This is a genomic window from Halomonas sp. A11-A (assembly GCF_003182195.1).
Lineage (GTDB): Bacteria > Pseudomonadota > Gammaproteobacteria > Pseudomonadales > Halomonadaceae > Halomonas > Halomonas alkalicola.
Genome location: NZ_QGTM01000002.1, coordinates 56569 through 168807, shown reverse-complemented (window position 1 = coordinate 168807; position 112239 = coordinate 56569). Strand labels below are relative to the sequence as shown.

102 protein-coding genes and 11 tRNA genes (2 of these 113 cut by a window edge) are annotated in these 112239 nt (G+C 68.9%); 40 read left to right on the top strand and 73 right to left on the bottom strand.

The features are described from left to right. The 3 genes in view from DER72_RS02945 to DER72_RS02935 are tightly spaced (at most 10 nt apart) and all read left to right on the top strand, a layout consistent with a single transcriptional unit that may run on beyond the window. Window positions 1-291, top strand: the 3' portion of a protein-coding gene (locus tag DER72_RS02945; RefSeq protein ID WP_110068506.1) for a Na+/H+ antiporter subunit E. The gene continues 207 nt to the left of window position 1, outside the view; only the last 291 of its 498 coding nucleotides appear in the window; its start codon lies off the left edge, out of view; the stop codon is at window positions 289-291. Next, window positions 285-554 (top strand): K+/H+ antiporter subunit F, encoded by a 270-nt coding sequence (locus DER72_RS02940; RefSeq protein WP_110068505.1) that lies wholly within the window; start codon window positions 285-287, stop codon window positions 552-554. The genes DER72_RS02945 and DER72_RS02940 overlap by 7 nt, the downstream gene beginning before the upstream one ends. Before the next feature lie 10 nt (window positions 555-564). Next, complete coding sequence (locus tag DER72_RS02935) at window positions 565-1002, top strand: Na+/H+ antiporter subunit G (RefSeq protein ID WP_110068504.1); 438 nt, start codon at window positions 565-567, stop codon at window positions 1000-1002. An 18-nt stretch (window positions 1003-1020) separates the two neighbouring features. On the opposite strand, the gene hemH is transcribed toward DER72_RS02935, so the two are convergent. Then, on the bottom strand, window positions 1021-2121 hold the full coding sequence (gene hemH / locus DER72_RS02930) for a ferrochelatase (RefSeq protein WP_110068503.1): 1101 nt from the start codon (window positions 2119-2121) through the stop codon (window positions 1021-1023). A gap of 165 nt (window positions 2122-2286) precedes the next feature. Here hemH and DER72_RS02925 point away from each other — a divergent pair, with 165 nt between their 5' ends. Further along, window positions 2287-2424, top strand: coding sequence for a DCC1-like thiol-disulfide oxidoreductase family protein (locus DER72_RS02925; protein WP_309064151.1), 138 nt, complete (start codon window positions 2287-2289; stop codon window positions 2422-2424). Window positions 2425-2525: 101 nt separating this feature from the next. On the opposite strand, the gene DER72_RS02920 is transcribed toward DER72_RS02925, so the two are convergent. The 9 genes from DER72_RS02920 to rnr form a co-directional block, all read right to left on the bottom strand. Beyond that, a complete protein-coding gene (locus tag DER72_RS02920) occupies window positions 2526-2828 on the bottom strand; it encodes a DUF6482 family protein (protein WP_110068502.1) in 303 nt (100 codons plus the stop codon). 133 nt (window positions 2829-2961) lie between these two features. Beyond that, window positions 2962-3255 (bottom strand): hypothetical protein, encoded by a 294-nt coding sequence (locus tag DER72_RS02915; protein WP_110068501.1) that lies wholly within the window; start codon window positions 3253-3255, stop codon window positions 2962-2964. 100 nt (window positions 3256-3355) lie between these two features. Further along, the gene (dnaB, locus tag DER72_RS02910) at window positions 3356-6247 is read right to left on the bottom strand and encodes a replicative DNA helicase (RefSeq protein WP_110068500.1); all 2892 of its coding nucleotides are present in this window, start codon (window positions 6245-6247) and stop codon (window positions 3356-3358) included. A 143-nt stretch (window positions 6248-6390) separates the two neighbouring features. Then, window positions 6391-6837, bottom strand: coding sequence for a 50S ribosomal protein L9 (gene rplI, locus DER72_RS02905; RefSeq protein ID WP_110068499.1), 447 nt, complete (start codon window positions 6835-6837; stop codon window positions 6391-6393). Between the two features lie 15 nt (window positions 6838-6852). Next, on the bottom strand, window positions 6853-7704 hold the full coding sequence (locus tag DER72_RS02900) for a hypothetical protein (protein WP_110068498.1): 852 nt from the start codon (window positions 7702-7704) through the stop codon (window positions 6853-6855). Between the two features lie 12 nt (window positions 7705-7716). Next, window positions 7717-7944, bottom strand: a complete 228-nt coding sequence (rpsR, locus tag DER72_RS02895) for a 30S ribosomal protein S18 (protein ID WP_075878872.1) — start codon at window positions 7942-7944, stop codon at window positions 7717-7719. Window positions 7945-7977: 33 nt separating this feature from the next. Then, window positions 7978-8370 (bottom strand): 30S ribosomal protein S6, encoded by a 393-nt coding sequence (gene rpsF, locus DER72_RS02890; RefSeq protein ID WP_110068497.1) that lies wholly within the window; start codon window positions 8368-8370, stop codon window positions 7978-7980. Window positions 8371-8520: 150 nt separating this feature from the next. After that, the gene (gene rlmB / locus DER72_RS02885) at window positions 8521-9315 is read right to left on the bottom strand and encodes a 23S rRNA (guanosine(2251)-2'-O)-methyltransferase RlmB (RefSeq protein ID WP_181395591.1); all 795 of its coding nucleotides are present in this window, start codon (window positions 9313-9315) and stop codon (window positions 8521-8523) included. A gap of 65 nt (window positions 9316-9380) precedes the next feature. Beyond that, on the bottom strand, window positions 9381-11786 hold the full coding sequence (gene rnr, locus DER72_RS02880; protein WP_110068495.1) for a ribonuclease R: 2406 nt from the start codon (window positions 11784-11786) through the stop codon (window positions 9381-9383). 245 nt (window positions 11787-12031) lie between these two features. Between rnr and DER72_RS02875 the strand changes: the two genes are divergently transcribed. The 3 genes from DER72_RS02875 to DER72_RS02865 all read left to right on the top strand — a co-directional run bounded on the left by DER72_RS02875 (window position 12032) and on the right by DER72_RS02865 (window position 12401). Next, a tRNA-Leu gene (locus tag DER72_RS02875) sits at window positions 12032-12118 on the top strand. Window positions 12119-12187: 69 nt separating this feature from the next. Next, window positions 12188-12274, top strand: a tRNA-Leu gene (locus tag DER72_RS02870). Window positions 12275-12314: 40 nt separating this feature from the next. Further along, window positions 12315-12401: transfer RNA gene (locus tag DER72_RS02865), tRNA-Leu, on the top strand. Window positions 12402-12526: 125 nt separating this feature from the next. Here DER72_RS02865 and DER72_RS02860 read toward each other — a convergent pair. The 3 genes from DER72_RS02860 to DER72_RS02850 all read right to left on the bottom strand — a co-directional run bounded on the left by DER72_RS02860 (window position 12527) and on the right by DER72_RS02850 (window position 14338). Beyond that, window positions 12527-13390 carry a DNA/RNA non-specific endonuclease gene (locus DER72_RS02860; protein ID WP_110068494.1) on the bottom strand — a complete coding sequence of 288 codons (864 nt, stop codon included), beginning with the start codon at window positions 13388-13390 and terminating at the stop codon, window positions 12527-12529. Window positions 13391-13487: 97 nt separating this feature from the next. After that, on the bottom strand, window positions 13488-13763 hold the full coding sequence (locus DER72_RS02855) for an Lrp/AsnC family transcriptional regulator (RefSeq protein WP_110068493.1): 276 nt from the start codon (window positions 13761-13763) through the stop codon (window positions 13488-13490). Window positions 13764-13870: 107 nt separating this feature from the next. Beyond that, on the bottom strand, window positions 13871-14338 hold the full coding sequence (locus tag DER72_RS02850; protein ID WP_110068492.1) for a methylated-DNA--[protein]-cysteine S-methyltransferase: 468 nt from the start codon (window positions 14336-14338) through the stop codon (window positions 13871-13873). 201 nt (window positions 14339-14539) lie between these two features. Between DER72_RS02850 and DER72_RS02845 the strand changes: the two genes are divergently transcribed. Then, complete coding sequence (locus tag DER72_RS02845; RefSeq protein WP_110068491.1) at window positions 14540-14854, top strand: high-potential iron-sulfur protein; 315 nt, start codon at window positions 14540-14542, stop codon at window positions 14852-14854. Between the two features lie 102 nt (window positions 14855-14956). On the opposite strand, the gene DER72_RS02840 is transcribed toward DER72_RS02845, so the two are convergent. The 10 genes from DER72_RS02840 to DER72_RS02795 form a co-directional block, all read right to left on the bottom strand. Continuing rightward, window positions 14957-16507, bottom strand: coding sequence for a SpoVR family protein (locus DER72_RS02840; RefSeq protein ID WP_110068490.1), 1551 nt, complete (start codon window positions 16505-16507; stop codon window positions 14957-14959). 27 nt (window positions 16508-16534) lie between these two features. Continuing rightward, window positions 16535-17818, bottom strand: a complete 1284-nt coding sequence (locus tag DER72_RS02835) for a YeaH/YhbH family protein (protein ID WP_110068489.1) — start codon at window positions 17816-17818, stop codon at window positions 16535-16537. A 16-nt stretch (window positions 17819-17834) separates the two neighbouring features. Further along, window positions 17835-19757 carry a PrkA family serine protein kinase gene (locus DER72_RS02830; protein WP_110068488.1) on the bottom strand — a complete coding sequence of 641 codons (1923 nt, stop codon included), beginning with the start codon at window positions 19755-19757 and terminating at the stop codon, window positions 17835-17837. A gap of 257 nt (window positions 19758-20014) precedes the next feature. Further along, window positions 20015-22027, bottom strand: coding sequence for an NADPH-dependent 2,4-dienoyl-CoA reductase (locus DER72_RS02825; protein ID WP_181395590.1), 2013 nt, complete (start codon window positions 22025-22027; stop codon window positions 20015-20017). A gap of 223 nt (window positions 22028-22250) precedes the next feature. Beyond that, window positions 22251-22327, bottom strand: a tRNA-Asp gene (locus DER72_RS02820). A 3-nt stretch (window positions 22328-22330) separates the two neighbouring features. Continuing rightward, window positions 22331-22407, bottom strand: a tRNA-Val gene (locus tag DER72_RS02815). 52 nt (window positions 22408-22459) lie between these two features. Then, a tRNA-Asp gene (locus DER72_RS02810) sits at window positions 22460-22536 on the bottom strand. Window positions 22537-22563: 27 nt separating this feature from the next. After that, a tRNA-Asp gene (locus DER72_RS02805) sits at window positions 22564-22640 on the bottom strand. 41 nt (window positions 22641-22681) lie between these two features. Further along, a tRNA-Val gene (locus tag DER72_RS02800) sits at window positions 22682-22757 on the bottom strand. 119 nt (window positions 22758-22876) lie between these two features. After that, window positions 22877-23593: an alpha/beta family hydrolase gene (locus DER72_RS02795; protein WP_258306168.1), complete on the bottom strand. Its 717-nt coding sequence runs from the start codon at window positions 23591-23593 to the stop codon at window positions 22877-22879. Window positions 23594-23776: 183 nt separating this feature from the next. On the opposite strand from DER72_RS02795, the gene ccoN reads away from it, so the two are divergent. The 11 genes from ccoN to fnr all read left to right on the top strand — a co-directional run bounded on the left by ccoN (window position 23777) and on the right by fnr (window position 34838). Continuing rightward, a complete protein-coding gene (gene ccoN, locus DER72_RS02790) occupies window positions 23777-25201 on the top strand; it encodes a cytochrome-c oxidase, cbb3-type subunit I (protein ID WP_110068486.1) in 1425 nt (474 codons plus the stop codon). Between the two features lie 23 nt (window positions 25202-25224). Next, complete coding sequence (ccoO, locus tag DER72_RS02785; protein ID WP_110068485.1) at window positions 25225-25833, top strand: cytochrome-c oxidase, cbb3-type subunit II; 609 nt, start codon at window positions 25225-25227, stop codon at window positions 25831-25833. Between the two features lie 2 nt (window positions 25834-25835). Next, a complete protein-coding gene (locus tag DER72_RS02780) occupies window positions 25836-26051 on the top strand; it encodes a cbb3-type cytochrome c oxidase subunit 3 (RefSeq protein WP_110068484.1) in 216 nt (71 codons plus the stop codon). After that, window positions 26048-26977, top strand: a complete 930-nt coding sequence (gene ccoP, locus DER72_RS02775; protein WP_110068483.1) for a cytochrome-c oxidase, cbb3-type subunit III — start codon at window positions 26048-26050, stop codon at window positions 26975-26977. Before DER72_RS02780 ends, ccoP begins: the two co-directional genes overlap by 4 nt. A 130-nt stretch (window positions 26978-27107) precedes the next feature. After that, a complete protein-coding gene (gene ccoG, locus DER72_RS02770) occupies window positions 27108-28547 on the top strand; it encodes a cytochrome c oxidase accessory protein CcoG (protein ID WP_110068482.1) in 1440 nt (479 codons plus the stop codon). 1 nt (window position 28548) lies between these two features. Then, on the top strand, window positions 28549-29073 hold the full coding sequence (locus tag DER72_RS02765) for a FixH family protein (RefSeq protein WP_110068481.1): 525 nt from the start codon (window positions 28549-28551) through the stop codon (window positions 29071-29073). Between the two features lie 30 nt (window positions 29074-29103). Next, on the top strand, window positions 29104-31590 hold the full coding sequence (locus tag DER72_RS02760) for a heavy metal translocating P-type ATPase (protein ID WP_110068480.1): 2487 nt from the start codon (window positions 29104-29106) through the stop codon (window positions 31588-31590). After that, the gene (ccoS, locus tag DER72_RS02755; RefSeq protein WP_110068479.1) at window positions 31587-31817 is read left to right on the top strand and encodes a cbb3-type cytochrome oxidase assembly protein CcoS; all 231 of its coding nucleotides are present in this window, start codon (window positions 31587-31589) and stop codon (window positions 31815-31817) included. Before DER72_RS02760 ends, ccoS begins: the two co-directional genes overlap by 4 nt. Next, entirely contained in the window at window positions 31817-32515 is a 699-nt protein-coding gene (locus DER72_RS02750; protein ID WP_110068478.1) for a sulfite exporter TauE/SafE family protein, read from the top strand. The genes ccoS and DER72_RS02750 overlap by 1 nt, the downstream gene beginning before the upstream one ends. Before the next feature lie 95 nt (window positions 32516-32610). Then, window positions 32611-33999: an oxygen-independent coproporphyrinogen III oxidase gene (gene hemN, locus DER72_RS02745; protein WP_181395589.1), complete on the top strand. Its 1389-nt coding sequence runs from the start codon at window positions 32611-32613 to the stop codon at window positions 33997-33999. Window positions 34000-34094: 95 nt separating this feature from the next. After that, window positions 34095-34838, top strand: a complete 744-nt coding sequence (gene fnr / locus DER72_RS02740) for a fumarate/nitrate reduction transcriptional regulator Fnr (RefSeq protein WP_110068582.1) — start codon at window positions 34095-34097, stop codon at window positions 34836-34838. Between the two features lie 3 nt (window positions 34839-34841). Here fnr and ttcA read toward each other — a convergent pair whose 3' ends face one another. From ttcA to DER72_RS02725, 3 genes are all read right to left on the bottom strand, one after another. Further along, the gene (gene ttcA, locus DER72_RS02735; RefSeq protein WP_110068476.1) at window positions 34842-35774 is read right to left on the bottom strand and encodes a tRNA 2-thiocytidine(32) synthetase TtcA; all 933 of its coding nucleotides are present in this window, start codon (window positions 35772-35774) and stop codon (window positions 34842-34844) included. Between the two features lie 83 nt (window positions 35775-35857). Beyond that, on the bottom strand, window positions 35858-36484 hold the full coding sequence (locus DER72_RS02730) for a 3'-5' exonuclease (protein ID WP_110068475.1): 627 nt from the start codon (window positions 36482-36484) through the stop codon (window positions 35858-35860). A 66-nt stretch (window positions 36485-36550) separates the two neighbouring features. Next, window positions 36551-38368 carry a putative nucleotidyltransferase substrate binding domain-containing protein gene (locus tag DER72_RS02725; RefSeq protein WP_110068474.1) on the bottom strand — a complete coding sequence of 606 codons (1818 nt, stop codon included), beginning with the start codon at window positions 38366-38368 and terminating at the stop codon, window positions 36551-36553. Between the two features lie 698 nt (window positions 38369-39066). On the opposite strand from DER72_RS02725, the gene DER72_RS02720 reads away from it, so the two are divergent. From DER72_RS02720 to DER72_RS02705, 4 genes are all read left to right on the top strand, one after another. Next, entirely contained in the window at window positions 39067-39327 is a 261-nt protein-coding gene (locus DER72_RS02720) for a DUF4212 domain-containing protein (RefSeq protein WP_110068473.1), read from the top strand. Between the two features lie 6 nt (window positions 39328-39333). Continuing rightward, window positions 39334-41130, top strand: a complete 1797-nt coding sequence (locus DER72_RS02715) for a sodium:solute symporter family protein (protein WP_110068472.1) — start codon at window positions 39334-39336, stop codon at window positions 41128-41130. A 95-nt stretch (window positions 41131-41225) separates the two neighbouring features. Beyond that, on the top strand, window positions 41226-41741 hold the full coding sequence (locus DER72_RS02710) for a hypothetical protein (protein WP_110068471.1): 516 nt from the start codon (window positions 41226-41228) through the stop codon (window positions 41739-41741). Window positions 41742-41808: 67 nt separating this feature from the next. Then, window positions 41809-45753: a NahK/ErcS family hybrid sensor histidine kinase/response regulator gene (locus tag DER72_RS02705; protein WP_110068470.1), complete on the top strand. Its 3945-nt coding sequence runs from the start codon at window positions 41809-41811 to the stop codon at window positions 45751-45753. Window positions 45754-46005: 252 nt separating this feature from the next. Here the strand turns inward: DER72_RS02705 and DER72_RS02700 are convergent, their stop codons facing one another. The 3 genes from DER72_RS02700 to DER72_RS02690 form a co-directional block, all read right to left on the bottom strand. Then, the gene (locus DER72_RS02700; RefSeq protein WP_110068469.1) at window positions 46006-46668 is read right to left on the bottom strand and encodes a response regulator transcription factor; all 663 of its coding nucleotides are present in this window, start codon (window positions 46666-46668) and stop codon (window positions 46006-46008) included. A gap of 189 nt (window positions 46669-46857) precedes the next feature. Further along, complete coding sequence (acs, locus tag DER72_RS02695) at window positions 46858-48807, bottom strand: acetate--CoA ligase (protein ID WP_110068468.1); 1950 nt, start codon at window positions 48805-48807, stop codon at window positions 46858-46860. Window positions 48808-48980: 173 nt separating this feature from the next. After that, window positions 48981-49541, bottom strand: coding sequence for a SprT-like domain-containing protein (locus DER72_RS02690; RefSeq protein ID WP_110068467.1), 561 nt, complete (start codon window positions 49539-49541; stop codon window positions 48981-48983). A gap of 72 nt (window positions 49542-49613) precedes the next feature. Between DER72_RS02690 and DER72_RS02685 the strand changes: the two genes are divergently transcribed. Next, window positions 49614-50255 carry a YecA family protein gene (locus tag DER72_RS02685; RefSeq protein ID WP_110068466.1) on the top strand — a complete coding sequence of 214 codons (642 nt, stop codon included), beginning with the start codon at window positions 49614-49616 and terminating at the stop codon, window positions 50253-50255. Window positions 50256-50261: 6 nt separating this feature from the next. Here DER72_RS02685 and DER72_RS02680 read toward each other — a convergent pair whose 3' ends face one another. Beyond that, window positions 50262-51383, bottom strand: a complete 1122-nt coding sequence (locus DER72_RS02680) for a phosphatidylserine/phosphatidylglycerophosphate/cardiolipin synthase family protein (protein ID WP_110068465.1) — start codon at window positions 51381-51383, stop codon at window positions 50262-50264. 101 nt (window positions 51384-51484) lie between these two features. Here DER72_RS02680 and plsB point away from each other — a divergent pair, with 101 nt between their 5' ends. Next, window positions 51485-53938 (top strand): glycerol-3-phosphate 1-O-acyltransferase PlsB, encoded by a 2454-nt coding sequence (gene plsB, locus DER72_RS02675; RefSeq protein WP_258306166.1) that lies wholly within the window; start codon window positions 51485-51487, stop codon window positions 53936-53938. A gap of 4 nt (window positions 53939-53942) precedes the next feature. On the opposite strand, the gene DER72_RS02670 is transcribed toward plsB, so the two are convergent. The 6 genes from DER72_RS02670 to ampD form a co-directional block, all read right to left on the bottom strand. Beyond that, on the bottom strand, window positions 53943-54647 hold the full coding sequence (locus tag DER72_RS02670) for a class I SAM-dependent methyltransferase (RefSeq protein ID WP_375153255.1): 705 nt from the start codon (window positions 54645-54647) through the stop codon (window positions 53943-53945). Window positions 54648-54703: 56 nt separating this feature from the next. Next, window positions 54704-55408 carry a tRNA (adenosine(37)-N6)-threonylcarbamoyltransferase complex dimerization subunit type 1 TsaB gene (gene tsaB, locus DER72_RS02665; protein ID WP_110068464.1) on the bottom strand — a complete coding sequence of 235 codons (705 nt, stop codon included), beginning with the start codon at window positions 55406-55408 and terminating at the stop codon, window positions 54704-54706. 144 nt (window positions 55409-55552) lie between these two features. Then, complete coding sequence (adk, locus tag DER72_RS02660) at window positions 55553-56209, bottom strand: adenylate kinase (RefSeq protein ID WP_110068463.1); 657 nt, start codon at window positions 56207-56209, stop codon at window positions 55553-55555. A 274-nt stretch (window positions 56210-56483) separates the two neighbouring features. Beyond that, entirely contained in the window at window positions 56484-58472 is a 1989-nt protein-coding gene (aceF, locus tag DER72_RS02655; protein ID WP_110068462.1) for a pyruvate dehydrogenase complex dihydrolipoyllysine-residue acetyltransferase, read from the bottom strand. Between the two features lie 57 nt (window positions 58473-58529). Beyond that, window positions 58530-61202: a pyruvate dehydrogenase (acetyl-transferring), homodimeric type gene (gene aceE, locus DER72_RS02650; protein WP_110068461.1), complete on the bottom strand. Its 2673-nt coding sequence runs from the start codon at window positions 61200-61202 to the stop codon at window positions 58530-58532. A gap of 315 nt (window positions 61203-61517) precedes the next feature. Further along, window positions 61518-62129, bottom strand: a complete 612-nt coding sequence (ampD, locus tag DER72_RS02645) for a 1,6-anhydro-N-acetylmuramyl-L-alanine amidase AmpD (protein ID WP_110068460.1) — start codon at window positions 62127-62129, stop codon at window positions 61518-61520. 97 nt (window positions 62130-62226) lie between these two features. Here ampD and nadC point away from each other — a divergent pair, with 97 nt between their 5' ends. Beyond that, window positions 62227-63087 carry a carboxylating nicotinate-nucleotide diphosphorylase gene (gene nadC, locus DER72_RS02640; protein ID WP_110068459.1) on the top strand — a complete coding sequence of 287 codons (861 nt, stop codon included), beginning with the start codon at window positions 62227-62229 and terminating at the stop codon, window positions 63085-63087. Window positions 63088-63109: 22 nt separating this feature from the next. Here nadC and DER72_RS02635 read toward each other — a convergent pair whose 3' ends face one another. Then, window positions 63110-63649, bottom strand: coding sequence for a GNAT family N-acetyltransferase (locus DER72_RS02635; protein WP_110068458.1), 540 nt, complete (start codon window positions 63647-63649; stop codon window positions 63110-63112). Between the two features lie 101 nt (window positions 63650-63750). On the opposite strand from DER72_RS02635, the gene tsaA reads away from it, so the two are divergent. After that, complete coding sequence (gene tsaA, locus DER72_RS02630) at window positions 63751-64473, top strand: tRNA (N6-threonylcarbamoyladenosine(37)-N6)-methyltransferase TrmO (RefSeq protein ID WP_110068457.1); 723 nt, start codon at window positions 63751-63753, stop codon at window positions 64471-64473. Window positions 64474-64541: 68 nt separating this feature from the next. Here tsaA and purC read toward each other — a convergent pair whose 3' ends face one another. The 4 genes from purC to dapA are packed head-to-tail and all read right to left on the bottom strand — an operon-like array spanning window position 64542 to window position 67992. Further along, a complete protein-coding gene (gene purC / locus DER72_RS02625) occupies window positions 64542-65255 on the bottom strand; it encodes a phosphoribosylaminoimidazolesuccinocarboxamide synthase (protein ID WP_110068456.1) in 714 nt (237 codons plus the stop codon). Window positions 65256-65309: 54 nt separating this feature from the next. Then, window positions 65310-66098, bottom strand: coding sequence for an MBL fold metallo-hydrolase (locus tag DER72_RS02620; protein ID WP_110068455.1), 789 nt, complete (start codon window positions 66096-66098; stop codon window positions 65310-65312). After that, entirely contained in the window at window positions 66098-67063 is a 966-nt protein-coding gene (locus tag DER72_RS02615; protein ID WP_110068454.1) for a lipoprotein, NlpB, read from the bottom strand. Before DER72_RS02615 ends, DER72_RS02620 begins: the two co-directional genes overlap by 1 nt. Before the next feature lie 44 nt (window positions 67064-67107). Further along, entirely contained in the window at window positions 67108-67992 is an 885-nt protein-coding gene (dapA, locus tag DER72_RS02610) for a 4-hydroxy-tetrahydrodipicolinate synthase (protein WP_110068453.1), read from the bottom strand. 197 nt (window positions 67993-68189) lie between these two features. Between dapA and DER72_RS02605 the strand changes: the two genes are divergently transcribed. Continuing rightward, complete coding sequence (locus DER72_RS02605; RefSeq protein WP_110068452.1) at window positions 68190-68663, top strand: peroxiredoxin; 474 nt, start codon at window positions 68190-68192, stop codon at window positions 68661-68663. A 44-nt stretch (window positions 68664-68707) separates the two neighbouring features. Here DER72_RS02605 and DER72_RS02600 read toward each other — a convergent pair whose 3' ends face one another. Next, window positions 68708-69808 carry an AI-2E family transporter gene (locus tag DER72_RS02600; protein WP_110068451.1) on the bottom strand — a complete coding sequence of 367 codons (1101 nt, stop codon included), beginning with the start codon at window positions 69806-69808 and terminating at the stop codon, window positions 68708-68710. Further along, window positions 69805-70053, bottom strand: coding sequence for a sulfurtransferase TusA family protein (locus DER72_RS02595; protein ID WP_110068450.1), 249 nt, complete (start codon window positions 70051-70053; stop codon window positions 69805-69807). The genes DER72_RS02600 and DER72_RS02595 overlap by 4 nt, the downstream gene beginning before the upstream one ends. Before the next feature lie 151 nt (window positions 70054-70204). Here DER72_RS02595 and DER72_RS02590 point away from each other — a divergent pair, with 151 nt between their 5' ends. Beyond that, complete coding sequence (locus tag DER72_RS02590; RefSeq protein ID WP_110068449.1) at window positions 70205-71668, top strand: M48 family metalloprotease; 1464 nt, start codon at window positions 70205-70207, stop codon at window positions 71666-71668. A 16-nt stretch (window positions 71669-71684) separates the two neighbouring features. Here the strand turns inward: DER72_RS02590 and nadA are convergent, their stop codons facing one another. From nadA to purL, 8 genes are all read right to left on the bottom strand, one after another. Further along, on the bottom strand, window positions 71685-72713 hold the full coding sequence (gene nadA / locus DER72_RS02585; RefSeq protein ID WP_110068448.1) for a quinolinate synthase NadA: 1029 nt from the start codon (window positions 72711-72713) through the stop codon (window positions 71685-71687). A gap of 306 nt (window positions 72714-73019) precedes the next feature. Next, window positions 73020-73095 (bottom strand) — tRNA-Lys (locus DER72_RS02580). A 29-nt stretch (window positions 73096-73124) separates the two neighbouring features. Further along, a tRNA-Lys gene (locus DER72_RS02575) sits at window positions 73125-73200 on the bottom strand. Window positions 73201-73276: 76 nt separating this feature from the next. Beyond that, on the bottom strand, window positions 73277-74128 hold the full coding sequence (gene rluB, locus DER72_RS02570; protein ID WP_110068447.1) for a 23S rRNA pseudouridine(2605) synthase RluB: 852 nt from the start codon (window positions 74126-74128) through the stop codon (window positions 73277-73279). Continuing rightward, window positions 74125-74985, bottom strand: a complete 861-nt coding sequence (gene scpB / locus DER72_RS02565; protein ID WP_110068446.1) for an SMC-Scp complex subunit ScpB — start codon at window positions 74983-74985, stop codon at window positions 74125-74127. The genes rluB and scpB overlap by 4 nt, the downstream gene beginning before the upstream one ends. Continuing rightward, window positions 74982-75908, bottom strand: coding sequence for a ScpA family protein (locus DER72_RS02560; RefSeq protein ID WP_110068445.1), 927 nt, complete (start codon window positions 75906-75908; stop codon window positions 74982-74984). The genes scpB and DER72_RS02560 overlap by 4 nt, the downstream gene beginning before the upstream one ends. A gap of 236 nt (window positions 75909-76144) precedes the next feature. Continuing rightward, window positions 76145-77911: a DEAD/DEAH box helicase family protein gene (locus tag DER72_RS02555; protein WP_375153254.1), complete on the bottom strand. Its 1767-nt coding sequence runs from the start codon at window positions 77909-77911 to the stop codon at window positions 76145-76147. Between the two features lie 107 nt (window positions 77912-78018). Continuing rightward, window positions 78019-82008: a phosphoribosylformylglycinamidine synthase gene (gene purL / locus DER72_RS02550; protein WP_110068443.1), complete on the bottom strand. Its 3990-nt coding sequence runs from the start codon at window positions 82006-82008 to the stop codon at window positions 78019-78021. A 167-nt stretch (window positions 82009-82175) separates the two neighbouring features. Between purL and mltF the strand changes: the two genes are divergently transcribed. Next, complete coding sequence (gene mltF / locus DER72_RS02545; protein WP_110068442.1) at window positions 82176-83654, top strand: membrane-bound lytic murein transglycosylase MltF; 1479 nt, start codon at window positions 82176-82178, stop codon at window positions 83652-83654. Here mltF and tadA read toward each other — a convergent pair. Next, window positions 83630-84109 carry a tRNA adenosine(34) deaminase TadA gene (tadA, locus tag DER72_RS02540; protein WP_110068441.1) on the bottom strand — a complete coding sequence of 160 codons (480 nt, stop codon included), beginning with the start codon at window positions 84107-84109 and terminating at the stop codon, window positions 83630-83632. The genes mltF and tadA overlap by 25 nt on opposite strands. A gap of 82 nt (window positions 84110-84191) precedes the next feature. Between tadA and DER72_RS02535 the strand changes: the two genes are divergently transcribed. Both DER72_RS02535 and DER72_RS02530 read left to right on the top strand, forming a co-directional pair. Continuing rightward, a complete protein-coding gene (locus tag DER72_RS02535) occupies window positions 84192-85016 on the top strand; it encodes an acyl-CoA thioesterase II (protein WP_110068440.1) in 825 nt (274 codons plus the stop codon). A 37-nt stretch (window positions 85017-85053) separates the two neighbouring features. Beyond that, a tRNA-Thr gene (locus DER72_RS02530) sits at window positions 85054-85129 on the top strand. Window positions 85130-85195: 66 nt separating this feature from the next. Here the strand turns inward: DER72_RS02530 and DER72_RS02525 are convergent. From DER72_RS02525 to DER72_RS02480, 10 genes are all read right to left on the bottom strand, one after another. Beyond that, on the bottom strand, window positions 85196-85582 hold the full coding sequence (locus DER72_RS02525; RefSeq protein ID WP_146209030.1) for a hypothetical protein: 387 nt from the start codon (window positions 85580-85582) through the stop codon (window positions 85196-85198). A 56-nt stretch (window positions 85583-85638) separates the two neighbouring features. Then, window positions 85639-86511 (bottom strand): bifunctional nuclease domain-containing protein, encoded by an 873-nt coding sequence (locus DER72_RS02520; protein WP_110068438.1) that lies wholly within the window; start codon window positions 86509-86511, stop codon window positions 85639-85641. 78 nt (window positions 86512-86589) lie between these two features. Next, window positions 86590-87342, bottom strand: a complete 753-nt coding sequence (locus tag DER72_RS02515; RefSeq protein ID WP_110068437.1) for an SDR family NAD(P)-dependent oxidoreductase — start codon at window positions 87340-87342, stop codon at window positions 86590-86592. A 112-nt stretch (window positions 87343-87454) separates the two neighbouring features. Next, the gene (locus DER72_RS02510) at window positions 87455-88732 is read right to left on the bottom strand and encodes a Y-family DNA polymerase (RefSeq protein WP_110068436.1); all 1278 of its coding nucleotides are present in this window, start codon (window positions 88730-88732) and stop codon (window positions 87455-87457) included. After that, complete coding sequence (locus tag DER72_RS02505) at window positions 88729-89187, bottom strand: LexA family transcriptional regulator (protein WP_258306159.1); 459 nt, start codon at window positions 89185-89187, stop codon at window positions 88729-88731. The genes DER72_RS02510 and DER72_RS02505 overlap by 4 nt, the downstream gene beginning before the upstream one ends. A gap of 74 nt (window positions 89188-89261) precedes the next feature. Further along, window positions 89262-90989: a bifunctional diguanylate cyclase/phosphodiesterase gene (locus tag DER72_RS02500; RefSeq protein ID WP_258306158.1), complete on the bottom strand. Its 1728-nt coding sequence runs from the start codon at window positions 90987-90989 to the stop codon at window positions 89262-89264. Further along, window positions 90950-91909 (bottom strand): hypothetical protein, encoded by a 960-nt coding sequence (locus tag DER72_RS16340; RefSeq protein WP_258306157.1) that lies wholly within the window; start codon window positions 91907-91909, stop codon window positions 90950-90952. Before DER72_RS16340 ends, DER72_RS02500 begins: the two co-directional genes overlap by 40 nt. A 124-nt stretch (window positions 91910-92033) precedes the next feature. After that, window positions 92034-92849: a mechanosensitive ion channel family protein gene (locus DER72_RS02490; RefSeq protein ID WP_110068434.1), complete on the bottom strand. Its 816-nt coding sequence runs from the start codon at window positions 92847-92849 to the stop codon at window positions 92034-92036. Window positions 92850-92858: 9 nt separating this feature from the next. After that, window positions 92859-93968 (bottom strand): hypothetical protein, encoded by a 1110-nt coding sequence (locus tag DER72_RS02485; protein WP_110068433.1) that lies wholly within the window; start codon window positions 93966-93968, stop codon window positions 92859-92861. 195 nt (window positions 93969-94163) lie between these two features. Then, window positions 94164-95171 carry an NAD(P)-dependent alcohol dehydrogenase gene (locus DER72_RS02480; RefSeq protein WP_110068432.1) on the bottom strand — a complete coding sequence of 336 codons (1008 nt, stop codon included), beginning with the start codon at window positions 95169-95171 and terminating at the stop codon, window positions 94164-94166. 178 nt (window positions 95172-95349) lie between these two features. Between DER72_RS02480 and DER72_RS02475 the strand changes: the two genes are divergently transcribed. Beyond that, window positions 95350-96072 carry a YebC/PmpR family DNA-binding transcriptional regulator gene (locus tag DER72_RS02475; protein ID WP_110068431.1) on the top strand — a complete coding sequence of 241 codons (723 nt, stop codon included), beginning with the start codon at window positions 95350-95352 and terminating at the stop codon, window positions 96070-96072. Between the two features lie 155 nt (window positions 96073-96227). On the opposite strand, the gene menA is transcribed toward DER72_RS02475, so the two are convergent. Beyond that, window positions 96228-97115, bottom strand: a complete 888-nt coding sequence (gene menA / locus DER72_RS02470; protein ID WP_110068430.1) for a 1,4-dihydroxy-2-naphthoate octaprenyltransferase — start codon at window positions 97113-97115, stop codon at window positions 96228-96230. A gap of 95 nt (window positions 97116-97210) precedes the next feature. Here menA and DER72_RS02465 point away from each other — a divergent pair, with 95 nt between their 5' ends. After that, window positions 97211-98104 carry a bile acid:sodium symporter family protein gene (locus tag DER72_RS02465; protein ID WP_110068429.1) on the top strand — a complete coding sequence of 298 codons (894 nt, stop codon included), beginning with the start codon at window positions 97211-97213 and terminating at the stop codon, window positions 98102-98104. A 97-nt stretch (window positions 98105-98201) separates the two neighbouring features. Here DER72_RS02465 and DER72_RS02460 read toward each other — a convergent pair whose 3' ends face one another. The 6 genes from DER72_RS02460 to DER72_RS02435 form a co-directional block, all read right to left on the bottom strand. Further along, entirely contained in the window at window positions 98202-98648 is a 447-nt protein-coding gene (locus DER72_RS02460) for a DUF4399 domain-containing protein (RefSeq protein WP_110068428.1), read from the bottom strand. Window positions 98649-98782: 134 nt separating this feature from the next. Beyond that, window positions 98783-98974 carry a 4-oxalocrotonate tautomerase family protein gene (locus tag DER72_RS02455; RefSeq protein WP_110068427.1) on the bottom strand — a complete coding sequence of 64 codons (192 nt, stop codon included), beginning with the start codon at window positions 98972-98974 and terminating at the stop codon, window positions 98783-98785. Window positions 98975-99075: 101 nt separating this feature from the next. Beyond that, window positions 99076-99822, bottom strand: a complete 747-nt coding sequence (locus DER72_RS02450) for a creatininase family protein (RefSeq protein ID WP_110068426.1) — start codon at window positions 99820-99822, stop codon at window positions 99076-99078. Window positions 99823-99907: 85 nt separating this feature from the next. After that, complete coding sequence (locus tag DER72_RS02445) at window positions 99908-100810, bottom strand: PA4780 family RIO1-like protein kinase (RefSeq protein ID WP_110068425.1); 903 nt, start codon at window positions 100808-100810, stop codon at window positions 99908-99910. Between the two features lie 28 nt (window positions 100811-100838). Beyond that, window positions 100839-102242, bottom strand: a complete 1404-nt coding sequence (gene dbpA / locus DER72_RS02440) for an ATP-dependent RNA helicase DbpA (RefSeq protein ID WP_110068424.1) — start codon at window positions 102240-102242, stop codon at window positions 100839-100841. Window positions 102243-102458: 216 nt separating this feature from the next. Continuing rightward, on the bottom strand, window positions 102459-102974 hold the full coding sequence (locus DER72_RS02435; protein WP_110068423.1) for an Lrp/AsnC family transcriptional regulator: 516 nt from the start codon (window positions 102972-102974) through the stop codon (window positions 102459-102461). A 154-nt stretch (window positions 102975-103128) separates the two neighbouring features. Here DER72_RS02435 and DER72_RS02430 point away from each other — a divergent pair, with 154 nt between their 5' ends. Both DER72_RS02430 and DER72_RS02425 read left to right on the top strand, forming a co-directional pair. After that, window positions 103129-103746 (top strand): LysE family translocator, encoded by a 618-nt coding sequence (locus tag DER72_RS02430; RefSeq protein ID WP_110068422.1) that lies wholly within the window; start codon window positions 103129-103131, stop codon window positions 103744-103746. A gap of 82 nt (window positions 103747-103828) precedes the next feature. Further along, window positions 103829-105325: a dihydrolipoyl dehydrogenase gene (locus DER72_RS02425; RefSeq protein ID WP_309064150.1), complete on the top strand. Its 1497-nt coding sequence runs from the start codon at window positions 103829-103831 to the stop codon at window positions 105323-105325. Window positions 105326-105412: 87 nt separating this feature from the next. Here DER72_RS02425 and ftsH read toward each other — a convergent pair whose 3' ends face one another. Next, the gene (ftsH, locus tag DER72_RS02420) at window positions 105413-107380 is read right to left on the bottom strand and encodes an ATP-dependent zinc metalloprotease FtsH (protein WP_219983222.1); all 1968 of its coding nucleotides are present in this window, start codon (window positions 107378-107380) and stop codon (window positions 105413-105415) included. A 160-nt stretch (window positions 107381-107540) separates the two neighbouring features. Here ftsH and DER72_RS02415 point away from each other — a divergent pair, with 160 nt between their 5' ends. Continuing rightward, the gene (locus DER72_RS02415; protein WP_219983221.1) at window positions 107541-108500 is read left to right on the top strand and encodes a patatin-like phospholipase family protein; all 960 of its coding nucleotides are present in this window, start codon (window positions 107541-107543) and stop codon (window positions 108498-108500) included. Window positions 108501-108524: 24 nt separating this feature from the next. On the opposite strand, the gene DER72_RS02410 is transcribed toward DER72_RS02415, so the two are convergent. Both DER72_RS02410 and DER72_RS02405 read right to left on the bottom strand, forming a co-directional pair. Further along, the gene (locus DER72_RS02410; RefSeq protein WP_258306176.1) at window positions 108525-109151 is read right to left on the bottom strand and encodes a lysozyme-like domain containing protein; all 627 of its coding nucleotides are present in this window, start codon (window positions 109149-109151) and stop codon (window positions 108525-108527) included. 22 nt (window positions 109152-109173) lie between these two features. Then, window positions 109174-109569: an HIT family protein gene (locus tag DER72_RS02405; RefSeq protein WP_110068418.1), complete on the bottom strand. Its 396-nt coding sequence runs from the start codon at window positions 109567-109569 to the stop codon at window positions 109174-109176. Between the two features lie 144 nt (window positions 109570-109713). Here DER72_RS02405 and DER72_RS02400 point away from each other — a divergent pair, with 144 nt between their 5' ends. From DER72_RS02400 to DER72_RS02390, 3 genes are all read left to right on the top strand, one after another. Continuing rightward, window positions 109714-110031 (top strand): hypothetical protein, encoded by a 318-nt coding sequence (locus tag DER72_RS02400; RefSeq protein WP_110068417.1) that lies wholly within the window; start codon window positions 109714-109716, stop codon window positions 110029-110031. 125 nt (window positions 110032-110156) lie between these two features. After that, window positions 110157-111044, top strand: a complete 888-nt coding sequence (locus tag DER72_RS02395; RefSeq protein WP_110068416.1) for an LD-carboxypeptidase — start codon at window positions 110157-110159, stop codon at window positions 111042-111044. Between the two features lie 200 nt (window positions 111045-111244). After that, complete coding sequence (locus DER72_RS02390) at window positions 111245-111628, top strand: septal ring lytic transglycosylase RlpA family protein (protein WP_110068415.1); 384 nt, start codon at window positions 111245-111247, stop codon at window positions 111626-111628. A gap of 22 nt (window positions 111629-111650) precedes the next feature. Here DER72_RS02390 and DER72_RS02385 read toward each other — a convergent pair whose 3' ends face one another. Further along, window positions 111651-112239: the 3' portion of an alternative oxidase gene (locus DER72_RS02385; RefSeq protein WP_110068414.1), read on the bottom strand. Its footprint extends 56 nt past the window's final position; the window shows 589 of its 645 coding nt (coding positions 57-645); the start codon falls outside the window, past its right edge; its stop codon occupies window positions 111651-111653.

The window sequence follows — 112239 nt, the reverse complement described above, 5'->3', positions numbered from 1 at the left end:
GTGCTCTACGATATCGTCAAGGCCAACGTTCAGGTCAGCCTGCTGATCCTCTCGCCGAAGCGTGAGCCCCACCCCGGCTTCGTGGAGTACCCGCTCTCGGTCAAGGACCCGCTGACCATCACCCTGCTGGCCAACACCATCACCATGACGCCGGGCACCGTCTCCACCAATGTCCGCCTGGACCGCTCCTCGCTGCTGATCCACGTGCTGGACATGCACGACGAGCAGGCGCTGGTACGCGAGATACAGGAGCGCTACGAGCGCCCGCTCAAGGAGATCTTCGAATGCTAGACACCGCGCTGATGATCAGCCTTTCGCTGATCGTGATGGCCATGGCCATGAATGTCTTTCGCCTGGCCAAGGGGCCCGATGTCCCGGACCGCCTGCTGGCCCTGGACACCCTCTACGTCAACTCCATCGCGCTGATCGTGCTGCTGGGGCTCTGGCTGAACACCAAGACCTACTTCGAGGCCGCGATCCTGATCGCCATGCTCGGCTTCGTAGGCACCATGGCCATCTGCCGCTACCTGCTGCGCGGCGACATCATCGAGTAAGGAGCCGACCATGAACCTCTATCTGCTGGCCGAAGCCGTGGTCGCCTTCCTGCTCGTGGCGGGCGGCATCTTCGCCTTTACCGGCTCCTTGGGCATGCTGCAGTTCAAGGACTTCTTCATGCGCCTGCACGGCCCCACCAAGGGCACCACCCTGGGGATCGGCTGTACCCTGATCGCCTCCATGCTCTACTTCACGGTGACCCAGGGCGAGTTTCACGTCCAGGAGCTGCTGATCACCCTGTTCCTCTTCATCACCGCGCCGGTCACCGGCCATATGCTGGCCAAAACCGGGCTGCACATGCACCTGCGCTTCACCACCGGCACCCGGGGCTCGGTGCCGGAGCTGCGCGACGAGGACGTGGGCCAGAGCCGGGTCGCGCGCCCGGCCAAGGCGCGCCACCCCTGGCGCTCCCGCCGCCAGAAGCGCAAGGGACGCCTGCCCCGCTGACGGGGCGGGCATCACGCCTCAGGCCTGGCGGCTGACCCAGCCGGCGAGTTCGTTCTCGATCACCGCCAGCAGCGCGGCGATATGGTCGTCGCGATCGTTGAGGCAGGGGATATAGGTGAAGGTCTCGCCCCCCGCCTCGATAAAGGCGTCGCGGATCTCCTCCTCGATCTCCTCCAGGGTCTCCACGCAGTCGGCGGAGAAGGCCGGCGAGATCACCGCGATATGCTTCTTCCCCTGACGGGCCAGCTCGGCCACGTGCTCCACGGTCTGGGGGCCGACCCACTCCTCGGGGCCGAACTGGGACTGAAAGGCGGTCTGGATCGCCTCGCCCTCCCAGCCCAGCGCCTCGCGCAGCAATCGCGTGGTCTTCTGGCACTGGCAGTGGTAGGGGTCGCCCTCCATCAGGAAGCGCTTGGGCACCCCGTGGTAGGAGGCCACCAGCACCTCGGGCGGCGTCGCCGCGGCCTCGTAAGCCTCGCGCACCGTAGCGGCCAGCGCCTCGATGTACTGGGGGTGTTCGAAGTAGGCGGGCACGGTACGGAGGGTCGGCTGCCACTTGAGCTGCATCAGGGTGCGAAAGGCCTGGTCGTTGGCGGTCGCCGTGGTGGGCGAGGCGTACTGGGGGTAGAGCGGGAAGAAGAGGATCTTCTCGCAGCCCGCGGCCTGCATGCGCTTCAGCACGCTGTCGGTGGAGGGGTTGCCGTAGCGCATGCAGAAGTCGACCATCACCTGCTCGCCGTAGCGCGCCGCGAGCCCCTCGGCCACCTTGCGGGTCTGCTCCCGGGTCGTGGTCAGAAGCGGGCTCTCGTCCTTCTCGGTGTTCCAGATGCTTCGATAGGCCTCGCCGGACTTGAAGGGCCGCCGCGCGAGGATGATCAGCTGCAGCAGCGGCTGCCACTTCCAGCTCGGATAGTCGACCACCCGCTTATCGGAGAGGAACTCGCTAAGGTAGCGGCGCATCGACCAGTAGTCGGTGGCATCCGGGGTGCCCAGGTTGGCCAGCACCACCCCCACCCGGGCACGCGGCACCGGCGGGTGGTCGCTGGGCGCATGGGCCAGGCGGCCCTCGCCGGGACGGTCCACGGCCGCGCTGGCCGAATCCTTGGTCTCAGTGCTCATGGGAGGGCTCCTTGATCGATGCACACGAAGTGATGAGATGCGGCTAGTGTATCAGGCCGTTCGCCGCCCGGGGCATCAAGTTGTACTATCGGAAATATTTGTACAGCTTAAGGCGAGCCCATGCCCCACCCCCGCTACTTCTCCTCGGCGATCAGCTGAATCGGCATGGATGCCAGCCGGGCGCTCTATGCAGTACTGGGCTACCGGCGGCTGGCCTGGCTCAGCTGCCTACCTGGGGTCGCCGGCCTGATGGATGCGGGATACCGCTGGTTTGCCCGCCGCCGGGTGCGCCTGGGACGCTAGCTCAAGGGGCGGCGGCGGAAATGAGGGGGAAGAGAAGAGGGAGGCGATGAGTGACCGGACACCGCCGTGCGGCTCTCCGGTAGCGCCGGCTGGCACCCGGCTCAGAACACCAGCGGCATGCGCGAGGTGAGCGGGTCGTGGTAGTGCGCCTCGCGGCCGACCACCTCGTCGTGGGGCACGTGCTGCACCAGGTAGGCGCGGTGGATGCCGGCTCGCTTGAGCTCCAGATAGACATCGTCCAGGGAGCGATAGAGCACCGGCTTGCCCTGGCGGGTCAGCATATGGCGCTGGCCCTCGATATCTTCCAGCTCGACCTGATAGAAGCGGCTGCCGGCATGGCCGATGACGCGGATCTCGAAGTTGTCGTGATGGGCCGCGAAGGCCTTGAGGTCCTCAAATTCCATGGTTCCCTCCAGGAGATCTTGTGGTTGCAGTGCCACGCAGTCTGGCGCCTGCAGATGACGCCATGGTGACGTCTGGGTGTCGAGGCTATGACCCTCGACACCCCGGAGGGTTCCGCAAGTGACTGATTACAGGCTATTGGTAGCTGGAGGGGTCGATGGCCTTGCCGAGCGAGTTGCGGTCGATCCACTTACCCGCCTTGGTCTCCTTGTAACGGAACACCACGCTGTCGCCGACCTGCACCGGCAGCTCGGCGTCCTCGGTCTGGTAGCTGTAGGCCTCGCCCTCCACCACCAGGTGGTAGCGATAGAGGTCGGGCATGCCCAGCCACTCCTTGAAGGGGCCTTCACGCTCCAGGGATTGGAGCTCGCCGCGCGCCTGTAGCTTGGGGGTGCGCTGCCGATTGCCGCGCCGAAATCCGCCTGCCATGCTGCCTCCTCGATTCTCACTGCCCGGCTCGATGTGCCCGGGCCTGGGGGGGTTGGCATTATACGGCCCCACTCGCCGGGCTCAAGCCGGGCGCCTCGGCCTACTCGCCGAAGGTGTCGCCGTAGCTGTCCGGGGCCAGGTCCTCGAAGCGGGTGTACTTGCCGATGAAGGCCATGTGCACCGTGCCGATGGGGCCGTTACGCTGCTTGCCGATGATCAGTTCGGCGAGCCCCTGGTTGTCGGGGTTGTCCGGGTTGTAGACCTCGTCGCGATAGACGAAGGCGATCACGTCGGCATCCTGCTCGATGGCGCCCGATTCCCGCAGGTCCGACATCACCGGTCGCTTGTTGGGGCGCTGCTCCAGGGAGCGGTTGAGCTGGGAGAGCGCCACCACCGGGCAGCCGAACTCCTTGGCCATGCCCTTGAGCGAGCGGGAGATCTCGGAGATCTCCCCGGTGCGGTTCTCGGAGAAACCGGGAATCTGCATCAGCTGCAGGTAGTCGATCATCACCAGACCGACGTTGCCGTGCTCGCGCACCACCCGCCGGATGCGCGAGCGCATCTCGTTAGGGGAGAGCGCCGCGGTGTCGTCGATGAACAGCTGCTTGTCCTTGAGCAGGTTCACCGCCGAGGTGAGCCGCGGCCAGTCCTCGTCCTCCAGCTGGCCGGTCCGCACCCGGGTCTGGTCGATGCGCCCCAGCGACGAGAGCATGCGCAGCATCAGCGACTCGGCGGGCATCTCCATGGAGAAGACCATCACCGGACGGTCGCTGGCGATCACCGCATGCTCCACCAGGTTCATGGCGAAGGTGGTGTTGTGGACGCAGACATCCTCGGCGACGAAGTTATGGGTCCCGTCCACGGTCAGGTCATAGACCTGCTGATGCCCCAGAGGGGTGATCTCGACGATCTCGTCCCAGTAGAGGTCCGAGTCGGCCAGGTTCGCCAGGTACTCATCCTCCAGCACAGCGGCGAGCTCCGCCGCGCGCGCCCGCGACAGGCAGCGCTCGCTGCCGCCGCTGAGGTGCAGATTACCACCCTCGGGCAGCCGGCGACCGGCCGCTTCGAACAGGTGACGCCAGGAGCGCTCTCCCTTGATCGCCTTCACATAGCGATTGACCGAGCGCGGAAGGCTGTCGCGATTGCTGTGATGCCGCTTGCCGCCCAGACACGCCTGGACCTCGGCTAGCCGTGACTCCTTGCCAAAGATCCCGATCTCGGCGACAAAGGTCTCGATGCTGGCGCGGTCGAGAATCTCCAGCTCCCAGGGCAGGCAGTCAGGACTGGCCTTGGCGTGGGGCTTCTCACGCACCTTGGCCAGGATGCCGAAGCGCAGCAGCAGGTGCTGCACCTCACGGATCAGTTCCCGGCTGGATGAGGCGTAGCTGACCCTGGCCTGGCCGCTGGCCTGCACGAAGGCGCTGCCGTCACAGGCGAAAAGCCGGTTGAGGAAGAGTGCCAGCAGCGGCTTCTCGAGTCGGAAGATTCCGGCAGGCATCCGCTTTGCGGTGGCTTTCATCCCCCATACCCCATGGGCCTCCAGGAAGCGCCGCATCGGGCTGCTGGCATTCTTCGCCGCCCGGGCGTAGTCGTCCACTTCGAGCTCGGCCGGCGGAACCTCCAGTACGTGGCAGAGCCGCCCGAAGGTTGCCTCGGCGGGCATGGCCCGGCCCTGGCACCAGCCACTCACCGCCGCCTTGCTGACGTTGAGCGCACCCGCCAGGACCTCCCCGGTCATCCCGGCCCGAGCCAGGGCCCCGCGAAGCGCCCTGCCGAAGGCCTCGCGTGCCGTCACCAGGGCCTGGGGCTCACGGCTCACACGCAGGGCGGGAGTGCGCCCGGCGCTCTCCACCGGCCGGCACACCAGCCCGGGAAAGGCCGCCACCGCCTCGTCGAACTCCGCGCGCAGGCGCGGGTCGGCGTTGGTGAAGAGCGCATTGGTCTGGGTCGTGCCGCCGTCCGCGATCATGTAGGCCAGCACCTTCACCTGATGCTCCGGCAGGCGCTCCCGGCCGAAGACCGGCAACCGCCTCGGCACGGCCACACGCTCCCCTACCGCGAGGCGCTCCAGAGGCTGCCAGCCGTCGCCCGTCAGGAAGGGGTGCGTCAGGGTCGTGCAGATCTCGCGGCCCAGCGCCGTGCGAACCCGGAAGACGGGCTTGCACCCATCATCCACGAAGGCGCTGGCGCACGCCGGCGCCAGACGAAAGTCATCACCCAGAGAGAGCAGGTCGGCCTGCTGTCGGGCCACCAGCTCATCGATGGTGACCAGCGCACCGCTGGCCGGGTCCACCAGGCGCGAGCCGGCCATGATGCATTTGCCCATGGAGGGCCGCCCCGCGATGATCACCAGGTCCGAGGGCTGCAGGCCCGAGGTCATCTCGTCCAGGTCGCGAAAGCCGGTGGAGAGGCCGGTCATCTCCCCCTTCATGTTGAAGAGCTCGTCGATGCGGTCCACCGCCTTGGCGAGCAGCTCGCTCATGCCGATGGGGCCGCCCGACTTGGGGCGCTCCTCGCTGATCTGGAACACCAGCCGCTCGGCCTCGTCCACCAGTTCGTCCGCCGGCCGCCCCTGGGGGCTGAAGGCGCCGTCGGCGATCTGGCTGGCGGCGCGGATCAGCTTGCGCAGGGTGGCGCGCTCGCGAACGATATCGGCGTAGGCGCGGATGTTGCTGGCCGAGGGGGTGTTGCGGGCCAGTTCCGCCAGGTAGGCCAGCCCCCCCACGGTGTCGAGCTGGTCGCGTCCCTCCAGCGCCTCGGAGAGGGTCACCACGTCCAGGGGCCGGGCCGCCTCGGCCAGCTGCGCCATGACGTTGAAGATCAGCCGATGCTCGTAACGGTAGAAGTCGTCGGCCACCAGGCGGTCGGCCACGTTGTCCCAGGCCTGATTGTCGAGCATCAGCCCGCCCAGCACCGACTGCTCCGCCTCCACCGAGTGGGGCGGCACCTTGAGGGCGGCGGTTTCCGTGTCGTGCTCTAGGATCTCTGGCATGGCGTGACTCGACCTGGGCGTTGCGGGGAGGCCATTCTACCCCAGACGGGCGGCAGTCCCCATGGGTGCGTCCCGACGCCGGAACGCAACGAGGGGCGCGGGGATCTCTCCCCGCGCCCCTCGTCAGGCGCTGCGGACGCGGCTTATTCGGCCACGACCACCACGCGCACGGTGGCGTCGACTTCCGCATGCAGCTGCAGGTGGATGTCGTACTCGCCGGTGGCGCGGATCGGGCCTTCCGGCATCTTCACTTCGCTCTTGGCCACGTCGAAGCCGGCAGAGGCGATCGCCTCGGCCAGGTCGCGGGGACCGATGGAGCCGAACAGCTTGCCCTCGTCGCCGGCCTTGGCGACCAGGGAGAGTTCGATCTCGTTGAGCTGCTCAGCGCGAGCCTCGGCCTCGGCCTTGCGCTCGGCGGCCTGGGCCTCGAGCTCGGCACGCTGGGCCTGGAAGGCCTCGATGTTTTCCTTGGTGGCCGGCACGGCGAGGCCGTAGGGCACCAGGTAGTTGCGGCCGTAGCCGGGCTTGACGGTCACCTGGTCACCCAGGCCGCCCAGCTTGCCGATATTGTCGAGCAGAATGACTTCCATCTCGTTAACCTCTTGTCAGTTGCGGCTGGCAATGCGTCCGCGGAAGTCCGCGAAGACGTCGATGAAGGCCAGCAGCAGCACGATCAGAATCATGGGCCAGGTGGTGATCAACAGCACATAGAAGAGGATCAGCCACAGCCCGTTCATCCCTTTCAGTCCGATATAACCATGTACCAGCGCGATGCCGGCGACCAGCAGCGGGATCCACAGCAGCATGCCCAGGGCGGGCAGGCCCAGCACAGCACCCACGACGCCGAGAACGACCAGCACGGCCAGCTCGCGGGGCGTCAGGCGCAGGCCATGGAACTCCTCGCGGAAGCCCCCGGGATTGTAGAGCCCCGCCTGCCAGCTGCGCGCCAGGGCCAGGCAGGCCACGGAGGCGACCAGCACCACGAGCCCCGTGATCCCGCCGATCAGCACCCCGGCCAGCTGCTCGGTGTCGAGCCCCTGGCTGGCCAGCTCGGCGAGCAGGCGCTCCACCTCGGGAGACCCCTGGCGCAGCTGCTCCAGCATGGGGCCGGCACCCCCCGGCGGCAGGAAGACGCCGAGCTGGATCATCCCCGCCCCGACCAGGGCACCGATGATCAGCGACTCGCTCCAGCGCATCCGGGCGCGCAGCACGACCGCCATCAGGGTGACCAGCAGCACGCTGGACAGCGGGATGACGTCGCCCTGGGCCCACCACCAGCCGGCGGGAATCCCGGCCGCGACGATCACCGGCAGCGCCGAGGACAGTCCGCGACGCAGGGTGACCAGGGCCGCGATGGCGGCCCCCAGCCAGAACAGCCACGGAATCAGCGTGGAGAGGGCGGCCCCGCCGGCGGCGTAGGGCGTGCCCCGCATCATCCAGCGGGCAATCGCGAGCATCACGCCAGGCGCTTACTGGTGGCTATCGGTGTAGGGCAGCAGGGCCAGGTAGCGGGCACGCTTGACGGCGGAGGCCAGCTGGCGCTGATAACGGGCCTTGGTACCGGTGATGCGGCTGGGAACGATCTTGCCGGTCTCGGTGATGTAGGCCTTGAGGGTGTCCAGATCCTTGTAGTCGATCTGCTTCACGCCCTCGGCGGTGAAACGGCAGAACTTGCGGCGACGGAAAAAGCGTGCCATGTGAAGACTCCTTCAGACGTGCGGTGGGTGAGATCAGGCGGTTGCGGCGCGGGGCTTCTCGTCGCGGGGCTTCTCGTCACGATCGTCGCGACGCGCGCGCTTCTCTTCCACCGGCTTCATCATCGGGGAAGCCTCGGTGATCGCTTCCTTGCAGCGCACCACCAGGCTGCGAATGATGGCGTCGTTGAAGCGGAAGATGTTCTCGATCTCGTCGAGGGTCTCGCCTTCGCACTCCACGTTCATCAGCACGTAGTGAGCCTTGTGGATCTTGTTGATCGGGTAGGCCAGGTGACGGCGACCCCAATCCTCGAGGCGATGCACGGTGCCGCCGTTCTCGGTGACGAGGCTGGTGTAGCGCTCGACCATGGCGGGAACCTGCTCGCTCTGGTCCGGGTGGACCATGAACACGATTTCGTAGTGACGCATGGGTTCTCCTTGCGGTTTGGCAGCTTCCTCGGGAGGTCTTGGCTCCAGGGAAGCAAGGAGGTGATTCGGAAAAACACGAACGCCCGCTCGATGGACGAACGGGCGCAGGTATTCTAGGGAGTGCGGGGCGATATAGCAAGCGGCGGCGCGTCAGCCACGACGCTGGCGCACCGCCTCGAACAGGCAGATGCCGGCCGCCACCGAGACGTTGAGGCTCGACACGCTGCCGACCATGGGCAGCTTGACCAGCTGGTCGCAGCCCTCCCGGGTGAGGCGGCGCATCCCCTTTCCCTCGGCGCCCATCACCAGGGCGGTGGGGCCGGCAAAGTCGGCTTCAAAGACCAGCGCCTCGGCCTCCCCGGCGGTGCCGGTGATCCACACGCCGAGCTCCTTTAGCCTGCCCAGGGCCCGGGCCAGGTTGGTGACCTGGTAGACCGGCACGCTCTCGGCGGCGCCGCAGGCCACCTTGCGCACCGTGGCATTGAGCGGCGCCGCCTTGTCCTTGGGCACGATCACGCCGTGCACCCCGGCGGCGTCGGCGCTGCGCAGACAGGCCCCGAAGTTGTGCACGTCGGTGACGCCATCCAGCACCAGCAGCAGCGGCGGCTCCTCCCGGGACCAGGCCTCCAGCCGGAACCACAGCTCCGCCTCGCCGGCGAAGACCAGCGGCGTGGTGAAGGCGACGAGGCCCTGGTGGGCCGCCCCCTGGGCCAGCCGGTCCAGGTCGTCGCGAGGGCGGGCCTGGATGCGGGCGCCGCGACCGGCGGCCGCCTCCACCAGCTCGGCGAGGCGGCCGCCGGCGCTACCCTCCTGGACCCACAGCTCCCGGGGCGCTTCGCCGCGCTCGAGCAGGGCCCGCACCGCGTGCACGCCGAACACGGCCTCCAGCCCCCCGGGTGTGCCGGAGTTGCCGCCGACGGGGCGGCGGGATCGCTTCTGTTTCATCGCATTCATCCACGCAGGGAAACGAGCAGGGGCGCCGGCGGCCGCCCCTCACGGACCGGACTCGCTCAGCGGCGCGAGCGTCGGCGGCGACCGCCACCGCGCTTCTTGCCGTCGCCCTCCTCCGCCCGGCCAGCGCCTGCCGCGGCCGGCCCGCCACCGGCCCGGGCCTGCCCCTTGTCCGGGGCCTCATCGCCCTTGCCGCGACGGCGAGGCGCACGCTTGGGGCGAGGCTTGTCGTCGGCCAGGGCGAAGTCGATCTTGCGATCGTTGAGGTCGACCCGGGCCACCTGCACGCTGACGCCATCGCCCAGCCGGTAGCTCATGCCGCTGCGCTCGCCCTTGAGGCGATGCTTCTCCGGCTCGTAGTGGTAGTAGTCGGAGGGAAGCGAGGTGACGTGCACCAGGCCCTCGACATAGACCTCGTCGAGACGCACGAAGATGCCGAACTGGGTGACCGAGGCGATGGTGCCGTCGAAGACCTCGCCCAGCTTGTCGGACATGAACTCGCACTTGAGCCAGTCCTCGACGTCGCGGGTGGCATCGTCGGCGCGGCGCTCGGTCATGGAGCAGTGCTCGCCGAGCTCGAGCATCTGCTCGAAGGTGTAGGGGCACCACTTGCTGGGCGGCTCCACCTTGGCGTCGTCGGCGCGCAGCACCGTGTTGGTCTGGCGCGGGCCGCGGATCACCGAGCGGATGGCGCGGTGCACCAGCAGGTCGGGATAGCGGCGGATCGGCGAGGTGAAGTGGGCGTAGGCCGGATAGGCCAGGCCGAAGTGGCCCTCGTTCTGGGGCGAGTAGACCGCCTGGCTCATGGAGCGCAGCATCACCGTCTGGATGACGTCGGCATCCGGCCGCCCGCGAATCGCCTCGGCCAGGTCACGGTAGTGCTGGGGGGTCGGCTCGTCGCCGCCGCCCACCGAGAGCCCGAGCTCGGCGAGGAACAGCCGCAGCTTGTCGAGGCGCTCCGGCGAGGGGCGCTCGTGGATGCGATAGAGGGCCGGCAGGTCATGCTTGTCGAGGAAGCGCGCCGTGGCCACGTTGGCCGCCAGCATGCACTCCTCGATGATCTTGTGGGCATCGTTGCGGCTGCGCGGCACGATCTTCTCGATCTTGCGCTCGTCGTTGAAGACGATGGCGGTCTCGGTGGTCTCGAAGTCGATGGCGCCGCGGGCCTCGCGGGCCTCGCGCAGCACCCGGTAGAGGGCGTGCAGGTTCTTGAGCGAGGGCACCAGTTCACGGTGCTCTTCCCTCAGCGCATCCCCGGCGGGATCGTCCTCGTCGAGAATCGCCGCCACCTTGTTGTAGGTGAGGCGCGCATGGGACTGGAACACCGCCTCGTAGAAACGGTAGCGACTGATGGTGCCGCTCTGGGAGATGTTCATCTCGCAGACCAGCGCCAGCCGGTCGACGGCCGGGTTGAGCGAGCAGAGGCCGTTGGAGAGCAGCTCCGGCAGCATGGGCACCACCTGCCCCGGGAAGTAGACCGAGTTGCCGCGGCGAATCGCCTCCTGGTCCAGGGCACTGCCCGGACGCACATAGTGGGAGACGTCGGCGATGGCCACCAGCAGCTTCCAGCTGCCGGACTTGGTCTTCCAGGCGCAGACCGCGTCGTCGAAGTCCTTGGCGCTCTCGTCGTCGATGGTGACCAGCGGCACGTCGCGCAGGTCGATGCGGTGGTGCTTGTCCGCATCCACCACCTCGGCGGACATGCCGGCGATCTGGTCGTGGACCTCCGGCGGGAACTCGGCAGGAATCTCGTAGCTGCGGATGGCGATATCGATCTCCATCCCGGGATCCATTCGCTCGCCGAGCACCTCGACCACTTCGCCCACCGGCTGCACCCGGGTCTCGGGCTGCTGGACGATCCTTGCCGAGATCACCTGGCCATCCTTCGCCCCGCCGCAGGCGCTGTGCGGGATGATCACCTCCTGGGTGATGCGGGGGTTCTCCGGGATCAGCACCCCGAACTCGGGCGTGTTCTCGCGGTAGACGCCGACGATGGTCTGGGTGTTGTGGGAGAGTACCTCGGCGATGGTCGCCTCGTCGCGGCCACGGCGGTCGCGACCGCTGATGCGCGCCAGCACGTAGTCGCCGTGAAAGACCCGGCGCATCTGCCGGGGCGGCAGCACCAGGTCGGGCTTCTTGCCATCCTCGCGGATCAGGAAGCCGAAGCCGTCGCGGTGGCCGAGCACCTTACCGCGGATCAGGTCGAGCTTGTCGATCAGCGCATAGGCACCGGCGCGGTTGCGCAGCACCTGGCCATCACGCTCCATGGCGGCCAGGCGGCGGCGGACCGCCTCCTCGAGGTCCTCGTCATCGAGGCCCAGCAGGCGGCTCATCTTCTCGTGGGTGATCGGCTTGCCATACTCCTCGAGCCGGGCGAGCAGGTACTCGCGGCTGGGAGCAGGATTGTCGTACTTGTGGGCCTCGCGGCTGGCGTGCGGGTCGTCGCTGAGCGTCCAGTGGGTCATGCGGAGAGCATCCTTGGCAGGGTCGGGGACGGCAGGAAGGAGAAGGCGCACGAGCGCCGCGGGCATGGAATCTTGCTGATAGGGTCTATTGTCATGGCCGCAGTATAGCGCTGCGGGCGCCACCACCCAACCTCGGCATGCCGCCAGGCCCCGGCACGGTGGCGAAAGGCGTCGCGAAAAAAACCCGCGAAGCGCTCCCGGCCCTCTTGCAATGGCGATGGAATCGGGTAACATACGCGTCGCTTGCCCAGATGGCGGAATTGGTAGACGCGCTAGCTTCAGGTGCTAGTGTCCGTAAGGACGTGGAGGTTCAAGTCCTCTTCTGGGCACCATCGCTCCCTCGGGATCGATGATCGGGAGTCCGCTCCCCTGCTCTTTATCAGCTCGACTCGCTCGTGTTCGCCCAGGTGGCGGAATTGGTAGACGCGCTAGCTTCAGGTGCTAGTGTCCGTAAGGACGTGGAGGTTCAAGTCCTCTCCTGGGCACCATCCTTCGGGAAACCCGCGAACACGACGAGATGCATGATGCGCCCAGGTGGCGGAATTGGTAGACGCGCTAGCTTCAGGTGCTAGTATCCTTACGGATGTGGAGGTTCAAGTCCTCTCCTGGGCACCACTTCATATCGCTTCATGCCGACTGATCCAGACAAGAGCACCCAGCAGGAGCATCCCTGCAAGACCAGCACAGGAAGCCGCGACCGAGATCGCGGCTTTTTGTGCCTGTCCGCTACGCCCGCCCCGTCAGAAGCGACCCGGCCGGCGCGCCACCTCCTCCAGGGCCCAGCCGCGGGTCACCACCTCCCCCTCCAGCGCCTCGGCGACCGGTTCGGGCAGGTTGGGAAAGAAGTTGAGCCCGGTACGCGCCTCGATCTCGTCCACGCTCACCAGGTAGTCGTCCAGCGGCTCATCCCCACGCACCTCCTGGGGCATGATGAAGGCCAGCACGCGCGGCTCCTCCCCCGGCACAGCAATGATCTTGTAGAAGGCCTCGGGAATCTCCACGAAGCCCACCCGGTTGAGCACGTTGTCGAGAAAGCGCTCCGGAAAGACCGGCCCGGTGATTACCTGCACCTCGCCGAAGCGCGGCACGAAGTGGTCGATCACCACCTCCTCCAGGCGCTGCCACAGCCGCCGATTGAGATCCGGACGCTGAGGCGACATGTTGCTCATGGTGAAGGTGTCGCGCTGGGCATCCGGCCCGTGCACCACGGCGATGGCATAGTTGGGCGCCATATGGCCGCGGTCGTAGCCGCTGCCGGCGTAGTGGTCGGTACCGATCGGCCAGAGGGTGCGCCAGTCGCGCTGAAAGTTCGGCCGCGGCCCCGCCGCGGGGTCATCGACGGCATACAGGCGATAGCTGACCCACAGCGGATTGACCCGCACATCGGACCAGCCCACCAGAAACCCCTCGTTGCGCAGCACCCGATGCAGGCTTGCGGGCGTGGGGCTCTGCCACTCGGGCACCCCCATCCAGACCAGCTGGTCGCGGACCTGGCGCTCCTGGCCATACCAGAGGCCGGAGGTGACCAGCACGAAGACCAGGGTGATACCGAAGCGGCGCACCTGGCGGCGCCAGCGCGGGACGGGGGAACGACGACGACTCATCCTTGAAACGGCTTCCAGCGACAGATGACGGGAGGGGAGGCAGGCCGACCCGAGGCCACCCGCCCCGGGGGCTGACTCGACAGGCGACTCTCGCGGGCTACCAGCCCAGCGAGAACATGGTCTCCAGGTCGTGGCGGGAGTGCACCTGCATGGCGTTGAGGGTCTCGGTGTCGCGGATACCCTCCACGGCGTTGAGCCGCTCGGTGACCAGCTCCGCCAGGCTCTCGAAGTCGCGGGTCCGGGCGATGGCGACCAGGTCATAGCGCCCGCAGGTGGAGTAGACCTCGCTGATCCCCTCCACGTCGGCCAGGCGCTCGGCCACGGCCTTGACCTGGCCCTTCTCGGCATTGATCAGGATCACGGCATTCTGCATCGGGCACTCTCCCTGCGAAGGCCCCGCGGGGCCTGGTGGTTGTCCGGCCGGCGGCGACCGGCGATGGCGCGAGTATAGCAGCGCCGGCAGCCCGGCAGAATCGCGGCTCAGCCGGGAAGGCTGCCCTCCAGCTCGAGAAGCCGACGCTTGAGCGCCAGGCCACCGCTGTAGCCGCCCAGCCCGTCGGCGGCTACCACCCGGTGGCAGGGAATCAGCAGCGGCAGCGGATTGGCGCCGTTGGCGGTGCCGATGGCCCGCGCTGCCCCCTCGCGGCCGAGCCGGCGCGCCAGCTCGCCGTAGGTGCGTGTCTCGCCCCAGGGGATGCGCAGCAGCGCCGACCACACCTCACGCTGGAAGTCGCTGCCGCCGGGCGACAGGGGCAGGCTGAAGCCATGGCGCCGCCCCTCCAGGTAGGCGAGCAGCTGGTCTCGGGCCTCGGCCAGGGCGTCATCGTCCCGGCGAGCCGCCTCCGGGTCGGGCTGCCCCTCCGCGGCCAGGGTGAGCCGGCACAGCCCCTCGGGCTCAGCGCACAGCAGGATCTCGCCAAGGGGGGAGGTAAAACGGGTAAAGATCATCGGTCCTCCTGGACTCCCGTCTGCCACGCGACAGATTGCCGCACGGCCAATGGCTGGTTCGCATCGCTACAGGCACTCTACTACCATAGAGCAGCGAACTCCCCGGGGCAGCCCCTGTCGGAGCAAGAGGTGGCTCACCACCCTGCGCAAGAGAAAGAAGAACAGGAAGCTTTCCTGCAACCGTGACGAAAAGGAGATCCCATGGCCAACCATAGCCGTCGTGACTTCATGCGCAACAGCCTGCTGGGCCTCGCCGCCCTGCCGCTGGGCGCCGGCATCCTCTCCAAGACCGCCTTCGCCGACACCCTGCCGCGCCTCGATCCGGAAAGCGACCAGGCCCAGGCCCTGAACTACGTCGAAGTCGCCGAGGACGCCGCCGATCACCCGGCCTACGAGGACGGCGAGGTGTGCGACAACTGCATGTTCTGGCAGGCCGACAGCGAAGGCTGCCAGCTGTTCCCGCAGAACAGCGTCGAGCCCAAGGGGTGGTGTCAGTCCTGGACCGCCCAGGCCTGAGCCCCCGGGCGGCCATCCCCGCGCCGCCCCTGCACACGAAACCCGCGCCTCGGCGCGGGTTTCGTCGTTTCAGACCCTGTCGCTCAAGGGATGGCGCCGACCTCAGGCCCTGGCCGCCTCGTCAGGCAGCGGCCATTGATAGCGCCGCACCACCTCATCTCCCTCCATCGACTCCAGCGTGACCGGAAAGCCCCACAGCTGGTGCAGGTGGCGGATCACCGGATAGACGCTGCGCGCCAGGGGGCGACGGCTGTCCTGGACGTGGCGCAGGGTCAGCGAACGATCGCCGCGGATATTCGCCGAGTAGACCTGGATATTGGGCTCGCGCAGCGACAGGGCGTACTGGGTGGCCAGCGCCTCCCGGACCCGCCGGTAGCCGCGCTCGTCATGGATGGCGCTGACCTCCAGCATCTCCTCCTGGTCGTCGTCCACCACCATGAACAGCTTGAGGTCGCGGATCACCTTGGGCGACAGGAACTGCTGGATGAAGGATTCATCCTTGAAGTTCTTCATGGCGAACTCCAGGGTCTCCCGCCAGTCGCTGCCGGCGATATCCGGAAACCACTGGCGATCCTCCTCCGTCGGGGCCTCGCACAGGCGCCTGAGGTCGCTGAAGATGGCGAAACCCAGCGCATAGGGATTGATCCCGCTGTACCAGGGGCTGTCGAAGGCGGGCTGATGCACCACCGCCGTATGGGACTGCAGGAACTCGAGCATCAGCCCCTCGTCGACCAGCCCCTCCTCATAGAGACGGTTCATCAGGGTGTAGTGCCAGAAGGTCGCCCAGCCCTCGTTCATCACCTGGGTCTGGCGCTGGGGGTAGAAGTACTGGGCCAGCTTGCGCACGATACGCACCACCTCGCGCTGCCAGGGCGCCAGCAGCGGCGCATTCTTCTCGATGAAGTAGAGCAGGTTCTCCTGGGGCTCGGCGGGGTAGCGCCCGCCCGCGTGCAACCCCAGCGGGTCCTCCTCGTCGTGATCGCCGGCCAGCACATCCGCGGGCGCCCGCCCGGGGATGGTGCTCCACAGGGTGTTGACCTGGGACTGCAGGTACGCCTCACGCTCCTTCTGGCGGCGCGACTCCTCGGCAGCGGAGATCGGCGAGGGGCGCTTGTAGCGGTCGACGCCGTAGTTCTGCAGGGCGTGACAGGCATCCAGCAGCTGCTCCACCGCGGCCACGCCGTGGCGCTCCTCGCATTCGGCCACGTACTGTCGAGCGAACATCAGGTAGTCGATGATCGAGCCGGCATCGGTCCAGGTGCGAAACAGGTAGTTGCCCTTGAAGAAGGAGTTGTGACCGTAGCAGGCGTGGGCCATCACCAGCACCTGCATCATCAGGGTGTTCTCCTCCATCAGGTAGGCGATGCAGGGGTCGGAGTTGATCACCAGCTCGTAGGCCAGGCCCATCTGGCCACGCCGATAGGCCTGCTCCACCGCCAGGAACTGCTTGCCGAAGGACCAATGGTGATAGCCCACCGGCATGCCGACGCTGGCATAGGCGTCCATCATCTGCTCGGTGGTGATCACCTCGATCTGGTTGGGATAGGTGTCGAGACGATACTCATCGGCCAGCCGGGCGATCTCGCGTTCGAAGTCGGTCAGGGTCTCGAAGTTCCAGTCGGAGCCGGTGGCAATGGGCTTGCGTCGTGTCATGGTCCCTCCTCGGCGCCGCGTCGGCGCTCAGCCGCCAGCGGCGCGCCGCTTGAACAGCTCGCGAAACACCGGATAGATGTCCCCGGCCTCGACGATCTGGCGCATGGCGAAGCGCGACGGAAACTCGGCGGCCACCGTCTCGTACTCCTCCCATAGCGCCTGGTGGGCATGGGGGGTGATCTCCACGTAGGTGTAGTACTGCAGACGCGGCATCAGGCGCTTCAGCAGCAGGTCGCGGCAGGCGACGGAGTCGTCGTCCCAGTTGTCACCGTCCGAGGCCTGGGCCACGTAGAGGTTCCACTGGCCGGGGGGATAGCGCTTGGCGATGATCTCGTCGACCAGGGTCAGGGCGCTGGAGACGATGGTGCCGCCGGTTTCCCGGGAGTAGAAGAACTCCTCCTCGTCCACCTCCTTGGCGGCCGTGTGATGACGCACGAAAACCAGCTCGACCTTCTCGTAGCTGCGCTCCAGGAACAGGTAGAGCAGCAGGAAGAAGCGCTTGGCGATGTCCTTGTGGGCCTGGGTCATGGAGCCCGAGACGTCCATGATGCAGAACATCACCGCCTTGCTGGAGGGCATCGGCTGGTTGACCAGGTTGTTGTAGCGCAGGTCGAAGGTATCGATGAAGGGCACCGCCTCGAGGCGCTTCTCCAGGCGCTCGATCTCCACCTTGAGCTCGGCAATGCGCGCCGGGTTGCGCAGCACCGGGTCCTTGCTCTCCTCGACCTCCAGGGCCTCGCGCGCCTCGCGCAGGGCGCGGCGGATGGGCGCCCGCATGGCAATGCGTCGCGCCTGAGCCTCGCGCATGGAGCGCACGATATTGATCCGTGCCGGCACCCCCTCCTTCGACACCCCCGCCCGCACCGGCCTCACCTCGTCGAGGTCCACCAGCGCCTTGCGCTCCAGGTGGGGCAGCTCGAGGCCGTCGAAGACGAAGTCGAGGAACTCCTCGCGGGAGAGGGTGAAGGCGAACTCGTCCATGCCCTCGCCCTGGTCGGAGGCGCTGCCCTCCCCGGCCCCGCCACCGCCCCCGCCGCCGGGGCGACGCAGGCGGTCGCCCTCGACGAATTCGCGGTTGCCGGGCGCCACGATACTGCGCCTGCCCCCCGGGCCATGCTGGAACACCGGCTCGGAGATATCCCGGCTCGGGATCGACACCTTCTCGCCGCGCTCCATATCGGTGATGGAGCGGCGGTTCACCGCCTCCTCCACGGAGCGCTTGATATGGGTGCGATAGCGGTCGAGGAAGCGCTGCCGGTTGACCGCGCTCTTGTGCTTGGCATTGGCCCGTCGATCGATGAAATAGGTCATGGAAGACCTCCTCGGCCTACTGCGACTTGCGCACCCGCAGGTACCACTCGGAGAGCAGGCGCACCTGCTTCTCGGTGTAGCCCCGATCCACCATCCTGGCCACGAAGTCCTCGTGCTTCTTCTGGTCCGCCTGAGAGGCCTTGGCGTTGAAGGAGATCACCGGCAGCAGCTCCTCGGTGTTGGCGAACATCTTCTGCTCGATCACCCCGCGCAGCTTCTCGTAGGACTGCCAGCTCGGGTTCATGCCGTTGTTCTGGGCCCGGGCCCGCAGCACGAAGTTGACCACCTCGTGGCGGAAGTCCTTGGGATTGGAGATGCCGGCCGGCTTCTCGATCTTCTCCAGCTCCTCGTTGAGGGACTGGCGATTGAACAGCTCGCCGGTCTCCGGGTCGCGGTACTCCTGGTCCTGGATCCAGAAGTCGGCGTAGGTGACGTAGCGGTCGAAGATGTTCTGACCGTACTCGGAGTAGGACTCCAGGTAGGCCGTCTGGATCTCCTTGCCGATGAAGTCGACGTAGCGCGGCGCCAGGTACTCCTTGATGTAGCGCAGGTAGCGCTCGAAGGTCTCGCGGGGCAGCTGCTCCTGCTCCAGGCGCTTCTCCAGCACGTAGAGCAGGTGCACCGGGTTGGCCGCCACCTCGTGGCTGTCGAAGTTGAACACCTTGGAGAGGATCTTGAAGGCGAAGCGGGTGGAGAGCCCGTCCATGCCCTCGTCGACCCCGGCGGTATCGCGATACTCCTGGATCGACTTGGCCTTGGGGTCGGTGTCCTTGAGGTTCTCGCCATCATAGACGCGCATCTTCGAGTAGACGCTGGAGTTCTCCGGCTCCTTGAGCCGCGAGAGCACCGTGAACTGGGCCAGCATGCGCAGGGTATCCGGGGCGCAGGGCGCCTGGCTGAGCGAGGAGTGCTCGAGCAGCTTCTGGTAGATCTTGACCTCCTCGGAGGCGCGCAGGCAGTAGGGCACCTTGACGATATAGACGCGGTCGAGGAAGGCCTCGTTGTTGCGGTTGTTGCGGAACGCCTGCCATTCGCTCTCGTTGGAGTGCGCCAGCACGATGCCCTCGAAGGGGATCGCCCCCATGCCCTCGGTAGGGTTGTAGTTGCCCTCCTGGGTGGCGGTCAGCAGCGGATGCAGCACCTTGATCGGCGCCTTGAACATCTCGACGAACTCCATCAGGCCCTGGTTGGCGCGACACAGCCCCCCTGAGAAGCTGTAGGCGTCGGGGTCGTCCTGGGAGTACATCTCCAGCTGACGGATATCCACCTTGCCCACCAGCGAGGAGATGTCCTGGTTGTTCTCGTCGCCGGGCTCGGTCTTGGAGATGGCGATCTGGTTGAGGCGCGAGGGGTAGAGGCGCACCACCCGGAACTGGGAGATGTCGCCGCCGTACTCCTTGAGGCGCTTGGCGGCCCAGGGCGACATCACGCTCTTCAGGTAGCGCCGCGGAATGCCGAACTCCTTCTCGAGCAGCTCGCCATCCTCCTCGGGGGAGAACAGGCCCAGCGGCGATTCATAGACCGGCGAGCCCTTGATGGCGTAGAAGGGCACCTTCTCCATCAGCAGCTTGAGGCGCTCGGCCAGCGACGACTTGCCGCCCCCCACGGGGCCCAGCAGGTAGAGGATCTGCTTGCGCTCCTCGAGGCCCTGGGCGGCGTGGCGGAAGAACGACACGATCTGCTCGATCGCCTCCTCCATGCCGTAGAACTCCGAGAACGACGGGTAGCGGCGGATGACCTTGTTGGAGAAGATCCGCGACAGCCGTGGATCCCTGGCGGTATCGATCACCTCGGGCTCGCCGATGGCCTCGAGCATCCGCTCGGCGGCAGATGCGTAGGCCGATGGCTCCCGTCGACAGAGTTCCAGGTACTCCTGCAGGGTCAGCTCCTCCTGCTGGACGCGCTCGTAACGGTTCTGCACATGGTCGAAGATGCTCATCGATGCCTCCTTAAAGCCCGATGATTCGGCGCCTGGTTCGTCAGGGGCGCCCCGGGTCGTGGCAATCACAGCGTAGGACAGTCCGGCACAGCATTAGCGGACATCGAATCAACGCTGGACCTTATCCCCTAAGAGCCTGTGGACGACCAAGGGTTCGTTGGCAGGGAGGCAGTTTTGCCAACGCAAGACGGCGAGGGCCCGCCGAGACGGCTCGGCGGGCCCTGGAGGGAGGCGCGAAGCGCCCGGGGCTAGAGGGACTAGAGGGCAGCCGACACCCGGGTGCCCTGATCGATGGCACGCTTGGCATCCAGCTCGGCGGCCTCCTCGGCGCCGCCGATCAGGTGCACCTCGATGCCCGACGCCTGCAGCGGGTCGAGCAGCTCGCGCACCGACTCCTGACCGGCACAGACCACCACGCTGTCCACCGCCAGCAGGCGGACCTCGCCCGCCTGACGGACATGCAGGCCGTCATCGTCGATACCCAGGTACTCGCAGCCGGCCAGCGTCTCGACGCCGCGATGCTTGAGCGAGGCGCGATGCACCCAGCCGGTGGTCTTGCCTAGGCCGCGGCCGGGCTTGGAGGCTTTGCGCTGCAGCAGGAAGACCTGGCGTGGCACCTCGGGGCGGCGCGGCGCCTTGAGCCCGCCCGGCATGGCGACCGAGAGATCCACGCCCCACTCGTCGCACCAGGCCTCGCGGTCCAGCGACGAGGACGCGCCCTGGGTGAGCAGCTCCGCCACATCGAAGCCGATCCCGCCGGCGCCGATGATCGCCACCCGCCGCCCGACCCGCTCCGGGTGCAGGATCGCCGTGGGATAACCCATCACCTTGGGGTGGTCACTGCCGGGAAGCGCCAGGGCGCGCGGGCGCACCCCGCTGGCCAGCACCACCGCATCGAAGTCGCGCAGCGCCTGGAGGTCCGCCTCGCAGCTGAGGCGCACCTGCACCCGGTGCCTGTCGAGCATCACCCGGAAGTAGCGCAGGGTCTCGTCGAACTCCTCCTTGCCGGGGATACGGCGCGCGTAGTTGAACTGCCCGCCCAGCTCGGAACCGCGCTCGAACAGGGTCACCGCATGGCCACGCTGAGCGGCGGTCACTGCGGCCGCCAGCCCCGCCGGACCGCCCCCCACCACGGCGATGCGCCGCGGCGCGCGGGAGGGCTCGATCACGAGCTCGGTCTCGTGGCCGGCGCGCGGATTGACCAGGCAGGAGGTCGCCTTGCCCTCGAAGGTATGGTCCAGGCAGGCCTGGTTGCAGGCGATGCAGGTGTTGATCTCCTCGGCCCGGCCCTCGGCGGCCTTGGTGACCCAGGCCGGGTCGGCCAGGAATGGGCGCGCCATGGAGACCATGTCCGCATGACCCTCGGCCAGCACCCGCTCGGCCACCTCCGGCATGTTGATGCGGTTAGTGGTGATCAGCGGCACCGAGAGCTCGGCCTTCAGCCGGCGGGTCACCTCGGTGAAGGCCGCCCGCGGCACGCTGGTGACGATGGTCGGCACCCGCGCCTCGTGCCAGCCGATACCGGTATTGATCAGGCTGGCGCCGGCGGCCTCGATGGCGCGCCCCAGGGCCACCACCTCCTCATGGGTGCTGCCCTCCTCCACCAGGTCGATCATGGAGAGGCGGAAGATGATCAGGAAATCGTCGCCCACCGCCGCGCGCATGCGCCGCACGATCTCCACCGGGAAGCGGATGCGATTCTCGAAGGCCCCGCCCCAGGCATCATCGCGCCGGTTGGTGCGCCGGCAGACGAACTGGTTGATCAGGTAGCCCTCGGAGCCCATCACCTCCACGCCGTCGTAGCCGGCCTGCTGCGCCAGGCTGGCACAGCGCACATAGTCGGCGATCTGCTGCTCCACCTCGTCGGCGGAGAGCTCCCGAGGCGTGAAGGGGTTGATGGGCGCCTGGATCGCCGAGGGGGCCACCAGCTCCGGCGAATAGGCGTAGCGCCCGGCATGCAGGATCTGCAGGCAGAGACGCCCGCCCTCGGCGTGAACCGCCTCCACCAGGCGGCGATGATCGGGCAGCTGCGCCTCCCGCTCCAGGGTGGCGGCGCCCTGGAAGACGGCACCCTCGGGGTTGGGGGCGATGCCGCCGGTGACGATCAGCGCCACCCCCTCCCGGGCCCGCTCGGCATAGAAGGCGGCCAGGCGCTCGAAGCCGCCGGGTGCCTCCTCCAGGTTGGTATGCATGGAGCCCATCAGCACCCGATTGGGCAGCGTCAGGTGGCCCAGCGTCAGGGGACGGAAGAGATGAGGGTAGGCAGTCACGGCATGCTCCTTGTTCTTGATCCAAATTCAAACAACTGTATGACAGCGGGCGCGAAGGCGCAAAGCCCGATGCAGGAAACGGCAGAGGAACAAGGGGGCAGGAACGAGCGACGGGGGCAGAAACGAGGGAGGAGGCAGAAACGACGAAGCCCCGAGCGGCTGGGCTCGGGGCTTCGAGAAGTCGTGTGCATGAACATGCACGGGCAGAAACACTTGCAGCAGTTGGCGGACCGGACGGGACTCGAACCCGCGACCTCCGGCGTGACAGGCCGGCATTCTAACCAACTGAACTACCGGTCCGCGTGGTGGGTGATACCGGATTCGAACCAGTGACCCCCAGCATGTGAGGCTGGTGCTCTAACCAACTGAGCTAATCACCCACGTGAACTGCAAAGCGTGCTGCAACTTTCTACTGCTGTCAGGCCATCATCGTGGCGGACCGGACGGGACTCGAACCCGCGACCTCCGGCGTGACAGGCCGGCATTCTAACCAACTGAACTACCGGTCCGCAAGATGACACCTGGCGAAAACACGTTGGCGGACCGGACGGGACTCGAACCCGCGACCTCCGGCGTGACAGGCCGGCATTCTAACCAACTGAACTACCGGTCCGCTGCGTGCTTTCTGCGTGATCCACGACCGCCCGAGGGCAATGGTGGGTGGTACAGGGTTCGAACCTGTGACCCCCAGCTTGTAAGGCTGGTGCTCTCCCAGCTGAGCTAACCACCCCTGGTCACGTGGCGCTGAATTCTACAGGGGTGCCGGCCAATGTCAACGCTTTTTGCCCACCCCCTCGGCAACCACCATTTGCCGGCATTTCATCGACTTGCCCCTCGACAAGCCCAAGGTCAGGCGTGCTCGGCCATGAACCCGGCGATCGCCTCGGCGGCCTCGTCGATCAGCGATACCTGGGTACGCCCGCTGGCGCGCCGCGGCTGCCAGTCGTGGTCGCCATCCTCGAGCAAGTGGACCCGGGCACCACCCAGGTCGTAGCCGGCGATCTCGTCGCGGTTGCCGAAGGGGTCGCGGCTGCCCTGCACTACCAGGGTGGGAGAGGCAATCAGCGGCCAGTGGGCGAGACGCAGCGACTCGGGCTTGCGCGGCGGATGGAAGGGGTAGCCGCACAGGATCAACCCCGGGGCACCATCGCGGGCCGCCAGCAGGCTCGCCACGCGGCCGCCCATGGACTTGCCGCCGAGCCACAGCGGGGGAAGCGCATGGTGTGTCAGAATGTCGCACCAGCGGGCCAGCTCTTCCACCAGGCGCTCGACCCGCGGGGGTGGTCGACGGCGCGCCTCACGGCGCATCTGCTGCAGGTAGGCGAACTCGATGGCCAGGGTCTGGACCCCGCGCTCGGCCAGGGCATCGCGGAGGCGTTCCAGAAACGTGGAATCCTGGCCGGCGCCCGCGCCATGGGCCATCAGCAGGCGTCCGACACGGGCCTCGCCGCGCACTTCCAGAGGGCCCTCGGGCAACTGCCAGCGGCCACGCTCCCCCTCGAGCAGGCGCTCGCGACAGAGGGCCGAGGTAATGGGCTCGTAATCCTGAGCGGCATAATGTGACAAGGGATCTCCCCGTGAGTTCTCCGACTACACCGATTGGCGTGTTCAGGATTGAGGCGGGCTACGCTAGAATCCCGACCGTCTTGACCTGCATCATTTCTTGGGGCGCTGGGTCCGTGGCAAACTGGCGCAGCTTCCGTAGTTCCAAACCCACTACCCTGCTACCGCGTTCGATGGGAATCTGACATGAGCACAGCACTGGAACACCCGACCTACAACTACAAGGTAGTTCGGCAGTTCGCGATCATGACAGTAGTGTGGGGCATCGTCGGCATGCTCCTCGGCGTCATCCTCGCCGCACAACTGGTATGGCCGCAACTCAACCTCGATCTGCCCTGGACCAGCTTCGGCCGCCTGCGGCCGCTGCACACCAATGCCGTGATCTTTGCCTTCGGGGGTTCCGCGCTGTTCGCCACCTCCTACTACGTGGTTCAGCGGACCTGTCAAACCCGCCTGTGGTCCGATAAGCTGGCCGCCTTCACCTTCTGGGGCTGGCAGGCGGTGATCCTGTCCGCGGTGATCACCCTGCCGCTGGGCTACACCACCACCAAGGAGTACGCCGAGCTGGAGTGGCCGATCAACATCCTGCTCGCCGTGGTGTGGGTCACCTATGCCCTCGTCTTCCTGATGACCATCAAGCAGCGCAAGACCTCCCACATCTACGTGGCCAACTGGTTCTTCGCCGCCTTTATCCTGACCGTCGCGGTGCTGCACATCGTCAACAACGCCGCCATCCCGGTCACCGCCATGTACTCGGTCTCCATCTACGCCGGCGCCATCGACGCCATGGTGCAGTGGTGGTACGGCCACAACGCGGTGGGCTTCTTCCTGACCGCCGGCTTCCTGGGGATGATGTACTACTTCGTGCCCAAGCAGGCCGAGCGTCCGGTCTACTCCTACCGTCTCTCCATCGTGCATTTCTGGTCGCTGATCATGGTCTACATGTGGGCCGGGCCGCACCACCTGCACTACACCGCCCTGCCCAACTGGGCCCAGTCGCTGGGCATGGTGATGTCGATCATCCTGCTCGCGCCCTCCTGGGGCGGCATGATCAACGGCATGATGACCCTCTCCGGCGCCTGGCATAAGCTGCGCACCGACCCGACCCTGCGCTTCCTGGTGGTGGCCCTCTCCTTCTACGGCATGTCCACCTTCGAGGGACCGATGATGGCGGTGAAGACCGTCAACGCCCTCTCCCACTACACCGACTGGACCATCGGTCACGTGCACGCCGGCGCCCTGGGCTGGGTGGCGATGATCACCATCGGCTCCATGTATCACCTGATCCCGCGCCTGTTCGGCCGCACCGAGATGCACTCCGTGGGCCTGATCGCCGTGCACTTCTGGCTGGCCACCATCGGCACCGTGCTCTATATCGCCTCCATGTGGGTCAACGGCATCCTGCAGGGCCTGATGTGGCGCGCCATCAACCCCGACGGCACCCTGATGTACACCTTCATCGAGTCCGTCGAGGCCAGCGGCCCGGGCTACATCGTGCGCCTGATCGGCGGCCTGTGCTGGGTCGTGGGCATGCTGATCATGGCCTACAACGTCACCATGACCGTCAAGCGCGGCGAAGGCGCTCGTCAGCCGCTTCCGCAGACTGCCTGAGCCAACCGGGGATACCGACACCAATGAAACACGAGATTGTCGAAAAGAACGTTGGCCTGCTCGCCGTGCTGATCCTTGTCGTCATCAGCTTCGGCGGCCTGGCCGAGGTCGTGCCGCTGTTCTTCCAGAAGCAGACCACGGAGCCGGTGGACGGGCTGCGTCCGCTCTCCGCCCTGGAACTGGAAGGCCGCGACATCTATCGCCGCGAGGGCTGCGTCGGCTGCCACTCGCAGATGATCCGCCCGTTCCGCGCCGAGACCGAGCGCTACGGCCACTACAGCGTGGCCGGCGAGTCGGTCTACGACCACAACTTCCTGTGGGGCTCCAAGCGCACCGGCCCGGACCTGGCCCGCGTCGGCGGCCGCTACAGCGATGACTGGCACCGTGCCCACATGTACAACCCGCGCGACGTGGTGCCCGAGTCGATCATGCCCGCCTACCCGTGGCTCTTCGAGCGCACCCTGGACGGCAGCAGCACGCCGAGAAAGATGGAGGCGCTGCGCATGGTAGGCGTGCCCTATACCGACGAGGACATCGCCAACGCCACCCGCGAGGTGCGCGGCCAGCAGGAGATCACCGCGCTGATCGCCTACCTCCAGCAGCTCGGCACGGTACTCGAGGGAACCCGCTGAGCATGGATACCGGGACTTTCCGCGGCATTATCACCGGCTTGCTGATCGTGGCCTTCCTCGGCATCACCTGGTGGGCCTACTCGAAGCGGCGCAAGCCGGATTTCGACGAGGCGGCCCACCTGCCCTTCGCCGATGATGATGAGCAACCGAACCGTGACAGGAGCGCCTCGCCGAACGGGGCGGATTCCCGCAAGAGCAAGGGAGACAGGAACACATGAACAATCTCTGGGGTGACTCCCTTTCCGGGTTCTGGAGCGCCTGGATCATCGTCATCACGCTGGGCTCCATCGGCCTTGCCTTCTGGCTGCTCTACGCCAACCGCAAGACCGACAAGATCCCCGACGCCGATGGCAACATCGAGACCACCGGACACGCCGCCGATGGCATCGAGGAGTACGACAACCCGCTGCCGCGCTGGTGGTTCCAGCTCTACGTGGGCACCGTGATCTTCGCGCTGGGCTACCTGGTGCTCTACCCCGGCCTCGGCAACTTCGCCGGCGTGCTGGGCTGGACCCAGGAGGGGCAGTGGGAAGAGGAGGTCGCCCGCGCCGAGGAGCGCTTCACGCCGATCTTCGCCCAGTACCAGGAGATCCCGATCCCCGAGCTGGCTCGCGACGCCGACGCCATGCAGGTGGCCGAGCGCATCTACCTCAACAACTGCGCGGTGTGCCACGGCTCCAACGCCCAGGGCGGCTACGGCTTCCCCAACCTGACCAACGACGACTGGCTCTACGGCGGCGAGCCCGAGCAGATCGTCCAGACCCTGGTGCGGGGCCGCAACGGCCTGATGCCTTCCTGGCAGCAGCTCGGCGAGACCAACATCGAGAACGTCACCCAGCATGTCCTCGCCCTCTCCGGCCTGGAGCATGACGAGGAGCGCGCCGAGCGCGGCGCCACTACCTACGCCTCGGTCTGCGCGGCCTGCCACATGCCCGACGGCACCGGCAACCAGGCGCTGGGTGCGCCCAATCTGACCAACGATATCTGGCTCTACCAGGCACCCGGTCAGAGCGTGGCAGACTCCGTGCGCCAGACCCTGCGCAACGGCCGCAACGGCCACATGCCGGCCCAGGCAGCCTACATCGGCGAGGAGCGCGTCCACCTGGTGGCCGCCTACGTCTACAGCCTGCGCTTCCGGGACTGACCCGAGAGCCAGGAACCAGCGGAAGGGTGCGGCGTCAGGTCGCACCCTTTCTCGTTGGCCCGGCGACTCGATACAATGAGTGCCGCAAGATCAGCGCCGGCCCTCCCCTCCTCCCTGCCGTGAGCCTGCCATGAGCGACAAGATCCCCGCCCGCGATGTCACACCGTCACCGGTCGAGCACCATGCGCCCGGCGCCACGGTGCAGCAGGAGATGTACGCCAAGCGGCGCCATATCTATGTGCGGGAGATCAAGGGGCTCTTCCAGCGGGTGAGGCGCGGCGCCAACTGGGCCCTGATGCTGCTGTTCTTCGTGATGCCCTGGATCCCCTGGGGGGACCGTCCGGCGATCTGGTTCGACCTGCCCGGCCGCGAATTCCATATCCTGGCCGCCACCTTCTATCCCCAGGAGTTCATGCTGCTCTCCTGGCTGCTGATCATCTGCGCCTTCGGACTCTTCTTCATCACGGTGTTCGCCGGCCGCGTCTGGTGCGGCTACACCTGCCCGCAGAGCGTCTGGACCTTCCTGTTCATCTGGTTCGAGCACCGCCTGGAGGGGAGCCGCAACCGACGCATCAAGCTCGACAGCCAGCCCATGAGCGCCGACACGCTGTGGCGCAAGGGCGCCAAGCACGCCATCTGGCTGGTCATCGCCCTGGCCACCGGGGTGACCTTCGTCGGCTACTTCACGCCGATTCGCCAGCTGGTGGTCGACCTGCCGACCCTGCAGGCCCACGGCTGGTCCTACTTCTGGGTCGGCTTCTTCCTGGTCTTCACCTACCTCAATGCCGGCTGGCTGCGCGAGCAGGTGTGCATCTACATGTGCCCCTACGCCCGCTTCCAGTCGGTGATGTTCGACCGCGACACCCTGATCGTCTCCTACGACACGGGGCGCGGCGAGCCGCGCGGGGCCCGCAAGAAAACGCTCACCCATGAGCAGGCCCGGGCCGCCGGCCACGGCGACTGCATCGACTGCGACCTCTGCGTGCAGGTCTGCCCCACCGGCATCGACATCCGCGACGGCCTGCAGTACGAATGCATCACCTGCGCGGCCTGCATCGACGCCTGCGACAGCGTGATGGACCGCATGGGCTACCCCCGCGGCCTGATCCGCTACACCACCGAGAACGCCCTGGAGGGCAAGCCCACCCATATCCTGCGGCCGCGCCTGATGGGCTACCTGGCGGCGCTGCTGGTGATGATCGGGGTCTTCGCCTGGGCCGTGACCGACCGCATGCCGCTGGGCTTCGAGGTGGAGCGCGAACGTACCCAGCTCTACCAGCTGACCCGCGAGGGCCGGCTTAGCAATGTCTATGTGCTGATGGTGCGCAACCTGGACGGCCAGGAACACAGCTATCGCCTGGAGGCCTCGGGCCTGCCGGGGCTGGCCCTGGATACCGAGCGCCTCACGGTGCCCGCCGGCGACAGCCGCCGCGCCGTGGTGACGATCACTGCCGACCCGGCGGTGATCGAGCGCCCCAGCCACCCCATCACCCTGCGCATCGAGGCCGATGACCACCCACGCATCGCCATGGAGCGCGAGACCCGCTTCATCGGCGAGATCCGGAGATGACATGTCCAACACCGTGACCCCCTGGTACAAGCAGTTCTGGCCCTGGCTGCTGCTCGGCCTCCTGTTCACCTCGATCACCGCCAGCAGCACCCTGGCGGTGCTGGCCGTGAGGAGCGCCGACGGCATGGTGCAGGAGGACTACTACGAACATGGCCGCGCCATCAACATGGTGCTGGCCAAGCAGGAGCGCGCCGCCGAACTGGGGCTCTCCGCCAGCCTGCGCATCGACCCGCTCACCAGCGACGTGGTCGTCGACCTGGAGGGCGGCAACGGCTTCCCCGAGAGGCTCGACTTCGAGCTGATCTTCCCCACCCAGGACGACCGCGACATCGAGCTTACCCTGGAACACGTGCGCGACGGTCGCTACCTGGGCCAGGCCCCCGACAACCTGCGCTACCGCTGGTACCTGCAGCTGCAGCCCCAGAGTGACGAGCCCGAGTGGCGCCTGGTGGGCGAGGCACGCTTCCCCGAGGAGGAGTCCGTGCGCCTGACCCCCGGCCGGGCCGCGCCCGACGGCGACACCTGACATGCCTGAGCGGCAAGGACTCCTGCGCCCATGAGTGACGCTGTCGCTGTCGGCTCGGCGGAGTGCTATCACTGCGGCAGCCGGGTTCCCCCCGGCGCCCCCTGGTCGATCACCCTCGATGACACCCGCCAGCCGCTCTGCTGCCCCGGCTGCGAGGCGGTGGCCCACGCCATCGTCGATGGCGGCCTGGCGAGCTACTACCGCTTCCGCACCGAGCTGCCGGAACGCCCCGACGAGCGCGACACCGTGCGCGCCGAGACCTGGGCGGTGTTCGACGACCCGGGGCTGCAGCGCCAGTTCGTGCACGCGGAAGGCGACGACAGTGGCCGGGTCCACGCCACCCTGGCGGTGGACGGCATCACCTGTGCGGCCTGCGCCTGGCTGATCGAGCACCGCCTCAATGCCCTGCCCGGCGTCGCCTCCAGCGCCGTCAACCTGACCCACCACCGGGTGCGGGTGAGCTGGGACCCCGAGGCGGTCAAGCTGTCGCGGATCCTGGCCGAGATGGCCGCCATCGGCTATCAGGCCCAGCCCTACGAGCCCGACGAGGCCCAGGCGCGCCTGCAGCACGAGGAGCGCATGAACGTGCGCCGGTTGATCATCGCCGCGGTGGGCATGGCCCAGGTGATGATGTTCTCCATCCCCATCTACGTGGCCGGCCCCGAGGGCATCAGCGAGGACTTCCACGCCCTCTTCCACTGGCTCTCCTTCGCCCTGACCACCCCGGTGGTGTTCTTCTCGGCGGCACCCTTCTTCCGCAACGCCGTGCGCGACCTGCGCACCAGGGTGCTAGGCATGGACGTGCCGGTCTCCCTGGCCATCGGCTTCGCCTACGCCGCCAGCGGCTATGCGGTGATCACCGGCAAGGGCGAGGTCTACTTCGATTCGGCGGCGATGTTCACCTTCTTCCTGCTCTTCGGACGCTACGTGGAGGCCCGCGCCCGACGCCGCAGCGGCCACAGCGGCAACGCCATGGCCGGCGCCCTGCCGCTCTCGGCCATTCGCCTCACCGACGAGGGGGAGGAGCGCATCCTCCCGGCCAGCGAGCTGGCCGCCGGCGACCGCGTACTGGTCAAGCCCGGTCACGGCGTGCCCGCCGACGGGGTGATCGAGGACGGTGAATCGAGCCTCGACGAGTCCATGCTGACCGGCGAGTACCTGCCGGTGACCCGGCGCCTGGGCGACACCGTCACCGGTGGCAGCCAGAACATCGAGAGCCCCCTGGTGGTGCGCGTCACCCACGCCGGACGCGACGCCCGCGTCGCCGGCATCGTCGACCTCACCGACCGCGCCTTCGCCAGCCGCCCGCGCCTGGCGCAGATGGCGGCGCGCATGGCCCACCTCTTCGTGCTGCGCCTGCTGGTGGTCACCGCCGTCGTCACCATCGCCTGGTGGTTCATCGACCCGGCGCGCATGCCCTGGATCATGCTCTCGGTGCTGGTGGTCACCTGCCCCTGCGCCCTGGCCCTGGCCACCCCTACCGCGCTCACCGCCGGCCATGGCCAGCTGCGCCGCCGCGGCGTGCTGGTGACCCGCGCCGATGCCATCGAGGCGCTCTCCCAGGTCGACCGGGTGATCCTCGACAAGACCGGCACCCTGACCAGCGGCCAGATGACGCTGGTGGAGACGCGCCCCCTGGGCGGGTTCGATGCCGAGCGGGCGCGCACCCTGGCGGCCGCCCTGGAGGCGCGCTCCGAGCACCCCATCGCCCGGGCCTTCCATCCCTACCGGCTGGCCACGGTGCACGCCTCCGAGATGGCCAGCCGCACCGGCCAGGGCCTCGAGGGCACCCTCGACGGCCGCCGCTGGCGGCTCGGCAAGCCGGCGTTTGCGGCCCCCGAGGCCGACCTCGCTCCCCCCGGCAGGGGGCAGTGGCTGCTGCTCGCCGAGGAGGGCGAGCCGCGGGCCTGGTTCGCCCTGCAGGACCGCATCCGCGAGGATGCCGCCGACACCGTGGCAGCGCTCAAGGCGCTGGGCCTTGCGGTCGAGCTGCTCTCCGGCGACACCCCCGAGGCCGCCGGCGACCTCGCCCGGCGTCTCGACATCCCCACCTGGCGCGGCGGCGCCAGCCCCGAGGCGAAGCTTGAGCGCATCCGCGAGTGCCAGGCCGCGGGCGAGAAGGTCGCCATGGTCGGGGACGGCATCAACGACGTGCCGGTGCTGGCCGGTGCCGACGTGGCCATCGCCATGAACGGCGCCACCGACCTGGCACGCACCAGCGCCGATGCCATCCTGCTCAGCCCGCGCCTGTCACGCATCGTCGAGGCGGTCGAGATCAGCCGCGCCACCCGCCGGGTGATGCGCCAGAACATGATCTGGTCGGTGTGCTACAACTTCACCGCCATGCCCATCGCCGCCGTGGGGCTGGTGCCCCCTTGGCTGGCCGCCATGGGCATGTCGGCCAGCTCCCTGGTGGTGGTGGGCAACGCCCTGCGCCTCAACCGCTTCCGCAGCCGCGCCATGCCCGCCGCCCCGCTGCCGACGCCATCCCCTGAACCAGACCGGGTGACCCCATGAGCATTCTCTACCTGCTGATCCCGCTGTCGCTGACCCTGCTGGGCCTGGCCGTCTGGGCCTTCTTCTGGGCGGTCAAGCACGACCAGTTCGAGGACCTGGAGGGCCCCGCCCACCGCATCCTCTTTGACGAGGACGAGAACGACCTCCCCCCCGAGGAGCGCCAGCGGCGCCGCGAGGCCCGCGAGCGCGCCGCGCAGGAGCGCCGCGACGCCGACCCGGAGCCCTGATGGACCCCACCGGTCTCGGCCTGCCGCCCCTCGCGGCGGCCTTCGTCTTCGGCCTGCTGGGGGGCGCCCACTGCATCGGCATGTGCGGCGGCATCATGAGTGCCCTGACCTTCGCCGTGCCCCCCAGCATGCGCTCCCCGGCGCGCCTCGCGGGCCTGCTGCTGGGCTACAACCTGGGGCGCATCGGGAGCTACATGGTGGCCGGCGCCCTGGCCGCCGCCCTCGGCACCCTGCTCAGCCTCACCCCCGGCATGCGCCTCCTCCTGCAGGGCCTTGCCGCCGTGATGCTGATCCTGATGGCGCTCTATATCGCCGACTGGTGGAAGGGGCTGCTGCGGGTCGAGGCGCTGGGCAGGCGGCTGTGGCGCCACCTGGAGCCGGTGGGCCGGCGTCTGATGCCGGTGGTGAGGGCGCCCCAGGCCGTGGCGCTCGGCGCGGTGTGGGGCTGGCTGCCCTGTGGGCTGGTCTACTCGATGCTGGCCTGGAGCCTGGCCATGGCCGACCCGCTCAAGGGGGCCGCCCTGATGGGCGCCTTCGGCCTCGGCACCCTGCCGGCGCTGCTCGCCACCGGCCTGGCGGCGCGCCAGCTGGGGGGGCTGATTCGTCACCGGGCCACCCGCAGCATCGCCGCGCTGTCGATCATCGCCTTCGCCCTGTGGCAGCTGTGGCTGATGCTGCCCGCACAGGGTCACGGCTGATTCGGCACTATTCCACGCCGGATTGACGCAGCTCAACGCCGCCGGCGCCAAGCCGCCCTAGTATGGAGAGCACACCCATAGCCGGGAGCGCCGTCATGCCTGTTCAGGCGACACGCAACGATCGCGCCGGGCCATCCTGGACTGCCGGCGGCAGGCCCTCGACGCAGTACCATGACCACGACGGATCGCACTACCTCACCTACCCCGACGCCGCTCGCCTGGCGACGGGGGGCGGCCCCGCGGCGCTGACCCGGGCCCTGACCGAGCGCTCCCCCGGCGCGCCGCTGGCGCTGCACGTGCGCCTGCCCTTCTGCCGGCAGGCCTACCGCTTCTGCGCCTCCCAGCGGGTACCCTCACGGGACAGCCGCCAGGCCGAGCCCTACCTCACGCGGCTCGACCGCGAGATGGTGCTGGTGAGCCGCCTGCTGGGCCGCCTCCCGGCCGTGCAGCGCCTGCACTGGGGCGGCGGCGCCCCCGCCTTCCTCTCCTTGGACCAGATGGGCGACCTGTTCGATCGCCTCGACGCCCGCTTCGGGCTGTCCGGCGCCCGAGAGCGCGACTTCAGCATCGAGATCGCCCCCCGCGAGGCCGATGTCTTCACCCTGCGCCACCTGCAGGCACTGGGCTTCAACCGCCTGAGCCTCGGCGTCCAGGAGCTCGACCTGCGCGTCCAGAAGGCAATCAACCGGGTCCAGCCCCGGGTGCTGACCGAGTCCCTGGTGGACGAGGCCGAACGCCTCGGCTTCCACTCCCTCAACCTCGACCTGACCGTGGGCCTGCCGCTGCAGACCCCCCACGGCTTCGGCGAAACCGTGGAGCAGGTGATCGCCATGACCCCGGCGCGCATCACCCTGCGCCGCTACGCCCATCTGCCGGCGCGCTACCGCCCCCAGCGCGAGATCGACGCCGAGGACCTGCCCGACGCCGCCACCCGCCTGGCGATCCTCGCGGCGGCTCGCCAGCGGCTGGATGACGCCGGCTACGTGCATATCGGGCTCGGTCAGTTTGCCCGCCCCGATGACAGCCTGGCCCAGGCCCTGGGGGAGGGCCACCTGGCCCGCGACCTGCAGGGCTACACCCCCTACCCGCCCGGCGACCAGGTCGGCCTCGGAGTCGCCGCCCTCAGCCGGGTCGGCGATACCCTGACCCGCAACGCCCTGAGCCTGGCCGACTACGAGGCGGCGCTGGACGCCAGCCAGCTGCCCGCCGGCGCCGCCCACCGGCTGGACGCGGTCGACCGCCTGCACCGGGATGCCATCGAGGCGCTCGCCTGTCGGCGCGAACTGGACCCGGCCGCACTCTCGCAGGCCCATGGGCGCGACGCCGGCGCGGCCCTGGCCGGTTCCCTCGAGCGCCTCGCCCCCTTCTGCGAAGCGGGGCTGCTCGAGCGCCACGGCGAGCGCCTACGGGTGACCCCCGACGGGCTCTGGGGCCTGACCCAGCTGCTCGCCGCCTTGGACCCCGCGGCCACCCCGGCGGCGTGACGGGGCGGACGGGCCTACCTCCTTGGAGGTGGTTTGCCCTGCCCGAAGTTTCCCCCATAATGGCCGGCATGCTCATGATCAAGGAGGAGGCGGCCATGGCCGATAGCCTGACCGGACGGCGGCACTCTGTACTGCACGAGACTCGCTGCCAGACCTGCAGCCTGAGCTCGCTCTGCCTGCCGCTGGCCCTCGAGGTTCAGGACATGGACCAGTTCGACGCCATCATCCGCCGGCGCGCCCCCCTCAAGAAGGGCGAGACCCTGTTCCGCCAGAACAGTCCCTTCACCAGCGTCTATGCGGTGCGCTCGGGCAGCCTCAAACAGGTGACCACCGAGGGCAGCGGCGACGACCAGCTGACCAACTTCTACCTGCCCAGCGAGCTGGTGGGGCTGGACGGCATCGACGAGGAGCAGTATCCCGGCAGCGTGGTGGCCCTGGAGACCACCACCGTGTGCGAGATTCCCTTCGATCGCCTGGACCAGCTGTCGGAGTCCCTCCCCGAGTTGCGCGGCCAGCTCTATCGCAGCATGAGCAAGGAGCTGCGCGACGACCGTCGCATGATGCGCCTGCTCTCACGCAAGACCGCCGACCAGCGCCTGGCCAGCTTCTTCACCAGCCTCTCCGACCGCTTCCGCCGGCGCGGCTACTCCCCCTACAGCTTCCGGCTCTCCATGTCCCGGGCCGATATCGGCAACTACCTGGGCCTGGCGGTGGAGACCGTCAGCCGCATCCTGGGCCGCTTCCAGAGCCAGGGCCTGGTGGAGGTCTCGGGCCGCGAGGTGCATATCCTCGACCTGGAGTCGCTGATTCAGGTTGCCGAGGAGGAAGGGGCCAAGTAGCCCCTATTCATTGAAAAGTTCGATGCGGCTGGCCTGCCGTCGCGCCTGTGTCTCCTCGAGCCCCGCGAAGTCGAACAGCTCGCGGTCGGCCAGCTGCGACGGCGCCACGTTGGTCACCGCCTTGAACATGCTCTCCAGGCGCCCGGGGTGTTTCTTCTCCCATTCGGCGAGCATCTCCTTGACCACCTGGCGCTGCAGGTTGGGCTGGGAGCCGCACAGGTTACAGGGGATGATCGGGAACGCCATCAGCCGGGCAAACTCGGCGATATCCGCCTCGCGGCAGTAGGCCAGCGGGCGGATCAGGATGTTCTTGCCGTCGTCGGAGAGCAGCTTGGGGGGCATGGCCTTGAGGCTACCGCCGAAGAAGAGGTTGAGGAACAGCGTCTCGAGGATGTCCTCGCGATGGTGGCCCAGGGCAATCTTGGTGGCGCCGATCTCCGCGGCGAAGCCGTAGAGGGAGCCGCGGCGCAGCCGCGAGCAGAGCGCGCAGGTGGTCTTGCCCTCCGGCGTCTTCTCCTTGACCACCGAGTAGGTGTCGCGCTCGAGGATATGGTACTCGACGCCGATGGACTCGAGGTACTCGGGCAGCACCTGCTCGGGGAAACCGGGCTGCTTCTGGTCGAGGTTGACCGCCACCAGCGAGAAGTCGATCGGGGCGTTGCGCTGCAGGCTGCGCAGGATCGAGAGCAGGGTGTAGCTGTCCTTGCCGCCGGAGAGGCAGACCATCACCCTGTCGCCCTCGTGGATCATGCCGTAATCGATGATGGCATTGCCGACCTGGCGGCGCAGGCGCTTCTGGAGCTTGTTGAACTCGCGCCTGCCCCGGGCATCCAGGGCATCGAGGAGCGGCGAGGGGGCCTCCTGCTGCGGGGAGCCCCCCGCGGCGGGAGTCCCGGCGTCGGTGTCGCGGGGGTCGAAGGTCACGGCGTCTTGCATGTCGGTCGGCGCTGCCAGTGCGGGCAAAAATGACGGGCGCCCATCCTACCACCGCCGGCGACGTCAGGCGACGCCATCGCGCTTCAGGCGTCGCCCCGCAGGGCGCTGGTCTCGCGCTCCAGGCGCAGGAAGATCAGCGCCGTGGTCACCGCATCCCCCAGCGCCGTATGGCGCCCCATCACCGGCACGTCCAGCAGCTCGGCCACCTTCTCGAAGCGCGGCGCCGACTCCACCTCGGGGTGGCGGCGGCGCAGGCGGCGCAGATACTGCTGGGCCACGTCGATGGTGGCGTTGGGCAGCTCGAAGCCGAGGCGCGGGCGCAACTCGCGATTGAGGATCGCCAGGTCGAAGGCCAGGTGCCAGCCCACCAGCGGGCGATTGCCGACGAAATCGAGCAGGCGGTTGAGTGCCTCATCCACCGCCATGCCGCCCTCCAGGTCGATGCCGCGCAGGCCGTGGATGCGGATCGAATCGCCACACAGCGAGGCCGGGCGCGCCAGACGCAGGTCCAGGGATTCGCTGGTCAGCACCCGGTCACCGCGCACCTTGACGGCGGCGATGGAGACCAACTCCGCGCTGCGCGTATCCAGCCCGGTGGTCTCGGTATCGATGACCACCATCTCGTCACCGGTATAGGGGTGAAAGAGCCAGGCGTAGTCGCCGTTGGCGTGCCGTCTTCGGTCGGCAGCGCGCCGCAGGACCTTGAGCATGTGGAGCCTCCTGTTGTGATTGTCGTTCCTTCGTGCATCGTCATGCCTTCGTGCGGCCTCGGGCCGTCACGAATACTCCAGATGAAAGCGGTGCGAAAGGCGCTGCTTGAAGTCCTTGACGATATGCAGCGCCTCGCGCAGCAGGTCGCGCTCCAGCGAGGAGAGCTCCTGCACCACCACGCGGTCGGGCTTGCGCTCGCCACCGCTGTCCAGATGGGCGAGCTGCTGCTTGAGGCGCAGCTCGGTGAACAGCGACAGCGCCTCACCGAGGTCCTCGGCGAAGCGCGGCTCTAGGCGGCCATCCGCCGCCAGGGCGTCCAGCCGCTCCAGGGTGGAGGTGGGACGGATGCGCCGCTCCAGGGCCATCACCCGCACCCCGTGAACGATGGGAAAGATGCCGCCCTTCTTGATGTCGATGCCATGCTGGGGCCGCTTGAGCGAGCCGAAGAGCGTCAGCGGCGTGGAGAAGCGCAGGATGGTGCGGGCGAAGTAGGAGAGCAGCAGCTCGTTCCCGGAGCAGCGCGCGAACAGCTCGTCGCGTACCCGGTCGAGCAGGGCCGGGTTGCCGGCCACCGCATGGGAGTCGAGCATGATGGCGAGCTTCATCAGGCTGTCGCCGTCCCGCCTCTCGGCCCAGCGGGCGATGCGCTCGCGCCACTGGGTCACGGTGCCGACCCACTCGGGGTTGGAGACCATGATGTTGCCGGGACAGGGCGGGTAGCCCAGCTCGATCAGGGTCTCGGTGAACCGCTGCATCTGCTCGGCGCAGTTGGGCCACTCAAGGTCGTCGGTCAGGATCAGGCCGTTGTCCTGGTCGGTCTTGAGGATCTGCTCGCCGCGCCCCTCGCTGCCCATCACCATCAGGCAGCTGTCACGGTGATAGCCTTCGTCGACCAGGAAGCCCCAGGCCTTGCTCATGATCCGCCCGTTGAGCGCCGCCAGCAGACCCATGGCGAAGCGCAGCTTGACCCCCTGGGCCATCAGCGCCTTGACCAGCTCCGGGGTGCGGCGACTGGCGGCCGCCAGCGCCTCGAGGCTCTCGGCCTGCTCGACCTGCAGGCTGACCACGTAGCTGCGGCTCGAGAAGTAGCTGAGCACGTCGGTGAGCTCGACGACCCCCATCGGCGCCTCCTTCTCCACCACCACCACCCGCTCCACCTTGTGGCGGGTCATGACCACCAGCGCCTCGAACAGGTACTGCCCCGGCCCCACCGTGATCAGCTCGGCGCTGCCGATCCCGTCCAGGGCACTGTCGCGGTCGCGCTCCTCCACCACCAGGGCGTTGAGCAGGTCGGTCTTGGTGATCATGCCGGGGCCGTCATCACCCGCCACCAGCAGGCTGTCGGCATGGCGCTCGTTGATGGTGGTCACCGCCTCGGCGATGGTCGTGGCGGCCGGCACGATCAGCGGCTCACGCATGCACTCGTCGACCCGGGCCAGCATGAAGCCGGCCATGGTCACCCCGCCTTCGGCACGCTGCTCGGTCAGCAGGCGCGCCTTGTGGGCCAGGGTCTGGCGGAAGAACTCGGCGAAGGGGGGACAGTCATCGCAGAGCTCGAGAAAGAGCGCCTTGGGCAGCAGGTAACAGAGGCTCTCCTGCTCGGCACGGAAGCGGTAGCGGCACTTGCCGTTGAGAATGCTGATAGCGCCGAACAGGTCGCCGCGGGTGTAGTGGCCGATGCGCGAGCGGGCCGCGGGCAGGGTGGGGTCGACTTCCGCCACCTCCCCCTTGTGGATCAGGAAGAGGTTCTCACCGGCCTGCCCCGTTTCGAGGATGATCTCGTCGCGATCGAAGTAGGCCAGGTCCACGCCCTGGCGAACCCGCTCGCGGCCTGCCTCGTCGAGCAGGGTGAACGGCGGTTGGGAAAGATCGACCTCGACCATGGCGCAGACCTCGCGGGCGGCATCCCGACTCGGGCCTCCCTGTCGCGCCACCGCCAGCAGGCGATCGACAGACGAGGGGGCCGGAGAGGAAAACGGCGTTGTGGCCGCCACCAGATGATTGTTGGGGTTGTTGTTGGGTCTCGTAGGACTGGTGGCAGCATAGCAACCTCCCTGTCGCCCTTATAAGCTAGACGATCGTCTCCCCCTTTGGCCCCCTATACGATCGTCCAAGCCTCGCCCGCGAACGCAGCGACCCTGCGACTTTGGTCTTCCTCCGCCTCCTTAGACGATCGTCCAAGCCGTGTCGCGCCCGCCCCCGACCGCCCCTCTCACACCCCCTATACCATCGTCCTAATCTGGCTGACGTACCTCGTGTAACTCAGCAGAAACACGCCCCCATCCTTTTGATTGACAAGGATTCGTTGACACCGCATTGAATCGTATTTTTCTCATGATACGAAAGTCTGGGATTCATTTTCGCCACTCATTGCCCACTATCCACCATGCATCATGCAGGGCAATCGCACGACAACGATGCCTGCCGACACCGGCGAGATACGGGCCACCGGCCCTCTCACAGTCGGGATCTACCCCAAGGCTCGCAACGGCCTGACACAAGACATGCGATTGCCCTGGTGACCCGCAACCGACAGACCCCCAGTTCCCAACCCCACCAATAACAAGTGGAGAACACGACAATGGCAGAAGAGAAAGTCGATTCGTCCGAATACTGGAAGGCGAACGTACGCCTGATCACGGGATGCCTGATCGTCTGGGCCTTCGTTTCCTATGGCTGCGCCATCCTCTTCCGGCCCCTGCTCTCCGGCATTTCCGTGGGCGGCACCGACCTGGGCTTCTGGTTCGCCCAGCAGGGCTCCATCCTTACCTTTATCGCGCTGATCTTCTTCTACGCCTGGAAGATGAACAAGCTCGATCAGAAATTCGGTCTGGGGGAGTAATCCAGCATGAGCCAATTTGCCATCAACCTGCTGTTCGTAGGGGCCTCCTTCGCCCTCTACATCGGCATCGCGATCTGGGCCCGTGCGGGTTCCACCAAGGACTTCTACGTGGCGGGCGGCGGCGTCCACCCGGTGACCAACGGCATGGCCACCGCCGCCGACTGGATGTCCGCGGCGTCGTTCATCTCCATGGCCGGCCTGCTCGCCTCCGGCGGCTACGCCAACTCCTCGTTCCTGATGGGCTGGACCGGCGGCTACGTGATCCTTGCCATGCTGCTGGCGCCCTACCTGCGCAAGTTCGGCAAGTTCACCGTGCCGGACTTCATCGGTGACCGTTTCTACAGCAAGGCGGCACGCCTGGTGGCCGTCATCTGCCTGATCGTGGCCTCCGTGACCTACGTCATCGGCCAGATGACCGGTGCCGGCGTCGCCTTCTCGCGCTTCCTCGAGGTCTCCAACACCTGGGGCATCTGGATCGCCGCGGCCATCGTCTTCCTCTATGCGGTATTCGGCGGCATGAAGGGCATCACCTACACCCAGGTGGCCCAGTACATCGTACTGATCATCGCCTACACCATTCCGGCGGTCTTCATCGCCTTCCAGCTGACCGGCAACCCCATTCCGATGTTCGGCATGTTCAGCACCCATAGCGAATCCGGCGTGCCGCTGCTGCAGAAGCTCAACGAGGTCGTGGTCGCCCTGGGCTTCCAGGACTACACGGCGGACGTGGACAACAAGCTCAACATGGTGCTGTTCACCCTGTCGCTGATGGTGGGTACCGCGGGTCTGCCCCACGTCATCATCCGCTTCTTCACCGTGCCCAAGGTGGCCGACGCTCGCTGGTCTGCCGGCTGGGCCCTGGTCTTCATCGCCCTGCTCTACCTCACCGCACCGGCCGTGGGCTCCATGGCGCGCCTCAACCTGATGACCACCGTCTATCCGGAGATGACCGGCCAGGTCGAGGACTACGAGTCCGCCGCCGCCGAGCCGATCCTCTACGAGGACCGTCCCGAGTGGTTCCGCACCTGGGAAGACACCGGCCTGATCACCTTCAACGATCTCAACAACGACGGTCGCATCCAGTTCTACAACGATGCCAACCCGGAGTTCGACGAGGTCGCCGAGCGTCGCGGCTGGGCAGGCAACGAGCTGTCGGTCAACAACGACATCCTGGTACTGGCCAACCCCGAGATCGCCAACCTGCCCGCCTGGGTCATCGGCCTGATCGCCGCCGGCGGTATCGCGGCTGCGCTCTCCACCGCCGCGGGCCTGCTGCTGGCCATCTCCTCGGCCATCAGCCACGACCTGATCAAGACCATGATCAACCCCAACATCTCCGAGAAGGGCGAGATGCTGGCGGCGCGGATCTCCATGGGCGGTGCCATCCTGCTGGCCACCTACCTGGGCCTCAACCCGCCGGGCTTCGCCGCCCAGACGGTGGCCCTCGCCTTCGGTATCGCCGGCGCCTCGCTGTTCCCGGCGCTGATGATGGGGATCTTCTCCAAGCGGGTGAACAACGTGGGCGCGGTTGCCGGCATGCTGACCGGTCTGATCGCCACCCTGCTCTACATCTTCACCTACCTGGGCTGGTTCTTCATTCCGGGCACCAACATGCTGCCCAACACCCCGGACAACTGGATCCTGGGCATCTCCCCGCTCTCCTTCGGCGCGGTGGGTGCGGTCATGAACTTCGCGGTTGCCTTCGCACTCTCCAGTGTCACCCAGGAGCCGCCGCAGGAGATCCAGGACCTGGTGGAGAGCGTGCGCTATCCCAAGGGTGCTGGCACTGCCATCGACCACTAAGCCATAATGGCCCCTGGCCCGGCTCGCCGGGCCAGTCATTCCCCACCGATCGGGCTTCCCTAGGGAAGCCCGATCGCTTTGAGCAAGGACACTTCATGATTTGGCACTTGATCGCGGCGATCTTCGCCGGCCTCGGCGCCGCCGGCATCGGCATGCTGCTGCGCATGGCCAGCGGCAAGCGCCTGCCGACCTGGATCATCCCGGTGTTCGGCGGCCTGGGCATGCTCGGCTACCAGATCCACTACGAGTACTCCTGGTTCAGCCACAAGCAGGCACAGCTGCCCGCCACCGCCAGCGTGGTGGCGGTGGAGCACGGCTCGATGTTCTGGCGCCCCTGGACCTACGCCTTCCCCATGGCCAACGCCTTCAGCGTGGTGGATCGCGACAGCATGGCCGAGCGCGATGCCAACGGCGAGAGGCTGGTCGAGTACATCCGCTACCGCTTCGAGAAGCAGCACGTGGACCTGGTCACCCACCAGGCCTGGCTGATCAACTGCGACACCCGCGAGACCCTGCCGCTGATCGGCGAGGAACGCCGGCCGCGTTTCGAGGCGATGCGCACCCTCGACGAGGATGATGCCCTCTATCGGGCGCTCTGCCAGGAGACCTGAGGCCCGCCGCCTGCCTTCCCGGGGCACATTGCCCTAGAATGGGCGCCAGACCCGAGGGAGAAAGCCCATGTTCTCAGGCTGGCTGCTGGTTGCCATATCGCTGCTCTATATCGCCGTGCTGTTCGGCATCGCCTGGCGTGGCGATCGCCGGGCCAAGGAGCACGGCGCCAGCCATCGCCGGCCCATCATCTACAGCCTGGCGCTGGCCATCTACTGCACCTCCTGGAGCTTCTACGGCGCCGTCGGCCAGGCCGCCACCGGCGGCTGGTCCTTCGCCAGCATCTACGTGGGGCCGATCCTCACCTTCCTGCTGTTCTGGCCGGTGCTGGCCAAGATGATCCGCGTTGCCAAGCACCAGAACGTCACCTCCATCGCCGACTTCATCGCCTCGCGCTACGGCAAAACCCAGTCCCTGGCGGCCTTTGCCAGCCTGGTCGCGCTGATCGGCACCCTCCCCTACATCGCCCTGCAGCTCAAGGCAGTCTCCACCTCCTTTAGCGTACTCACCGATGCTGGTGACCCCACCCGCACGCCACTATTCGCCGACACCGCCTTCTTCGCCGCCCTGGTAATGGCCGCCTTCGCTGTGCTGTTCGGAACGCGCCATACCGATGCCACCGAACACCACGAAGGGCTGATCCACGCCGTGGCCTTCGAGTCGCTGGTCAAGCTGCTAGCCTTCATGATCCTCGGCGCCTACGTCACCTGGGGCATGTTCGATGGCCTCGCCGAGCTCCTCGCCCAGGCGGAGGTGCAACTGGAGCTGCAGCGCCAGCTGGCCCAGCAGGAGTTCGGCCAGAGCTTCTGGGCCCAGACCCTGCTGGCGATGCTGGCGGTGCTCTGCCTGCCGCGCCAGTTCCACGTGGCGGTGGTGGAGAACACTCACCGCGACGATGCCGCCAAGGCGCGCTGGCTCTTCCCGCTCTACCTGGCGGCCTTCGCCCTCTTCGTGCTGCCGCTGGCCGCTGCCGGCCTGACCCTATTCGCCGACAGCGCCATCGAGCCGGATACCTACGTGTTGGCGCTCCCCATGGCGGCAGGCAGTGAATGGCTCACCCTGCTCACCTTCATCGGTGGCTTCTCGGCGGCCACCGGCATGGTAATCGTGGCCACCGTGGCAGTCTCGATCATGATCTCCAACGAGATCGTCATCCCGGCGCTGTTCCGGCTGCGCTGGTTCGACACCAAGGCCCGCGACTACGGTCGCCTGGTACTGCGCACCCGGCGCTTCACCATCGCCGTGGTGCTGGCCATGGCCTACGGCTTCTACCAGTTGATTGGTGAGTTCACCCCGCTGGCCTCCATCGGCATGCTCTCCTTTGCCGCCGCCGCCCAGTTTGCACCGGCGCTGATCGGCGGTCTCTACTGGAAGCGCGGCAACCGCCTGGGGGTGGTCGTCGGGATGAACGCCGGCTTCGCCATCTGGGCCTACAGCCTGCTGATGCCAGCCATGATCACCACTGGGGTACTGCCGGCCCACTGGATCGATGGCGGCCCCCTGGGTGTTGCCTGGCTCTCCCCCACCTCGCTGTTCGGTCTCAATGTGGGGGATAGCTTCACCCATGGCGTGATGCTCTCGTTGGGGGTGAACCTCTTCTTCTACATCTTCGTCTCGCAGATCACCTCCCAGCGGGTCGTGGAGCGCATCCAGGCCTCGCTGTTCGTGGACAGCGTCGAGACCCGCCAAACCTCGGTAAACCGCCCCTGGAGCGGCGCCACCACGGTGGGCGATCTCAAGGTACTGTGCGAGCGCTTCCTGGGTGCCGGCCAGGTGAGCCGCGCCTTCGATGACTACGCCAGGCGCAGCGGCTCACCACTAGAGGATGGCACCCGCGCCTCCATCGACGTGATCCAGTTTACCGAACGCCTGCTCGCCTCGGTGCTCGGCGCCTCATCGGCGCGTATCGTGGTCAACTCGGCGCTGCAGGGGCGCGGCATCGGCATCTCGGATGTGATCTCCATCGTCGACGAGGCCTCCCAGGTGCTGGAGTTCAACCGCGCCTTGCTCCAGGCCACCATCGAGAACATCAACCAGGGCATCAGCGTGGTGGATCAGAACCTACGCCTGGTGGTGTGGAATCAGCGCTACCTGGAGCTCTTCCGCTTCCCCGACCATCTGATCCGGGTCGGCACGCCCATGGAGAAGGTCTTCCGCTACAACGCCCACAATGGCGAGTACGGGCCCGGTGACCCTGAGGAGCATGTCCAACTGCTACTCGACAATATCCGCGCAGGCCAGCCCCACCGCTACGTGCGCTACCGCCAGGATGGCAGCGTGCTGGAGGTGCAGGGCAACCCCATGCCCGGCGGCGGCTTCGTCTACACCTACCAGGACATCACCCAGCAGAAGCGCATCGAGGAGGCGCTGATCCGCTCGGAGAACAACATTCGTATCTACACAGACAATGTGCCCGCGCTGATCGCCTACTTCGACAAGGAGTGCCGCTACCTCTTCACCAACCGCGCCTACGAGCAGGCCTTCGGCATCGATCGCAACGCGGTGATCGGCAAGCGGGTCCAGGACGTGGTGCCGCCGGAGATGGCTCGCGAGCGCGAACCCTGGATCGAACGGGCGCTGTCCGGCGAGCGGGTCAGCTTCGAGGTGTCGCTGCGTCTCCCCGAGGGGCGCCGCTACATGCTGGTGACCTACACCCCCCACTTCGGCGACAGCGGGGCGATCTTGGGCTTCTTCGCCCTCTATCAGGACATCACCGAGCGGCGCCTGGCGGAGATCGCCCTCAAGGAGACCAACGAGACCCTGGAGGAGCGGGTCCGCGAGCGCACCCAGGCGCTCTCCGAGGCCAACGCCGCCCTGCGCCAGGAGAACCGCGTGCGCGCCGAGGCCGAGCTGGCGCTGCGCCAGGCCAAGCAGCTGGCGGAGGACGCCAACGCCTCCAAGACCCGCTTCCTGGCCGCCGCCAGCCACGACCTGCTGCAGCCGCTCAACGCCGCCCGGCTGTTCACCTCGGCGCTCTCCCAGGAGATGGAGCCCGACATCATACGGCGCACCATCGGCCATATCGACAACTCGCTGCAGGCCGCCGAGGAGCTGCTGGGCACCCTGCTCGATATCTCCAAGCTCGATGCTGGCGCCCTCACCCCCCGGCGCAGCCACTTCGCGCTGGCCGACATCTTCCGGCCGCTGCGCGCCGAGTTCGAGGTGATGGTGGAGGATCGCGGCCTCGACCTGATGGTGGTGCCGACCCGGGCCTGGGTCGACAGCGATGCCCAGATGCTGCGCCGGATCATCCAGAACTTCCTCTCCAATGCCATCCGCTACACCCAGGAGGGCCGGGTGCTACTGGGGTGTCGCCGCCAGGGCGACCGCCTCTCCATCCAGGTGTGGGACTCGGGCCCCGGCATTCCCGAGTCCAAGCAGGCGGAGATCTTCCAGGAGTTCCGCCGCCTCGACCAGGCCTCGCGCCACAAGGAGAGCGAGAAGGGGCTGGGGCTCGGGCTCTCCATCGCCGACCGCATGAGTCGGGTGCTCGACCACCCCATCACGGTGCGCTCGTGGGAGGGCTCGGGGACCATGTTCGCGGTCAGCGTGCCGATGGTGGCCCCACGCAGCGAGGCGCAGCAGGCCGAAGAGGCCGCCTCGCCCAAGCGCGCCGGCAACAAGCTGATCGGCACCCGGATCCTGTGCATCGACAACGAGACCCTGATCCTCGAGGGGATGAAGGCGATGCTCTCCGGCTGGGGCTGCGAGGTGTTCACCGCCACCAGCATCGGCGGCGCCAAGTCGGTGCTGCGCCACCTCGACGGCGACCCCGACGCGATCCTGGCTGACTACCACCTGGACAACGAGGTGACCGGCCTGATGGCCCTGGAGGCGCTCGGCGAGCGGCTGGCCGGCGCGGTGCCCGGCATCGTCATCACCGCCGACCGCACCGAGGAGGTGGCCGATGAGGTCAGGCGCGCCGGCTACCAGCTGCTGCTCAAGCCGGTGCGCCCCGCCGCCCTGCGCGCCCTGCTCACCCGCACCCTGCAGGCCAGCCGAGCGGCGCAGTAGGCTGAATCCCCAAAGCGAGGGGCAGGAGCTGCTGCGTGAAACGAGAGGCGCCGGGGACAGGTCTGGAGGGGGTCCGGGGACCAGGGATGGCCGAGGTAGCGCCCAGGGAGGGGCTCACAGCGCCCCCGATCAGACCTGTCGCCGGGACAGCCTCGAGCAACTGAAGTGGTCCTCGGCACCTACCACAAGCAAGAAACCCACCGTTTGGTGGGTTTCTGCATTTCCTTCAAGCTTATGCCTTGGCGCCTGGCGTCAGGACTCCACCTTCGGCGGCTCCACCTCGAGCTTCTGGGCGGCGATCACCGCCTGGGTGCGGGAGTGCACGCCGAGCTTGCGCAGGATGGCGGTGACGTGGGCCTTGATGGTGGCCTCGGAGACGCTGAGCTCGTAGGCGATCTGCTTGTTGAGCAGGCCCTCGGTGAGCATGTTGAGCACGCGGAACTGCTGCGGGGTCAGCGAGGCGATCGCCTCGGCGAACTTCGCCTCTTCCTCGTTGGCCTCGCCCATGGCCGCGGCCAGCTCGGCGGGCAGCCACACCTCGCCGTCGAGGATCTCCCCCACCGCCTCGGCGATCAGCTGCAGCGAGGAGGACTTGGGGATGAAGCCGGAGGCGCCGTAGTCGATGGCGCGGCGCACCACATAGGGCTCGTCGCTGCCCGAGACCACCGCCACCGGGATATCCGGGGTCTGGCCGCGCAGCTGGATCAGGCCGGAGAAGCCGTGGGCGCCGGGCATGTGCAGGTCGAGCAGGATCAGGTCGGCATCCGGATGGCGGGTGACCACCTCGGCGGTCGCCTCCATGGTGTCGGACTCGACGATCTCGGCCTGGGGGGCCAGCTGACGCAGCGCCTGGGTGAGGGCTGCGCGGAACAGCGGATGGTCATCGGCGACGATGAATTTCTGGGCAAAGGCCATGGATTCTCCTCCGGTTCCTCTGGCAGCGGGCATCGTCCGCCACTCGGGCTCTTGTATGACTGTGGGGCATGTTACCCCATGGCAGAGCCGATTCCCAAGCGCTCCGGCCACATTGTCGACAACATTGACCAACGGATCAAAAAAGCCGGCCACGAAGGCCGGCTCGACGGTACAGCGCTGGCGCGAAAATCAGCGCACGGCGCGGTTCTCGATCAGGTCATCCACCACGCTCGGGTCGGCCAGGGTGCTGGTATCGCCCAGGCCGTCGCACTCGTTGGCGGCGATCTTGCGCAGGATGCGACGCATGATCTTGCCGGAGCGGGTCTTGGGCAGGCCCGGGGCCCACTGGATGACGTCGGGCGAGGCGATCGGACCGATCTCCTTGCGCACCCACTGGGTCAGCTCCTTCTTGAGCTCGTCGGTGGGCTCCACGTCGCCGGTCAGGGTCACGTAGATGTAGATGCCCTGGCCCTTGATGTCGTGGGGGAAGCCCACCACGGCGGCCTCGGCCACGGCCTCGTGGGCCACCAGCGCCGACTCGATCTCGGCGGTGCCCATGCGGTGGCCGGAGACGTTGATCACGTCGTCGACGCGGCCGGTGATCCAGTAGTAGCCATCCTCGTCGCGGCGGCAGCCGTCGCCGGTGAAGTAGACGCCCTTGTAGGTGGAGAAGTAGGTCTGGATGAAGCGCTCGTGGTCACCCCAGATGGAGCGCGCCTGACCCGGCCAGGAGTCGGTGATCACCAGGTTGCCGTCCACGGCGCCCTCGAGGGTGTTGCCCTCGCTGTCGTAAAGCGCCGGCTGCACGCCGAAGAACGGCAGGGTGGCGGAACCCGGCTTGAGCGGGGTGGCACCGGGCAGCGGCACGATCATGATGCCGCCGGTCTCGGTCTGCCACCAGGTGTCGACGATCGGGCACTTCGAGTTGCCGATCACTCGGTAGAACCACTCCCAGGCCTCGGGGTTGATGGGCTCGCCCACCGAGCCGAGGATGCGCAGGGTGTCGCGCTGGCTGGAGTCCATCACGCTGTCGCCGTGGGCCATCAGGGCGCGGATGGCGGTGGGCGCGGTGTAGAGGATGTTGATCTTGTGCTTGTCGACGATCTCGCCCATGCGGCCATGGGTCGGATAGCTCGGCACGCCCTCGAACATCAGGGTGGTGCCGCCGTTGGCCAGCGGGCCGTAGACGATGTAGCTGTGGCCGGTGACCCAGCCCACGTCGGCGGTGCACCAGTAGATCTCGCCCTCCTGATAGTCGAAGACGTACTGGTGGGTGAGGCTGGCGTAGACCAGGTAGCCGCCGGTGGTGTGCTTGAGGCCCTTGGGCGCGCCGGTGGAGCCGGAGGTGTAGAGGATGAACAGCGGATCCTCGGCGTTCATTTCCTCGGCCGGGCAGTCGGTGGACTGCTTGTCGACCAGGTCGCCGTACCAGACGTCACGCCCTTCGTTCCACTCGATCTCGCCGCCGGTGCGCTTGACCACCAGCACGTTCTGGCACACCTCGGTGCCCTTGCGGGTCAGGGCCGCATCGACGTTGTCCTTGAGCGGCACGTGCTTGCCACCGCGCACGGACTCGTCGGCGGTGATCACCAGCTTGGAGCTGGCACCGATCACGCGCTGGGCCAGGGCATCCGGGGAGAAGCCGCCGAACACCACGGAGTGCACCGCCCCGATGCGGGCACAGGCCAGCATGGCCACGGCGGCCTCGGGGATCATCGGCATGTAGAGGGTGACCACATCGCCCTTGCCGATGCCCAGCTCCTTCAGGGCATTGGCCAGCTGGCAGGTACGCGCGTGCAGCTCGCGGTAGCTGATGTGGGCGGACTCATCGGGGCTGTCGCCTTCCCAGATGATGGCGGTCTGGTCGCCGCGGGTTTCCAGGTGGCGATCGAGGCAGTTGGCGCTGGCGTTGAGGGTGCCGTCCTCGAACCAGCGGATGTCCACGTTGTGCGGATCGAAGCTGGTGTGCTTGATCTTGGTGGGCGCCTTGACCCAGTCGATGCGCTTGGCCTGCTCGGCCCAGAAGGCATCGGGGTCGTCCACGGACTGCTGGTACATCGCCTCGTACTTCGCCTTGTCGGCCCAGGCCTTGGCGGCGATGTCGTCGCGCACCGGATAGACGTTCTGCTGATCGCTCATGGAAGTGCCTCTGTCCTTGGGATGGCCCCGTCAGGTGAGTGATGCCGGGCAACCGTACGTTGGGATTGTGTGGGGACGCCCGACGCCATTTAAGGTGGACTCAGCATACTCTCGCCCGGCGCCACTTCCCCTTAGACATTGGTATGAACAATTTTCTTTTTAAAAACATAATGTTAGACGGCACTTTCAAACACCTCCAGGCCAAGATAGACCAAGGTCTGAGCGCAGTGGCGGCAGCGATAACGCTGCCCCTGCCGGGCCAGCGCATGGCGACGAGCGCTGAAGGCATGCTCGCGGCAGTCGCAGGCGTAGCGGTGGGGCGCCGGGCTCGCCCGGCCGGTATCGAAGCGGTGGGTAGTGCGGGGCGCCAGGCCGAACAGCTCGCGCATCACCGTCTGCCACTCGCGGCCGTGGGGGCGTACCCGGGGGCCATCTTCCAGGTGGTGAACGAGCCAGTGAGCCATCTCGTGGGGCACCACCTCGACCAGGAAGTCGAGGCGGTTCTCGGCATAGAGCACCGGATTGAAGCGCAGGCCGCCGCGGCCGAAGTGGGCCTGGCCGGCACACTTGCCCCGCAGGTCGCACCATACCGCCGGGCGCGGCAGCGTCGGATGCACCTCGCGACAGAGCCGCCAGGCGGCGTCCACCCGCGCGTGCAGGGCAGCCAGCAGCGCCTCGCGGTCGAGGGCCGCGAGGCGGTCGAGATCGGGGGTGGGCAGCGCGGGTCGTTTCATGGGGTGCTAGAATGGCCTCTCGCCCGCCAGGCGTAAAGCGCCCTTCCTGCCCTCCTGTCCGTGAGAGTGACGATGTCCGACACCCCCCAGCCCGAACCCCTGCTCGACGATGCCGAGCTCGACCGTCTGGATGACTTCCTGGCCTCCGAGCGGGTCGGCGAGGATGCCCTGGACCTGATCGGCAGCCATGGCTTCCTGGTGGCCCTGGCGGTGGCGCCCTGCGAGGCGGACCCGGCCGCCTGGGTGGCGGAGCTGTTCCAGGGCGAACCGGAGTTCCATGACGCCAGCGAGCGCGAGGAGATCCTCGGCCTGCTCGACCGGCTGCGCCGCAACGCCATCGCCGCCCTGGAGCAGGGGCTCCTGCCGGAGCTACCCTTCGAACTCACCCTGGACGACCTGCCCGCGGAGGAGACCCCCATCGGTGACTGGTGCGCCGGCTTCATGGAGGGGGTCTTCCTGGACGAGGCCGCCTGGTTCGAGGAGGACGAGGAGGCCGCCGCCACCCTGCTGCTGCCCTTCATGGCCCTCTCGGGGCTCTTCGACGACGAGCCCGACATGGCCGAGTTCATCGGCGACGGCTCCCGCCTGGAGGCGCTGGTGCGCCAGCTCCCCGAGCTGGTGCTGGACCTCTACCTGCACTACCGGGTGCCGCCGGAGACCCCCAAGCCGACGCCGCGCAAGAAGAAGCCCGCCGGCAAGGGGCGCCGGCGATAGCGAACGCTACCGCAGCCGCGTCAGCATGCCGTCCAGGCTGCCGAACAGCCACTCCTTGAGTCGCTGCCAGCGCGGGCGCCGGGACCAGGCCTCGCGGTCGATCTCGTGGCTGGCGGCGAAGTTGCGCTCGAACAGCTCGGCCACCTCGGTCGCGAGGCGCCGGTCGGCCACCTCCTGATTGGCCTCCAGGTTCCAGTGCAGGCTCCAGTGGTCGAAGTTGCAGGAGCCGAGGCTGACCCAGTCGTCGGCCAGCGAGAACTTGGCGTGGATGAAGGTGGGCTGGAACTCGTGGATGCGCACCCCGGCCCGAAGCAGACGGCCGTAGAAGCGCTGGCCGGCGTAGCGCACCCCGGGATGGTCATGGGACTCACCGGGCAGCAGCAGGCGCACGTCAACGCCGCGGCGTGCCGCCCGGGCCAGGCGCAGGCGCAGGCTGAAGGTGGGCACGAAGTAGGGGGTGCAGATCCAGATGCGCTTGCGTGCCCCGGAGACCTGCCGATAGAGCGAATGGCGGATCGCCTGGTAGCGATAGCCCTGCCCCCACACCACCCGCCCGGTCATGCCCCGGTAGCCCTCTGCCTGGCGGGTCTCGGTCACCAGCCCATGCACCAGTCCCGTGGCCCCGCTGCCCCGGGTCAGCGGCGAGTCCCACAGCCGGCAGAAGAGCCGCACCCAGTCGGCCACCACCGGTCCCTCGATGCGCAGGGCCACCTCGTACCAGGCGTCGAGGAACTCGTCCACGGCGCCGAAGCCGCCGGTGAAGGCGATCCGGCCATCCACCACCACCAGCTTGCGATGGTCCCGGGTCAGGTTGCGGGCCAAGGAGTGGAAGCCCAGCGGGTTGAAGAAGCGCAGCGCCACGCCGCCCGCCTCCAGGCGCCCGCGATCCTCGCTGGCGAGCCCCATGGCGCCGTAGCCATCCAGCAGCAGCAGCACCGTGACGCCGCGCTCGGAGGCCTTCACCAGGGCGCCGATCAGCGCCGAGGCCAGCCGCCCCGACTCCATCAGGTAGAGCTCGATCAGGATCGACGACTCGGCGCGCTCCAGCGCCTCGAACATGGCCGGCAGGAAACGGCTGGCCTCGGGCAGCAGCTCGAAGTGGTTGCCGTCTCTCCAGATCCCGTGCATGGCAGACTCCCTGTCCTGGGGCGCAGGCCTGACCCGAGGCCTTCCCGGAGACTATACTGGCCTTTTCTTCCCCTTTCCTGCGTCGGGGCAAACGGATGGCCTTGCGTCACCAACTCACCACTCCCCTGCGCGCGCTGATGACCCGGCTGCTCGCCGCCTGGGTCCGGCCGCGCCTGATCGAGCCCGCCCCGGACGCGCTGGCGCTCGAGCCGAACCTGCCGGTGGTCTACGTGCTGCCGCGCCCGGCCGCAAGTAATGCCTGGCTGCTGGCCTCGCTGACCCGTCGGCATGGGCTGCCCCTCGCGGCAGGTCGGCGGCGGGTCGGCGAGGTGACGCTGCCCGCCTGCCTCGCCCTGCCGGCACAGCGCCGTCGCCTGTGGCGGCGTCAGTCGCGCCCCGAGGCCCCCTTCCGGGCGCTGATCGAGCAGCGCCTGAAGGATGCCGGACGCGAGGTCCAGCTGGTGCCGGTGAGCGTCTTCTGGGGGCGCGCCCCGGGCAAGCGCTTCGGCTTCTGGCGGATGGTCGCGGCCGACAGCTGGCAGCTCACCGGTCGCCTGCGCCGCCTGCTCTCGATGCTGGTCAATCGCCGCAGCGTGGAGGTCCACTTCGGCGCCCCGCTGCGCCTGGGCGACCTGATCGACCCCGCCCGGCCTGACGCCGATCCGACCAATCGCAAGGCGGCGCGGCTGCTGCGGGTGCACTTCCGCCGGGTGCGCACCCGGGTGCTGGGCCCCGACCTCTCCCACCGCCGCACCCTGATCGAGGGGGTGGCCAGGAGCCCGGAGGTGCGCGAGGTGATCGAGGCGCTGGCCGCCGAGGGGCGCCCCTCGGCACATCGCCTGCAGCGTCGCGCCCTGCGCTACGGCCGCGAGATCGCCTCCAACATGACCTACCCGGTGCTGCGCTTCATGGACGGCCTGCTGCGCCGACTGTGGAACCGGCTCTACGATGGCGTCGACGTGCGCGGCCTGGAGCGGGTCAAGGCGCTGGCCGGCGACCATACCCTGGTCTATGTGCCCTGCCACCGCAGCCACATCGACTACCTGCTGCTCTCCTACGTGCTCTACCACGATGGCCTGATGCCGCCCCATATCGCCGCCGGACGCAACCTCGACATGCCGCTGGTCGGCCCACTGCTGCGCCGCGGCGGGGCCTTCTTCCTGCGCCGCAGCTTCCGCGACAACCGCCTCTACGGCGCGGTATTCAACGAGTATCTGCACCGGCTGATCGCGCGGGGCCACCCGCTGGAGTACTTCATCGAGGGCGGCCGTTCGCGCAGCGGGCGCATGCTGCCGGCGCGGCCCGGTATGCTGGCCATGACCCTGCGCTCCTTCCTGCGCAGCGCCGCCGGCGGCCATTACCAGCCGCTGGCCTTCATTCCCGTGCACATCGGCTACGAGCGGATCATCGAGAACGCCAGCTACCAGCGCGAGCTGCGCGGCGGCAGGAAGCGCAAGGAGAGCCCGCTGGCCCTGCTGCGGGTGCTGGGCCAGCTGCGCCAGCCCTTCGGCCGGGTCTCGGTCAACGTGGGCGAGCCGCTGCTGCTGGCCGACTTCCTGGATGGCGAGCTGGGCCGCGGCTGGCGAGCGGCCCGGGAGACGCGTCCGCAGTGGCTGGGCGAGGTGGTGCCCAGGCTGGGCGAGAGCCTCTGCCGGCGCATCAACGCCGCCGCCGCCCTCAACCCCGTCAACCTGGTGGCCCTGGCGCTGCTGGCCACGCCCCACCACGCCATCGAGGCGCGGCTGCTGGAGCGCCAGCTCGGCCTGCTCGCCGAGCTGCAGCGCCGACTGCCCGGCGCCACCCATGCCAGACTGCCGCCGGGCACCCCGGCGGAGTGGATCGACCAGGCCATGGCGCTGGGCATGGTGCAGCGCCGCGAGCACCCGCTGGGCGACATCGTGCTGGCCGACGCCTCCCAGGCCGCCCTGCTGGGCTGGTATCGCAACAACGTGCTGCACCTTTTCGCCCTCGGCGGGCTCACCGCCTTCGCCTTCCGCCACCAGCCGACCCACGACCTGGATGCGCTGGAGGGGTTGCTCGCCCCCGGCTGGCCGATCCTGGCCCGGGAGCTGATGGTGGCGCCTCCCGCCTCCCTGCGCGAGGCGCTGTCGGCGATGCTTGAGGTGCTGGGCGAACTGGGGTTGCTGGAGCGCAGCGACAAGGGATGGCGGCGCCCCGACGAGCCGCTGGAGGCCGGCGAGTGCCTCGACCTGTTGGGTCAGCTGATGCAGCCTTCGCTGGAGCGCGGTTACCTGCTGCTCGCGGTGCTGCTCGACGCCGGCCCCGGCCGCCTCACCGCCGAGGCGCTGGCCGGCCAGGGCCGCCAGCTGGCCGAGCGCCTGGCCCTGCTCTCGGGACGCGACGCCCCGGAGTTCTTCGATACGCGGCTGTTCGTGAGCCTGGTGGAGAGCCTGGAGCAGGAGGCGTGGCTGTGGCGCGACGCCGAGGAGCGGCTGGTCTACGACGACCGACTCTGCGAGGCCGCCCGCCACTCCCGCCGGCTGTTCGACCCCACCCTCCGCCATCGACTGCAGCTGGTGACGCGCCAGGCCTGATGGCTCAGCCCGCCTTGAGCGCCCGGTGCACGTAGAGGTCGTAGCGGCTGGTCTTGCCCTCGATCACGTGACGCGGGGCCGGCCCCGCGATGGGCGGCGCCTTGCGCGGGCGCTTGACCACCACCCGGTGGGTGGCCACGTCCAGGGCTGCCTCCAGCAGGCGCGGGGCGTCCGCGTCGTCACCGGCCAGGGTGCGGAACAGCCGCATCTCCTTCTTGACCAGCGCCGACTTGTCGCGATGGGGGAACATCGGGTCGAGGTGGATCACCTGGGGCGCGACGTCCGACCCGGCCACCAGGGCCGCGAGCGCGGCGGCCGCATCGCCATGCACCAGGCGCATGCGCGCGGCGATCTCGGCGGTCTCGGCGTCCGCCCGGGCGCGGGCCAGGCCGTCCTCGAGCAGGGCGAAGATCGCCGCCACCCGCTCCACCAGCAGCACCGGCGCGCCGAGGCTCGCCAGCACGAAGGCATCGCGCCCCAGGCCCGCCGTGGCGTCCACCACCGAGGGGGTCACCCCCTGGGAGAACCCGCAGGCCCGGGCGATGAGCTGGCCGCGCCCGCCGCCGAAGCGACGTCGATGGGCCGCCTTCCCGGAGGTGAACTCCACCGCCAGCGGATGACCGTAGCGCTTCTCGTCGCCGGCCAGCACCAGGCGACCGTCGCGCCGCTCGAGATGAAGCTCGGCCTCGCCCTCGACGGGCAGCCCCAGGCGCTCGGCCAGGGCGGCCAGCGCCTCGCCACGCACCGCCACCGGCGGCAGCGCGCTCACCTGGCCTTCTTCCAGGCCACCTCGTTGCGCAGGTAGACCGGCTGCACCAGGTGGGCCGGCTGCCCGCCCCCCGCCTCCAGCTCGGCCATGGCCAGCAGCGCCATCTCCTCGGCAGCGGCCTCGGCCTCAGGCAGGCGCTGGCTCATCCCCGCCTGCACCTCGACGGGCATCTGCTCCCAGAGGCCCCAGCCGGAGCCGATGCCGACCCAGTCGTGGTCGTCGTGACCAGCCGGCAGGCGCAGCCGCTCAGGAGGCATCACGGCCTCCTCGAGGAGGGGCTCCGGCAGGCCGTCGCGGCACTGCCAGGCGGCCACGTAGATCTCGCCCATGCGCGCATCCAGGGCGGTGACCAGCCAGCGGAAGTGATGGCGACGGTGAGCGCCCAGCGCCAGGGCCGCCAGGGTGGAGACCCCGATCAGAGGCCGATCGAGCCCGTAGGCGAGCCCCTGGGCGGCCCCGGCGGCGATGCGCAGGCCGGTGAAGGAGCCGGGGCCGCGGCCGTAGGCCACCGCGTCCAGCGCCGAGGGGGCAATGCCGGCCTCGGCCAGCACCTCATCGACCATGGGCAGCAGGCGCCGGGTATGCTCGCGTGGCGTCAACTCGAAGCGGGAGAGCAGTTCGTCCTCGGCGCCCGCGCGGCGGCGCAGCAGGGCGGCCGAGCAGGCGCTCGAGGAGGCATCCAGGGCCAGCAGGATCGACATGGCAGCACCATCGCAGGGGAGAAAGGTGGCGAACATTATACGCGCCGGGGCCACAAACGACGATGGCCCGCCGTGGCGGGCCATACAGATTGCAGCCTTCTACACAGGGGCGCCGGGAAAGCCCCGCGCCGACAGCAGGGTTGATCAGCCCTCGAGGGCCTTGAGCACCTGCCCCTTGATATCGTCGACGCTGCCGACGCCTTCCACCCGGTGGTAGGTCGGGGCGAGCTCCGGCGCCTGCTCGGCCCAGGCCTGATAGTAGTCGACCAGCGGGGCGGTCTGCTCGTGGTAGACCGCCAGGCGGTTGCGCACGGTGGACTCGCGGTCGTCGTCGCGCTGGATCAGCGCCTCGCCGGTGACGTCATCCTTGCCCTCTTCCTTCGGCGGATTGTACTCGACGTGGTAGACGCGGCCGGAGCCCGGGTGCACGCGGCGGCCGGCCAGGCGCTTGACGATCTCCTCGTCCTCCACGGCGATCTCCAGCACGTGGTCCAGCTTGACGCCGGCCTCCTTCATGGCATCGGCCTGGGGAAGGGTGCGCGGGAAACCGTCGAAGAGGAAGCCGTTCTCACAGTCGGGCTGCGCGATCCGCTCCTTCACCAGGGCGATGATGACGTCGTCGGACACCAGGCCACCGCTGGTCATGATCTCCTTGACCTTGACCCCCAGCTCGCTGCCCTCCTTGACCGCGGCGCGCAGCATGTCGCCGGTGGAGATCTGCGGAATATTGAAGCGCTCGCAGATGAACTGGGCCTGGGTGCCCTTGCCGGCACCCGGGGCGCCCAACAGGATCAAACGCATGTTGTTGTCCTCAATTACAAGTGGCTGTCAGTAGTGAAGAAATGGTTGGAGGGGAACGATAACCGCGGCCCGGGTCGGGCACAAGCGCCACCCCCTGGCGCGCCCCGGCCTTCACCCGGAAAATCGTTGAAGATCAACCGCCTCGGGCCGAATAGCACTTTGGTCTGGCGACCCCTGCACCGCGTCCGCCAGGCCCGTGCGCGCCCAAAGGACGACGGCGCCCGAGGGCGCCGTCGTCAGGTGGCCGAAGCCTCCGGGCAGGGCCCGGCCGGGGTCACAGCAGCAGGCGACGGATATCGCTCAGCAGCTGGGCCAGCAGCGCGGTGAAGCGCGCCGCGTCGGCCCCGTTGACCGCCCGGTGGTCGTAGGAGAGCGACAGCGGCATCATCAGCCGCGGCTCGAAGGCCTTGCCGTCCCACACCGGCTTCATCGACGCCTTGGAGACGCCGAGAATGGCGACCTCCGGGGCGTTGACGATGGGGGTGAAGGCGGTGCCGCCGATGGAGCCCAGGCTCGAGATGGTGAAGCAGCCACCGGTCATCTCCTCGCGCTTGAGCTTCTTGGTCTGCGCCTTCTTGGCCAGCTCCACCGACTCCTTGGCCAGGTCGATCAGCGACTTTTTATCGGCATCGCGGATCACCGGCACCATCAGGCCGTCCGGCGTGTCCACGGCGATGCCGATGTGCACGTACTTCTTGTGCACCAGGGTCTCACCGTCGCTCTTCAGGCTGACGTTGAACTGCGGGTACTGGCGCAGGGCGAAGGCGCACGCCTTGATCAGGAAGGGCAACGGCGTGAGCTTGGCGCCCTGGGCCTCTGCCTCGGCCTTCATGGACTTGCGGAAGGCCTCCAGCTCGGTGATGTCCGCCTCGTCGAACTGGGTGACGTGGGGCAGGTTGACCCAGCTGCGGTGCAGGTTGGTGGCGCCCATCTTCATCAGGCGGCCCATGGGCTTCTCTTCCACCTCGCCGAACTGGCTGAAGTCCTGGTCCGGAATCGGCGGAATCCCGCTGCCCGCGGCCGCCGGCGCGGCGGCCTGGGCCTTGCCCTGGCTGGCCATCACCTGCTTGACGTAGGCGTGGACGTCCTCCTTGAGCACCCGCTCCTTCGGGCCGCTGGGCCTGACCAGACCGAGGTCGACGCCGAGCTCCCGGGCCAGCATGCGCACCGCCGGGCCGGCGTGGACCAGCTTGGCGTCGCGGGGCTTGTGGGCGGCCATCTGGGCCTCGGGGCTCGGCGTGCCGGCCGGGGTCGGCGCGGGCTTGTCGGCCCTGGGCGTCTCGGCCCTTGACGGCTCCTTGGCCGGCGCCTTGGGTGCCGGCTTGCTCCCCGCCACCTCCATGTAGCCGATCAGGTCACCCTCGGAGACGGTGTCGCCCTCCTTGACGGTGAGCTCGAGCAGCCTGCCCTTGAAGGGGCTCGGCACGTCCATGGAGGCCTTGTCGGACTCCAGGGTGATCAGCGGATCTTCCTCGTTGACCTCGTCGCCGGCGGCGACGGCGATCTCGATGATCGGCACGTCACTGGTGCCGGAGAGGTCCGGGACGCGGATCTCGCGGCGCTCGGGCTCGCCGGAGGCGGCCTCTTCCTGCTCGGCGGCAGGCTCGGGCTCGGGCGCGGCAGGCTCGGGCTCGGCGGGGGCCGGCTCGGAGTTTCCTCCCTCGCCGGCGATCTCCATGGTGCCGATGACGTCGCCCTCGGAGACGGTATCGCCCTCCTTCACCGTCAGCGACACCAGCCGGCCGGCGTGGGGGCTCGGCACGTCCATGGAGGCCTTGTCGGACTCCAGGGTGATCAGGGTCGCCTCTTCCTCGACCTCGTCGCCCTCGGCCACGGCCACCTCGATGATCTCCACGTTGTCGGAGCCACCCAGGTCGGGCACCTTGATCTCCACCGTGCGCTTGCCGCCACCGCTGGCCTTGGCCGCGGGCGTCTGGGCGGCGGGCTCGGCGGCCTTCTCGGGGGCAGGCTCGGCCTTCGCCGGGGCCTCGCTCTCGCCACCGCCGCTCTGGCCACCGCCGGCACCCTCGACCTCCAGCTCGACGATCTCGTCGCCTTCGGAGACGGTGTCGCCCTCCTTCACCAGCACCCGGATGACCTTGCCGCCCTTGGGCGAGGGCACATCCATGCTGGCCTTGTCGGACTCCAGGGTGATCAGGGTGTCCTCGGCGGCGATCACGTCACCTTCGGACACCGCGATCTCGATGATTTCGACATCCTCGCTGCCGCCGATGTCGGGAACTTTGATGATTTCGCTACTCAAGGTCGCGCTCCTTCAAACTCGTGCCTGGGGCGGGCCCGCGGGCCCGCCGCTCGCGGATCAGTCGGTCAGCGGATTGGGCTTGGACGGGTCAATGCCGTACTTCTTCAGGGCCTCGCCCACCACCTTGCGATCCAGTTCGCCACGCTCGGCCAGCGCCTTGAGGGCCGCCACGGTCACGAAGAAGCGATCGACCTCGAAGAAGTGGCGCAGCTTCTGGCGGGTATCGGAGCGGCCGTAGCCGTCGGTGCCCAGCACGTGGTAGTCGGTCGGCACCCAGGCACGCACCTGATCGGCGAACAGGCGCATGTAGTCGGTAGAGGCGATGGCAGGCCCGGTGCGCCCTTCCAGGCAGCGGGTCACGTGGGGCTTGCCCGGCTCCGCCTCGGGGTTGAGGAAGGCCTCGCGGTCCAGCGACAGCGCCTCGCGGCGCAGCTCGTTGAAGCTGGTCACGCTCCAGATATCGGCGCCCACGCCCCAGTCGTCGCGCAGCAGCTCGGCGGCGGCCTCGACCTCGCGCAGGATGGTGCCGGAGCCCAGCAGCTGGACGCGGCCCTTGTCACCCTCGGTCTCGCGCAGCAGGTACATGCCCTTGACGATGTCGTCGACGGGGACCTCGGCGAGCTCGGGGTGCTCGTAGTTCTCGTTCATCACCGTCAGGTAGTAGAAGCAGTTCTCCTTGTCGGCGAACATGCGCTTCAGGCCATCCTGGACGATCACCGCCACCTCGTGGGCATAGGTCGGGTCGTAGCTGCGGCAGTTGGGGATGGTGGAGGCCTGCAGATGGCTGTGGCCGTCCTGGTGCTGCAGCCCCTCGCCGTTGAGCGTGGTGCGTCCGGCGGTGCCGCCGACCAGGAAGCCGCGTGCCTGCAGGTCGCCGGCCGCCCAGGCCAGGTCGCCGATGCGCTGGAAACCGAACATCGAGTAGTAGATGTAAAAGGGCAGCAGCGGCAGGTTGTGGTTGCTGTAGGAGGTGGCCGCGGCGATCCACGCCGACATGGCGCCGGCCTCCGTGATGCCCTCCTCGAGGATCTGGCCCTTCTTGTCCTCGCGGTAGAACATGATCTGGCCCTTGTCCTGGGGCTCGTACTTCTGGCCTTCGGAGGTGTAGATACCGAGCTGGCGGAACATCCCCTCCATGCCGAAGGTACGCGCCTCGTCAGGCACGATGGGCACCACCTGCTTGCCGATCTGCTTGTCCTTCACCAGGCCGTTGAGGACACGTACGAAGGCCATGGTGGTGGAGACTTCACGCCCCTTGGAGCCACCCATCTGGGAGGCGAAGGTCTTGTCCTCCAGGGCGGGGATCGGCAGGGCCTCGAAGTCGCTGCGGCGCTGCGGCAGGTAGCCGCCCAGGCGCTCGCGCTGGAGGTGCATGTAGCGCAGCTCCGGGGAGTCATCGGCCGGCTTGTAGTAGGGGACTTCCTTGAGCTGCTCGTCGGTGAGCGGAATGCCGAAGCGGTCGCGGAATTTCTTCAGCGCCTCGAGCTCCATGCTCTTGACCTGGTGCGCCTCGTTGGCCGCCTCGCCGTCGCCGCTGCCCATGCCGTAGCCCTTGACGGTGTGCGCCAGGATCACGGTGGGTCGACCATTGGCGTTCTGGGTGGCCTGGTGGTAGGCCGCATAGACCTTGAACGGGTCGTGGCCGCCACGGTTGAGCTTCCAGATGTCCTCGTCGGACATGTCCTTGACCATCTCGGCGGTCTCGGGGTACTTGCCGAAGAAGTGCTTGCGGGTATAGGCGCCGTCGTTGGCCTTGTAGTTCTGGTACTCACCGTCGACCGACTCGTCCATGATCTTCTGCAGCACGCCCTTCTTGTCCTTCTCGAAGAGCGGATCCCACAGCCGACCCCAGACCACCTTGAGCACGTTCCAACCGGCGCCGCGGAAGACGCCCTCGAGCTCGTCCATGATCCGCGAGTTGCCGCGCACCGGGCCGTCGAGGCGCTGCAGGTTGCAGTTGATGACGAAGATCAGGTTGTCGAGCTTCTCGCGGCTGGCCAGATGGATGGCGCCGAGGGACTCGGGCTCGTCGCACTCGCCGTCGCCCATGAAGCACCAGATCTTGCGATCGTGCATGTCCTTCATTTCACGTGAGTGCAGGTACTTCATCACGTGTGCCTGGTAGATGGCCTGGATCGGCCCGAGGCCCATGGAGACGGTGGGGAACTGCCAGAAGTCCGGCATCAGCCAGGGGTGCGGATAGGACGACAGGCCGTCGCCGTCCACCTCCTGGCGATACTTGTCCATCTGCTCCTCGGTCAGGCGGCCTTCCAGATAGGCGCGGGCGTAGATGCCCGGTGCCACGTGACCCTGGATATAGACCAGGTCACCCTCGAAGTCGCCGTTGGGGGCGCGGAAGAAGTGGTTGAAGCCGACGTCATAGAGGGTCGCCGCCGACATGAAGCTGGCGATATGACCGCCCAGCCCCGGGTTGGCGCGGTTGTTGCGGATCACCTGGGCGATGGCGTTGTAGCGGATCAGGGAGCGGATCTTGCGCTCCATGAACAGATCCCCCGGCATCGGCGCCTCGCGGTGCACCGGAATGGTGTTGCGGTGGGGCGTGGTTGCCGAGAAGGGAGCCTGGGTCCCGTCGCGGCGCAGGCGATCCGCCAGGCGGGTCAGCAGGAACCGGGCGCGTTCCTCGCCCTCGCGATCCAGCACCGACTCCAGGGATTCCAGCCACTCCGTGGTCTCGACCGGATCGAGATCCTCTCTTGCCTCCAGACTCATATGACGTCTCTCCAAATGACGATAGGGTGTCGTGCGCCCCGCAATACGGCGATCGCGACGGCCTCTCTTCTGGAGAGGCGCATCCACCGTGCGCAGGGATTTGTGTAGTAGTTTTACAAGACGACGCGATCGATCTGCCGTTGGTAGCCGAAAGATACCGCAAACACCCGCGAGTGCCAATTAGCGATTAAATGGAAACTTATTCCATAGACTCGACATTGCACCGCAGCACAAGGGCTTGCCGCACTCTACGCGACGCCACCCCGGGCAATAACAGCCACTTGTAGCCGAACTACCGTTTGATTGTCGACACTCTCAAAAAGGGTCGACGCTTGCGGAGCGAGAGGCGAAATGTTCGTTGCTTTCCGTGCATTGCAGTGCCAACCGCTGCCGGAAGAAGGCCCAGTCGAAGGCCGGACCGGGGTCGGACTTGCGCAGGGGCGCCACCCGGGCGTGGCCGGTGATGCGGGTCTCGTCCAGCGCCGGATAGGCGGCCAGGAGCTCGGCCACGACCCGCGCCAGGGCGCGATACTGGGCCAGGGCGTAGGGCGAGACCTCGTCGCCCTCGAGCTCGATGCCGATGGCGAAGTCGTTGAGCGCCGTGCGTTCCCGCTCGCCGTCGCGCCAGCGGGAGCGCCCGGCGTGCCAGGCGCGGCGATCGAAGGGCACGAACTGGACGCACTCGCCGTCGCGGCGAATCAGCAGGTGGGCGGAGACCCGCAGTTGGTGGATCTCGGCGAAGAAGGGGTGGGCAGCGGGGTCCAGGCGGTTGGTGAAGAGGCGCTCGATATGCTCGCCGCCGAACTCGCCGGGCGGCAGGCTGATGGAGTGGAGCAGAAGCAGCGACACCTCACCGTCGGGTCGCTCATCGCAGTTGGGTGACGGCACCCGCCGCGCGCCCTCAAGCCATCCCCGTGTGATCGGCATTGCTCTCCCCTGACGTGATCGGCATGGATTCCCTATAATGGACGCCTCCGCTCACCTCGGCCACCCCGCGCCGGCTGCCACCCCAAGAGTGCCCCGCATGGACTACCAGGACGCCCTGCCCTACCACGACACGCTCAGCGACGAGATCCGCGACGCCGCCGCCCGCCTGCTGGCCGAGGACGTCGGTTCCGGCGACATCACCGCCCGACTGATCCCCGCCGAGGCGACGGCGCGGGCCCGGGTGATCACCCGCGAGGCCTGCGTGCTGTGCGGCGTGGCCTGGGTCGAGTCGCTGTTCGCCCGACTCGACCCTGCCGTGACGCTTCGCTGGGGCGCCGCCGATGGCGACCGCCTCGAGGCCGGCCAGGCCTTCCTGGAGCTCGAGGGCCCTGCCCGCAGCCTGCTGACCGGCGAGCGTGCGGCGCTGAACCTGCTGCAGACCCTCTCCGCCACCGCCACCCGCACACGCCACTGCGTGGATCTGATCGCGGGCACCGGCGTGCGCCTGCTCGACACCCGCAAGACCCTGCCGGGGATGCGCCTGGCCCAGAAGTACGCGGTGACCTGCGGCGGCGGCCACAACCACCGCATCGGCCTGTGGGATGCCTTCCTGATCAAGGAGAACCATATCGCCGCCTGCGGCGGCATCGAGGCGGCCGTCCGCGAGGCACGCGACATCGCGCCCGAGGCGCCGGTGGAGATGGAGGTGGAGACCTTCGAGGAGCTGGAGCAGGCGCTGGCGGCGGGGGCCGATATCATCATGCTGGACAATTTCAGCCTCGACGAGATGCGCGAGGCGGTCCGGCGCACCGCCGGGCGGGCGACCCTGGAGGCCTCGGGCAACGTCGACGAGAGCACCCTGCTCGCCATCGCCGAGACCGGCGTGGACTGCATCTCCAGCGGCGCCCTTACCAAGGACGTCAAGGCCATCGACCTCTCGATGCGGATCATCGACTGACGCCAGGCGGCGAACGCGAGGCTCAGGTCTCCACGGCGGCGAGGGGCTTCTCCAGTATCCTGCGGCAGAGCCGCTCGCCGCCGCGCTCCACCCACTCCTCGCCCACCTCCTGCCAGCCGCGTCGCACCAGACGCTCCGTCAGCACCAGGCTCGCCTCGATCCGGGCCCGCGCATGGCCCTGCTCCATCAGCAGGCGCTCGGCATGAATCAGCAGGGTGGAGCCGATGCCGCGGCGGGCGAGCGACGGCCAGACGTAGAGCGTCTCGATGCGACCCCGCGGCAGGTCCAGCTCCAGGAACCCCACGCAGCGGCCATCGCACTCGGCCACCAGGGTGGTAAAGAGCGCCTGGCGCGCCGCCCAGGCGCTGGCATCCCGCGGCAGGGCCGATGCCCAGGCCTCGCGTTCGGCGACGCTGTAGTGGGCCATGGCGCCCTGCATCACGGCGTGATGGAAGACCTCGGCCTGGTCGGCGGCATCACGGGAAAGGGCCTGGCGGTAGCGTATGCGCGGCCCCCGGGGCGGGGCCGTGGCGGCCGTCGGGGCACTGGCGATCTGGCTCATGGCGATCCTGTCGAAACCTGGCTGTTGCGGGGAGACTACACAAGCCGGCCCCGGGCGCCAATCCCCTCGCCGCCGGCGCCGGCGCCGGGCATAATCCGCCCATGAGCGAACTCCCCCTCCCCGACGCCGTCACGCTGTCGCCGATCGGCGTCATCGAGAGCGACTACCCCGACAAGTTCGGCATTCCCCGCCAGCCGGGCCTCGCGCCGGCGGCCCGGGCCAGCCTGGTGCTGGTGCCCCCCTTCGACGACCCGCTCGCGGTGCGTGGCCTCGAGGCCTTCAGCCACCTGTGGCTCACCTTCGTCTTTCACGAGAGTCCCGAGCGCTGGACGCCGCTGGTGCGCCCGCCGCGCCTCGGCGGCAACGCCAGGGTGGGGGTCTTCGCGAGCCGCAGCACCCATCGCCCCAATCGCCTGGGCCTGTCGCTGGTGGAGCTCCTCGCGATCGACACCCGCCGCGGCGTGCGCCTGACCCTGGCCGGCGCCGACCTGGTCAGCGGCACGCCGGTGCTCGATATCAAGCCCTACCTGCCCTGGGCGGAGTCTCGCCCCGAGGCCCGCGCCGGCTTCGCCCCCGAGGCCCCGCCACAGCTGGCGGTGGCGTTCAACGACGAGGCAGCCGCGACCTTGGCCGAACGCCCCGACGGTGACTCCCTGCGCGAGCTGATCATCCAGCTGCTGGCCCAGGATCCGCGCCCCGCCTACCGCAAGGGCGCCGAGGCGCGCACCTATGGCGTGCGCCTGCGCGACGTGGACGTGCGGTTCCGCGCCCTCGCCGCCGGCGAGAGCACCCGCATGGAGGTGGTGGCGATCGTGGCGGCTTGAGCGCGGCACCAGACACGACGAAGGGCCCCGAGGGGCCCTTCGTCGTTCAGGCGGCAGCCGCCGAGCGATCAGTCGAACTCGACGCCGATGCGGCGGCTGACCTCCTCGTAAGCCTCGATGACGCCGCCGAGCCCCTGGCGGAAGCGATCCTTGTCGAGCTTCTCGCGGGTCTTGGCATCCCACAGCCGGCAGCCGTCCGGGGAGAACTCGTCGCCCAGCACGATCTGCCCCTCGAAGAGGCCGAACTCCAGCTTGTAGTCCACCAGCAGCAGGCCGCCGTCGGCGAACAGCGCCTTGAGCACCTCGTTGACCCTGAAGGTCAGCGCCTTCATCTCGGCCAGCTGCTCGGGCGTGGCCCAGCCGAAGGTCTCGGCCAGGGACTCGTTGATCATCGGGTCGTGCAGGGCGTCGTTCTTCAGGAACAGCTCGAAGGTGGGCGGGGTGAGCGCCTGCCCCTCGTTGACCCCCAGGCGCTTGACCAGGCCACCGGCGGCGATGTTGCGCACCACGCACTCCACCGGAATCATCTTCAGCGACTTGACCAGGCTCTCGGTGGCGGAGAGGCGCTTCTCGAAGTGGGTGGGCACGCCGGCCGCCGCCAGCTTCTCCATGATGAAGGCATTGAAGCAGTTGTTGACCATGCCCTTGCGCGCCAGCGACTCCATGCGCTCGCCGTCGAAGGCGCTGGTGTCATCGCGGAATTGCAGGATCACCCGGGAAGGGTCATCGGTGGCGAAGACCGACTTGGCCTTGCCGGCATAGAGTTCTTGACGCTTTTCCATGGAAGCCTCCGGAGGCTTGGGGTAGGTGGTAGTAGGGGAAGCGCAGGGCAAGGGTCAGGCAATGGCCTGCCACGCCAGGCCCGCCTCCTGGCAGGAGACCCTGAGCCGTGAGTCGTCGCCGTCGAGCAGCGGCACCAGGGCCGCCAGGGCCAGCTCGGGGCGGTTGTTGTGTTCCGACAGGTGCGAGCAGACGATGTGCTGCAGGCGGTCCAGGCCGAGGCGCGGCAGCAGGGCGGCGGCCTGGACGTTGGCCAGGTGCCCCCAGTCGCCGCCCACCCGGCGCTTCAACCGTGGCGGATAGGGGCCATCGGCCAGCATCTGCACATCGTGGTTGCACTCCAGCACCAGGGCGTCGCAGCCGGCGAAGGCCTCGGCCACGTGTTCGGTGGGGTGGCCCAGGTCGGTGAGCACCCCCAGGCTACGCTCGCCGCCGTGGACGCGAAACTGCACCGGTTCCCGGGCATCGTGGGGCACGGTCACCGGGTCGATGGTCAACCCCTTGACCGCGAAGCGTGACTGGGGGGTGATCCAGTGGCGGCTCGGCAGCTCGCCGAGCCGCCCCGAGGCCCAGGTGCCGGGCGTCAGGTAGATCGCCACGCCGTGGCGTCGCGCCAGGGGGCCGACGCCGCGGATATGGTCACCGTGCTCGTGGGTGACCAGCACCGCATCGAGCTGGCGCGGGTGCAGCCCGAAGTCGGCAAGCCGACGCTCGGTCTCGCACAGGCCGAAGCCGCAGTCCACCAGCAGGTGGGTCTCGCCGTCGCTGACCAGGGTCGCATTGCCCTTGCTGCCGCTGCCCAGGGAGGCGAAGCGCAGCCTCCCGGCCTGCTGCCCTTCCGTCATCAGCGCAGCAGGCCCGATACCCGTTCGAGCAGCTCGCGCTGGTCCTCGGGGCTGAAGCCGCGCTCGCTGGCGTTCACCGCCCGCAGCACGGTCTGCCGGGGGCCTTCGGACTCCAGCACCAGGCGGATCTGCTGGTGCATCTGGCGCACGTCGGCGCTGAAGACGATCTGCAGCGGATTGCGGTTGCGCTCGGTGACCGTCATGTAGCTGATCAGGAACTCGTGACTCGCCGGGTCGCTCTCCAGCAGTTCGCGGCGCTCCTCCACGGTGAAGTCCTGGCGCAGCTGGTGATCGAGCTCGGCCCAGGTGCGATCGAGCTCCAGCGGGATCTCGACGAGCCACTCGTCGCCACGCTGCGCGAGGCTGAGGCGCGACTCGCCGGCCAGGCGCTGGGCGGCCAGGGACGAGGCGCTGGCGGTGGCGCTGCGCGCGTCGAAGAAGGACTCCAGGGCGTCCAGGCAGGCGCCCACCGGGGCCCCGCCCTGGTCGCAGCGCACCTCGCTGTCGCCGGCGCGCAGCCCCTGGCGCACGCTCAGGCGCGCCTGGCCGGTCTCGATCACCCCGCGGGAGGAGTCGCTGGCCTGGATGCCCAGGCCTCGGCTGCGGGCGAAGTCCTCGAGCTGGGGCCAGACGGTGCCGGGGTCGGCGCCCACCACCAGCCAGGCGTCGCGGCCGATGGTGCGGCGCTCGACGAAGTCGCGCTCCACGGCGCGACCGGCGCCCAGGGCCTGGGGGCTCGGCGCGCGGAAGCGGCCATCGGGGGCCTGGAAATCACCCGCCGCCTGAGGCACCGGCATGGCATCGCGGTAGCGCTGGGGGTCCCGGGTCTCGGGCAGGGTCAGCGCCGGGGCGATACGCGCCTCGGCGTAGTCGACGTTGCGGTCGTGGTAGTAGCCCTCGGGGCGAGCGCAGCCCGCCAGGGCCACGGCGGCCACCAGAGGCAGCCATTTCAGCGCTGAGTTCATGCGTCTACCTTGCATCAGTTCTCCAGGTTCCGGCACGACGCCGATCAGTCCTCGATCACGCCGGCCAGCTGCAGGGCCTCGCTGATCGTGGAGTGGTACTTCTCCGAGAGCCAGGTGAGCGGCAGGCGGATGCCCGGCTCGACGAGCCCCATGCGGTAGAGCGCCCACTTCACCGGGATCGGGTTGGATTCGATGCCCAGGTTGGTGTGCAGCGGCATCAGCCGGGTATTGAGCTGGTGGGCGCGGTCGGCATCGCCGGCCACCGCCGCGACGCACAGGTCGTGCATGGCCCGGGGGGCCACGTTGGCGGTCACCGAGATATCCCCGTGGCCGCCCATCAGCATGAAGTCGCAGGCGGTGGCGTCGTCGCCGGAGTAGAGCATGAACCCGCTGCCCTTGAGCCGCGAGATCAGGTCCTCTGCGCGCTCCAGGTTGCCGGTGGCATCCTTGAGACCGACGATGTTGTCCACCTCGGCCAGGCGCAGCACGGTCTCGTTGTAGAGATCGCAGGCGGTGCGGCCGGGCACGTTGTAGAGGATCACCGGCAGCTTGCTGCCCTCGGCCACCGCCTTGAAGTGGCGGTAGAGGCCTTCCTGGGTGGGCTTGTTGTAGTAGGGGCAGACCGACAGGCAGTAGTCGGCCCCCACCTCGCTGGCGTAGCGCGCCAGCTCCACCGCCTCGGAGGTGGCGTTGGCACCGGTGCCGGCGATGACCGGGATGCGGCCATCGACCTCCTCCACCACGGTGCGGATCACGTCGAAGTGCTCGGCGAACGACATGGTGGTGGGCTCGCCGGTGGTGCCAGCGGCCACGATGCCATCGGTGCCGTTGTCGAGGTGGAAGTTCACCAGGCGACGCAGCGCCTCCCAGTCGATGTCGCCATTGACCTTCATCGGCGTCGCCAGGGCGACGATACTGCCAGTGATCATCCGTTCTTTCCTCTTGATTCGACGGCTGCGCCACGGCCCGGTACCCACCGGGTCGTCAGGGGGCGGGGCCCGTGGCCCGCATCAAGGGTCAAATGGTACTCAGCCGGCCAGAGCCTGTACAGCGAGGCGCACCACTTTGACAGCGCCGCGCCGCTTGCGTGTAATCAAGCTCCCCCACCAACGCGCAGGAGACTTCCATGAGCGTGAGTACAGGCCAGCCGGTTCCCGACTTCACCGCCACCGCCACCGGCGACACCACGGTCACCCTCTCCGAGCTCAAGGGCCGGCAGGTGGTGCTCTTCTTCTACCCCAAGGCCAGCACCCCGGGCTGCACCACCGAGGGCGGCGACTTTCGTGACCGCAAAGAGGCCTTCGAGGCCGCCAACACAGTGATCTTCGGCGTCTCCCGGGACGGCATTCGCGCCCAGGAGAACTTCAAGGCCAAGCAGAACTTCAACTTCGAACTCATCTCCGACAAGGACGAAGCCATCTGTCGCCTGTTCGATGTCATCAAACTCAAGAAACTCTACGGCAAGGAGCACCTGGGCATCGAGCGCAGCACCTTCCTGATCGACGCCGAAGGCAACCTCGCCCGGGAGTGGCGCGGGGTCAAGGTGCCGGGTCACGCCCAGGAGGTGCTGGAGGCCGCCCAGGCGCTACACGCCGGCTGATGCGAGGGGCCTGCGCCGCCGACGCAGCCGCGCAGGCCCGGGGCTCACTCCTCGGCCAGGGCCTCGGCCGCCTCCTCGCGCTTGTGCCGCTGGATCCCCCTCGGCCAGGCATAGACCAGCGCCTTGAGCAGGGTGGCCAGGGGAATGGCGAAGAAGATCCCCCAGAAGCCCCAGATCCCGCCGAAGAAGAGCACCGCCACGATGATCGACACCGGGTGCAGGTTGACCGCCTCGGAGAACAGCACCGGCACCAGCACGTTGCCATCCAGCGCCTGGATGATGCCGTAGGCGATCAGCACGTAGACGAACTCGCTGGTCATGCCGAAGTGGAAGCCGGCCACCGCCGCCACCGGCAGGGTGGCCACCGCCGCGCCGATGTAGGGCACCAGTACCGAGAAGCCCACCAGGACCGCCAGCAACGCCGAATAGGGCAGCCCGAAGTAGGCGAAGGTGAGAAACGAGACGGTGCCGACGATGATGATCTCGATGAACTTGCCGCGCACGTAGTTGGCGATCTGGTCGTCCATCTCGTGCCAGATGCGCGTCATCAGGGCGCGCTTCTGAGGCAGCAGCGAGAGGGTAAAGTCCACCAGCTTCTCGCGATCCTTAAGCAGGAAGAAGACCAGGATCGGCACCAGCACCAGGTAGATAATCAGCGCCAGCACGTTGCCCAGGGAGGCCAGCGATAGGGTCAGGGCGCGCTGGCCGAACTGGGTCATCTCGCGGCCGGCCACGGTGATCCAGTTCTGGATCTGGTCGGGGGTCACCAGTTGCGGGTAGCGCTCCTGCAGGTCGTCGAGCAGCTGCTGGCCGCTGGCGAGCATGCGCGGCGTCTCCTGCACCAGCCCCACCAGCTGGTTCCAGATCAGCGGCATCAGGATGAAAGCCAGGGCCAGCAGCAGGCTGATGAACCCCAGGAACACCAGGCTCACCGCCAGCAGATGGGGCACGTGGTGTCGCTCCAGCCAGCCCACCGCCCCCTGCAGCAGGAAGGCGATCACCAGGGCGGTGAGGAAGGGCGCCAGCATGCGCCCGAACAGGATCACCACGGCGAAACCGAGCACCAGCACTACCAGCAGGATCACCGCCTCCTCGTCGGAGAAGTAGTGGTCGATCCAATTCTTGAAGACCGTCCGCAGGGTCATGAAGTGCCCTCCCCGCCCTTGCGAATCCAGTAGTGGTAGGTGTCACCGCGCTCCTCTCGCTCCAGCAGCTCGTGGGGGCTCTGGGCGGTGAAGGTCTCGAAGTCCCGCCAGGAGCCGGCGTCGGAGGCCATCACCTCGAGCAGCTGGCCCGGGGCCAGGCGCGCCAGCGCCTGCTTCGCCTTGAGCAGCGGCAGCGGACAGGGAAGACCGCGGGCGTCGAGCAGGTCATCGGGTTGCAGAGCCATGATCTCTCCCGGAACAATGGGGGTGGGGCGGATTGCTACCGGACGACGGATGGTCGTGCGGCGCGGAAGCCCTTGGGATTTAAAGGCACTTTACCGGCTGAATCAATGTCAGACCATGGGCCACCTCGGCCCACCACAGGAGACCCCGAGCATGCCGCGCCGTTTTCCCCGACTCGCCGCCGGCGCCCTGTGCCTGGCGCTGGCCCTGCCCGCCGCCGCCCAGTGGACCCAGCCACAGTGGGACAGCACCGCCGGACTGCCGAGCCTGGCCAGCGGCAACAGCCAGGCCGCCAGCGGCGAGGAGTTTCGCCTGGGGCGGGCCTGGCTGCGCCAGTTCCAGGCGCGGGCCCCCCAGTGGCAGGACCCCATCGCCCAGCACTACGTGGAGTCGATGGTCGCGCGCCTGCTGCCCCACAGCGGGCTGGGCGGCAGCCAGCCGCTGGTGACCCTGGTCGACAGCCGCCAGCTCAACGCCTTCGCCGTGCCGGGGGGCATCATCGGGGTGAATGCCGGCCTGTTCGCCTTTGCCGAGGAGGAGGCGGCGCTGGTCTCGGTGCTGGCCCACGAGCTTGGCCATCTCTCCCAGCGCCACTACGCCCGCGGCCAGGCCCGCACCGAACAGACCCAGGTACCCGCCATGGCTGCCATGCTGGCCGGCATGCTGATCGCCGCCGCCGGCGGGGGCGACGCCGGCATCGGCGTGGCCATGGGCTCCCAGGCCGCCTTCATCCAGGACCAGTTGGCCTACTCGCGGCGCTTCGAACAGGAGGCCGACCGCATCGGCCTGCAGGCCATGGCCCAGGCGGGCTACGACCCCCAGGCCATGGTGCGCATGTTCCAGGCCATGCAGCGCATGGCCAGGCTGCAGGGCGGCAACCCACCGGAGTTCCTGCTCACCCACCCGGTGACCGAGTCGCGCATCGGCGATGCCCAGGACCGCGCCGGCCAGCTCTCAGTCGCCGCCCCCCGCGACGACGACCTCCAGTACCACCTGGTGCGCGCCCGCGCCCTGCTGACCATCCACGAGCGCGACCCCCAGCAGGCCATCACCCGACTCGCCCAGGACGACGTGCCCGACGCCGCCCGACGCTACCTGGGCGCCCTGGTGGAGGCCCGTCGGGGCAACGTCGAGGCGGCCCTATCGACCCTCGACGCCCTGGCCCGCCAGGAGCCCGACCTGGGGCTGCTGCCCGCCTCCGCCGCCCAGGTGGCCTTCGATGCCAGCCGCTACGACGACGCCATCGAGCGCAGCCGCCGCCTGCTGCGGCTGATGCCGGGGCACCTGCCCGCCACCCTGACCCTGGGCGAGGCGCTGCTGCAGCGCGACCCCGACGAGGCGTGGCGGGTGCTGCGCGAGCTTGCCGAGCGCCGCCACGAGGACCCGCAGGTGTTCACCCTGCTGGCGGAAGCCGCCGGGCGCAGCGGGCGGGAGGCCTGGGGGCACCTGGCCCGGGCCGAGCAGCTGCAGCTCACCGGACGCATCAGCGAGGGGATTCGTCAGCTCGAGGTGGCCCGGCAGGTGGCCGAGCGGGAGGGAGACGCCGCGGCCACTGCTCGCATCGAGCAGCGCCGCGAGGCGTTCATCGGCTATCAGGAGACGCTGGAGAAGTTCTAGCGCCCAGCGCCCGTGATCAGCGCTGGAAGTTGAGCATCCGCTCCAGAGGCTTCAGCGCCGCCTGACGCAGGGCGTCATCGACGAGGATCTCGCCCGAGCCGTGGCGCAGGGCGTCGGCCAGGTTGTCCAGGGCGTTCATGGCCATCCAGGGGCAGTGGGCGCAGCTCTTGCAGGTGGCACCGTTGCCGGCGGTAGGCGCCTCGAAGAGGGTCTTTCCGGGCACCGCCTGCTGCATCTTGAAGAAGATGCCGCGGTCGGTGGCCACGATCAGCTTGTCGTTGGGCAGCGCCTGGGCGGCCTTGATCAGCTGGGAGGTGGAGCCCGTCACGTCGGCCAGCGCCACCACCGAGGCCGGCGACTCCGGGTGCACCAGCACCGCGGCCTCCGGGTAGAGCGCCTTGAGCTCCTCGACCCCCTTGGCCTTGAACTCCTCGTGGACGATGCAGGCACCGTCCCACAGCAGCATGTCGGCGCCGGTCTTCTTCTGGATGTAACCGCCCAGGTGTTTATCCGGGGCCCACAGGATCTTCTCGCCGCGGGCCTGGAGCTCCTCGATCACCTCCACGGCGATCGACGAGGTGACCACCCAGTCGGCACGCGCCTTCACCGCAGCCGAGGTGTTGGCGTAGACCACCACGGTGCGGTCGGGGTGCTGGTCGCAGAAGGCGGCGAACTCGTCGGCCGGGCAGCCCAGGTCCAGCGAGCAGGTCGCCTCCAGGGTGGGCATCAGCACGCGCTTCTCCGGAGAGAGGATCTTGGCGGTCTCGCCCATGAAGCGCACCCCGGCCACCACCAGGGTGTCGGCCGCGTGGCGGGCGCCGAAGCGGGCCATTTCGAGGGAGTCGGCCACGCAGCCGCCGGTCTCCTCGGCGAGCTGCTGAATGGCATCGTCGGTGTAATAATGAGCCACCAGGACGGCGTTGTTGGCCTCGAGGAGCCGCTTGATCTCCTCGACGCGCGCCTCGTCCTCGGCGGGAATGCGGGTGGGGCAGTAGGTGCGGGTCAGGTACTCGCGTACCTGGGCACGGGAAGTCATGGTCGTCATCGTGTCTACCACTGTGACTGGCAGGGGCTCCCCCTGCGTGATCGGGTACATCGTGGCTCGCGCGCTCCGCGAGGACGATGCGCCGGCTGCCCGGGGCGTCTGTCGCCACCGTCGGCAAGGCCCCTATTCTAGACCAGGAGGCCGGGTTCGTGGCCACTATCGGTGAAGAAATCCGGTCAGGAAGTCGCGCCGCTGCTCCGCTGGGACGCTCGGCGGGCCGAGCCGTTCGGCTCACGGCGCGCCTCAGGGGGCACCCCGGCCAGAAACCAGAACGCCCCGACCTCTGGGAGGCCGGGGCGTCGAATCTGGTGGGTCGTGTAGGATTCGAACCTACGACCAATTGGTTAAAAGCCAACTGCTCTACCAACTGAGCTAACGACCCATGCTTGCGTACAAGCCTGCAGGTCCGGATGGTGGGTCGTGTAGGATTCGAACCTACGACCAATTGGTTAAAAGCCAACTGCTCTACCAACTGAGCTAACGACCCGTCCGAACGGGGGCAGATATTACTGATCCGCCCCCTGGCTGGCAAGGACTTTTTTGCCTTTTGTCGCCGCCGCCGCTCAGCGGCGCGCCTTGGGCTTGCGCATCGCCTGCACCGGCTTGCGCTTGTGCTTGTCGCGGCTCCAGCGGTTCTTCTCGTCCGGGGTGAGATCCGGCACCTTACGTGACTCCAGCCCGGCCAACTCTGCCAGGTCATCGATCTCCTCCTGGGAGAGCTCCACCCACTCGCCGGCCTTGGCCCGCTTGTCGAGGAAGATGTTGCCGTAGCGCACCCGCTTGAGGCGGCTGACGGTGAGCCCCTGGGACTCCCACAGGCGACGCACCTCGCGATTGCGCCCCTCCAGGATCACCACGTGGAACCAGGTGTTGATACCCTCGCCGCCGAACTCCTGGACGTCGGTGAAGCGCGCCGGGCCGTCGTCGAGCATCACCCCCTCAACCATGGCCACCACCTGCTCCTTGGTCACCTCCCCCATCACCCGCACGGCGTACTCGCGCTCCACCTGGGTGGAGGGGTGCATCAGGCGGTTGGCCAGCTCACCGTCGGTGGTGAACAGCAAAAGGCCGCTGGTGTTGATGTCGAGGCGGCCGATAGCGATCCAGCGCTCGCCCTTGAGCCGCGGCAGCCGGTCGAACACGGTGCGCCGCCCTTCCGGGTCCTTGCGGGTACACAGCTCGCCCTCGGGCTTGTTGTACATGATCACCCGCCGCGGCACCTCATCGGCGCCGCGCAGGGTCACCGGGCGGTTGTCGAAGAGTACCTTGTCGCGGGTCTCGATGCGGTCGCCCAGGGTCGCCACCTGGCCGTTGACCTTGACCCGCCCATCGGCGATGGCGGTCTCCATCTCGCGGCGGGAGCCCAGCCCGGCGCGGGCCAGGACCTTCTGAAGTTTTTCGCTGGTAGTGCTCATGAGTCGTTCTCACTGGGTGTGGATTCCGCCCCCGGGGCAGCGTCATCGTCGACGCGGCTCCGGGCACGCTCGGTCAGGCGAGCCTCGAGTTCGGCGAAGCTCAGTCCGGACCGTTCTGACGCCGTCCCGGCGTGGTTGTCGTCGGCCATCCCGGCCGTCGCGTCGGTGGCACCGGACGCGGCCGGTGCCTCCTGATCGGTAGTGCCTGCCGCCTGCTCGCCCTCTTCCGGCACATCGTCGAGGGGCGCATCGGCCTGGGCCAGCAGGTCGTGCTGGGGCGGCGGCGGCGCCTCGTCCTCGCTCATCCACCCAGGCTCCTCGAAGGCCTTGAGCTCGTGCATCGGCGGCAGCTCGTCGAGGGTCTTCAGGCCGAAGTCATCGAGGAAGCTGCGGGTGGTGGCATAGACCGCCGGGCGCCCCGGTACGTCGCGATGGCCCACCACGCGGATCCAGCCGCGCTCCAGGAGGGTGCGCATGATCGAACCGCTCACCGTGACCCCGCGCACCTCCTCGATGTCGCCGCGGGTCACCGGCTGGCGGTAGGCGATCAGCGCCAGGGTCTCGAGCAGCGCCCGGGAGTACCGCTGGGGGCGCTCGTCCCACAGCCGCGAGACCCAGGGCGAGAGCCGCGGGCGGATGCGCAGCTGGTAGCCCGAGGCGGTCTCGAGCAGCTCCATGGCGCCGCGTTCGTGGCGCAGGCCGAGGCGCTCGAGCGCCTCGCGCAGGGCACGCCTTGGCGGTCGCTCGTGGTCGTCGAAGAGCCCGTCGAGGCGCTCCAGGGAGAGCGGCTCGCCGGCCGCCAGCAGCGCCGCCTCGAGGATCTCGTCCAGGGCCTCGGGATACTCCATGGCGGTCATGGCCGCCCTCCCTCCTCATCATCATCCGCGAAGGCGCTCTCGCCCTCGGCTGCCAGGTCATCCAGGTCGCCGGCCTCGTCCGTCTCCACCGGGGTACGGGCGCGCACATGGATCGGCGAGAGCGGGGCATTCTGCACGATCTCGATCATCGCCTCCTTGGCGAGCTCGAGGATCGCCATGAAGGTGACGATCACCCCCGCCCGCCCCTCCTCCAGGCTGAACAGCGCCTCGAAGGGGGTGAAATGATCGTGGCTGAGCCGCTCCATGATGGCCAGCATGCGCTCCCGGGTCGAGAGCACCTCGCGGCTGATGTGGTGCGACTGCACCAGCTCGGCGCGGCGCAGGATGCCGGCCAGGGCGCCGAGCAGCTCGCCGAGTTCCACGTCCGGATGGATCACCCGCGACTCCAGCGGCGGCAGCAACGCCCGCGCCGGGAACCAGTCTCGCCCTAGGCGCGGCAGCTCGGCCAGCGCCTCGGCGGCATGCTTGAGCCGCTCGTACTCCTGCAAGCGCCGGATCAGCTCGGCGCGGGGGTCCTCCTCCTCCTCGTCGCCGCCCTCCTTGGGCGGGCGCGGCAGCAGGGTGCGCGACTTGATCTCGGCCAGCATCGCCGCCATCAGCAGGTACTCGCCCGCCAGCTCGATCTCCATGGCCTTCATCAGCTCCACGTACTCGATGTACTGGCGGGTGATGGCGGCCACGTCGATGGCCAGGATGTCGAGGTTCTGGCGACGGATCAGGTAGAGCAGCAGGTCGAGCGGCCCCTCGAAGGCCTCCAGGAAGACCCGCAGCGCCTCCGGCGGGATATAGAGATCCTCGGGCAGCTCGGTGATCGGCTCGTCGAACAGCCTACCGAGCACCGCGGCCTGCTGGGCCGCCTCGGCGCTCTGCTCGGGGCTGGCGGTATCGGGGGTAGCGCTCACGCGGCGTGCCTCTCCGGAGACGCTGGGTCAACGGCGCAGTCTAGCAAGAGCGGGGCGCCGGAGACAGTTCTGACGCCGCTTCTGCCGACATGCCGCCAGCGCTCGAGGCTATCCCGGCGACAGGCCTTCAGGGAGGCGCTGTGAATACCTCCCTGTACGCTACCGACGCCATCCATGGCGTAGGACCTCCCTTTCGGCCTGTCCCCGGCGCCTCTCGCTCGGACCGTGCATGCCTGCTACTCAGCCTCGCTGGCCTTGCGATAGCGCCCGACATAGTCGAAGAGCTTCTCGCGCACCTGCCAGTGGCGCCCCACCCTGCGCCCCACCGCGAAGTCCGGGTGGCGCAGGCGGCGTCGCTCGGCCACGACCTCCTCCGGCGTGGTGGGCCGAAACGGCACCCCCGGCGCGCGCAGGTGGTCGCGCAGGAAGGCCGCGGCGAAGGCGCCGCGCTGGGCCGGCGTCTCCAGCGCGAACCATTCGCTGAGCGTCGCGCCATCCTCGTCGTGGTAGGTCACCTTGAGCCGCGCCATGCCTCGGCCGTTGACGGTAGCCTCGAGCTGCATGCCGCTGACCCTGAGCACCCGGGCATCCTTGAGGCGCAGCGCCTCCTTGAGCTTGTCGTCGGCATCCACCAGCAGGGTTTGGCAACCGTGGCAGCGCCGGGCGGCGATATCGTTCTCGGCGCCGCAGTCGCCGCATACCTTGAAGCGAAAGCGAAAGTCGCACTGCCGCCTTTTCCCGGCGCCCGACGCCACGCCGCGATTTTCGGCGCCCGACGCCGCGCCATCGACCTGCGGCTCGCCCTCCACCAGCCCCTGGCAGCGGCGGCCGAAGTGCTCGATCACGAGTTCACCGTCGCGCTTGCCCCAGAAGAGGTTGGCATGGCCGCAGGCGGGGCACTCCACCTGCACCGGCTCGCTGTCGGAGTCGGGCTTCGCCGAGCCCACCTCCGGCGCATAGAGCTCCCAGGGGTTGCCGGCGTAGTCGAGGATCAGGCAGTCCCGCTTGCCCGGCGCGAGGCGCAGGCCGCGGCCGACGATCTGCTGGTAGAGGCTCACCGACTCGGTGGGGCGCAGGATGGCGATCAGGTCCACGTGGGGGGCGTCGAAGCCGGTGGTGAGCACCGCCACGTTGACCAGGTACTTGAGCTCCCGGGCCTTGAAGGCGGCGATGAGCCACTCGCGCTCGGCGGAGGGGGTCTCGCCGGTGACCAGCGCCGCCTCGCCCGCCGGCAGGTAGCCGAGGATCTCCTCGGCGTGGGCCACGCTCGCCGCGAAGAGCATCACCCCCTGGCGGTCACGGGCGCGCTCGACCACCTCGGCGATGATCCCCGGCGTGGCGCGGTGGCCCGCCACCACCCGGTTGAGCTCCTCCTCCCGGAAGAGGCCGCTGGCCCCCGGCGCCAGGGCCGAGAAGTCATAGCGCTCCACCGCCGCATCGATGCGCCGCGGCTCGGCCAGATAGCCCTGCTTCACCATCAACCGCAGGGGCTGCTCGAAGACGCAGTCGCGAAAGAAGCAGTCGGCCTCGCCGCGCACCATGCCGTGATGGTGGCGGTGGTAGATGAACCCCTGACCCAGCCGGTAGGGGGTGGCGGTGAGTCCCAGCACCTTGAGGCGCGGATTGGCCGCGCGCAGCCGCTCGATCACCCGGCGGTAGCTGGCGTCCTCGGCGGGGGAGACCCGGTGGCATTCGTCGATCACCAGCAGGGTGAAGTTGCCATCGTCGAAGCGGTCGAGGCCGCGCACCACCGACTGCACCGAGCCGAAGACCACCTGGCGGGCGCTCTCCTTGCGCTTAAGGCCCGCGCTGAAGATATCCGCCGAAAGGCCGTAGGCCTGGTACTTGGCGTGGTTCTGCTCCACCAGCTCGCGCACATGGGCCAGCACCAGCACCCGCCCCCGGGCCAGGCGCGCCAGCTCGGCGATCACCAGGGACTTGCCGCTGCCGGTGGGCAGCACCACCACGGCGGGGTCGTCCGAGCCGCGAAAGTGCCCGATCACCCGGCGCACCGCCTCCTGCTGGTAGGGACGCAGTGCCGGGGCCGCAGACGCCGAAGGCGACCCGGAGGCCGCCTTCTGTGCAGAGCCACGAGGCGACACGTAAGCCCTCAGTCCACCCAGACCCGGGCGTTGCGGAAGAGGCGCAGCCAGGCGCCGTCCCGGGTCCACTCGGCCGGGCGCCAGGAGTTGGTCACCGCGCGCACCACCCGCTCCGGATGGGGCATCATGATGGTGGCGCGGCCATCCGGGGTGGTCAGGCCGGTAATGCCGGAGGGCGAGCCGTTGGGGTTGGCCGGGTAGCGGGTGGTGACCTGGCCGTGGTTGTCCAGGAAGCGCAGCGCCACCTGGCCATTGCCCTGCATGCTGCGCAGGTGGGCGCTGTCGCGGAACTCGGCGCGGCCCTCGCCGTGGGCCACGGCGATGGGCAGGCGAGAGCCCTCCATGCCGGCCAGCAGGATCGAGGGGCTCTGCTCCACCTGGACCATGGCGACCCGAGCCTCGAACTGCTCGGACTCGTTGCGCACGAAGCGCGGCCACGCCTCGGCCCCGGGGATCAGCTCCTTGAGCTGGGAGAGCATCTGGCAGCCGTTGCAGACGCCCAGCGAGAAGCTGTCGTCACGCTGGAAGAAGGCCGCGAACTGCTCCCGGGCGCGCTCGTTGAAGAGCACCGACTTGGCCCAGCCGCCGCCAGCCCCCAGCACGTCGCCGTAGGAGAAGCCGCCGCAGGCCACCAGCCCCTTGAATTCATCCAGCGATACCCGGCCTGCCAGGATATCGCTCATATGCACGTCCACCGCCTCGAAACCGGCGCGGTCGAAGGCCCAGGCCATCTCCACCTGGCCGTTGACGCCCTGCTCGCGCAGCACCGCCACCGAAGGCCGAGCCAGGTTGAGATAGGGCGCGGCGACATCCTCGTCGACGTCGAAGGCGGGGGTGGCGGAGAGACCCGGGTCGCGGTCATCGAGCAGGCCGTCGAACTCGCTCTTGGCGCACTCCGGGTTGTCGCGCAGCGCCTGCAGACGGTAGCTGGTCTCGGACCAGGTGCGCTGGGCCAGCATGCGGGTGGTCTCCAGCAGTGGCTCCTCGAAGAGGGTGACCCGCACCTGGTCGTCGTAGCGGGGCCGGGCGATGACGCCGCAGGTCTCGATGCCGGCGGCGGCGAACTGGGCCAGCACCTCCTCGGTGTGGGCGCGGTTGACCTGGATCACCGCACCGAGCTCCTCGGCGAACAGCGCATTCACCGCCTCGGCGGGCTCGTCGACCAGCCAGTCGAGCTTGATCTCGAGGCCGGCGTGAGCGGCGAAGGCCATCTCCAGCAGGGTCACCAGCAGGCCGCCATCGCTGCGGTCGTGGTAGGCGAGCAGCTTGCCCTCGGCGTTGAGCCCCTGGATCACCGCGAAGAAGGCCTTGAGGTCTTCCGGGTCGTCCAGGTCCGGGCACTCGCTGCCCACCTGGCCATAGACCTGGGCCAGGGCCGAGCCGCCCAGGCGGTTCTTGCCGCCGCCCAGGTCGATCAGCAGCAGGTCGGACTCATCCTGCTCCAGATTGATCTGGGGCGTCAGGGTCTGCATGGCATCGGTGACCGGCGCAAAGCCGGTGATCACCAGCGACAGCGGCGAGGTGACGCTCTTCTCCTCGGCCTCGCCGTGCCCGTCATCAGAGCCGTTCGACTCCTGCCAGGCGGTGCGCATGGACATGGAGTCCTTGCCCACCGGGATGGCAATGCCCAGCGCCGGACAGAGCTCCATGCCCACGGCGTGGACGGCGTCATAGAGCGCCTGGTTCTCGCCGGGGTGGTCGGCGGCGCTCATCCAGTTGGCGGAGAGCTTGATATCGCCTAGCTTGGCGATGGGCGCAGCGGCCAGGTTGGTGATCGCCTCGGCGACTGCCAGGCGGGCGCTGGCGGCGGGGTCGATCAGCGCCACCGGCGGACGCTCGCCCATGGCCATGGCCTCGCCGGCGTGGGTGTCGAAGCTGGCCGTGGTCACGGCGACATCGGCCACCGGCACCTGCCAGGGGCCGACCATCTGGTCGCGGGCCACCTGGCCGGTGATGGAGCGGTCGCCGATGGTGATCAGGAAGCTCTTGGAGGCCACGGTGGGCAGGCGCAGTACGCGGTCCATGGCCTCGCGCAGGTCGAGGTTGTCGAGCATCACGCCGGGCAGCTCGCGGGTCTCGCGGGAGAACTCGCGGGTCATCTTCGGCGGCTTGCCGAACAGCACGCTCATCGGCAGGTCGACGGGCTTGCTCTCGAAGTGGCCGTCGCGCACCTCCAGGTGGTGTGCCTCAATGGCCTCGCCCACCACCGCATAGGGGCAGCGCTCGCGGGCACAGAGGGCGTCGAAGGTGGCGAGGTCCTCCGCGGCCACGGCCAGCACGTAGCGCTCCTGGGCCTCGTTGCACCAGATCTCCAGCGGGCTCATGCCCGGCTCGGCGCTGGGCACCGCGCGCAGGTCGAACAGGCCGCCGCGCTCGCCGTCCTTGACCAGCTCGGGCAGGGCGTTGGAGAGCCCGCCGGCCCCCACGTCGTGGATGAAGCGGATGGGGTTGGCCTCACCCAGGGCCCAGCAGCGGTCGATCACCTCCTGGGCGCGACGCTCGATCTCGGGGTTGCCGCGCTGCACCGAGGCGAAGTCCAGGTCGGCGCTGGAGGTGCCGGAGGCCATGGAGGAGGCCGCACCACCGCCCAGGCCGATCAGCATGGCAGGACCGCCCATCACGATCAGCTTGCCACCCACCGGGATCTCGCCCTTCTGGACGTGGCCGTCGCGGATGTTGCCGTAGCCGCCGGCGAGCATGATCGGCTTGTGGAAGCCGCGGCGCTCGATGCCGTTGGCCCCCAGCACGTCCTGCTCATAGGTACGGAAGTAGCCGGCCAGGTTGGGGCGGCCGAACTCGTTGTTGAAGGCCGCCCCCCCGATGGGGCCCTCCAGCATGATCTCGAGGGCCGAGACGATGCGCTCGGGCTTGCCGTAGTCGAAGGCCTCCCAGGGCTGCACGAACTCGGGGATGCGCAGGTTGGAGACGGTGAAGCCGGTGAGGCCCGCCTTGGGCTTGCCGCCGATGCCGGTGGCGCCCTCGTCGCGGATCTCGCCGCCGGCGCCGGTGGCCGCTCCCGGGTGCGGGGCGATCGCCGTGGGGTGGTTGTGGGTCTCCACCTTCATCAAGATCTGGATCGGCTCCTCGACGCTCCCGTAGCGGGCGCGCTCGCCGGCCTGACCGGTCAGCGGGGCCGGGAAGAAGCGCGGCGCCGTGGCGCCCCTGATCACCGCCGCGTTGTCGCTGTAGGCCGAGAGGATGTCCTCCGGGGAGGCCTGGTGGGTGTTCTTGATCATCTTGAACAGCGAGAGGGGCTGCGCCTCGCCGTCGATCACCCAGTCGGCGTTGAAGATCTTGTGGCGGCAGTGCTCGGAGTTCGCCTGGGCGAACATCATCAGCTCGACGTCGGTGGGGTTGCGGCCCAGGTCGCGGAAAGCCGCCACCAGGTAATCGATCTCGTCCTCGGCCAGGGCCAGGCCGAGGGCGACGTTGGCGGCCTCCAGCGCCTCGCGACCGCCCGCGAGGATGTCGACGCTGCCCAGGGGTGCCGGCTCATGGTGGGCGAAGAGCCGTGCCGCGTCGGAGCTGTCGGCCAGCACCGTTTCGGTCATGCGGTCGTGCAGGGTGGCGCGGATCGCCTCGAAGGCCTGCTCGGAGAGCACGCCCCTGAGCTTGACCCGGTAGGCGATGCCGCGCTCGAGGCGACGAATGCTGCCGAGGCCGCAGTTGCGCGCGATGTCGGTAGCCTTGGAGGACCAGGGCGACTGGGTGCCGATGCGCGGCACCACCAGGAACAGCTGGCCCTCTGCTCGGGCGCCCTCGACGTCAGAGCCCTGAAGGTGAGAACCCTGAAGTTGAGAACCCTGAAGTTGAGAACCATAGTCGAGCAGCTGCTCCAGCACCGCCAGCGCCTCGGCGCTGAGCTCGCCTTCGTGATCGACGAAATGCACGTACTCCGCCTGCAGCGACTCGACGTCGGCCGCCGCCTCGCGCAGGGCGGCCAGCAGCTTGGCGTGACGGAAGGCGGAGAGGGCGGGGGCGCCGCGCAGTTCGAGCATATCCTGGAGCCTCTGGAAATCATCAAGGAGGGGCCGCGGCCAGCGGCAGAGAGCGCATATGATACTGGAAAGCCCGGGGCGGAAGAAATCGCGGCAAGAAATCGCACGGATGACAGCCGCGCCGCAGCTGGTTATGGTGGTGGGTCGTCATCGCCAGCCGCCCCCCCATGCCCCTGCCGTCGATCGATCAGCTCCTGCACCGCTGGCGCCGCCGCCCTGCCCTGCCCGCTCTGGGCCTGGCCGGCGCGCTCCTGCTGGGCCTGTGGCCCGCCTCCCCGGGCACGCCCGACGGCCGGCACCTGGAGAGGATCCTCGCCCGCGAGTTCCTGCAGGTGCACACCCGCAATACCCCCACCACCTACTACGAGGGGCGCGAGGGCCCCACCGGCTTCGAATACGAGCTGGTACGCCGCTTCTCCGCCTCCCTGGGCGTGAGCCTGGCGCTGCGCGCGGACCACCATATCGCCAGCGCGCTCGAGGCCGTCCGCAGGGAGGGCGACCTGGGGGCCGCCGCCCTGCCGCTGACTCCGGGCCTCGACGGGGTGATCTTCAGCCGGCCGATCCTCGAGCTGCAGCCGGTGGTGGTCTACCGTCGCGGCCTGCCGCCGGTGACCGGCCTGGACCGGCTGCAGGGTCTGCGCCTCGGCACCCTGGCCGGCGCCGGCACCGACCGGGTGCTGCGCGAGCTCAAGGCCGAGCACCCGTCGCTCGCCTGGGAGGAGTCCGATGACCTGGAGGCCGCCGAGCTGCTGCGCTGGGTCGAGGATGGGCGGCTCGACGCCGCGGTGCTCTTCGAGCACCAGTTCCGCCTCAACCGGCTGTTCTTCCCCGGGGTGGAGCGTGGCTTCGCGCTGGGCGAGCCGCTCTCCCTGGCCTGGGCCTTTCCCGCCGAGGGCGGCCTGGCGCTGGCGCAGGCGGCCAACCGCTTCCTCGCGGCGCTTCACAGCGAGGGCGAGCTCGAGGCCCTGGTGGCGCGCTATTTCGGCCATGACGACTACCTGGAGTACGTGGGCGCGCGCACCTTCATCCAGCACCTCCACGCTCGCCTCCCGGACTACGCCGAGCTGTTCCGGGAGGCAGCCCGCCAGACCGGCTTCGACTGGAAGCTGCTGGCCGCGCTGGGCTACCAGGAGTCCCACTGGGACCCGGAGGCCACCTCCCCCACCGGGGTGCGTGGGCTGATGATGCTGACCCTGCCCACCGCCGGTGACCTGGGGGTAAGCGACCGCCTGGACCCTGCCCAGAGCATCGAGGGCGGCGCCCGATACCTGCGCGAGCTCAAGGATCGGCTGCCGGAGTCGATAACCGGAGAGGACCGCCTGTTCATGGCCATGGCGGCCTACAATGTGGGGCTGGGCCACCTCTACGACGCCCGGCGCATCACCGAGCAGCGTGGCGGCGACCCGGACCGCTGGGCCGATGTGCGCGAGTCGCTGCCGCTGCTGCAGGAGCGCGAGTGGTACAGCCAGACCCGCCACGGCTACGCCCGGGGCGGCGAGCCGGTGATCTATGTGCGCAATATTCGCCGCTACCACGAGATACTCAGCTATGTGGACCGCAACCAGCAGCAGTTCTACCTGCTCAATGCCAGGCTGCCGGATGACGAAGAGGAGAAGCTGCTTCAGCTGGTGGGAGCGCCGCCCTGATCTTCCCGCCGGGCGGCGAAGAACGCCTTGAGCAGCCGGGAAGCGCGGGTGGCCAGCACCCCACCCTCCACGACCACTCGGTGGTTGTACCAGGGCTGGGCAAAGAGGTTGGCCCTGGACTCCACCATGCCGGTTCGCGGCTCCGCCGCGCCGTAGACCACCCGGGCCAGCCGGGCATGGATGATCGCCCCGGTGCACATCAGACAGGGCTCCAGGGTCACATAGAGGGTGCAGCCGTCGAGGCGATAGTTGCCGAGCCGCGCACCGGCATCGCGCAGGGCGCGAATCTCGGCATGGGCGCTGGGGTCGCACCCCGCCACCGGCGCATTGTAGCCGGCGCCGACGATCTCGCCTTCGGCATTCACCACCACGGCACCCACCGGCACTTCACCGGCGGCCAGCCCCTGGCGGGCCTGGTCCAGCGCCCGGTGCATGTAGAACTCATCGCTGCGCAACGGCCTCGACTCCATGTAGACTGATCTGAAACGTCCGTATGAGAGGGCCCGCAGGCCCCGACTGCCCCTGGAGATTTCGCACATGTCCAACGCTCTCGACGCCCTGGTGGGCCTGCTGGCCCTCGAGCCCCTGGAGGAGAACCTGTTCCGCGGCGCCAGCCAGGATCTTGGCCTGCCCCAGCTGTTCGGCGGCCAGGTACTGGGCCAGGCGCTCTCGGCGGCCACCCAGACCGTCGACGCCTCCCGGCGCGCCCACTCCCTGCACGGCTACTTCCTGCGCCCGGGGGATGCGCGCCGCCCGGTAGTCTATCAGGTAGACGCCGTGCGCGACGGCGGCAGCTTTACCACCCGCCGGGTCACCGCCATCCAGAAGGGCCGGCCGATCTTCTTCTGCAGCGCCTCCTTCCACGGCGAGGAGGCGGGCCTGGACCACCAGCCCACCATGCCCGAGGTGGCGCCGCCGGAGCAGCTGGCCGATACGGGGCACCGCCTGGTGCGCTTCGACGACCACCCCATCGAGTTCCTGCTGGCCGGCGAGGAGCACCGGGCGGGCGAGCCGGCGCACAAGCGGGTGTGGTTCCGCCTGGCCGGCGAGCTCCCCGACGACCCCGCCCTGCACCGCTCCCTGCTGGCCTACAGCTCCGACTTCAACCTGCTGACCACCGCCCTGGTGCCCCACGGGCTCGACTATCGCGACCCCGGGCTGCAGATCGCCAGCCTCGACCATGCGCTCTGGTGCCACCACGACGTGCGCGTCAACGACTGGCTGCTCTACGACATGGACAGCCCCTGGGCCGGCGGCGCCCGCGGCTTCACCCGCGGCGCCATCTACGACCGCCAGGGTCGCCTGGTGGCCTCCTCCGCCCAGGAGGGACTGACTCGGCTGCGCAGGCCCGCCGAGGGCTAGCCGAAGCGCCCTCGGCGGCGCTACCATCACGACAGGCGCCGCAATAGCTCAGCTGGTAGAGCAACGCATTCGTAATGCGTAGGTCGGCGGTTCGAATCCGCCTTGCGGCACCACCCCTTCAGGCAGGACGGCCACCGCGGTTTCCCGCGGTGGCCGTCTCTTCTGGTGCCGGAAAGGCGTCAGAAGTAGCCGATCAGCCGCATGCAGTGCGGGCGGATGGTGAGGTAGGCCTCGCGCACATCGGCCTCGCCGGGCGTCTCCTTCATCCGCGCGACGTCACCACCGGTGTAGCGAGTCTCGCCGATGGTCAGGTCGGCCGCGCCCGCCGGGAACTCCTCTTCGCTGAAGGGCATGGGGCGCAGCGCCTCCAGGCGCTGCCGGGAGTCGCCGATGGCGGTGTGCATCGCCATGTACTCATCCTCCTGGAGCCAGTGGCCGGTCAGGCGGTCGCAGGAGAGCAGCTCCCGGTGATGGGCTTCCAGGGCGGTCAGGTCGACCTTGTCAGGCGCGTCGGCGGCAAGGGCGGGGGCGCCGAGCAGGCCGGCAGCAATCAATGAAACAAGCATGGGCAATCCTCCTGGCGCCCATTCTTGCCCGCCCGGCGCCGGCTGCCAAGTTCGACTCAGGCCTCAAGCCCTGGGGCGCGACGCCGCGGAGCGGGTGTCGGCACCTCGGTGGAGAGCTCCACCTCGAGGATCTCGCCCTGCTGCCAGACCCGCAGCCGGGCAGGGGCGTCCCGGGGCGTGTCGCGCACCAGCTCCAGGAAGTGCATCGGCGTCTCGGGCGTCTCGCCGTTGACCTCCAGCAACAGGTCCCCGGGGGCAAGCCCCGCCGCCGCGGCCTCACCGCTGACGTCGCTGATCAGCACCCCGGCCCGACCCGGCAGGCCCAGCGCCTCGCGCAGGTCCTCGTCCAGGGGCGTCACCGTGATGCCCAGTGCCACCACCACCTGGTCGTCGAAGCCCTGATACTCGATCTGGCGGGCCGCCTCCAGCACCTCGGGCGCCACGTGAATGCTGGCCCCGGCGGTGAGCGCCAGGGCGATGGCATCGCTGGGGCGGCTGTCGATATGCACCGGGGCATCGCGCCCCGGCAGCGTCAGCTCCAGCATGCCCAGGAAGGTGCTCTCGGTGAGGGCATCTACATAGACTCGGGTCAGCGTCACCTCGACGCCCCCCAGCACATCGCCGAGCAGTTCATGGGTCATCGGCCGCGGGGCGCGCTCCCCGGCCAGGGCGCGCAGGATGGCGCGCGCCTCGGTCACGCCGATATAGATCGGGATCACCTCCCGGGCCCCCGGCTCGCGCAGCAGCACCACCGGCACCCCGGCCACGCCCGACATGCCCACGGTGGCCACCTCCACCTCCACCATCGATTCCGGCGGGGCCGCCAGCTCCCGGGCCTCGAGGGGTGACAGCGCCAGCGGCAGCGACAGCAGGGCCAGCACCAGCAGGTGCCGCAGATGCCGCAGGGGCAGCAGGGACAGGACAGACATGGCAGGGCTCCTCGGTGGATGCCCTGTCAGGATGGCAGCCGCACGCGCCGACTGCCATCCTGCCTTCCCGGGCCAGACTCAGGATTTACCGGCGGTGAAGCCCCCGTCGACCATCAGGGTGGTGCCGGTGATGAAGCTCGCCTCGTCGCTGGCCAGGAAGAGGAAGGCGTTGGCGATCTCCTCGGAGCGCCCCAGGCGACCGATGGGATGCAGGCTGATCAGCCCCTGCAGCAGCTCGTCATCCAGTGCCGAGAGCAGCGGCGTGTCGATATAGCCCGGCCCGATGCCGTTGACCCGCACGCCCTTGGGTGCCGCCTCGATGCCCAGGGAACGCGTCATGTTGACCACGCCCCCCTTGGCGGCGGTGTAGGCGGCGGTCTGGGACTGGCCGAGCATGCCGAGGATGGAGGCGCAGTTGACGATGCTGCCGCTGCCCTGGCGATACATCACCCTCAGGGCGGCCCGGGCCACCCGGAAGACGCCGTTGAGGTTGATGTCGATGATGCGCAGGAACTCCTCGTCGGTCACCTCGTCCGTGGGGGTGATGCCGCCGATGCCGGCGTTGTTGAACACCGCATCCACGCTGCCGAGCTCCGCCACGGTCTCCTCGAAGAGGCGGTCAACCTGGGCGGTGTCGGTCACATCGCACACCTTGAAGAGGCAGCGCCCGCCGTGCCTGCCGTCGAGTTCGGCCGCCCGGGCGGCGCCCTCGCTGCCCTCGAGGTCGGCGATCACCGCACTGGCGCCCTCCTCCAGGCAGCGCTCGATGCTGGCCAGCCCGATACCGCTGGCACCGCCGGTCACGATCACGTTCTTTCCCTGCATGCGCATGGGGTCACTCCCTGCTGATGATGGACGATGCGGGGCCGGTGGCCCCGCCGACCCAGTGTAGCCGGAGCAGATGACGACTCCCTAACGGTTCATCGCCGGAACAGTCGCATCCCTAGCCTGTCTTGACGCGCATCAATTCACTCCAGCGCGTGGTGTAGCGCGGCGAGCGGTGCTCGCAGCGCAGCGCCCAGGCATTGCCCTCCCGGGGCAGGCCGAAGCGGACAGTGTCGCGTCCCATCTCGCGATTGAGGCGATCCAGGGTCGCCATCAGGCGCTGGCTGCGGGCGCGGCGTGCATCGTCATCCGGGGTCTCCAGCAGCGAGGGCTGAGCAGACTCGGCGTCCACCAGATCGAGCAGCATCACCCCGCACTTCTGGTAGCGGTAGCCCTCGAGGAAGATCGCCTCCAGGGCGCGGCGGGCCGCCGCCAGCAGCTCCCGGCTGTCGGCGCTGGGGGCGGGCAGCGCCACCAGGGCGGCGTTGCGGTACTGAGGCTCGCCAGCCAGGAAGGGGTTGGTACGCACGAACACCTGCACCGCCCGGGCCAGGCTGCCCTGGCGGCGCAGCTTCTCGCCGGCCCGGGCGGCGTGCTGGCGCAGCGCCGCCTCCAGCTCGTGGCGCTCGCCGGTGAGGCGGCCGAAGGAGCGCGACACCAGCAGGCGCCGGCGCGGCTCGCTCATGTCGTCGAGGGCGATGGCCGAGCGGCCGCGCAGCTCCCAGACCAGGCGCTCCATCACCACCGAGAAGCGGCTGCGCACCCAGCGCGGGTCGGCCCGGCGCAGCTGCCAGGCGGTGGTGATGCCCATCAGCGCCAGCCGCTCGGCGCTGCGCCGGGCCACGCCCCAGAGCTCGTTGACCGGGCACGCCTCGAGCACACGGCGGGTCGCCTCGCCGTCGGCCTCGAGCAGGCAGACGCCCTCGCAGGCCGGCTCGCGCTTGGCCAGCCGGTTGGCCAGCTTGGCGAGCACCCGGGTGGGCGCCACCCCGACGCCCACCGGGATACCGGTCCAGCGCCGAACGGTCTCGCGCAGCTCATGGCAGCGGGCTTCCAGGGTCTGGGCGGGAAACCCCGCGAAGCCCACGAAACTCTCATCGATGGAGTAGGGCTCCACGTCCGGGGAGAACTCCGCCAGCACCTGGTTGACCCGCCGCGACATGTCGCCGTAGAGGGCATAGTTGCTGGAGAGCAGCACCGCCTGGCGGCGCACCGCCGGCGGCAGCAGGTGCCGCGGGGCGCCCATGGCTACCCCCAGCGCCTTGAGCTCCTCGGAGCGCGCCACCACGCAGCCGTCGTTATTGGAGAGCACGCCCACCGGCCGCCCCGCCAGGCGCGGGTCGAAGACCCGTTCACAGCTGACGTAGAAGTTGTTGCCGTCGACCAGGGCGATCACGGCGAGCGCCCCAGAAGGTCGTGCACCACATGGGTGACCACCCCCCACACCTCGCACTCGCGGCCGGCCAGGGGGATCGCCGCGAAGCGCGGGTTGCTGGCCACCAGCCATACCCCGCCGCCCCGCCGCTCCAGGCGCTTGACGGTGGGCTCCCCCTCCAGGGAGATGACCACCACCCGCCCGGGCAGGGGCTCCAGGCTGCGATCCACCACCAGCAAGTCGCCATCGTGGATGCCATCGCCCAGCATGGAGTCCCCCTCGGCGCGCACGAAGTAGGTGGCCGCCGGGCGCTTCACCACGTGGGCGTGCAGGTCGATCTCGGCATCCAGGTGGTCGTCGGCGGGACTCGGAAAGCCCGCCCGCACCCGGCAGCCCATCAGCGGCCTCGGTGGCCCCACCCCCTCGGCGGCGGCGGGGCCAAGCAGGGCCATGCGCGCCTGCTGCAGCTGTGACATGCTCTCCTCCCGACTTTACTGTATGCATGAACAGTATCTGTCAGGAGGGCGCCCCTGGCAACCGCCGAGGCCGCTCAGCCATCCAGGTCGAGCGCCTCCACCGGCACCGGCCGCCCGAACAGGTAGCCCTGAAAGACACCACAGCCATGGGCCAGCAGCCAGGCCCGCTGGGGCTCGCTCTCCACCCCTTCCGCCACCACCTCGAGGCGCAGGCTCCGCGCCAGCGCGATGATACTGGCCACGATCGCCTCGCTGGCCTCGTCCTGCAGCAGGTCGCACACGAAGGACTGGTCGATCTTGAGCTGGTCCAGGGGCAGGCGCTTGAGATAGGCGAGCGACGAGTAGCCGGTACCGAAGTCGTCCAGTGAGAAGCGCACGCCCCGCTCCCGGAGCTCCAGCATGCGCGAGCGCGCCTCGTCGCGGGCCTCCGGCAGCAGGCTCTCGGTCACCTCCAGCTTGAGGCGATGGGGCGGGGCCCCGGTGGCCTCGAGGATCTCCAGCACGCGCTGGACGAAGTCCGGCTCGCGGAACTGGCGCGGACTGACGTTGACCGAGAGGCTCAGCGCCGAGCGTGCCGGATCGGCCGCCCAGGCCGCCAGCTGGCGACAGGCCTGCTCCAGCACCCAGTTGCCGATCGCCACGATCAGGCGGTTCTCCTCGGCCAGGGGGATGAACTCACCGGGGGAGACCTGGCCGCGCACCGGGTGCATCCAGCGCACCAGCGCCTCGACCCCCACCGGCCGGCCGCGATCATCCACCTGGGGCTGGTAGTGCAGGCGCAGCTCGTCGTTGGGCAGCGCCTGCCTCAGGTCCGCCTCCAGCCGGGCACGAGCCTGCAGGCGCACCTGCATCTCGGGGTCGAAGAAGGCCAGGGCGTTGCGCCCCGCCGCCTTGGCCTGGAACAGTGCCATGTCGGCCTGCTGCAGGATCTCGTCGAGGGTCATCTCATGGTCGCGATAGAGGGTGACCCCCAGGCTCGCCGAGACGCTGGCGCGCTCCTCCCCGAGTCGCACCGGCGCCTGCATCACCGTCAGCAGCTTGTTGGCGACCCGTTCGGCGATCACCGCCACGGCATCCGGCTCGCCCCCCAGGTCGTGGAGCAGCACGGCGAACTCGTCGCCGCCCAGCCGGGCCAGGGTGTCGGTATCCCGCAGCACCTCTTCATAGCGGTGGGCCACCTCGCGCAGCAGCTGGTCGCCGGCGTGGTGGCCGAGGGTGTCGTTGACCTGCTTGAAGTGGTCCAGGTCGATAAAGATCAGCGCGCCGAACTGGCCGCTGCGATAGCTGTCCTTGAGCGCCACCTCCAGGCGGTCGAGCATCAACCGGCGATTCGGCAGGCCGGTCAGGGGGTCGAAGAAGGCCAGCTGGTGGATCTCCTCCTCGGCGGCCTTGCGCTCGCTGATATCGCTGAAGGTCGCCACGAAGTGGGTGGGCCTGCCCTCGGTATCGCGCACCGCGGAGAGGGTTAGCCACTCCGGGAACACCTCGCCGTTCTTGCGGCGGTTCCAGACCTCCCCCTGCCAGCTGCCGCTGCTCGCCACGCTGCGCCACAGCCGCCGATAGAAGGTCTCGTCGTGCAGGCCCGACGACAGCAGGCGCGGGTTCCTGCCCAGCACCTCCGCCTCGCTATAGCCGGTGATGCGGGTGAAGGTCTCGTTGACCTTCAGGATCCGGCTGTCACCATCGGTGATCACCATGCCCAGGTGGGCCTCGAAGGCCGTGGCGGCAATGCGCAGCTGCGCCTCCGTGGCGCGCTCCTCGGTCACGTCCCGCACCACCGCCAGGGCACCACCCGGACCCACAGGCGGTAGATCCAGTCGCCGAGCAGGAGGTCCCGGGACTCCCCCACCACCACCACGAAGGGCAGGTCGTCGACTCGCCGCAGGGTGTAGAGGCGCTCACTGCCATCCAGCGGGGACTCGGTGCTCAGGTGGGTGCGCACCTCTCCGCTCGCCATGAACGCCTGGGTCAGGGGCTCCACGACCCGTCGACCGAGCGCCTCGCCCGCCGCCTCCTCGGCCCCTGCCTCGCCCACCCCGGGGCGGCGCGCCACCAGCTGCATTTCGGTATCGATGATGGCGATGCTCTCGCCTCTCGCCAGGCTCAGGCCCTCGAGGGTCTGACCGAAGACGGCGGGGTCCAGCTGGGCCATCACCAGTCCGGTGTCATCGGGCAGGCGGTGCAGCAGGAGCACCACATGACGACGCTCCAAGGCCGACCACTGCAGCGGCGTCACCAGCGCCATCCGCGAGGGCTGCGCCTGCAGGAGGCGAAAGAAGGGCAGTCCCGACACGTCGAAACCGGGGGGATTCAGGGGGCTGGAGGAGGCGATGACCCGGCCTCGGCCATCGGTGATGCTCACGCTGCCGATGAGGTCCAGGCTCTCCTGCCGCCCGACCAGCAGCTCCTCGAGGAGTTCGAGCTCCGGCGGCTCGCCGAACAGGCGCCGGCGCTGCGACGGCCCCAGCAGCTCCGCCACCCCGGAGAGGCCGGCATCGCTGACCGCAAAGATGCCGGCCACCCACTCCGCCACCAGGTCGGCACGTGCCCCCGTGCGCTCCCTGGCCGCCTGCATGTCGCGCTGGTACTGGTCGAACAGGAAGCCGCCCAGAGTAGCGAAGAGTACGATCATACCCATCACATAGAGGGCAATGGCGATACGGCGATCCTTGCGGTTACGGCGCTCGACTGATTCGTCATCCGAAGCGGCAGTCTCGGTCATCGCTCAGCGATCCTTGCGTGTCGGGGGGACTCCTCGGCAGTGTAACGGCCCTAACATCGGATCACCGGGGATCTGCCGACAACTTGATGCAGGACAACCCTGCCGGAACAGCCCCCTGCCCTCACTACGATGCGGCATTGCCGGGCGTTACCGGCACCTGGACCGGCCGCGCGCCCAGGCGCCCGAGCACCGCCCGGCCACGCAGGGTGAGGTCGGTCACGAAGCGGAACTGCTGGCGGGGGTCGACCGGATAGGCGCGCACCTTGTAGTGGGTGCCCCAGGACTGCTCGCTGGCCACCACGGCCACCGGCCTGTCGAACCTGAGGTAGGGGCTGGTGAGCGCCACGTCGCGCAGCGCCTCGGTCACACGCTGGGCATCGTGGTCGGGGTGGAGATGGAAGTCGGCCACGCACTGCAGGCTGTCGCCACCATTGTTGGCGTTGTGAATCGCCGAGTCCCAGATCTTGAGGTGCGGGATGCTCACCAGGTCATCGTCCGGGGTCACCACCTCGATGGTGCGCATGCCCACGTGCACCACCTCACCGTAGGTGCCCTCCACCTCCACCCAGTCCCCCGGGCGGTAGGGCATCTCCACTGCCGCCACCACCCCCGCGATCAGGCTGCTGACGTAGTCACGGAGGGCGAAGCCGATGGCCAGCCCCACCGCCCCCAGCAGGGTGATCATGTTGCGCAGGGAGGGCTCGATGACGATGGGCACCGCCATGCCGATGGCGGCCACCAGGATCGCCAGGCGCGCCAGCGGCACCAGCGCAAAGACCCGGAAGCGATACTGCCCGTGGAGGCGGTTGGCGACCCAGTTGAGCGCCTTCTGGCTGAGCAGGATCAGCAGGATGGCCCCGCCCAGCACCAGTCCCAGTTCGATCAGCGCCTGGCTGTCCAGCTCGTTGAACAGCCGGGAGTAGTCATCCATGCCTTCCATGCGCCCTCCTCAGAGCGGGTCGGTCAGATAGGCCCGCTCCGCCAGCAGGTGGCGAACCCGGACATAGCCCAGTGGCGCCACTCGCCAGCGCCGGCCACCCTCCTCCACCAGCCCCAGCGTGGCCAGCTGCCGAAGCAGGCCCAGCAGGCGGCGCTTCGGCACGGGCAGCACCGCGGCCAGCAGCGCCGGGGAGAGGCCGCCATGCAGCAGCAGGGCATGCAGCAGGAGAATCGCCTCCTCGCCCAGCTCCGCCGGCGGCATCGGCTCATCGAGGGTGTCGCGCAGCCAGGCCTCGGGGGAGACTGCCACCCCCTCGACCCCGCCCTCCTCGGCGCTGCACAGCCGCTGTCGCCAGTAGTGCCAGGCCAGCCCCAGCTGGCCACGGCAGTGCGCCGCCAGCTGGCGAAGCTCCTGGCTCGGCACGGCGCCCTCCTCCCCGGAGAGCAGTACCGACTCCCCATTGCGCACGCTGAGGATGCGCGGCACATGGCCACAGCCGTGGCGCGCCGCCGCGGCGAAGTAGCGGTCGAGGTCGGCACCGTCGAAGGGCTTCAACGTGAAGGCCTGTCCCTCGGGCAGCGCCAGGATGTGCTGCAGGTAGGCCCAGGCCCAGCTGTCGCAGCCGATGATTCCGGGCCCCAGGCGCCCGGCCAGGGCCTGTTCGACAAAGCGGCGAACCCCGGCCAGCCCCTCGACATGACGCAGGAAGCACCGCTCCAGGCGCGGCATCACCCAGGCGCCCTCGCGACCGGCCAGCCGGTCAACCCAGCCTCCGTCGCCCTCGAGCAGCGCTTCCTCCGGGGGTGGCGACAGCACCCTGGCCGAGTGGCGCTCTGCCCAATGGGCCAGGATCGCCGCCGAATCGTCCTGAGGGGCCGTCACCAGAAAGATCACCTCGGGCCCGTCGCCATCCGGGCGCCAGGCCTGCTCCAGGGCCTCGGCGGCGGGCAGCCACTCCACCGGCGGCACAAGGTGCGCCAGGCGCACCTCCGGCAGCCGGCGCAGCTGCTGCTCGTCCAGCGCCGCGTCACGGCGCTGGTCACGACCGAGCCTCAGCCAGCGGGAAAGCTCCCGCCAGCCGCGCCGCACCCGGCTGCGCTGGGTGTCCGAGGGCGGCACATGGGCCGACAGTGGTACCCCCCCCCCAGAGGCCGAGCTGAATCTCGCCCACCACGGGCTCCCCGACTGCTTGCATGGCACCGTCCCTGCTTGCCCCTCGATGGATTGACCATAGCACGCCCGTCACCGGCCGCCGAGACGATAACGCCCGCCGCGGCAGGGCCGGGCGGGCGTCTCAGGGTCGGCGGCGGAGCACTACCAGGTCAGGCAGATCTTGCCGAAGTGGCGACCGGCCTCCTGATGACGGAAAGCCTCTGCGATCTCCTCGAGCGGGAACTCGCGATCGATCACCGGCTTGAGCCCGCCGACCTCGATGGCGCGGATCATCTCCAGCTGGTGGCGGCGGCTGCCGACGATCAGCCCCTTAAGGCTGGCCTGCCTGGCCATCAGCTTGGCGGTGGGCACCTCCCCGGCGCCGCCGGTCAGCACACCGATCAGGGCGATATGGCCGCCGATGCGCACCGCCTCAATGGACTGCGGCAGGGTGCCGGGGCCGCCCACCTCGATCACCTGGTCGACACCCTCGCCGCCGGTCAGCTCCCTGACCGTGCGGCCCCACTCCGGGTCCTCACGGTAGTTGATGGTGTGCTCGGCCCCCAGCTCGCGCAGCCGCTTGAGCTTCTCGTCGGAGGAGGAGGTGGCGATCACCCGAGCCCCCATCATGCGGGCAAACTGCAGGGCGAAGATGGAGACACCACCGGTGCCCAGCACCAGCACCGTGTCGCCGGCCTTGATGCCGCCGTCCACCACCAGGGCGCGCCAGGCGGTGAGCCCGGCGGTGGTCAGGGTCGCCGACTCGGCGTGAGACCAGCCCTCGGGCTGTCGGGTGAAGGCGGTGGCCTTCGCCACCACCTGCTCCCGGGCGTAGCCATCGACGCCATCGCCGGGGGTGGTAGCGAAGTTGCCCAGCCGTGCCGGGCCCTCCAGCCAGGACGGGAAGAAGGTGGAGACCACGGCGTCCCCCGCCGAGAACTCCTCGACGCCCTCCCCCACGGCCTCGACCACCCCGGCGCCGTCGGACATGGGGATGCGTCCATCGGCGGTGGGAATGCCGCCTGCCGCCACCAGGTAGTCATGGAAGTTGAGCGAGCTGGCGTGCAGACGCACGCGGATCTCGCCGGGACCGGGTTCGCCCGGCGCCTCGACCTCGGTGAGCTGCAGGTTGTCGAGCCCACCGGGGCTCTTCAGGGTCACGCTCTTCATGGAGCCTCCTCGCGTTGAAGGGATGCCGACACGCTAACATGCCCGGGCCATGTTTACCTTGCCGGCCCACGACCCCTACCGGTGCCTCGACCAGCCGAGCAGCACAAAAATATCCCTGTTCGCCTTCGGCCCGGTTTCGTAGAATCCAGCCTCGTGTTGAACGCTACAGGACAACGATATGGGACGGGCCTTTCAGAACCGCAAGGAATCCATGGCCAAGACGGCCGCTGCCAAGACCAAGGTCTACAGCAAGTACGGCCGCGAGATCTACGTGGTCGCCAAGCAGGGCGGTACCGACCCCGCCGGCAACCTGAGCCTGCGCGGCCTGATCGAGCGCGCCAAGAAGGACCAGGTGCCCAGCCACGTGATCGAGAAGGCGTTGGACAAGGCCAGCGGCGTGGGCGGCGAGGACTTCTCCCCGGCCCGCTACGAGGGCTTCGCCCCGGGCAACGTGATGGTCATCGTCGACTGCCTGACCGACAACCCCAACCGCACCTTCGGCGACGTTCGCGCCTGCTTCACCAAGACCAAGAGCAAGATCGGCACCCCGGGCACCGTCAGCCACATGTTCGACCACTGCGCCATCCTGGCCTTCAAGGGCAGCGATGAAGAGGCCACCCTGGAGGCGCTGATGGAGGCCGATGTGGACGTGACCGACATCGAGAACGAGGAGGGCCAGATCACCGTCTTCGCTCCGCATACCGAGTATGCCAAGGCCAAGCAGGCGCTGATCGACGCCTTCGGCGAGCTCGACTTCGAGGTGGACGAGATCCAGTTCGTGCCCCAGACCACCACCCCGATCGAGGGCGACGACGTGGCGATGTTCGAGAAGTTTCTCGACATGCTCAACGAGCTGGACGACGTCCAGAACGTCTTCCACAACGCCGAACTGCCCGAGTAGTCCCCTGCCCCGTCTGCCGCCCGCTCAGGGCGGCAGTGGCCTTCAGGACAGCGGCAGGTTCGCCAGCTCCATCAGGAAGGCTACGATCTCCGCGGAGTAGTCCGGCTCCTCTCAAGGAAGCCAGTGTTGTGGCCACCGCGGATCTCGAGCAAGCCTCAGCCATTCCCTGAAGCCAGACGCAGCCCGAGCCATATCGCCACTGCCAGCGAGTAGAGCGCCGTCATCCCGAGCAGAGGGTTGAGGGCCGCGCCGTCGCGGCGCTGCAGCTCCCGTATCAGGCCCAGCGCCAGCAGGCCGGTGGTCCCCCAGCCTGCCCAGGCCCACGTCGACAGCCCCAGCGGCAGCGTGGCCGCCAGCGGTCCCGCCGCCAGGAGGGCAAACAGCCGGCGAGTCGCCTCCGGCCCCATGCGCACCGCCAGGGTGATCTTGCCGGCCCGGGCATCGGTGTGGCGATCGCGCAGGTTGTTGACCACCAGGATGGCGGCCACCGGCATCCCCACCAGGAGGCCCGCCGCCACCGCCTCCGGGGTAATCGGGCTCTGCTGGGCCAGCAGCGAACCCAGCACCGCCACCGGCCCGAAGAAGCCCCACACCGCGACCTCCCCCAGCCCCCGGTTGGCGTAGGGGCGCCGCCCGCCGCTGTAGCCGAGCACCCCGAGCAGCGCCAGGCCACCCAGCAGCCACAGCAGCCAGTGGCCGAAGAGCACAAGCCAGAGCCCCGTGGCCACGGCAATGCCCAGGGTCACGGCGAGGCCCGCACGCAATTCGCCGGCGCTGAGCCAGCCCGCCTGCAAGGCCCGGGTGGGCCCCAGGCGGTCGTGCTGGTCCACGCCGGAGAGGCCGTCGAAGAGATCGTTGGCCAGGTTGACCGCCAGCTGCAGCGCCAGCGCGCAGGCGAGGCAGAGAACGGCGGTCAGCCAGCTGAAATGACCGGGCAGCACCAGCGCCTGGCCGAGCAGCACCGGCCCCACCGCCGCGGGCAGCGTTCGCGGGCGCAGCGCCTGCCCCCAGACCCTCACCTTGTGGCTCACCACCGTGGTCATCGGCCTCCTCCCTGAGCGCACCGCCGCCCGTCGCCGCGGCGCATGACATGGGGCATACTCTGTGGCGTATCCCCCGTGCCTGCAAGGAGATAAGGATGTCAGCAGCCTGGTTGTCCCAGGTGGCCCTGCCTTGGGTGCTGGCCAGCGTGATGATGGCCATGGGCCTGAGCCTGACCGGGGCGGACTTCGCCCGCACCTGGCGCCACCCGCGCCGGGTGCTGCTCGGCACCGGCCTGCAGATGCTGGCCCTGCCGCTGCTCGCCTGGGGGCTGGTGCTGCTGCTGCCCCTGCCGCCCCTGGCGGCGGCCGGCCTGCTGCTGGTGGCCCTGGTGCCGGGCGGGGCGACCTCCAACATGTTCAGCTATCTGGTCCAGGGGGACCTGGCCCTGTCGGTCACCCTGACCGCCATCGCCGCCGTGCTGGCGCCCTTCACCCTGCCGCTGGTCATGGGCTGGAACCTGGAGCTCCTCGGGCTGGCCACCGGTGGCCTCGCGCTGCCCTACTGGCAGACCGTCGGCCAGCTGCTGCTGGTCACCCTGTTGCCGGTGCTGGCGGGCATGCTGCTGCGCCAGGCCCTGCCGGCGCGCTGGCTCGAGGTGATGCTGCCCGGGGTCAAGGGGTTCACCGGGGTGGCGATGATCTCGGTGGTGGTGGCGCTCTTCGCCAGCCACGCCGAACGGCTGCCGTCACTGCTCAGCCTCGAGACCCTCGCCGTGCTGCTGCTCTGCCTGTTCAGCATGCTGCTGGGCCACGGGGTCGCTCGCCGGCTGCACCTGCCCCACGACAGCGTGCGCGCCATCACCGTGGAGGTCGGGGTACAGAACGCCGGGGTAGCGATGATGGTGGCCTTCGTGCTGCTGCAGCAGCCGGCCATCGGCCTGGTGCCGCTGCTCTACGGCCTGCTGATGAACGTGCCGGTGTTCCTGTGGATGTTCGCCTGCCTGTGGCGCGACCGCCACCTGACCTCCGCGGTCGCCGAGCGGCGGTGAGCCCGCTGCCGGTCACCCATCCCCGCTTCACCGCGTGGCTGGGACTGTCCTGCTGATGGCCGTCAGCCGCCGGCGCGGCGCCTGACGGCCGGCCGCGCTACTCCACGGTGATGGTGATGACGTCGGAGACCAGCGGCGGGTCGAAGCTGACGTGGCGGTAGTCCATGAACAGCAGCTGGAGGGTGTACTCCCCCGGCTCGAGCTCCAGGCTGCCCTCGGTCTGGCCGCCGCCGAAGTGGCGGGTGTGATCGGTGAAGGGGAGCGGCGCGCCCAGGTCCACCTCCTCCAGAGGCATGTTCACCAGCAGGTGGTGATGGCCGGTGTCGGGGAAGTCGGCGCCTGCCGGCGCTACCCCCATGCCCTTGAGGCCCATGCGCACGGTCACCGGGCCCGACAGGGTCGCCCCATCCTCCGGCGCAATGAAGTAGACCTCGGCGCCCTCGGGGGCCGAGATGCGCTCCAGTTCCGCCATGGCCGGCGCCGCGAGCAGCGCGCTGCCGGCCACTCCCAGCGCCAGGCCCAGGGAATAGATCCGCTTGTTCATGGTTATCTCCTTGTCCATCCCGTGATGGCGTGCAGGGCGGCATCCACCACCCGGTTGGCTCGATGGGAGCGACATGGCCCGCTCCCGCCCTCCAAGACTAGTCGAGCCTGGCAGGGTTGGCAGACGGGTCCTGCTCAGTCCCCGGGGGTGTCGCAGCCCATCACGCCGCCGCGGGCCCAGTGCTCGCCGTCCACCTCCTGGAAGAACACCTGCACGGACTCCGGGCGGGCGCCGTAGACCTCCTCGAAGGCCTCGGTGATGCGCCGCGCCAGCTCGCGCTTCTGCGCCAGGTCGCGGGGGAACTGCTGGATGGTGACGATGGGCATGCTGGCCTCCTCGGGCGGGGGTCTCGGTCGTGGAAGTGGCAGGCCAAGATAGCAGAAACCCGCCAGCGGCGGGTTTCATAAAGCGTCCGGCACGCGCGCCCTCAGGCGTCCTCCACGAAGGCCCGATAGGCCTCCCAGGCGTCCTCGACCCCCGCCTCGAGGAAGCGCGCACCGTGCTCGGCGCTAGCCAGGGAGGGGTCGGAGCCCATGCGGCCATCGGGGAAGCGCCGGCGGAAGGTGTGGGCGTCGCACTGGGCGCTGCCGGCCGGCGCCAGGCGCGGCGACATGGCCACATCGCGTACCGTCTGGGGGGCGGCATGCCAGGCCAGCGACACCTCGGAGGCGGTGGCATGGGTGCCCTCGGCCTCGCCGTAGAGGGAGTCGGCCAGTTCGCGGCCGCGCCGGCCGGCAAACCAGTTGAACAGCCGCAGGTGGAGCTCCCCCGCCGGCGGGCGCTGCAGGCTGCGCTCGCTGAGCACCTCGGCGAAGGCCGCGTTCACGGTGGCGACATTCCCCCCGTGGCCGTTGAGCAGGAAGACGTGGGTGAAGCCGTGGTGCGCCAGCGACGCGATGGTGTCGCGCAACACCGCGACCAGAGTGCTGGGCCTCAGGGTGAGGCTGCCGGGAAAGGCCAGATGGTGCTGCGCCATGCCGATCGCCTGGGTCGGGCCGACCAGCACCCCATGACGCTCGCCCAGGGTCCAGGCGATCGTCTCGGGGCAGAGGGCGTCGGTGCCCATCGGGCCGTTGGGGCCGTGCTGCTCGGTGGAGCCGATGGGCAGGATGATGCCCCTGGCGCGCTCCAGATAGGCTTCCACTTCCTGCCAGGTGGCGTGCTGCAGTCGCATCGCTGCGCTCCCTGTTGGCGCCGTTGATGACGCCATGATGGCAGATCCGTCGGGGCGCTGCCCGCCGGTCACCGCAGCACGGGGGTCAGCGCTCGCGCTGGGACTCCCGCCACTCCGCGGCGGCCTCCTCCACCCCGGGCTCGTCGCCGCGGTTGAGCGCCGCCCGGCGGTAGGCCTCCTCGTCGCGCACGTCGTCGATCACCGTCATCAGGTCGTCGACATCCACGGGGGTGGTGTCGTGGACGAAGCAGCCGGTCAGCTCGCTCTCCGGATGCAGCTCGCCCGACTCATAGAGCGCCCAGATCTCCTTGCCGTAGTCGGTGGCCAGAAGCTCCGGGGCGAAGCGCCCGAAGTAGCGGCGCATGTTGTCCACGTCGCGCTCGAACATCCACTCGGCGCTGTTGTTGCCGGCGGCGTCCACTGCCTGGGGCAGGTCGATGATCACCGGGCCATCGGCGGCCATCAGCACGTTGAACTCGGAGAGATCCCCGTGCACCAGGCCGGCACACAGCATCTTCACCACGTCACGGATGATCTTGGCGTAGGACGCGCGGGCCTGCTCGGCGCTCAGGGTGATGTCGTCCAGGCGCGGGGCGGTCAGCCCCTCGGCGTCACTGATCATCTCCATCAGCAGCACGCCGTCGATGAAGCCGTAGGGCCTGGGCACCCGCACGTCCGCCGCGGCCAGCCGGTAGAGGGCGTCGACCTCGGCGTTGAGCCAGGCCTGCTCCTGCTCCTTCTGGCCGTAGCGGGTCTTCTTGGCCATGGCCCGGGAGCGGCGACTGTTGCGCTCACGGCGCCCCTCCTGGTACTGCACGGCCTGCTTGAAGCTGCGCTGCCTGGCCTCCTTGAAGACCTTGGCGCAGCGCCGCTCCCCGTGGGAGCGGACCACGTAGACCTGGGCCTCCTTGCCGCTCATCAGCTGGCCCTCGACCGCCTCGATCAGACCGTCGTCCACCAGCGGCTGCAGTCGCTTGGGTATCTTCATCTCGTCTCCCGAAATTCGCCGAGGCGCCTCACCGGCCGACCCGACGGGCGCGCACGCTGCGCCCCTTGATTCTGCCATTGAGCAGGCGCGCCAGGGCCTCGTCGGCCACCTCGCGCCGCACGGCCACAAAGGCGCTGTTGGCCAGCACCTTGATCTTGCCCACCTGGTCGCCGGCCAGCCCCGCCTCGCCGGTCAGGGCGCCGAGGATATCGCCGGGGCGCACCTTCTGCTTCTTGCCGGACCCCAGCTGCAGGGTGGCCATGGGCGGCACCAGCGGCTCGCGAGAGAGCACCGAGCGGGGCGGCAGTGGGGCCTCCTCCAGGGGCTCACCGAGGAAGTCGGCCAGCCGCTCCAGCCGATACTCCTCGCCCTCGCCGACCAGGGTGCAGGCGATGCCGGCGCTGCCGGCCCGGCCGGTACGCCCGACCCGGTGCACGTGCACCTCGAGCTCCCGAGCGATCTGGTAGTTGAACACCGCATCCAGCTCGGCGATGTCGAGCCCCCGGGCCGCCACGTCGGTGGCCACCAGGATGGAGGCGCTGCGATTGGCGAAGAGCACCAGCAGCCGGTCGCGGTCGGCCTGCTCCAGGTCGCCATGCAGCGCCAGGGCGCTGAAGCCCTCCGCCCCGAGCGCCTGGGCCACCTCGTCGGTCTCGCGCTTGGTGTTGCAGAACACCACGCTGCTACCCGGGCGGAAGTGCAGCAGCAGCCGGCAGAGCGCCTCCAGGCGCGCCTCGTCGCCGTCGGCGACCCGGTAGACCCGCTCATGGATGCTGCCGGCGTCGTGGGTCTCGGCCACCTCCACGGTGACCGGGTCGCGCATCAGCGCCGCGGCCACGGGGCGCACGGCGTCGGAGAAGGTGGCGCTGAACAGCAGCGTCTGGCGCGACGCCGGGGTCTCGTCGACGATCGCCTCGAGGCTCGCCTGGAAGCCCATGTCGAGCATGCGGTCGGCCTCGTCCAGCACCAGGGTCGCAAGCCCGTCGAGTGTGAGCGAGCCCTTGCGCAGGTGCTCCTCGATCCGGCCTGGTGTGCCCACCACGATATGCGCGCCGTGGGCCAGGGAGGCGAGCTGCGGGCCGAAGGGAGCGCCCCCGCACAGGGTCAGCACCTTGACGTTGGGCAGGGTGCGCGCCAGCCGGCGCAGCTCGCCGGCCACCTGGTCGGCCAGCTCCCGGGTCGGGCAGAGGACGAGCCCCTGCACCGCGAAGCTTGAAAGCGCAAGCCGCGAGAGCAGCCCCAGGCCGAAGGCCGCGGTCTTGCCGGAGCCGGTCTTCGCCCGGGCGATCACATCGCGACCGGCCAGGATCGGCGGCAGACTCTCGGCCTGGATCGGCGTCATGGCGGCGAAGCCCAGGGAGGCGAGGTTATCGAGCAGCTCCGGCGCCAGCGGCAGCGAGGCGAAGGCGGCGTCGGGGGAGGAATCAGACAAGGGAACATCCTGCAGACAGATAAGGGGCGCCGACGACAGCGAACGAGCCGGGGTCGATAACGGCCGGGGGCGACAATGAAGAGCAGCGAAGGCCGGGCGGCATGGGCCGGGGAAGCGGGAGACTGGAAGGCCTGCAGGATAGCAGAAAGCTGCCCGGCACGCTGCAGATACCGACTGCCGGGTGGCGCGCCGCCGAGGGGCGCGAGCGGGCGGGGGTCACGGCTGCCGCGGGACCGGCACCTCGCCGCCCGCTTCCGCCAGCCTCTCCACGGGCAGCGGCCCGTGGGCCTTGACGGTCTGGATGGCGAAGTTGCTGCGGATGTCGGTGACCCCGGGCAGCCTCAGCAGGGTCCCGGTGAGGAAGCGCTCGTAGGCCGCCAGATCCGGCACCACCACCTGCAGCAGGAAGTCCGACTCCCCCGACACCAGATGCGCCGAGACCACCTCCGGCAGGGCGACGACGGCCTCACGGAAGGCGTTGGCCTGGGCCTCGTGGTGGCGCTCCACCCTGATGCCGACGAACACCGTGAGGCCGAAGCCCACGCCGCCGCGATCCAGCTCGGCGTGATAGCCGCGGATCAGTCCCGCCGCCTCCAGCTGACGCACCCGGCGCAGGCAGGGCGACGGCGAGAGGTTCACCTCCTCGGCCAGTTGGACGTTGGTCAGTCGGGCGTCACGCTGCAACGCGGCCAGGATGCGGCGGTCGATGGCATCCAGCCGTCGATTTGGCATGAAACGTCACCATTAACAATTCAAGTGGCAGTAGATGCCAACTATAGCCGATGGAATGGTGAATCTTGCAAGGACCTGCCCTCGCCCATGGCGCTAGACTGGCGTCGCTGCCCCGCACCAACTTTCACCCACGTCCCACGGCAGGAGGCGCCCCATGGAGCTCTGGCTGTTCATCGTCGCCCTGGCGGCGGTCTACCTGCTGCCCGGCCCCGACATGCTGCTGGTGCTGCATACCGGCAGCCTGCAGGGACGCTCCCGGGCACTGGCCACGGCAGCGGGCCTGGCGGTGGCCCGCGGGCTGCACGTGACCCTGGCCGCCCTGGGACTGGCCACGCTCTTCGTCACCGCCCCCTGGACCTTCGATGCCGTGCGCTATGCAGGCGCCGCCTACCTGACCTGGATCGGCCTGCAGCTGCTGCGCGCCCCCGGCGAACCGCCCCCAAAGGCCCCGGGTGGGGCGATGCCGCGCCAGGCGAGCCACCGCCTGGCCTGGCGCCGCGGGCTACTCACCAACCTGCTCAACCCCAAGTCGCTGCTGTTCTGCTCGGTGCTGCTGCCGCAGTTCGTGCATCCCGACCGTGGGCCCGTGCTGCTGCAGTTCTCCCTGCTCGGGGGGCTGCTGGTAGCCATCGGCCTGCTGTTCGATGCCGGCTATGCGACCCTTGGCGCCGCCCTGCAGCGCTGGTTCGCCGGCAGCCCCCTGAAGGCGCGCCTGCAGCGCTGGGCCTTCGGCTCGCTGCTGATCGGCTTCGGGCTGCGCCTGGCCGCCTGACCCCCTGCGCCTTGCCCTGCGTCAAGACGCCGCCGTCGGTCCTCGGCGGCACGCCCCCGCCCTGTGCCATAGTGGATGAACCGTGACGAGGGATGACACCGAGGAGAGCCCGATGCAGCACCGTGAGGTCGATATCGCCATCATCGGCGCCGGCAGCGCCGGCCTGAGCGCCTGGCACGCCGCCCGCAAGCACAGCGACAGCGTGGTCCTGATCGAGGGGGGCGAGTACGGCACCACCTGCGCTCGGGTGGGCTGCATGCCGTCGAAGCTGCTGATCGCCGCCGCCGAGGCCGCCCATCGGGCCCGGGATGCCGGGGGCTTCGGCATCCGGGTGAGCGGGGTCGAGGTGGATGGCACTGCCGTCATGGCCCGGGTCAAGCAGGAGCGCGACGGCTTCGTAGGGCGGGTCTTCAAGTCGATGCGGCGCATCCCCGACCAGGACCGCCTGGAGGGCCATGCCCGCTTCGTGGATCCCCACACCCTGAGCGTCGGTGACCACACTCGGGTGACCGCCCGCAACATCATCATCGCCACCGGCTCGCGCCCCACCTGGCCCGGGATGTTCGACGCCGCCGGCGACCGGCTGATCATCAACGATGACGTCTTCGCATGGGACGACCTGCCGGAGTCCGTGGCGGTGTTCGGGCCGGGGGTGATCGGCCTGGAGCTGGGCCAGGCGCTGCACCGCCTGGGGGTGCGACTGCGGGTGTTCGGCGTGGGCGGCGCCCTGGGCCCCTTCCGGGACGAGAAGGTGCGTGCCAGCGCCGAGGCAACCTTCAACGAGGAGTTCTACGTCGACCCCGACGCCCGGGTCGAGAAGATCGAGCGCGACGGCGACGCCGTGGTGATCACCTTCGTCGAGCGTGACAGCGGCGAGACCCTCACCGAACGCTTCGACTACCTGCTGGCTGCCACCGGGCGGCGCCCCAACGTCGACCGGCTGGACCTGGAGAAGGCCGGCCTGGCCCTGGACGAGCGCGGCGTGCCGCGCTTCAACCGCTTCACCCTGCAGTGCCTGAACGCCGACGAGAGCCCCAGCCATCTCTTTATCGCCGGCGACGCCAACCAGGAGCTGCCGCTGCTCCATGAGGCCAACAGCGAGGGGCGCATCGCCGGCGACAACGCCGGGCGCTTCCCCGAGCTGCGCGCCGGCCGGCGCAACGTGCCGCTCGCCATCGTCTTCACCGAGCCGCAGATGGCCACCGTAGGCGAGAGCTACGCGGCGCTGGAGAAGCGCCTGGGCGGCTGCGACTGCCTGGCCGTGGGCGAGGCCTCCTTCGAGGACCAGGGGCGCGCCCTGGTGATGCGGGAGAACCGGGGCCTGATGCGGGTCTATGCCGAGCAGGGCTCCGGGCAGTTCCTGGGCGCCGAGCTCTTCGGTCCCCGGGTGGAGCATATGGCACACCTGCTGGCCTGGGCCCTGGAGCAGAAGCTCAGCGTCGGCCAGATGCTGGCCATGCCCTGGTATCACCCGGTGGTCGAGGAGGGGCTGCGCGGCGCCCTGCGCGACCTCAACGCCAACCTCAAGCTGGGGCCGGCGATCACCGAGCGCTGCATGGAGTGCGGCCCGGGGGACTGAGCCCCGGCTCCGGTCGGCTCTCGCCCATGCAGAAACGCCCGGGGTGCCGTTCAGGCCCCGGGCGTTCTCGTGCAGGCGTCTCCCGTCCTAAGCGATCACCGGCAGCCGGGCGGCACCACCGCCCTCCAGGACCTCGCGGAGCTCCTCCCCCTCCAGGGTCTCCCGGACCGCCAGCGCCTCGGCCAGACGGTCCAGCTCCGGCCGATGCTGCTCCAGCAGCTGCCGACCGCGATGCTCCAGCTCCGTCAGCAGTCGGCGGATCTCCTCGTCCAGCAGGCCCGCGGAGGCCTCGCTATGCTCGCGCAGCTGGGTCATCTCGCGCCCCAGGAAGGCGTGCTCCTGCCCCTGGGAGAGCGCCATGGGGCCCACCCGCTCGCTCATGCCCCAGCGGGCCACCATGCGCCGCGCCAGGCGGGTCGCCTGCTCCAGGTCGTTCTCCGCGCCGCTGCTCACCTCGCCATAGACGATGGACTCGGCCAGGCGCCCACCGAAGAGCACCGTGATGCGGTCGCGCAGCCAGGACTCGCCGTAGTTGACTCGCTCCTCGTCGGGCACCTGGGCGGTAACGCCCAGGGTGCGCCCCCGGGGCAGCACCGTGACTTTCTCCAGGCGGTCGGCGTGGGGCAGCAGATGGGCGAGCAGCGCATGGCCCGCCTCGTGGTAGGCCACCAGGCGGCGCTGGGCCTCGGAGAGCCCCATCTCGCGCTCCTCTCCCAGCATCAGCCGGTCCCGAGCGTCCAGGAAGCAGGCCCAGTCCACCTTGCTGCAGCCGCGCCGCCCGGCCAGCAGGGCGGCTTCGTTGGCCAGGTTGGCAAGATCCGCTCCCGAGAAGCCGATGGTGATCTCGGCCAGCCGCGCCAGGTCCACGTCACCCGCCAGCGGCATGCGCCGGGTGTGGACCCCGAGAATCGCCTCCCGGGCCTCGCGATGGGGGTTCTCCAGGGTCACCTTGCGGTCGAAGCGGCCGGGGCGCAGCAGCGCCGGGTCGAGCACGTCGGGGCGGTTGGTGGCGGCGAGCACCACCACCGCCTCATGCCCCTCGAAGCCGTCCAGCTCGGCGAGTATCTGGTTGAGGGTCTGCTCGCGCTCGTCGTGGCCGCCGCCCACCCCGGTCCCCCGGGTGCGGCCGATGGAGTCGATCTCGTCGATGAAGACCACGGAGGGGGCCTTCTCCTTGGCCTGGCGGAAGAGGTCGCGGACCCGGGAGGCTCCCACCCCAACGAACATCTCGATGAACTCCGAACCGCTGATGCTGAAGAAGGGCACCCCGGCCTCGCCCGCTACCGCCTTGGCCATCAGCGTCTTGCCGGTGCCGGGCGGTCCCATCATCAGGATACCTCGAGGCATCCGCGCGCCCAGCGCCTTGAAGCGCTCGGGCTCCCGGAGGAACTCGATCACCTCGAAGATATCGCGCTTGGCGTTCTCGGAGCCCGCCACGTCCTCCAGCGTCACCTTGCTCTGCTGGGGCTCCACCAGGCGCGCCCGGGACCTGCCCATGCCGAAGGTGCCGCTGCCGCCGGTCATGCGCTCCTGCATGCGATTCCAGAACCAGAACAGCAGCGCCAGCATCAGCAGCCAGGGCACCACCCCCATCAGCAGGCGCTGCCACCCCGCGGGCTCCGCCGGGCGCGCGGCGATGCGTACCTGCTGTGCCTCGAGGCGCTCCAGCAGGCGCTCGCTCTCCACGTCCGGGCGGGTGGTGGTAAAGGCGCGGGTCTCGCCCAGGTCCAGATCGAGGCGGCCGGAGTCGCTGAAGACGCCCTCCAGGGCCTGGCCGCGCAGCGTTACCTCCCCCACGTGGCCGGCGTCCACCGCCTCGAGGAAGTCGGAATAGGTCAGCTCCACCCGGGCCTGGCGGTCGGCACCCTCCAGGTAGTGAAACATCAGCAGGATCGCCACCGCCATCCAGACGAACAGCAGCCACTGCTGGCGCGGCAGTCCGTTCCCGCCAGGGGGGCCGCCATCCTGACGGTCATCGCCACCGCCGCCATCGGGAGCGGGCGGCCTGGGGTCGGAAGGGTCGGGGCGAGGGGCGGGGCCCCTGGGCTCGGCCATGTCACTCTCCGTCGCACTCACAGCCTTCAACATGGCCCTTTGCCTCCCGCCTGGCAACCCGTTCGAACCTCACCTCCCACCACGCCCGCCGAGCCCGGCTGTGGCATAGTGGCGCAAGGCCCCTCGGGGCGCTTCCCGCCGACATCGCCTGGAGCCCAGCGTGCGACAATCGACCACTCGTCCCCTGCCCCGCCCCGTCCGCCATCTGCTGGCCGCTGCCCTGACCCTGGGGCTGCTCTGCGGCCAGGCCGGCGCCTCGGAGCGCCCCACCCTGGGCCTGGCACTGGGCTCCGGGGGCGCCAACGGGCTGGCCCATATCGCCGTGCTGCAGGTGCTCGACGAGCTGGAGATCCTTCCCGACCGCATCACCGGCACCAGCATCGGCGCGGTGATCGGCGGGCTCTATGCGGCGGGGCTCTCCGCCGAGGAGATCCTCGACATCTTCGACGACGTGGCGGGCTCCCCCCTGGACGCTCTCTCGGGCCTGGCGGGCTCGGAGCTGGACCTGATGGACCTGCTGCAGCTGGGCCTCAGCGACGGCGGCCTCTTCGACTCCGGCGGTTTTCTCTGTTTTCTGGCCGGTCACACCGAGGCGCGGCGCTTCGACGATCTGCGCATTCCGCTATCGGTGGTGGCCACCGACTACTGGAGCGGCGACAGCGTGGTCATCGAGGAGGGGCCGCTGTTCGCCGCCATCGAGGCGAGCATGGCGGTGCCGGGGCTGTTCAAGCCGGTGCATCGCGGCGACCAGCTGCTGATCGACGGCGGCACCTCCAACCCGTTGCCCTATGACCTGCTGATGGAGGAGATGGACCTGGTGATCGCCGTGGATGTCTCCGGCAGCCGCAACCCGGACAGCGAGCCCGAGCCCGGCATCACCGACCTGCTGTTCAAGACCTTCAGCATCATGCAGCAGTCCCTGATCCGGCAGGCCCTGGAGCGACAGCCGCCCCACCTCTACCTCAGGCCCGAGGCCACCGGCGTGCGCCTGCTGCACTTCAACCGCATCCATGAGGTCCTCGCCCAGAGCGAGGCGGCAACAGGCGAGCTGCGCGACCAGCTGGCGATCTGGCAGGCCATCCGCGCCGACGCCGCCCAGGCCGACGCCCTGATGCCCTGACGCCCCGAGGCTTCTCCTCGGGCGTCAGTCGCGGCAAAAGGGCCCCACCTGATAGAAGCGGCGGCACTGGAACTCCGCCTCGCAGCTCGCCAGCTGCGCCTGGTAGCGACCGGCGCGTGCCGCCACCTGGCGGGCGGCGCGCTGCACGGCGGGCTTGCCGCGCCAGGTGCCGCGCTGATAGCCCCCCGCCCCCTCGTGGTAGGCCAGGTAGAGGTGCTCGGGGTTGCGCAGCGAGATGCCGGCCTGCCGCTGGCTGCGCGCGTTGTACCAGCCGATGAAGTCGGTGGCGTGCTTCATATGGCTGCGCCGGGCCAGGGTGCCACCCTGCGCCTCGCGATACTCGCCCCACACCGGGTCCAGGGCCTGGGCATAGCCCCGGGCCGAGGAGGGCCTGGGGCCGGGAATGAACCCCAGGTAGCGCTTGCGGGGCGGGCGCACATGGCTCTGGAAGGAGGACTCCTGCTGGATAAAGGCCATCTGGGTGGCGATGGGCGTGCCCCAGCGCTCCTCGGACGCCCGCGCATAGTCGTACCAGCGGGGCTGCTCGCGGAAGATCTCACAGAGGTTGCTCTGATCCTGCGGTGGCGACGGCGCCAGGGCTGCGCAGCCGGAGAGCAGGGCCAGGCCGGCGGCCAGCAGCCCGGCACGCAGGCCGAAGAGGCGGCCGCTACCGCTACGCCGCCAGGGCCGCACGCAGCTTCTCGGCAGCGGCCGCCAGATCCGCCTGGTCGGCCATGGGCAGATCCACCACCTGGATATCGCTCATCTCGTCCAGGGGGGTGAGATGAATATGCACGTGGGGCACCTCCAGTCCCACCACCAGCATGCCGACCCGCTTGCAGGGAAAGGCCCGCTTGATCGCCTTGGCCAGGCGCCGCGAGACGCTCATCAGGTGCTGGTAGAGGGGCTCAGAGAGATCATCCCAGTGGTCCACCTCCTCCCGGGGGATCACCAGCACATGGCCGGGCTTCATCGGCTGGATGGTCATGATGACCACGCACTGGTCGTCCTCGTGGACGAAATGCCCCGGGATCTCTCCCTGGATGATACGGGTAAAGACGCTCGCCATCGGTGCTCTCCTGACTCATTGGTCGTGCCGCTGCATTGATGCCTGCAACAGCGGTGCGAAATCGGTATGCTGGAGGGTGCAACATCCCTGTACGGAGCAGAATACACGATCGATCATTCATTCCAAGCCAGCACGGAGGTTCACATGAAGGTCTACAAACCTGAATGGCGGTGCACGTTTAGCGTAAACGAGAGCGCGGATGAATCAGCTAGCTGGAAGGAACGAATCGCCTGGCAGCTGCGTGACTTTGCCGACCGGCTGGACGGCGGCAGCAGAACCCTGAAGATCGACTGCGACGTGACCCCGACGGTGAGTCGGGACGAGATCGACACCTGCCTGGGCAAGGGCTTTGCCGTGACCCAGAGCCTGCTCACCCAGCTGGCCCACCAGGCCGCCTGCGAGGACGTGATGCGCGAGGCCAAGGCAGAGCTGTTCGAGGAGGAGACGGCGCCGCGACACTGACGCACGCCCTCGTCGACAGCTCCCACGCCCCATCTTCGGATGGGGCGTTTTCGTTTCCGAGGCCGGATGCAGGCGGCGCCTGGCCATGCCATCCTTGGAGCCCTCGCCACTGCCGGAACCCGACCATGCCGCTTGCCATCAGCCTCGTCGCCCTCTCCTCGGTCACCGATGCCGCCGCCGTGGCGGCCGGCATTCGCGGGCTCGAGTCCCTGGACGTCCGGGTGCACTGCCCCGAACCGCTGCAGCGTCCGACCCGCTACCTGGCGGGCGAGCGCCAGTGGCGCCTGGATCAGCTGCATGCCGCCTACGCCGACCCCGATACCCGGGCGGTCTGGGCCATCCGCGGCGGCTATGGCGCCGCCCAGCTGCTGGACGGCATCGACTGGGCGCACCTCAAGGCGCACCCCAAGCCGCTGGTGGGCTTCTCCGACGTCACCGTGCTGCTCGATCACTGGCGCCGCCAGGAGCTGCCGGCCATCCACGGCCCGGTGGTCAAGGCGGCGGGCAGACTCCTGGAGGACGACGCGCAGGCCCGCGCCCTTGTCCGCCGACAGTTCGAGGAGACCCTGACGCTGATAGGCGGGCCTGCCGAACAGCGCCTGCCCCTCCGCCCCTGGGGCGAGGCCCCCGCACGCCTGGCGGGCCCGGTGGTGGGCGGCAACCTCATCACCCTGGCGAGCCTGGCGGGGACACCGGCGGCCTTTCATGCGCCTGCCGGGGCCCTGGTGGTGCTCGAGGACGTGGGCGAGCCCTACTACCGCCTGGAGCGGGCCCTCTGGCAGCTGGTTCACGGCGGCGCCCTCGACGCCGCCGGCGCGATCTGCCTGGGCACCTTCGAGGGGTGCAGCGCCTTCGACGCGACCCCGCTGGAGGCCATCATCGCCGAGACCCTGGCCCCGCTGGACGTGCCGCTCTACCACGGGCTGCCCGTCGGCCACGGCCTGGACAATCGCCCCTGGCGGGTGGGCGCACCGGGTCTTATCGAAGGGGGGGAGCTGATCATGGCCGGGTAGGCGCGGCCCCTGCCGTCATGGGCCCGGCTCATAGCGAACACTGCATTAGGAGATTGTCGCTATTCTGCGGCCATCTTCGCCGATCTCCGAGAAAGGGTTGTGGCCTCCGGGAAAGGCGGCTACTATCGACTCGCCCTTTGGCAACTCGCTGCATCGCAGCATACGCGACCCGCACTACGAGAGACCCTGAGGAAACCCAGATGGGAACCCGATCGAGACTGTTCCTCGCCTGCTGCCTGACAGGCGCGTTGACCCTCGGTACCCAGGCGGCCCTGGCCCATGAGGCCGAGCCCGAGATCCAGGAAGGCTACGCCTCCTTCTATCACGACAAGTTCCACGGCCGAGCCACCGCCAGCGGTGAGCGATTCGACCAGAACCAGCTGACCGCCGCCCACCCCGACCTGCCCTTCGGCACCGAAGTCGTCGTGACCCGACCGGACACCGGCCGCGAGGTCACCGTGGTGATCAACGACCGCGGCCCCTTCGTGAAAGGACGCATCATCGACCTCTCCAAGCGCGCCGCCCGGGAGCTCGGCATGCTCAACCGCGGCGTGGCTCCGGTGATCATCACCGCCATCAACTGAGGCGAGCGCCATCGCCCGGCGCTCAGCGGCCGCCGGCGATCTGGTCGGCAAAATCGTGGTTGACGTCGCGATGGTCGGCCTCGTCGGCCCTCACCGCCTCGACCACCTCGCGCAGGCGCGCATCGGCGGGAAGCTTCCAGTAGTCGATGGCGATCTGCGGCGCCGGAATGTTCTCGTACTTCCCGCTGTCGATGCCCTCGAGATACTCAGTATAGCTGATCACCGCCTCCTCCTCGAGATAGCCCACCACCCGGTGGGCCGTCCTGCTCGAACAGAGATAGAGCAGAAAGAAGAGGTTGTAGAACGCCCCCTGGGCCAGCACGATCAGAGCCCGCTCCAACCGGGTGGGCCGCGCCACCTCGATGAAGGTCATCAGGTGCATGCGTTCGTTTTCGGCCTCGTCGAGCAGGGTACGAATCCAGCCATCGTCGCCCTTCAGGCGCCGCAGGGAGCGCAGGTGCTGCAGCGTTCCACCCACCATGCCCGGCACGGCGGCCACCGTCTCCAGCACCACGGCGCGGTGGCCGTAGCGCCCGGCGAAAAACAGGTCGGCGAAGAAGCGCATGAAGCGCACCAGCCGGTAGGCAAACCAGTCGGAGAATCCGCTGGGG

Bases quoted from the DNA above. Each gene is read 5' to 3' on its own strand.
- DER72_RS02940 (WP_110068505.1), top strand. From the start codon at position 285: ATGCTAGACACCGCGCTGATGATCAGCCTTTCGCTGATCGTGATGGCC.
- DER72_RS02935 (WP_110068504.1), top strand. From the start codon at position 565: ATGAACCTCTATCTGCTGGCCGAAGCCGTGGTCGCCTTCCTGCTCGTG.
- hemH (WP_110068503.1), bottom strand. From the start codon at position 2,121: ATGAGCACTGAGACCAAGGATTCGGCCAGCGCGGCCGTGGACCGTCCC.
- DER72_RS02925 (WP_309064151.1), top strand. From the start codon at position 2,287: ATGGATGCCAGCCGGGCGCTCTATGCAGTACTGGGCTACCGGCGGCTG.
- DER72_RS02920 (WP_110068502.1), bottom strand. From the start codon at position 2,828: ATGGAATTTGAGGACCTCAAGGCCTTCGCGGCCCATCACGACAACTTC.
- DER72_RS02915 (WP_110068501.1), bottom strand. From the start codon at position 3,255: ATGGCAGGCGGATTTCGGCGCGGCAATCGGCAGCGCACCCCCAAGCTA.
- dnaB (WP_110068500.1), bottom strand. From the start codon at position 6,247: ATGCCAGAGATCCTAGAGCACGACACGGAAACCGCCGCCCTCAAGGTG.
- rplI (WP_110068499.1), bottom strand. From the start codon at position 6,837: ATGGAAGTCATTCTGCTCGACAATATCGGCAAGCTGGGCGGCCTGGGT.
- DER72_RS02900 (WP_110068498.1), bottom strand. From the start codon at position 7,704: ATGCTCGCGATTGCCCGCTGGATGATGCGGGGCACGCCCTACGCCGCC.
- rpsR (WP_075878872.1), bottom strand. From the start codon at position 7,944: ATGGCACGCTTTTTCCGTCGCCGCAAGTTCTGCCGTTTCACCGCCGAG.
- rpsF (WP_110068497.1), bottom strand. From the start codon at position 8,370: ATGCGTCACTACGAAATCGTGTTCATGGTCCACCCGGACCAGAGCGAG.
- rlmB (WP_181395591.1), bottom strand. From the start codon at position 9,315: ATGAAACAGAAGCGATCCCGCCGCCCCGTCGGCGGCAACTCCGGCACA.
- rnr (WP_110068495.1), bottom strand. From the start codon at position 11,786: ATGACCCACTGGACGCTCAGCGACGACCCGCACGCCAGCCGCGAGGCC.
- DER72_RS02860 (WP_110068494.1), bottom strand. From the start codon at position 13,390: ATGAGTCGTCGTCGTTCCCCCGTCCCGCGCTGGCGCCGCCAGGTGCGC.
- DER72_RS02855 (WP_110068493.1), bottom strand. From the start codon at position 13,763: ATGCAGAATGCCGTGATCCTGATCAATGCCGAGAAGGGCCAGGTCAAG.
- DER72_RS02850 (WP_110068492.1), bottom strand. From the start codon at position 14,338: ATGATCTTTACCCGTTTTACCTCCCCCCTTGGCGAGATCCTGCTGTGC.
- DER72_RS02845 (WP_110068491.1), top strand. From the start codon at position 14,540: ATGGCCAACCATAGCCGTCGTGACTTCATGCGCAACAGCCTGCTGGGC.
- DER72_RS02840 (WP_110068490.1), bottom strand. From the start codon at position 16,507: ATGACACGACGCAAGCCCATTGCCACCGGCTCCGACTGGAACTTCGAG.
- DER72_RS02835 (WP_110068489.1), bottom strand. From the start codon at position 17,818: ATGACCTATTTCATCGATCGACGGGCCAATGCCAAGCACAAGAGCGCG.
- DER72_RS02830 (WP_110068488.1), bottom strand. From the start codon at position 19,757: ATGAGCATCTTCGACCATGTGCAGAACCGTTACGAGCGCGTCCAGCAG.
- ccoN (WP_110068486.1), top strand. From the start codon at position 23,777: ATGAGCACAGCACTGGAACACCCGACCTACAACTACAAGGTAGTTCGG.
- ccoO (WP_110068485.1), top strand. From the start codon at position 25,225: ATGAAACACGAGATTGTCGAAAAGAACGTTGGCCTGCTCGCCGTGCTG.
- DER72_RS02780 (WP_110068484.1), top strand. From the start codon at position 25,836: ATGGATACCGGGACTTTCCGCGGCATTATCACCGGCTTGCTGATCGTG.
- ccoP (WP_110068483.1), top strand. From the start codon at position 26,048: ATGAACAATCTCTGGGGTGACTCCCTTTCCGGGTTCTGGAGCGCCTGG.
- ccoG (WP_110068482.1), top strand. From the start codon at position 27,108: ATGAGCGACAAGATCCCCGCCCGCGATGTCACACCGTCACCGGTCGAG.
- DER72_RS02765 (WP_110068481.1), top strand. From the start codon at position 28,549: ATGTCCAACACCGTGACCCCCTGGTACAAGCAGTTCTGGCCCTGGCTG.
- DER72_RS02760 (WP_110068480.1), top strand. From the start codon at position 29,104: ATGAGTGACGCTGTCGCTGTCGGCTCGGCGGAGTGCTATCACTGCGGC.
- ccoS (WP_110068479.1), top strand. From the start codon at position 31,587: ATGAGCATTCTCTACCTGCTGATCCCGCTGTCGCTGACCCTGCTGGGC.
- DER72_RS02750 (WP_110068478.1), top strand. From the start codon at position 31,817: ATGGACCCCACCGGTCTCGGCCTGCCGCCCCTCGCGGCGGCCTTCGTC.
- hemN (WP_181395589.1), top strand. From the start codon at position 32,611: ATGCCTGTTCAGGCGACACGCAACGATCGCGCCGGGCCATCCTGGACT.
- fnr (WP_110068582.1), top strand. From the start codon at position 34,095: ATGGCCGATAGCCTGACCGGACGGCGGCACTCTGTACTGCACGAGACT.
- ttcA (WP_110068476.1), bottom strand. From the start codon at position 35,774: ATGCAAGACGCCGTGACCTTCGACCCCCGCGACACCGACGCCGGGACT.
- DER72_RS02730 (WP_110068475.1), bottom strand. From the start codon at position 36,484: ATGCTCAAGGTCCTGCGGCGCGCTGCCGACCGAAGACGGCACGCCAAC.
- DER72_RS02725 (WP_110068474.1), bottom strand. From the start codon at position 38,368: ATGGTCGAGGTCGATCTTTCCCAACCGCCGTTCACCCTGCTCGACGAG.
- DER72_RS02720 (WP_110068473.1), top strand. From the start codon at position 39,067: ATGGCAGAAGAGAAAGTCGATTCGTCCGAATACTGGAAGGCGAACGTA.
- DER72_RS02715 (WP_110068472.1), top strand. From the start codon at position 39,334: ATGAGCCAATTTGCCATCAACCTGCTGTTCGTAGGGGCCTCCTTCGCC.
- DER72_RS02710 (WP_110068471.1), top strand. From the start codon at position 41,226: ATGATTTGGCACTTGATCGCGGCGATCTTCGCCGGCCTCGGCGCCGCC.
- DER72_RS02705 (WP_110068470.1), top strand. From the start codon at position 41,809: ATGTTCTCAGGCTGGCTGCTGGTTGCCATATCGCTGCTCTATATCGCC.
- DER72_RS02700 (WP_110068469.1), bottom strand. From the start codon at position 46,668: ATGGCCTTTGCCCAGAAATTCATCGTCGCCGATGACCATCCGCTGTTC.
- acs (WP_110068468.1), bottom strand. From the start codon at position 48,807: ATGAGCGATCAGCAGAACGTCTATCCGGTGCGCGACGACATCGCCGCC.
- DER72_RS02690 (WP_110068467.1), bottom strand. From the start codon at position 49,541: ATGAAACGACCCGCGCTGCCCACCCCCGATCTCGACCGCCTCGCGGCC.
- DER72_RS02685 (WP_110068466.1), top strand. From the start codon at position 49,614: ATGTCCGACACCCCCCAGCCCGAACCCCTGCTCGACGATGCCGAGCTC.
- DER72_RS02680 (WP_110068465.1), bottom strand. From the start codon at position 51,383: ATGCACGGGATCTGGAGAGACGGCAACCACTTCGAGCTGCTGCCCGAG.
- tsaB (WP_110068464.1), bottom strand. From the start codon at position 55,408: ATGTCGATCCTGCTGGCCCTGGATGCCTCCTCGAGCGCCTGCTCGGCC.
- adk (WP_110068463.1), bottom strand. From the start codon at position 56,209: ATGCGTTTGATCCTGTTGGGCGCCCCGGGTGCCGGCAAGGGCACCCAG.
- aceE (WP_110068461.1), bottom strand. From the start codon at position 61,202: ATGAGTCTGGAGGCAAGAGAGGATCTCGATCCGGTCGAGACCACGGAG.
- ampD (WP_110068460.1), bottom strand. From the start codon at position 62,129: ATGCCGATCACACGGGGATGGCTTGAGGGCGCGCGGCGGGTGCCGTCA.
- nadC (WP_110068459.1), top strand. From the start codon at position 62,227: ATGGACTACCAGGACGCCCTGCCCTACCACGACACGCTCAGCGACGAG.
- DER72_RS02635 (WP_110068458.1), bottom strand. From the start codon at position 63,649: ATGAGCCAGATCGCCAGTGCCCCGACGGCCGCCACGGCCCCGCCCCGG.
- tsaA (WP_110068457.1), top strand. From the start codon at position 63,751: ATGAGCGAACTCCCCCTCCCCGACGCCGTCACGCTGTCGCCGATCGGC.
- purC (WP_110068456.1), bottom strand. From the start codon at position 65,255: ATGGAAAAGCGTCAAGAACTCTATGCCGGCAAGGCCAAGTCGGTCTTC.
- DER72_RS02620 (WP_110068455.1), bottom strand. From the start codon at position 66,098: ATGACGGAAGGGCAGCAGGCCGGGAGGCTGCGCTTCGCCTCCCTGGGC.
- DER72_RS02615 (WP_110068454.1), bottom strand. From the start codon at position 67,063: ATGAACTCAGCGCTGAAATGGCTGCCTCTGGTGGCCGCCGTGGCCCTG.
- dapA (WP_110068453.1), bottom strand. From the start codon at position 67,992: ATGATCACTGGCAGTATCGTCGCCCTGGCGACGCCGATGAAGGTCAAT.
- DER72_RS02605 (WP_110068452.1), top strand. From the start codon at position 68,190: ATGAGCGTGAGTACAGGCCAGCCGGTTCCCGACTTCACCGCCACCGCC.
- DER72_RS02600 (WP_110068451.1), bottom strand. From the start codon at position 69,808: ATGACCCTGCGGACGGTCTTCAAGAATTGGATCGACCACTACTTCTCC.
- DER72_RS02595 (WP_110068450.1), bottom strand. From the start codon at position 70,053: ATGGCTCTGCAACCCGATGACCTGCTCGACGCCCGCGGTCTTCCCTGT.
- DER72_RS02590 (WP_110068449.1), top strand. From the start codon at position 70,205: ATGCCGCGCCGTTTTCCCCGACTCGCCGCCGGCGCCCTGTGCCTGGCG.
- nadA (WP_110068448.1), bottom strand. From the start codon at position 72,713: ATGACGACCATGACTTCCCGTGCCCAGGTACGCGAGTACCTGACCCGC.
- rluB (WP_110068447.1), bottom strand. From the start codon at position 74,128: ATGAGCACTACCAGCGAAAAACTTCAGAAGGTCCTGGCCCGCGCCGGG.
- scpB (WP_110068446.1), bottom strand. From the start codon at position 74,985: ATGACCGCCATGGAGTATCCCGAGGCCCTGGACGAGATCCTCGAGGCG.
- purL (WP_110068443.1), bottom strand. From the start codon at position 82,008: ATGCTCGAACTGCGCGGCGCCCCCGCCCTCTCCGCCTTCCGTCACGCC.
- mltF (WP_110068442.1), top strand. From the start codon at position 82,176: ATGCCCCTGCCGTCGATCGATCAGCTCCTGCACCGCTGGCGCCGCCGC.
- DER72_RS02535 (WP_110068440.1), top strand. From the start codon at position 84,192: ATGTCCAACGCTCTCGACGCCCTGGTGGGCCTGCTGGCCCTCGAGCCC.
- DER72_RS02525 (WP_146209030.1), bottom strand. From the start codon at position 85,582: ATGCTTGTTTCATTGATTGCTGCCGGCCTGCTCGGCGCCCCCGCCCTT.
- DER72_RS02520 (WP_110068438.1), bottom strand. From the start codon at position 86,511: ATGTCTGTCCTGTCCCTGCTGCCCCTGCGGCATCTGCGGCACCTGCTG.
- DER72_RS02515 (WP_110068437.1), bottom strand. From the start codon at position 87,342: ATGCGCATGCAGGGAAAGAACGTGATCGTGACCGGCGGTGCCAGCGGT.
- DER72_RS02505 (WP_258306159.1), bottom strand. From the start codon at position 89,187: ATGTCACAGCTGCAGCAGGCGCGCATGGCCCTGCTTGGCCCCGCCGCC.
- DER72_RS16340 (WP_258306157.1), bottom strand. From the start codon at position 91,909: ATGACCGAGACTGCCGCTTCGGATGACGAATCAGTCGAGCGCCGTAAC.
- DER72_RS02490 (WP_110068434.1), bottom strand. From the start codon at position 92,849: ATGGAAGGCATGGATGACTACTCCCGGCTGTTCAACGAGCTGGACAGC.
- DER72_RS02480 (WP_110068432.1), bottom strand. From the start codon at position 95,171: ATGAAGAGCGTGACCCTGAAGAGCCCCGGTGGGCTCGACAACCTGCAG.
- DER72_RS02475 (WP_110068431.1), top strand. From the start codon at position 95,350: ATGGGACGGGCCTTTCAGAACCGCAAGGAATCCATGGCCAAGACGGCC.
- menA (WP_110068430.1), bottom strand. From the start codon at position 97,115: ATGACCACGGTGGTGAGCCACAAGGTGAGGGTCTGGGGGCAGGCGCTG.
- DER72_RS02465 (WP_110068429.1), top strand. From the start codon at position 97,211: ATGTCAGCAGCCTGGTTGTCCCAGGTGGCCCTGCCTTGGGTGCTGGCC.
- DER72_RS02460 (WP_110068428.1), bottom strand. From the start codon at position 98,648: ATGAACAAGCGGATCTATTCCCTGGGCCTGGCGCTGGGAGTGGCCGGC.
- DER72_RS02455 (WP_110068427.1), bottom strand. From the start codon at position 98,974: ATGCCCATCGTCACCATCCAGCAGTTCCCCCGCGACCTGGCGCAGAAG.
- DER72_RS02450 (WP_110068426.1), bottom strand. From the start codon at position 99,822: ATGCGACTGCAGCACGCCACCTGGCAGGAAGTGGAAGCCTATCTGGAG.
- DER72_RS02445 (WP_110068425.1), bottom strand. From the start codon at position 100,810: ATGAAGATACCCAAGCGACTGCAGCCGCTGGTGGACGACGGTCTGATC.
- DER72_RS02435 (WP_110068423.1), bottom strand. From the start codon at position 102,974: ATGCCAAATCGACGGCTGGATGCCATCGACCGCCGCATCCTGGCCGCG.
- DER72_RS02430 (WP_110068422.1), top strand. From the start codon at position 103,129: ATGGAGCTCTGGCTGTTCATCGTCGCCCTGGCGGCGGTCTACCTGCTG.
- ftsH (WP_219983222.1), bottom strand. From the start codon at position 107,380: ATGGCCGAGCCCAGGGGCCCCGCCCCTCGCCCCGACCCTTCCGACCCC.
- DER72_RS02405 (WP_110068418.1), bottom strand. From the start codon at position 109,569: ATGGCGAGCGTCTTTACCCGTATCATCCAGGGAGAGATCCCGGGGCAT.
- DER72_RS02400 (WP_110068417.1), top strand. From the start codon at position 109,714: ATGAAGGTCTACAAACCTGAATGGCGGTGCACGTTTAGCGTAAACGAG.
- DER72_RS02395 (WP_110068416.1), top strand. From the start codon at position 110,157: ATGCCGCTTGCCATCAGCCTCGTCGCCCTCTCCTCGGTCACCGATGCC.
- DER72_RS02390 (WP_110068415.1), top strand. From the start codon at position 111,245: ATGGGAACCCGATCGAGACTGTTCCTCGCCTGCTGCCTGACAGGCGCG.